Source organism: Halomonas sp. DP8Y7-1 (genome assembly GCF_019801685.1).
GTDB classification, from domain to species: Bacteria; Pseudomonadota; Gammaproteobacteria; order Pseudomonadales; family Halomonadaceae; genus Halomonas; species Halomonas litopenaei_A.
In genome coordinates, this window is sequence record NZ_JAHVIN010000009.1 from 1 (window position 1) to 111,592 (window position 111,592).

Sequence of the window (111,592 nt, forward strand, 5' to 3'; positions counted from 1 at the left end):
GCCGCTTGCGGCGCCCCGAGCCCAGGCTCAAGGCCACGAAGTGGCCGCAGAGGCGTCAGGCATTTATTCAGAAGAACCCCGATTATCGAGAGATGGTCGGGGTTTTTCGCATGCATGGGGAGACCCGCTCTTTATTTGTGGGGCCGCACTGCGTGCGGTCCGGCCACTCGCAGGCTCGTGGCGTTCGCCACCCCTTGCAGCTTCGCTGCAAAAGCCAGGGTGGCTCACCCCCATGCGACTCCCCTGTAGGGAACAGGGGAGAACCGCCGCAGGCGGGCCCTGAGGAACGAAGGGCGAGTCTCAGGGATGAGGCGAGTAGAGACATTGATATCTAAGCGTCATCGTCAGGCATTTATTCAGAAGAACCCCGATTATCCAGAGATGGTCGGGGTTTCTTAATTTAAAAAGCCGCATGCATGGGCTCTTGATACGTTCAGCCGCTCTTTATTTGTGGGGTCGCGCCGATAACCCCCTCGGCGTGGTCCAGCCTGGCTCTTCTCAGGAGCGGGCTCGTGGCGTTCACCACCCCTTGTAGCTTCGCTGCAGCCGTTGTAAAGAGCGCCAGGGTGGCTCACCCCCATGCGACTCCCCTGTAGGGAACAGGGAGAACCGCCGCAGTCGGGCCCTGAGGAACGAAGGGCGAGTCTCAGGGATGAGGCGGGTAAAGACATTGATATCTAGGCGTCATCGTCAGGCATGTATCCAAAAGAAGCCCGGTCATCGAGAGATGACCGGGCTTCTTTATTATCAGGCAGACCGCGCTATATGCGATAACGTTCTGGCGGCAGCTGGCCTCTCTCGAAGGCGTTCAGGCTTTCCATGGTCGTGGAAGCAATCTCGGCAAGGGCTTCCTGGGTGAAAAAACCTTGGTGCCCGGTAACGACGACATTCGGGAAGCTGATCAGCCGGGCAAAGATATCGTCCAGTGGTATATCGTCGCTATGATCCTCAAAGAACATACCCGCCTCTTGCTCGTAGACGTCGAGCCCCAGGTAACCAAGCTTGCGCGTCTTCAAGGCATCGATACAGGCACGGCTATCGATCAGGGCACCGCGACTGGTGTTGATCAACATGACGCCGTCCTTCATGGCGGTGAACGCCGCCGCATCGATCAGGTGATGTGTCTCTGGCAACAAGGGGCAATGTAGGGAGACGATATCGCTCTCCTTCAGCAGTTGCTCCAGTGCCACCCGTTCGATGCCAGCGGGTACTGGATGTGCATCTGTCACCAACACACGGCAGCCGAAGCCTCTCAGGATGCGATCCAGTGCCTGACCGATCTGGCCGTAGCCGACGATGCCGACTGTCTTGCCCGACAGGTTGAAGCCGAGCAGGCCATTGAGGTCGAAGTTATCTTCCCTGACTCGATTGTAGGCCTTGTGAATCTTTCGGCTTAGCGAAAGCATCAGTGCCACACAGTGCTCTGCTACCGCTTCAGGACTGTAAGCGGGGACGCGACACACCTGAATATTGAGACGTTTCGCTGCCTCGAGGTCGATGTTGTTGAAGCCCGCACAGCGCAACGCCACAAGCCGAACGCCCACCACGGCGAGGCGCTCCAGCACCGTGCGGCTCAGATCATCATTGACGAACACGCAAACAGCGTCTAGTCCCTGGCAGAGGGTGACCGTGCGAGCGCTGAGGCGCTGCTCGAAGTGAACGAGCTCGACGGATGATGAAGGTGAGTCAGGAAAGAACGGTCGCTCGTAAGGCTGTGAACTGAAGAAACCTACCTTGATCATGCAGCGTCTACTCCCAGCGTTGGGTCATGAGTGTCGGTCAGGCGGTGGTCTCATAAAGCTCTATCGGTGTGCCGTCCGGGTCGCTCAGAAAGGTGAAGCGTGCGCCGGTAAACTCGTCGACTCTTACCGGTTCGGGAGTGGCCCCCCGTTCTTTCAGGATCTCAACGCAGGTATCCAGGTCATCCGTCGCAAAGGCTATGTGCCTCAGGCCACAGGCTTCAGGGTAACTTGGACGGGCCGGGGGAGAGGGAAAGGAGAAAAGCTCGAGTTGAATGTTGCCAGGCAACAGAAGATCCAGCTTGTAGCTATCGCGGTCACTGCGATATGCCTCATTCAAGACGTGTGCGTCGAGTACCTCGATATAGAAACGCTTGGCACATTCATAGTGGGCAGTGATCAGTGCCACATGGTGAAGACGACTCAAGGGTAGACGAGCGGTCATGGACAACCTCGGAACGGTGGGCGCCGTGACGGCGCCCTGTTCAACTCAGCGGCACAGAATTTCCAGCACTTCGACCAGGGAGTCCATCTCATCGTCGGTGCCGATGGAAATGCGCAGGTAATGGCGAAGGGCTTCGGTATTGAAGTGACGCACCAGCACGCCGCGCTCACGCAGGCCCAGAAAGAGCTGCGCTGCATCGTGCTCCGGGTGTGTGGCGAGGACAAAGTTGGTCTGTGAAGGCAGCACCTCGAAACCAAGCTGCGCCAGGCGCTGACGGGTGCGTTCCCGCGTGGTGATGACGGCTTGCCGAGTGGCTTCGAAATAGTCGGTATCTTCCAGTGCGGCGATCCCGACCGCGCTTGCCAGCGCGTCGACCGGATAGGAATTGAAGGAGTCCTTCACGCGAATCAGGCCTTCGATCAGTTCCGGGGAACCGACGGCATAGCCAAGCCTCAGTCCCGCGAGGCTGCGCGACTTGGAGAAGGTGCCTGTTACCAGCAAGTTGGGGTAGCGCTCCACGAGGGGCACCGCACTTTCTCCACCAAAGTCGACGTAGGCCTCGTCCACCAGCACGACCCGGTCCGTCACCTTTTCGAGCAAGGCGGCAATGGCCTCACGTCCGTGGCCATGTCCGGTGGGAGCGTTGGGGTTGGCGAAAATGACGCCACCGCTATCGCTGGCCAGCGCGTCCAGGTCAACGCTCCAGTCATCGTTCAGGGGAAAGGTGCGGCTGTCGATGCCGTACATGCGGCAATAGACAGGGTAAAAACTGTAGGAAATGTCCGGCATGGCCAGTGGCCGCTCTTGCCGGAAAAACGCCTGGAAGGCCAGCGCCAGTACTTCATCTGAACCATTGCCGGCGAACACTTGGTCAGCCGTGGTACCGAGCGCATGGGCCAGGGAGTCCCGCAAGGCACTCGAAGTAGGATCCGGGTAGCGCCTCAAGTGGTCTGGCGAAAACTCACGCAGCACACGCTCCACCCCAGGTGCGGGAGGATAGGGGTTCTCGTTGGTGTTGAGCTTGATCAGCTTCTCGCGGGGCTGCTCACCCGGTACGTAGGGGGTTAGCTCCCTGACGCTTGGACTCCACAACTTGCTCATGGTCTCTCGCTTGGCAGAGGTAGAAGGCGTGTTTACCACTTTGGTCATGGTGACCGCTGCCACCGCCCTGCGCAAGTCGCCGGCATGATACGCTGCGTCTGCTGAGCCATTCGCCGCCTAAGGGATTCCATGACTGCCCAGATCCTTGCCACCTTGCTGCCGGTCTTTTTGATATCTGGCGCCGGGACCCTCTATGGGCGCCTGCGTTCCCCCGATATTCGGAGCCTTAACACCCTTAACATGGAGCTTTTCGTTCCCATGCTGGTGTTTGTGGTGCTGGCAGATCGAAAGGCGCCGCTGGAAGAGTATGCGTGGCTGGCTCTGGCGGGCGCCATCATTGTGGTGGGGTCTGGCTTGCTGGTCTGGCCGATCGTCAAGTGGCTGAAACTCGACGCCAAGACGGTCGTGCCCCCGATGATGTTCAACAACTCGGGCAACATGGGCATACCTTTGCTCATTTTGGCATTTGGCGAGGAGGCGCTGCCGGCCGCGGTGGTGTTGTTTATTGTCGAGATGGTGCTGCATTTTTCACTGGGGCTGAAGATGCTCAGCCCGCATACGCCGCTCTGGCGTCTGATGAGAATGCCCATCGTGCTGGCCAGCCTGGCCGGGCTTGCGGTCAACCTGTCTGGCTTGGCGCTGCCAAGCTGGTTGCTGGAAGCCATGCACATGCTGGGCGGCGTCTGTATTCCGCTGCTGCTGTTCGCCTTGGGTGTGCGTATGCTCGATATCGACTTTGGAGACTGGAAAATCGGGCTGTTGGGCGCGCTGCTGTGCCCACTGTCAGGACTTGTGCTGGCATGGCCATTGATCGCACTGTTCGAGCTGGAAGGACTCAAGGCAGCGTCACTGTGGGTCTTTGCAGCACTACCGCCGGCGGTGCTCAATTATCTGGTGGCCGAGCAGTACCGCCAGCAGCCACATACCGTGGCGTCGCTGGTGCTGATCGGCAATCTGGGTAGCCTGATCGTCATGCCGATCGTACTGGGACTGATCTTTGCCCATGTGATGCCCCCAGTGTCCTAAGTGCAGGACAACACAGGGCTGTGCGCAGGGAAGCAGGGAGGTTATGCTGTCGTCAGGCTGCCGATTCGTCGGTTCCATGCTCAATGGTTAGGAGGACTTATATGCAACTCAGGACTTTGCTGGCGGGATCCGCCATGCTCGCCCTTTTGGCCGGCTGTGCGAGTGGCCCCAGCGATGACACTGCCGGTGGTGAAGCCATCCAGGCAACGTCTGCGACCTATCAGGGTACCCTGCCGTGCCGCAACTGCGACGGCATCGCCCTGACTGTCACCATGGACGGTGAAGAGCAAGGTGCTCCGGCACAGCGCACCTTCGATCTGACCGCTGCCTACCAGAACCACCCCCAGAATCCGCCGAACGAGAACTACTCCGGCAACTGGGATGTGTTGACCGGTACCGCAGACAACCCGGAAGCCACCGTTTACGAGCTGGTGCCTAACGGAGAAGGTCAGACCTACTACTTCATGCGTGTCAATCCGCAGACGCTGGAGCTGATCGATCCGCAGCGTCGTCGTTTCCAGAACAATGACATGCTGCAGCTGACTCGCCAGCAGTAAACGCGACGGCCAGTGACAAAAGGGCAGCCTTCGGCTGCCCTTTTGCGTGGTACGGTGCGGTTAAGCCAGCGCTGTCGCTTGAGAGTCGCCCTTGCGCTGATCACCTAGGCGGCGTCGCAAGCATCGGTCGGTCCCCTCGGCTCCCTATTACGACCTGTTTGGCAGGCCGTTGACCGTTGACCGTTGACGGCGAGCCCGCCAGAGAATGAGAGAGAACGTCTATGGCCAAGGCCAAGAGCGCCTTTGTATGCACTGAATGCGGTGCCGAGTATCGCAAGTGGCAGGGCCAATGTTCCGCGTGTCAGGAGTGGAACACCCTGAGCGAGGTGCGCTTGTCGTCACCGGCCCGCAGCGGAACAAGCGCTGGTACAAGTGGCCGAGGCGGATATAGCGGTAGCCTGTCGACCGAGGTGATCGATCTTGCCAACGTCGACCTGTCCGAAGTGCCAAGGCTGTCGTCCACCTTTGCCGAATTTGACCGGGTGCTGGGTGGCGGTCTGGTGCCCGGATCGGCCGTGCTGTTGGGCGGACACCCGGGGGCCGGCAAGTCGACGCTGCTACTGCAGACCGCCTGCAAGTTGGCCCAGCAGCGCAGCGTGCTGTATGTGACCGGCGAGGAATCGCTATCTCAGGTCGCCATGCGGGCCCACCGGCTGCAGCTGCCAACCCAAGGGCTCAAGATGCTGGCGGAGACCAGTATCGAGACCATTCTGGCGGTGGCAGAGCGTGAGCGTCCTGAGGTACTGGTGATCGACTCTATCCAGACCATGCACCTTGAGGACATTTCGTCTGCGCCTGGTGGCGTTGCCCAGGTGCGTGAGTCCGCGGCGGCGCTCACGCGCTTTGCCAAGCAGTCGAACACGGTGCTGCTGCTGGTGGGGCACGTCACCAAGGATGGCACCCTGGCCGGGCCGAAGGTGCTTGAGCACATGATCGATGCCTCATTGTTGCTCGAAGGTGGCGCCGACTCGCGCTTTCGTACCTTGCGCGGACAGAAGAACCGCTTTGGCGCGGTCAACGAGCTGGGCGTCTTTGCGATGCTGGAACATGGCATGAAAGAGGTGAAGAACCCCAGCGCCATCTTTCTGTCGCGTCAGCAGGAGCAGGCGGCGGGCAGTCTGGTCATGGTGGTATGGGAGGGTACCCGGCCCATCCTGGTGGAAGTACAAGCCTTGCTGGACGAGTCGGCACTGGGCAACCCGCGCCGCGTTGCGGTCGGGCTCGACGCCAATCGCCTGTCGATGCTGCTGGCGGTGCTGCACCGTCACGGCGGCCTGTTCACCGGGGATCAGGACGTGTTCCTCAATGTGGTCGGAGGCGTCAAGGTGCTGGAAACCAGCGCCGACCTGGCCGTCCTGCTGGCGGTGGTGTCCAGCCTGCAAGGGCGCGCGCTACCGCGGGAGCTGGTGGTGTTCGGCGAGGTGGGGCTGTCTGGGGAGATTCGTCCGGTGCCAAGTGGCCAGGAACGCATTGTCGAAGCTGCCAAGCATGGTTTTACCCGCGCCATCGTGCCGCGAGGAAACGCGCCCAAGACCTCTCCCCAGGGCATGGAAGTGGTGCCCGTGGACAAGCTATCCGACGCGCTGGAAGTGCTGTAGCCCGGCGGCTTGCACCAAAGATCGCTCGAATACATCGCGCAGGGTTGCCTAGGCGCCGCACCAGCACGTTCCAACAGCGCCGCAAGGCAGGCCCTGAACCCGTGGCAGGCTTCCTCGTGGCGCAGATGACATGTCAGGGGCCAGCCACACGCAGGGCCGCGTTGTGCGGTTCGGCTGGTGTAGAATGGGCCTATCACTGCCAAGGAGGTTTACATGAGCGCCATCCGCTTGACCCAATACAGTCACGGTGCCGGCTGTGGCTGCAAGATCGCCCCTGACGTGCTCGATGGCATCCTGGCCAAGGCAGGCCCGGGGGCGAGTCACTCGCAGATGATCGTGGGCAATCAGGGGCGTGAGGATGCCGCTGTCTTCGACCTGGGGGATGGGCGTGGCATGATCAGTACCACCGACTTCTTCATGCCGATTGTCGATGACCCCTTCGATTTCGGGCGTATCGCCGCCACCAATGCCATCAGTGACGTCTACGCCATGGGCGGCGACCCGGTGATGGCCCTGGGCATCCTGGGCTGGCCGCTGGACAAGCTTGGGCCGGATATTGCCGGTGATGTCGTGGCGGGCGCTCAAGCCGTGTGTCGCGAGCTGGGCCTTGCCCTTGCCGGAGGACATTCCATTGATGCGCCTGAGCCCATCTTTGGCCTCTCCGTCAACGGGTTGGTAGATCTCAAGCACCTCAAGCTCAACAAGGGAGCCAAGCCGGGGGACCTGCTGTTTCTGACCAAGCCCCTGGGGGTTGGCATGCTGACCACCGCCGAGAAACAGGGCCTGTTGCAAAGTGGTCATCATGGCCTGGCGCGCGAGACCATGCTGGTCACCAACAAGATTGGGGCGTCGCTGGCGCGTATCGAGGGCGTCAATGCGATGACGGATGTCACCGGCTTCGGCTTGGCAGGCCATCTCTCTGAGGTATGCGCGGCCAGTGGCGTAGCGGCTCGCATTGATTTCCGGCGGCTGCCTCGTCTGGCCGAGGCCGAAGCTTATCGCCGCCAGGGGGCCGTGCCCGGCGGCACCCGCCGCAACCGCGAAGCCCTGGGCGCCAGCTTGCCAGCGATGGACGAGGCACACTGGCAATGGTTGTGCGATCCGCAGACCTCCGGTGGCCTGTTGATCTCCGTACACCCCTCCTGGGAAGACGACGTGGAGCGCGTGGGTCGCGAGTTCGGCATCGAACTGGCCCCCTTCGGTGAGGTGGTCGAGGCCCGTGGCGACGCCTTGATCGAGGTGCGCGGATGACACTGCCGCTGGTACCGGCAGATCTCGGACTGCTGGTCGAGGGAAGAACCTTGATCGACGTGCGGGCGCCGGTCGAGTTTGCCCAGGGTAGCCTGCCTGGCGCGGTCAACCTGCCGTTGATGAATAACGACGAGCGCCACCGGGTCGGAATTGCCTACAAGGAATCTGGCCAGGATGCGGCCATCGCGTTGGGTGAGCGCCTGGTGTCCGGCGAGGTCAAGCAAGCCCGCATCGATGCCTGGCGGAACCAGCTGGCGTCCACGCCGGACGCCATCATCTATTGCTTTCGCGGTGGGCTTCGCTCCCAGATCGCGCAGCGCTGGCTGATGGAATCGGGGATTGAGCGCCCGCGCATTGAAGGCGGTTGGAAGGCCATGCGCCAGGGACTGTGCGCGCGTATCGACGAGGCCGCCAGTCAACCGATGCTGGTCGTGGGCGGGCTGACCGGATGTGCCAAGACCGCCATCGTCCAGGCGCTGGACAATGGGCTGGACCTGGAAGGGTGTGCCCGCCACAAGGGCTCTGCGTTTGGCCGGCATCCCTTGATCGCACCCAGTCAGATCGACTTCGAACATGACATGGGCCGGCGCCTTCTCGGGTTGCACGGCCCTATGGTGCTGGAGGATGAGTCGCGCCACATCGGTGCCGCCAACATACCCTTGGCGTTCTGGCGAGGAATGGAAGTGGCACCGCGGATCCGGGTGGAGATGCCCCTGGACTGGCGGCTGAATCAGATCCACAAGGACTATATCGACGACCTGTGGACGGTTTACCGCCAGCAGTTCGGCGAAGTGCTGGGCTGGAAACTGATGCGCAAGCAGCTGTCTTCGGCCCTCGGGCGGCTCAAGAAACGCCTGGGAAGCGCCCGCCTGGCCAGGCTCGAGCGCTTGCAGGCGCTGGCGTTTCGCGAGCACCAAGCCGGCAATCGCCAGGCCCATGAGGCTTGGCTGGCGCCCCTGCTGACCGAGTACTACGATCCGATGTACCGCTACCAGCTTGAAAAGCACGGGGAGCGAGAGTTCTTGCACGTTGGCGATTGGGACAGTTGCCTCGACTTCGCCCGCCACTGGAGCCAGCAGCGGGCAGCGGCAAGCTGAAGGTGCTTCAACCGGCCGGCGCGCTGCGCAACCACTGGCTGAGCAGGCGATCCAGCAGCGGTGCCAGTGTATCGAGCCGCTGGGTGGCGTCCACGATATCCTGGCCTGAGGGTGACGCGGGAGGTGGCTCAGCCCCTTCCGGCGGTGGAATCTGGGACAGCAGCGCCTGCAGGCTCTCGCTATGGTGATGCAGATGGCAGGCGAGTCCTACGACGCGGCCCGCGTCCCAGGAAAATCCCAGCACGGGGCTCGACGCCGTGCCGCCTAGGGGCAAGGCATCGTCGGGTAGGCCAAAGACTTGGCGGTGCCATAGCAGAGCGGAAAAATCGTCGGGTAGGTCGAAGGGGCTGTCATCGGCGAGGTGAACGACGTGCCAGCCGATCTCGGCACGGGTGCCCCGGCCCACCGGTGCGCCCAGTGCCGCAGCGATACGCCGGGCCCCGCTACCCAGGCCAAGCAAGGGTTTCTGGCCGTCCAGCGCCTGGTCGATCAGCTTGCGTTCAGCCTTGAGCCATGGCGCAGAGGTCCGTTCCTCCAGGTCATCGAGAATGATCAGGGCATCGCAATCGCCGGGGCGTGGGACCAGTTCTCCGTCGTAGAGATGGAAGATGGTGAAGCTGTGTCCCATGCTGGTCAGCCAGTCGCCGATGCGTGCGGGGCCCAGGTGTGGATGGTGCTGCAGCAGATGAAGGTGCATGGGGCCTCGCTCCAGTGCCGGGCCGAATCCTTCGGCCCTCGATGAAAATGCAACCAGAACCAAAGGTTACATGAATCCGAACGTTCGAGAACAGATCCTCACGATCATCAGTGAGATTCCCCCTGGTCGGGTGACCAGTTACGGTCGGATTGCTGCCATGACCGATGGCGCGACCGCCCGCATGGTGGCGAGGGCGCTGCGCGACCTGCCTTCCGGGCATGGCTTGCCCTGGTTCAGGGTCGTCACCGCGTCGCGTAAGCTGGCAGACCATGGGGGCGCAGACGAGCAACGTAATCGATTAATGGACGAAGGGGTGGCGTTTGATGCCCGCGGACGCATTGCCCAGGATCGGTTCTGGCCATAGCCTGGAGCCTGGGTAGCGAACCTCTGCCGTAAAGCCAAGCGATAAAACAGCGTCAACATTCCCAGGCCATGACGTCGAGACGCGACGTCAGCCGTCGAACTCTCGAGATTGAGGCCACACAGGAGCCGTCATGGCGAAACCAGGATTTCACCAGCGCTTGCAAGCGCTGTCCCTCCGACAGCAGCAGGGCTTCATGGCCGCGCTGACCGAGCGCATGTTGCCCAACTATGCGCTCTATGCCGATACCAGTGGCCACGGAGATATCTCCGGCATGCGCGTGATTCTGGACCTGGTCTGGGAGCAGTTGACCGTCAAGGACGCGCGGATCGACTTCGACCGTCAGGCCGAAAAGCTGGCGGAGCTTGAACCGCCGGCGGATGACGACAGCTTTGGTGCGCGGCGTGCACTGGATGCCGTGGTGGCACTGTCGGCGATACTCGACACCATGCGGGGTGATGCTCCGGACGCCGTGCTTGAGGTGAGCCGGGTGTCGCGCGCCGCGGTGCGTGGGTTTATCGAGCTGACGGAAGGCGAAGATGATGCCGAGCGCTTGGCGCAGATGGTCAAGACGCACCCGCTGATGGAAGACGAAAACGATTTTCAGGATGCAGCGTTGGAGGAGGCCGAAGCAGAGCCCTCCAAGAAACAGATGAAAGTATTGAAGAAGCTGGGCCGCAATGGCGGTGTCAGCAATCTCGGGCTGACGCTGGACTGAGCCTGTCGGCGGTCCAGGCAGGCCGCCTCTTGCATATCGCCCCCGCCAGGGACTACCTGACGGGGGCGATATGCTTAGGGCACCTTGTAGCACTTATCTTGCCGTGCCCCTTAGAGGCTATCTCGCGGGCCGGCTGTTCAGGCAGGCCACGCCAGGCCTGTACCGGGCGAGGATGCACCTAGAGGCGCATGGTGATGCCTCTGTCGGCCATGTAGCGCTTTGCCTCAGGGATGGTGTACTCGGCAAAGTGGAAGATACTGGCGGCGAGCACAGCGTCGGCATGACCTTCGCTGACGCCCTCGACCAGGTGATCCAGATTGCCGACGCCGCCGGAAGCGATGACCGGCACGGCCACGGCGTCGCTGATCGCGCGGGTCACGCCCAGGTCGAAGCCAGCCTTGGTGCCATCCCGGTCCATGCTGGTAAGCAGCAGTTCACCGGCGCCGTACTCCACCATCTTCTTTGCCCACTCGACCGCATCCAGACCTGTCGGCCGGCGACCGCCGTGGGTGAAGATCTCCCAGCGGGCGGGTTCGCCGTCGGCGCTGACCCGCTTGGCATCGATGGCCACGACGATGCACTGGCTACCGAAGCGCTCTGCGGCTTCCCTCACGAAGTCGGGATTGGTCACCGCCGCAGTATTGATCGAGACCTTGTCGGCACCGGCGTTGAGCATGGTGCGGATATCGTCACAGGTGCGAATGCCACCACCCACGGTAAGCGGGATAAAGACTTCGCCAGCGATGCGCTCGACCATGTCGACGGTGGTATCGCGATCCTCGTGGCTGGCGGTGATGTCGAGGAAGGTGATCTCGTCGGCGCCCTGCTGGTTGTAGCGCTGGGCCACTTCCACCGGGTCGCCGGCGTCACGAATGCCGACAAAGTTGACGCCCTTGACCACGCGTCCGGCATCAACGTCGAGACACGGAATGATGCGCTTGGAAAGTGCCATGGAGCCTCCTCAGACCTGGGTCAGTTCGTCGCACAGGCGCTGGCCTTCAGCCACATCCAGACTGCCTTCGTAGATGGCGCGGCCGGTAATGGCACCAAGGATACCTGGCTCGCCTGCCGCGATCAGGGCACGCAGGTCGTCCAGGTTGGTGACGCCGCCCGAGGCGATGACCGGGATACCACCATCTCGCGCCAGGGCGGCGGTGGCTTCCACGTTGACGCCATTCATCATGCCGTCGCGCGCAATATCGGTGTACACAATGCTGGAGACGCCGTCGTCGGCAAAGCGCTTGGCCAGGTCCACGGCCAGCACTTCCGATACCTCAGCCCAGCCATCGGTCGCCACGCGGCCATCATGGGCGTCGAGGCCGACGATGATGTGGCCAGGGAAGGCGCGGCACATCTGCGTGACGAAGTCCGGTTCCTTGACCGCCTTGGTGCCGATGATGACCTGGGAAACGCCGGCGGTCAGATAATGCTCGATGGTCTCCGCACTGCGGATACCCCCACCGATCTGGATAGGCAGGTCGGGATAGCGCCGCGCAATGGCGGTGACGGCTTCGCCGTTGACCGGACGTCCCTCGAAGGCGCCATTGAGATCGACCAGATGCAGACGGCGCGCGCCAGCCTCGACCCAACGGGCGGCCATGGCGACCGGATCGTCACCGTAGGTGGTGGCCTCATCCATGCGGCCTTGCTTGAGACGGACGCACTGCCCATCCTTGAGATCGATGGCGGGAATTACCAGCATGTTGTGTCCTCGGGGGGGGTGCCTAAAGTGTGCCTAGAGTGTGCCTGTAGAGCTGCGTGAGACGATAATCAGGGGAACGCGTGCCGCCATGCCACCACAAACGCTGTGGGCGGGGTGGCTGGGCGGTGCCGAATCGCGACCCGGTCAGGGCGTCCATTGCACAAAGTTCTCGAGCAGCCTCAGGCCGTCACGAGCGCTCTTTTCGGGATGGAATTGCACCGCAAAGGTAGCGTCACGGCCGACGGCCACGTGCGCGCTGACGTTGCCGTACTCCGTGGTGCCGAATACCTGCTCGTCCTGCTCTGCGGCGACATAGTAGCTATGCACGAAGTAAAAGTGTGCGCCGGGCTCGATACCGTTCCACAGCGGGTGGGCGTTAGGCTGCTGGACCAGGTTCCATCCCATGTGCGGCACCTTGAGGCGAGCCCCTTGGGTGTCCTGCATGTCCAGCGGGAACTTGCGGACCTGACCGGACAGAAAGCCCAGGCAGTCGACGCCACCATTCTCGTCGCTGTGGTCCATCAGCATCTGCTGGCCCACACAGATACCCAGCAGAGGCTTCGACTGGCTAGCCAACAGCTCCCGTACCAGTCCGCTCAGCTCGGTCCGTTCAAGCTCTCCCATGCAGTCGCGGATGGCGCCTTGGCCTGGCAGTACGACGCGAGTCGCCCCCTGGATCGAGCGGGCATCGCGGGTCACCAGCACATTTTCGTGGGTGACGTGTTCCAGTGCCTTGGCGACAGAATGGAGATTGCCCATCCCGTAGTCGATGACGGCAATGGTCATGAAGCGCTCCTTGATGGTTGGCCCCGAGGCGCCTCCGTCGGAGATCACCTCAGATGTTGTGATTCTGGCGGAGTTGGCCGCAGGCGACCGAGTTACAGGCTACCCTTGGTAGAAGGCATCTTGCCCGCCATGCGAGGGTCTTCGGCAGCGGCCATGCGCAACGCTCTACCAAACGCCTTGAAGATGGTCTCGGCCTGGTGATGGGCATTGAAGCCTTTCAGGTTGTCGATGTGCAGGGTGACCTGGGCATGGTTGACGAAGCCCTGGAAGAATTCCCAGAACAGCTGGGTGTCGAAGCGACCAATGGTGGCGCGGGTGAAGTCGACATTCATGAACAGGCCTGAGCGGCCGGAGAAGTCGATGACCACGCGAGACAGGGCTTCATCCAGCGGCACATAAGCGTGGCCGTAACGGTAGATACCGCGCTTGTCGCCGATGGCCTTGGCGAATGCCTGTCCCAGTGTGATGCCAAGATCCTCGACGGTATGGTGGTCGTCGATGTGCAGGTCACCGGTGACGTCGATGTCCAGGTCGACCATGCCGTGGCGAGCCACCTGGTCGAGCATGTGGTCGAGGAAGGGAACGCCGCTTTCACCCTTGAGGTTGCCTTCGCCATCCAGGTTGAGGGTGACGCTGATCTGGGTTTCCTTGGTGTCACGGCTGACCGTGGCAATACGCTCGGACATGTCGTCTCCTGCGCTCGCGCGCATGTCGAATATGAGGCCTTGATTCAGGGCGGGCCGCTCGCGGTGCGAGGCGCACAAGGCTGCCATTATAGTGAATCCGCGCCCCCATCCGCTACAATGCCACCATTCCAGTGGCGGCTTGCGCCGCCCTCCGGCCAAGGGAGACAGCTTATGCCGGTGACTCTCTATCGCGTCGACCGGGATGTCTGGGACGCCGATGAACAGGTGAGGATCGACCTGACTCGAATTTATGCCGATGCGCCAGAAGACCGCATCCAGCTACCCCCGGGGACTTACGTTACCGGTCAGCTTGAGCGAGGCTTCTTCTGGACGGCTCGTTTCAATGACCGGCTGCTGGGGGCAGTGGCCGTCAGCCAAGGCGATGACCGCTGGCATATGCGTGACCTGTGTGTCCGCAAGACGACGCGTCGGCGCGGCGTGGGCTCGCGATTGCTGGCTTTGATCAGCGCAGCCGCCAACCAAGAAGGCATGAAACTCAGCGTGGCGGCGTCCCAATTGACGCTGGCCGACCAGATGCTGCTCAAGCGCCTGGGGTATCAACTGACGCGTAGCGGTGATGATTTTCAACTCGACCTGCCCACGGGAGAAAGCGGCACATGAAACGTCTTGTAAGAACCCTTCTGGCGGTCGTCGGCGTCCTTGCGCTGGTGACGGTGGGAGCGGTGGTTTACGTCACCACCTTCTTCAATCCGGAAGACATGAAGCCGCGGCTGGTGGCGGTGGTGCAGGAGCATACCGGGCTGGATCTGTCGCTCGAAGGCCCGCTGGAGTGGTCCTTCTATCCACGTATCGGCGTCAGTGTGGCTCAGGCAGAGGCGCGCCTGGCCGACCAGCCTGATGATGCGCCGGCCTTCGCCGCATTTTCTCGGGCATCGGTCAGCCTGGCGTTTACCCCTTTGCTGCGTGGCGAAATCGCCATCGATGGTCTGACGTTGGATGGCCTGACGCTGAACCTTGAACGTGATGCCGAAGGCACGGGCAACTGGGAAGCATTGCTTGAGCGTCTGGAAGACAAGGGACAGGACGCCGAAAAGGCGCTCGCCCCGGCCAGCGCGGGTCCCAATCCCAGCGATGATGGAGGGTTGTCCGTTGCCCTGAACATCGCCAGTGTCGAAGTCACCAATGGTCAGCTGTCCCTGGTGGATCAGCTGGCGCAGCGTGAATGGCAGGCCGACAAACTCACCATCAATGGCAGCAACGTCAATCCTGATACCGCCTTCCCCCTCAGTTCGACCTTCCAGCTGCGCGTCTACGACCTGGTTGACGGCCAGCACAATGAAGAGGGTGACGCCATCGCCAGTCTGCAGAGTGACGTCTCGCTCGACGCTGACGTCAACCTGGGTCTGGCCGACAGTCGCCATGTGCTGACCGATCTTACCCTGGAGACCAGCACGCTGGTGGAAGGAGCAGCGGAACCCCAGGAAGCCACCCTGAGCAGTGAGGAGCTGGTGCTCAACCTGAGCGAACAGCGCGTTCACATGGCACCTAGCCAGCTCGATGCCAGCCTGCTGACTCCCTCCTTGGGGGAAAAGCGTGTCGCGCTGGCGCTGGCCTTTCAGCTCGAATCTGATCTCGCTGCAGGGACGGCGCAAGTCAGGGACATTGCCCTGACCGGGCCTGACAGTCTATCGATCAAGGGCAATCTCAACGTGACTGGCCTGAATGACGCTCCGCGCTATGACGGTCAGGTCCGTCTCGCGCCGCTGTCGCTGCATCCCTGGCTGGCCCGGATGGGCGCTATGCCGCGCATGACCAGTGACGAGGCACTCACCGAAGTCGCCTTGACCAGTCCGGTGGAAGGCACCCTGGAAGGTCTATCCCTTAGCGGACTGACGCTGGTGCTGGATGACAACACCTACTCAGGCAGTCTGTCAGCCGACTTTGACGGGTCACGCCTTGAGGCCGATCTGGATGGCGATCGACTGAACGCCGACAACTACCTGCCACCACCGCAGCAGGACACGGCGGCTAGCGGCCTGCCGGGCATCAGCGCTGCGCTGGCGCAGGAGGAAGCGCCTGCCATACTGCCCGCCAGCTTCCTGGCGCAGTTGGACGAGCGCATCTCCCTGTCGTTGGGTCAGCTTGTGCTTGGTGGACAGCAATATCAGGACGTTACCCTGGAAATGGAAGGGGAGGGCGGCGTTCATCGGCTCACCGAGTTTGCGGCAGGCTTTCATGAGGGCCGCCTGAAGGCGACCGGGTCGCTGGATGCCAGCGGCGACACCCTTGCCTGGCAGCTGGCGCCGGTCATCGAGAGCGTGCGTCTGGAATCGTTGTTGACCTCGCTCGGCCAGCAGCCGGCGCCGGTCAGTGGCTCTCTGGTCGCCAGCGGTGAGCTGACCACCCGGGGGAATGCGCGCCATGAGCTGACTCGCCACCTCAACGGCACGCTGGATACGCGGATCAACGATGGCAGCATTCCACGCGCCAATGTGTCGCGTCAGCTGTGTACCGCGGTGGCCCGTCTCGAAGGTGAGCAGACCACTCGTGAATGGAGTGAAAACACCCGCTTCGACAACATCAGCGCGCGCTTTGTCATTCGTGATGGCGTCGCCCACAACGATGACCTGCTGATTACCCTGCCGGGCATCGAAGTCGCGGGTGGCGGACGCCTGGACCTCGGCGCGCAAACCTTTGACGCCGACGGCGCGGCACGTTTCGTGGACACCGCTGATGCCGCCTGCAGCGTGAATCGGCGCCTCGAGAAGGTGCCCTTTCCGGTGCACTGTGAAGGCTCACTGGAAGGCGACAGCAGCCAATGGTGCCGCTTTGACATGGCGGCATTCCAGAGCAACCTGGGCAACCTGGTCGCTGACGAAGCCAAGGCTCGCCTGAATGAAGAAGTCGAGGATCGGGTGGGCAAGGAGCTCGAGCGACTCGACGAGCGTATCGGTGAAAAAGCTGGCCAGGAACTTCGTGACGCAGTCCGTGGTCTATTTAATTGAGCATCAAGCAAGCCAGTCTCTGCGCCGACCACCGTGTCGGCGCTTTTTTTCGTGTGTATCCTGGTTTGTGATCACTAACTATCTGGTTTTATGAAATATTATACAGAAGCCCCCGGGCGCCCCGATGATCGACAGCAGCATCAGGAAGCCGCGGCGGCGCAACCCGTGCTGACCGGAACGGCCTTTGCTGAACGCCTGCTGGCATGGTTTGACCGGCATGGACGGCATGATCTGCCATGGCAGGAGAATCGCACGGCATATTCCGTGTGGGTCTCGGAAATCATGCTGCAGCAGACCCAGGTGGCCACTGTTATTCCCTATTTCGAGCGCTTCATGCAGCGGTTTCCTGATGTGCAGTCGTTGGCAGAGGCCTCTCAGGATGAGGTGCTCCACCTGTGGACCGGGCTTGGATATTACGCACGAGGCCGGAATCTGCATAAAGCTGCCAGAGAGGTGGTGGAGCAGCATGGCGGAGAGTTTCCCGTCGACAGCGTCGACGCCATGGCAGCACTGCCCGGCATAGGACGATCGACGGCTGGCGCGGTCATTGCCCAGAGCACAGGACGGCGTGCGGTCATTCTGGACGGAAACGTCAAACGCGTGCTGACCCGCCTGCATGCGGTGGAAGGATGGCCTGGTCGACCTGCCGTGGAACGGCAGCTGTGGACGCTGGCCGACCACTACACACCAACCGAGCGGGTGGTGGACTTTACCCAGGGCATGATGGACCTGGGCGCGACGCTGTGTCGTCGCGGCCAGCCTGAGTGTGAGCGCTGCCCCTTCAACGATGTCTGTGTGGCGCGAGCGCGCAACGAGCAAAAGCGTTTCCCCGAGTCCAAGCCGAAGAAGCGTGTTCCGCTGCGTCAGACCCGAATGCTGGTGTTGCGTGACCGGCGTGGTCGTATTCTGTTGGAACAGCGACCTTCCCAGGGGCTGTGGGGCGGGCTGTGGAGCTTGCCGCAGTTCGACAGCGATGACGAGATCGATACATGGCTCGCCCTGCAGATGGGGCATGCACAAAGGCAGGCGCCGTGGCAGAGCTTTGTGCATGTATTTAGCCACTTCCGGCTCGAGATCACGCCTGTACCAGCGCAAGTAGAGGCGGCGGATCAGGTCGCCGAGGGGCGCATGTGGTATGACCCGGAGGCGCCGGAGTCAGTTGGACTGGCGGCGCCAGTGAAAAAGCTGCTGGAAACGCTGGCGCCCTTTACTCTGCGCCCACCAGGGCCGGAGAGGGCTTAAGCGAGGCCGGCCTGGGCTGCTATGCTCGGGCCAGCTAGCGACCGCTTCATCTATTTGGCGCTTCAGCAGACGCTGCATCCACAGGAGAGAGTCATGAGCCAGACCGTATTCTGCCGCAAGTATCAGAAAGAACTCGACGCCCTGCCTTTTCCGCCCCTGCCGGGCAAGAAGGGCCAGGAGATCCAGGCCAGTATTTCGCGTCAGGCCTGGGAGGAGTGGCAGGCGCTGCAGACCCGCCTGATTAACGAGAAGCACCTCAACATGATGGAGCCCAGCAGCCGCGAGTACCTGATGGAGCAGATGGAACGCTTCTTCGACAATCAGGAAACCGACCGCGCAGAGGGCTACGTCCCGCGTGATATCTAGGCTTCAGCCTGCTTCGGTCGTGGTCGCCATCATTTTGAAAGAAAAGGGGTTGACGGAAAACGGAGGAATTGGTTTAATACGTCGCGTTGGCAAGGGGCCAGATAGCTCAGTTGGTAGAGCAGGGGATTGAAAATCCCCGTGTCGGCGGTTCGATTCCGTCTCTGGCCACCAACTCTGCTGGGGTATCGCCAAGTGGTAAGGCACCGGTTTTTGGTATCGGCATGCGCAGGTTCGAATCCTGCTACCCCAGCCACGCCAACCCCGTTTCGGGTGAAGCGCTGAAAGGCGAATCATCAGAGCAGCAAGCGACCGTTAGGTCGACCCGAGCCGGCATAGCTCAGTTGGTAGAGCAACTGACTTGTAATCAGTAGGTCCCGGGTTCGACTCCTGGTGCCGGCACCATCTAAAAGATGGTTGAAAATCAAAAGCTTGTTGCAACATCAAAACCGCCCCTCGAGGCGGTTTTTTTGTGTCCAGGTTTAGCGCTTAACCATCTTCCTATCCAGAATCAGAAGATCGCTAGTCAATAGTGACATTTCCCCAGCTAACCAGCCGAGGGGCAGTGCCCCTCGGCTTCAGCACCAACCTTTTCGCACGACTCAGCAAGTACACCAGCTCCCTTCAGGCGGCCATGCGCGAGGTTGACGAGTGGGCAGGTGAAGAGATCGTGAGCTTCCGAAGCTACTCGCTGGATGGTGCCGAAGATGGGTGCCTTGATCCGTCACGGTAGTATTCGTCCCTTTCAACAATCTCGTCCTTCAGATACCTCCACCCTCTGACCAGGGCGGCTTTTTTCATCGCTTGATTCGAGACGTTCTTGCCCTTCGCCACGCAGGGCATATCACAGCTTGGAGTGGGCGTCTGGTGGCCAGCGCGTCATCACCATTGAGTGAAGAACAGCTGGTGGTTACAGGCGGCCTTTGAGCCTTCTGACCACCCTGCAGCGCCCCCTGGCGCGCCGTCGACACCCCGCCCCGCCCGCGCTCTAAACGTGCGGGTTTCTACGCACCCATTCAGATGTGCTGCAGTCACACCACTCCTGGTTGCAGCTAAGACATAGTAAGAGTAGTTTTTTTGCAAAATCCTGCAGAGTTACGCGAATTTTTCACTTTATTTTGTACCCGTGTTTTGCATGCTTTGAAAAAATGTTATATATGCTCTTTCCTTATTTCTTTTTAAAAATTGGATATTGGTCTTTTATGAATAAAAGTGAAATATGCAGTGTTTTCAGGCTGATGAAAAGGAAGAAGTTATTAGATAAAGATGCGGAAGATCTTCAGTTTGAGATTAGAAAAGAATACGCTAGAGCAAATGTTGAAAAAGTCTTTGTTCAATCATTTGGAAGAATATATGGGTATCGGGTCTCTATAGAAGATGAAATTTGCTTTTTTCCAGCGAAAAATGCATTCAGTGCTCAGTCATCGAGTGCAAGAAAACTGAGGGATAGTTTTTACGAGGCAGGTCTTATCGTTCCGCCATTTTTTAATGCTCACTATCTTTCCCAACAAGGTGAAAAGCTGAGCGCATGTGAGGATAAAGAATTTATGGCGAGCAAGGTGCTTGCCGAATTGTACACTCCCGAAAATGTTGCTAAATTTTTCACTGAAAGGTGGTCGATCCTGCCTCCGTTTAATAAATATATAGGCGCCATCAAGCAGTCTATTGGATGTTATTACGCTGGCTTGTTATATGCCGCCGTTATGACAATCATTCCCTGTATTGAAGGTGTTATCAGAGAAATAGGATTGGTCAAAGGTGGGGATGAAGGAGAAGTTGGAGGACGTAATCTTATTAAGGTGGTCGAAACAATATGTAAAGACATCAGAGACAGAATTTTCAAGGAATACACATGGTTTCCGGAACATGTGATTACAATCGATTTCCTTGAAAATGAAAATGAACAGATTCAGATGCTCAAGAATTTTAAGCTTTTCTTTGAAAGGCAGCTATATGAGCATACCGATAGGATCGAAAGTGATATCCTTCTGAATAGACACTCTATTTTACATGGCCTTAGTTTTGATAGCATTAATGAGTCCTCATACTTGAGACTCCTTAACATGCTTAGCAGTTTGTATTTTATTGCTATCTTGTCAGGTTTCAGAGGACCTAGTTTTTTTCCTGCTCACTCCGAACAATCAATATCATTTCTTGTTGATATTCAAAGAGCTATTTCTAATAACGAAATGCGAAATTTTCAAAACTGATTAACGACCATTGTTTTCCCTATAAGCTCTAAGGCTATGTCTTGGTGTAGGGTGCGTTTCTGCTGTTCTTGAGTGTTTGAGTGTAGAAACCAGAGGGGCATTCCACAACGTTACATCCATATTGTATACAGTGACCTTGCAAGCATATCGTTCCAATCCATTAATAGAGAGTAAGAGACTGACCGATCAAATTCTGTAGAGAAGTATCTATATGCAGAAAATCTATACAGGATCTCGAGAGTGGCAGAGTTATAACCTGCCACCGCTGTCGCTCGAAAATTGCGTAGCCATACGCTATAAATTACTGATTTTATTAAATGTTGAGACAGATTTTGCGTAGTTAAAAAATCTGTAAGATTTTGATCTGTAGGCAAAATTTGTTTTACTTGTAATCAGTAGGTCCCGGGTTCGACTCCTGGTGCCGGCACCATCTAAAAGATGGTTGGAAATCAAAAGCTTGCTGCAACATCAAAACCGCCCCTCGAGGCGGTTTTTTTGTGTCCCAAAGAAATCCGACCCTCTATCTCCGGTTAACCTTGAGCGCGTTGTCGTGTAGCTCCCACAACGTGGCGACTGCTGCGGGTAGCGCGATTGGTAAGTGCACTGGGAGGCCGCTTATCGACCCTGCATACCCGTCGCTGACGCCACCGGCATGCAGGGTGCTGTGTCCCGTCCACTGCGCACATTCAGTGCCGTGTCAGTGGGTGGTGGGGTCGTCACCGGGTGGCGACCACGACTCTGCCTTTGATCTGGCCGTCGATCAGCCGTTCTGCCGCGTCAACCGCCTGTGACAGGGGGATTTCGGTGGCGATCTGCTCGAGGCTATCATTGGACAGCAGTTCGGCGAGACGCTGCCAGGCGGCCATGCGTACCGCCTTGGGCTGCATCACGCTGTCGATGCCGGCCAGGGTGACGCCGCGCAGAATGAAGGGCATGACCGTACCAGGCAGGTCCATGCCCTGGGCCAGGCCGCAGCAGGTGACGGTGCCGCCATAGCGTGTGGAGGCCACCACATTGCTCAGGGTGTGACTGCCAACGCTATCGATGGCGCCCGCCCAGCGCTCCTTCTGCAAGGGCTTGCCTGGTTGCACGAGCTCCTGGCGATCGATAATCGTGCGGGCCCCGAGGGACTTGAGGTATTCCGCCTCATTGACCTTGCCGGTGGCGGCGACCACCTGGTAGCCCAGCTTGGCCAGCAGAGACACCGCAAAACTGCCGACGCCACCGCTGGCGCCCGTCACCAGGACCTCGCCCTGGTCGGGGGTGACGCCATGACGCTCCAGCGCCATGACCGACAACATGGCGGTGTAGCCCGCGGTGCCGATCGCCATCGCACTCTTGGTCGAGAAGGCCGTGGGTAGTGGAATCAGCCAGTCACCGTTCAGACGAGCCTTCTCCGCCAGCCCGCCCCAGTGAGTTTCGCCGACTCCCCAGCCGTTCAGCACTACCTGGTCCCCCACCGCAAACTCCCCATGGGACGATGATGTCACCGTGCCGGCCAGGTCGATCCCCGGCACCATGGGAAAGCTGCGCACGACCGGGCCCTTGCCGGTAATGGCCAGGCCGTCCTTGTAGTTCAGCGTGCTGTAGTCCACCGCGACGGTAACATCGCCTTCAGGCAGGTCCTGTTCGTGGATGGATTCGATGGCAACCTGCTGGTTGTCGTCTTCCTTGCGGATCACGATGGCCTTGAACATGGCTGGCTCCTTTTTAGACTGACTGTCTATGAAATGTCGCGGGAAGGTCCCGCAGGATGCATGGCAGCGGCTTTAGGATGCCGCTCATTAGCGTCAGGGTGCTGGCGAAGTGGTCTGCAGCCCGGCGAGGAAGTGTGACGTGAAGACGTCGATGGGGCGTGGGCCGCGCTCGAGTCTTGCGCGCATGATGGCGCCCTCCCACCCAATCCAGAAGGCTTCGGCGAGCAGCATGCAGTCGCTGTCGCCGGCGATATCACCGCGTTGGCGGGCCTCCTCCAGGCACGCGGCAAGGCGCTGCTGCCAGTCTGCCAGGGTCTCGATCAGCCACTCGCGATAGTGGCTGGGCAGCCCGGCCGCCTCCTGGCCGAGGTTGCCGACCAGGCAGCCGCGACGATACCCATGGCGCGCCATGCCGGCCTTAGCGTCCTCGGTAAAGGCCCGCAGTCGGGCAAGGGGCGGCTGGGAAGCATCCTCCAGGTGGCGCTCGAGCTTGCCCGCAAAGTAGCTGGCATAGCGCTCCATGACCGCCTGGCCGAAGGCTTCCTTGCTGGCGAAGTAGTGGTAGAAGGACCCCTTTGGCACGCCGGCGCGCTTGAGTATTCCCTCCAGGCCAGCGCCCAGGTAGCCATGTTCCGTCAGCGTCTCGAGGCCGCTGGCGATCAGGGCGGCCCGGGCATCGCCTTCCTGGGTGCCGATGCGGTAGTCGGTCTTGGGTGGACGCCCTCGGCGCTTGCTGTTTGCGTGAGTCATGGAAAGATTTTAGACCAGACGTCTATAAAATCAATTGCCACCAAGCTCGAGGCCTCCCTGACGGCATGTCTGACGTCGGCAGGCGATGCAGGCCGCCAGCGTCGGATACGGCGGGCGCGCTTTGTGGGGGGGACAACATGCGAATGGCCAGCGCCCGGAGGGGACGCTGGCCATGGGGATATCGCCTATGTCAGGCGTTGGTTCAGGCCTGGGCTGACAGGCTCTCCACGGGGGCACGAGACTCGCTGGATTTACGCATCAAGCTGATGACCACGAAGATGGCCGAGTTAATGACCAACCCACAGAATCCCGGATGCCAGCCGAATGGCGCGTCCACGCCAAATTGCAGCAGCAGGGTGATCACTGCGCCGACACTGAGCCCGATAAAGGCCGCTGTCTGGGACGCACGCCGCCAGAAAAGAGCCCCCAGCAGCATCGGCAGTAGCTGAACAATGATGCCGTAGGCGCCAAGCAGCAGGCTCACCAGTGAGCCAGGATTGGCCAGCGCCAGGAGATAGGCCAGCAGTGAGATCACGATGACGCCATAGCGGGTCATCGACAGCGCCTGTTGCTCGGGCAGGGCGCGCATGCGTGGTGCGAACTGGACGACGTCTCTGACCAGAATGGTGGCGGAGGTATGCGCCAGGTTGGCCGCCGTGGACATGGCGGCGGCCAGCGCGCCGGACAGCGCCAGTCCGATGACCCAGGCCGGAAGGTCAGCCAGCTCCACGACGATGGTCAACAGCACCTGGTCCGGGGATTCCAGCGGCGTATCCGCCAGCAGCACGATACCGGCAAAGCCAATGATCAGCAGCGGCACCAGCAGATAGCTGTAAAGCGGATACAGCACGAACACCCGCTTCAGCGTCCTGACGTCCCGCGCGCTGTAAAACTTCATGAAGATGTGTGGCCACATCACGCAGCCCAGCGCGCTGACCAGTACAGCGGTCGAGAAGGCACCCCAGCCCATTCCGGTAGCGCCCGGCATGGTCAGATACTCCGGTGCCTGATCCTTGATCTGCTGGAACATCTCGCCGACGCCGCCGAAGAACTGCTCGGCTGTCGTCAGTCCGAGGGCCCAGGCGATGACGACCATCATCAAGCCCTGCATCAGGTTGGTCCAGCCGATGCCCTGAAGGCCGCTGGCGTAGACATAGGCGGCGACCACCCCGCATGCCAGCAGGCTGCCGAGCCAGAAGGGGATGGTGCCCGAGGTCGCGGCCTCGAACAGCAGGCCAGCACCGGCGATTTGAATCGTCAGATAGGGAATCATCGCCAGCACACTGACCACACCAATGACCAGTCCCAGCAGGTTTTTCGGCGTAGGATAGCAGGCAGACAGGAACTCGGCCTGAGTCAGGAACCCGTGGCGCCGACCCAGTCGAGATATGTGCGGTGCAATCAGCCACCAGACAATGACCGCCAGGGTCAGGTAGGCGATGATATAGAACGCCGGAGCGCCCTTGCTGTAGGCCCAGCCGGGAGCGCCGAGAAAGGCAAAGGCAGAGAAGATCTCTGCGCCGAGGATGAAGAACAGCACCAGCAGGCCCATATGGCGGCCGCCCGCCACATATCCTTCCAGCGATGAGGTCTGACCGCGACGAGCGCGCAGGCCGACCAGCAGGACCACCACCAGGTAGCCCACCGTCATCGCGGTGATCAGCATCGAATCACTCATGATCCACCTCCTTCTCGGCGTCCTTGCGATAGGCGATCACCAGGCCGACGAAGAGTGCGAAGACCCAGGCGACGTACCAGAACATGAAGAAGGGCATGCCAAGGATGATGGGGTCGATGCGATTGGCGATAAGAGCCCCTGGCCAGACCATGGCCAGGGTGCAAAGCACGAAGTAGAGCAGCAGGCCTTTCGACGGCATGCCAGTGGAGTGTTTCATGAGAGACCTCTTGTTGTGGATTGTGGTCGTGGACGCTGTTGCCAGCTGATATCCCTGCGGGCGTCAGCTGTGATCGGCCAGCTGTGACTGGCCAGCGGCGATCGGGTCAGGAGGCCTTGGCCAGTCCTTCGAGCGCGATGGCGACCAGCAGTTGGCTGCCGGTAGGAATGATGGCGTCGTTGAAGTCGTAGCGAGCGTTGTGCAACGGCGGAGTGTCCGGCGTGTCGGCGCTGCCCAGGAAGAAGTAGGCACCAGGGCACTGCTCCAGCATGAAGGCGAAATCCTCACCCCCCAGGCTTGGGGCTACCTCTTGCTCCAGCGCCGATTCACCGAGCACCTCGCGGGCCGTATCGATGACATGCTGAGTGGCCTCGGGGTGATTGATGGTGGCGGGGAAAATGCGCTGATGGTCGACCTCGACCTGGCCCCCGTAGGTGGCTGCGACACCGTCGCAGGTACGGGCGATGGCGTCGGCAATGCGGTCCTGTGTGGCCAGGTCGAGGGTGCGGACGGTGCCGCTCAGGCGGACCTCATCGGGAATGATGGCGAAACCATCGAGTTCTCCGCCCTTGATCCCGCACAGGCTAAGGGCGGCAGGCGACAGCGGGTCGGCATCGCGCGATACCACACTGTGCAATGCCTGAATGAGGGCTCCGGCCATGCGCACCGGGTCGATGGAGAGATGAGGGTTCACGCCACCATGACCGCCCTTGCCACGGACGCAAATGTCGAGGCGGTCGGTCGCAGCCATGATCGGGCCGGGGCGGATCGCGACTTGGCCCCTGGGCAGGGCGGGCCAGTTGTGCAGGCCGTAGATCGCGTCCATGGGGTAGCGCTCGAACAGGCCGTCCTTGACCATTTCGCGTCCGCCACCCAGGCCCTCTTCTGCCGGCTGAAAGACCAGGTAGACGATGCCGGAAAAGTCGCGGTGGCGAGCCAGGTAACGCGCGGCACCAATCAGCATGGTGGTATGACCATCATGCCCACAGGCGTGCATGATACCGGGCACTTCGGAGGCATGAGCGTGGTCGCTGGCCTCCTGGATCGGCAGCGCATCCATGTCCGCACGCAGCCCTATGCGACGCCCGTTGTCCGCCGCCAGGCCCTTGATGGTGGCGACCACACCCGTACCGCCCAGACCCTTTTCGTAGGGTATATCCAGGCGTTCAAGCTCTTCACAGACCCGCGCCGAGGTGGCGTGCTCCTTGAACCCGAGCTCGGGGTGGCGGTGAAAATGATGGCGAAGTTCCGTCAGGCTTTGCAGTTGATCGTCGAAGAACGAGGTGTCGATAGTCAGGTTCATGGGATGCCGCAGATGTGTGAATGATGTTCACCATCATGGTCGGCGGCTTTTTATAGATAAAATATTATTATTTTTCTATTACCATGCTTTTATTGTATGGATGCCGGGTGTCTGGCATGCCCTTGAGGGCGTCGGCGCCGTTGGCTGGACCACGAGGAGGCGAGCATGGACTTCAAGCAATTGCGCTATTTCCTGGCGGTGGTCGAGGAGGGCTCGATCTCCCGCGCTGCCCGGGAGATTCCGCTGGCCCAGCCCGCCCTGACACGGCAACTCAGGCTGCTGGAGGAGTCGGTAGGGGCAACGTTGCTGGAGCGTTCGCGTCACGGTGTCAGCCTCACGGCAGCCGGCAGTGCGTTTCACCGAGAGGCGAGGCGGCTACTACGGGAGTTCGAGACGGCCAAGCACGATGCGCGGCGTATCGCCGATGGCCAGCTTGGTCAGCTGCGCTTGGGCGTGACGGTCATGCACCTGTGGGTGCCGCAGATTGTCAGGCTGCTCAATCAGTTTCGTCAGAGCTACCCAGATGTCAGCCTGAAGGTGCAGTCACTGCTGTCTGCCCCACAGGTGGAGGCGCTTCGGCATCATCAGCTGGATGCAGGCATGCTGTTCTTCCCCCCACAGGACGATGATCAGCTCGACAGCCACTGCCTGTATGAAGATCGACTGGTGCTGGTCGTGAGCAAAGGTTCCCGGCTGGCGCGGCACCCGCCGAAGACACTGGCTGAACTGACCGGCGAGGATTTCATCTGGTTCGAGCGAAGCGCGACGCCGGTCTACCACGACAAACTCATCCATGCGTTTCAGCGGCGCGGCTTTACTCCGCATGTGGTTCAGGAAGGGACCGACAATGCGACCATGCTATGCCTGGTGGCGGCTGGTATGGGCTGTACCATCATGCCGGAGATGACCATGACGGGGGCGCCGGAAGGCGTCGTCAGCATCGCGCTGGATGACCTCGACATGGTCTTGCCATTGATGCTGGTGTGGCGGCGAGACGCCAGCCTGCCGGCGGTGCGTCGGCTGATCGACGTTGCCGAATCCCTGGCACTGAGTCGTTGATTACCGCTCAGCTCCTTTCTCTGCCGCCGGGAACGTTGGCGCACAACAGCAGGCCTGGGATCTGCAGCTGACGGCGTCCGCGTCACGGGGACGCCGTCCTATCCCGCTGGGTCGCTGCCCGGTGAGCGTCAGAGCACCATCGCTGCGATCCAGGCGAAGACCAGCATACCGAGGTTGCAGTGCAGGAAGGTGGGGATGACGCTGTCCCGAATATGGTCGTGCTGGCCGTCGGCGTTCAAGCCGGCCGTGGCCCCGAGGGTAATGGTCGACGCAGGCGAGCCGGCATCGCCGAGGGCGGCAGAAGCGCCCAGCAGGGCAATGGCCGCCAGCGGGTCAAAGCCCAACGTCAGCGCCAGCGGCAGATAGATCGGGGCCAGGATGGGCACGCTGGCAAAGGAATCGCCAAAGCCGATGGTAATGAACAGACCGACGATCAGCATGACCGCTGCGCCCACCGCCATGTTGCCGCCAATCAACGCTGCCGAGGCGCTGACCAGGGCGTCGATTTCCCCCGTCGCGGTCAGTACGCCGGCGAAGCCTGAGGCGATGGTGATGATGACGGCGATCTGAGCCATCATTCGCAGCCCATCGGTGAACACGTCGTCCTGCTCCTGCCAGCGGAAGATGCCGCCAAGGGTCAGAATCAGGAAGCCCACCATGGCTCCGATCAGCAGTGAATCAAAGCTAAGCTGAAAGACCAGCGCCACGGCCAGCGCCGCCAGCGTGATAATGAGCTGAAGGGGCTTCAGCCGCGAGGGGGGGGCCGGCCGGGTGATCGCGACGGCGGCGTCAGGAGTGGCGTAGTCCCGCGGCCTGCGGTAGCTGATGAATACTGCCACCAGCAGCCCTGCGACCAGTCCCAGCACGGGTAAGGCCATGGCCTTGGGCGCCATGTCGGCAGTCGCTGTCAGGCCGTGTGCAGCGCCCACGCTGTTGACGTTGGCCAGCAGGATCTCGTTGAGGAAAATGGCGCCAAATCCGGTGGGTAGCAGCAGGTAGCTGGCGCTGATAGAGCACGCCAGAATGCAGGCTACGGCGCGGCGGTCGACCTTGAGACGGTCCAGCACACCAAGCAGCGGTGGGATCAAGATCGGGATAAAGGCGATATGCACCGGCACCAGATTCTGGGACATCAGCGAGGCCACGATGAATAGCCCGAACAGCGTCCATTTGACGCCGCGCCGAGTGCCTTCCTCGTGACTGCCAAGTCGCGATGAAATGGCATCGGCCAGCAGCTCCAGCAGGCCACTGCGGGACAGCGCAACGGCGAAGGCGCCGATCATCACATAGGTCAGACCGACCTGAGCGCCTACCAGCAGATTGTCGTTGAACGCGCCGATGGCGTCGGTCATCGGCATCCCCGCATGCAGTGCGCCGAGCATGGCCGCACTGATCAAGGCAATGGCCACTGGAATCCTCAGCAGGCAAAGGATGATCATGCTGAGAATGGTCAGCACTACCGCGTTGATGTGATAGCCGACTGCCAGGCTGATGCCGTACAGCGCGGCGCACACCACGAGGATAGGAAGCGCCTGGGCGCGGCTGTCTTGACGGCGCGCTGAGGCCGCCGGAATTGCATTGTCGGGCATGGTGTCTCCGGCTCAATCTGAGCCATGTGTCCAGGTGGTTACGGGGCGGCCAGTGAGGGGTGCGACGCGGGTTTGACGCTGCTCACCTCTCAGTGTGCTGGCAGCGGAAAACGTCACTGGCGCCAAGATCATACCTCAAGACACCGCTCGCCAGGCGTCTAACCCTGCAAGCCTCCTGTCATGTCAGGTGCTATTTCAGGTACTTGCCAGACCGGTGATTCACCATGCCAATAAAAAGCGCCGCCCTGATGGGGCGGCGCAACATCGCCAGGACGCGGTGGCGTGTCTATGTCTCAGGCCATGGCCGCCGCTGGGCTGGGCATGGGCTGAGGGGGAGGTGGTGTCGTCGCCATGAGCGCCCGTTCCAGGTCCATGGCCTTGCACTTGTAAGCGGTACAGTTGGCGCAGTGCACGCTGTCACCGTCGTCGCGACCAACAGGAAGAGTGAAGCGGCTGTGACCGCAGATGCTGCAGTTGAGGTCTAGAGCAACGGTAATCATGTGCTGCACTCCTGTGCGACAGCACTGCGGTGTTGGCCATGTTGCTCTCTGCGGATGGCCATCATCAGGCTGCGAGACTTGTTGAGAAATCGCAGATAGTCCGGTGTCTGACGCTGCTCCCAATCGGCAACGGTGGCGTGGAACTCGTCACACTCGACGCAGCGGAGTTCATCCCAGTCATTGTGCTGCGAAGCGGATGCCGGAATAAGTGTGGCCTGGTCATGGCCGCACAGTGTGCATGTGATGGGGTAGTACATCTGGCGCCCTCCTTGGCGCGTCATCTTTCATCGCTCCTTGCGAGGTTACGCTGCAAGTGGTGGCTCGCTGCCTTGCTGGCCTACCCCTTGCGGCGTCATGTACAAGGTTGTCATGCATTTCTATTTTGTGCAAGTTGTGTATAGCTTATACGGGGTGCGCTTGCGCTGTGGCGCCGCCGACGTTTCTTTCGACGCAGCATGATGACGCCTCTTTGTGACGTTTTGATGGATAGGGTGAGGGGAAAGCATCGGGTAGAAAAATACTTGTACGAAATATTAATCTGGTCTAGTTTTTGTACATGATGTTGTTACATATCGCCTCGGTGTTCTGAGTGGTGCATATGGCCTTGGTTCACAGGGCTTTGGTTTACGGGGCCTCGGTTTCAGGAGCCAGGTTTCAGGAGCTCTGGTTTAAGGAGCCGGGTTTGCGGAACGCAGGTTGAGAAGCCCTGGTGGGTTGGGCTCCGGTGCCACGAGCCGACAGGTCCACCGAAGGCATGATGTCAGGAGGAAGGAGCATGAAGGCAAAGGGACTTTTGGTCGCCGGGTTGCTGTTCAGCGCCTCGGCAGTTTGCACCAGCGCAGCAGCGGCTGAGGGCGACACGCTGTGGCAGGTGATTCAGGACGATGAGCGCTTGACGACATTTGCTACCGCGGTGGAGGCGTCCGACCTGGACGAGCGCATGAGCGAGGAAGGGGAGATGACGGTCTTCGCGGCGACCCAGGAAGCTTTCGACGCGCTGCCCGAAGGCCGCCTCGACGATTGGCTGAGCGACGACAAGACTCAGCATCGTCGTCTGGTCGAAGTTGTGTCCTATCATCTCGTGGATGGCGCGTGGCAGCCAGGCGACAGCGATGTTGTCACCACCCTGCAGGGTACCGACATGTCGGTCGAGGAGCAGGATGGTGATTGGCAAGTAGGCAACGCGACGCTGGTAGAACGTGACATTCAGGCAAGCAATGGTGTCATCCACATCATTGACGCTGTGCTGATTCCGGAGTGAGTTCTGAACTGACTAATAGGTTTCGATCGAATCCTGTCCCGTCTTGCCGCCCTTCAGGGCGGCTTTTTTTGTCATGAACAGGCGTAGGGGAACACTGCATGAATTCCGCCGCTTCGCTGCGTTACGCGCTGCTCAATTTCCTCACCTATACCGCATAGGCTCCGGGGGCAGCGCTGCGTGGGCCTTGCGCCGCTAGGCTGATGACTTCAGCACTTCCTTAGCGAGGGCTGTCGGTGCGCCAGTAACGGCGTGTCAGGCGTACCAGCAGGGCCAGAGTCAGGGCCGCATAGACGGCGGCCATGACATCATCCGCGACAATGCCCAGGCCGCCGCCGATGCCTTCGATCTCCCGCACGGGGGATAGCTTGGAAATATCGAACAGACGAAACAGCAGGTATCCGAGCGGCAGCATGATCCGTCGGCGGTGGCGCGAGAAGGCCAGAACTACCAGCGGCAGGGCTACCCACTCATCCAGTACGATCTGGGAGAGATCGCCGCCTCCCAGCCACAGCGAGGCAAAGTGGCAGATGGGAACGGCGGTCAGGATCAGCAACAGCGCGATCGCAAGCCGTCGTGCCGGCGGCAGGCGCAGCAAGTACCAGGCCACGGGAATGCCGATCAAGGTTCCGACGGTTCCGGGGGCCCAGGGCGAGTGGCCTAGCCCGAAGCCTGTGGCGATCCAGATCAGCAGGTCCTGCATGACACCTCTCCAGCAGTGCGCCCCAGGGTATCGTCAGGCGCCAAGACGCCGATAGTGGCGATTGGAGAGCAGGAACGCAATGCGAACATCCCAGTGTGGTGTAACGCTCAGGCTCCAAGTGCTAGCGGCTCGGGCCGTGCCGTTTCAGCTGGCCAGCGGCTCGTCCATGCTGTCGCTATTGTCCCCATGACCCCCGGCGCTGGCGTCCGGGTCGCTGGCGATGGGCAGGACATCGACTTCGACCTCAAGCTGTTGCCGGCCGCCACCGGTCACGACGCCCTTGATCGGCGCTACGTCGTCATAGTCTCGGCCCCAACCCAGCAGCAAGTGACGCTCGCCAACGCGCACACCGTTGGTGGGGTCGAGGTCCAGCCAGCCCCACCCCGGTATCAGCACCGCGAACCAGGCATGTGAGGCGTCTGCCCCTAGCAGGCGGGGCTGCCCAGGAGGCGGACTGGTCTCCAGGTAGCCGCTGACGTAACGAGCGGCCAGGCCGATAGAGCGCAGGGCGGCGATCGCAAGATGGGCAAAATCCTGGCAGACCCCGCGACGCTCTACCAGTACCTGCGACGGCGTGGTTTCCAGGTTGCTGAACTGACTGTCGTAGTAGAACTCGTCATAGATACGGCGATTAAGGGCATCCACACACTCCACCAGGTCGCCGCCAGGGGGAAAGCAGGCCTCCACCCACGCCGCCAGCAGTGGACGACGCTCGATATAGGCCGAGTTTTCGAGAAATGGCTGAGCTTCCCAGTAGCTCGTGGTGCCAGGTGTTGCCAACAGGTCGCGGCAGGTTTCCCAGGACATGGCATTGGCAGGGGGCTGGGGCCGTGGGGAGGTGGTGATCCGCGCTTCCAGGGTCACTTCCAGCACCTGGTGCGGCGTGTCGATGGCAAACAGGTTGATACGGTTGCCAAAGGCATCGCAGCGTTGCTGGTGCAGCGGAGTCAGGGGCGATGTGGACAGGCGCGCGAAGGCCACCTGTTGCCAGCCCAGCACGCGAGGGGACAGACAGGCTTCGTTCTCGCTGAGCGTCACGATCTCGCTATAGCGATAGCGGGTGGTATGGCGCAGGTAATAGTTCATCTTGCAGTGCCCGAGCGAGGGCCTGATACGCGCATGACGCAGCGCCGGCTGGCAGGCACGTCATGGCCAAGGATGGACCGTCCTGCGGTCCCGGCATACGAGGACATGATGAGTGCGATGTGTCTCCTGATGACGAAGGGATACAGCACCCGTGGCGCTGTGATCAAGATGTACCCCAGGCTGGGCATCGGCTCAAGTCCGCCGTATGCCCGTTGAGCTGCACTGTAACCTTATACCCTCAGAACCTCATCCCTCAGGACCCCTGGCAAATATCCGCAGGTGGGTCCATGAGCTTGGCTCGCTTTCCTGACCAAGCTCTCCAGACCAAACTCTCCAGACCAAACTCTCGTGGCCAAACCATCCACACCCCTTTGGCGGCGACAAAGCATCCACATCCTGTTGAGGTTGGAGAGGCCGGCGTCAGCCCGTCGTGACGCACTGTCCTGGTGCGCGCGTCGGCAGAAGTGCCCCGAGGACGAGCCAGCAGCCTACCAGGGGAGTGACGCATGCGTCGCCATGTGGCCGTTGCGGTGCCGATTGTCCCGGCGGCTAACTTACCTGTGTCCGATACGGCAGATTTTCTGTGTTCTGGTACAGACCTTGCTATACAGCAGGTAGGGGACCCCGATATGTCGATGGGATGTACGCCAGTCTGGTGCATCACGATCCGGTGCAGGATGCCCCGGTGGACGAAGGCATAGCAGGGTAGACCGCTGTTGATAACAAGAGGGTGTGCCGATGAGCCATGTGGATTGGCAGCAGTACAACTGCGCTGGGTTCTACGATGAACTGGTGGCCATGCCCGGGATGCCGCGGGACGCGGCCAAGATGCTGTGCGACGTGCTGGAGGGATTTGCGCCGGATGAGCTGGCTGAGCGCAAGACGGCGGCAGAGATTGCCATCAGAACCATGGGCATCACCTTCACGGTGTACTCGGAAGGCAGCATGATCGATCGGGCCTGGCCCTTCGATATCGTACCCAGGATCATTCCCGCCGATGAATGGCGGCGTACCGAAGCCGGCCTGAAGCAGCGCGTCGAGGCGCTCAACCTGTTTATCGACGACCTCTACCATGACCAGAAGGTCATCAAGGATGGGGTCTTGCCCGCCGATGTGCTGGCGCAGTCGGTCAACTTTCGTCCCCAGTGTGTCGGTATCGACCCGCCCCACGGCGTCTGGGCACACATTTGTGGGTCCGACCTGGTGCGCGGTGGGGACGGCACGATCTACGTGCTGGAAGATAACCTGCGAATCCCCTCCGGCGTCTCGTACATGCTCGAGAACCGCAACGTGACCAAGCGCGTGCTGCCGGAGCTGTTTGCCTCGGGCAAGATTCTTCCCGTGGACGATTATGTGCCCCAGCTTTACGACATGCTGGCCGGCATGTCGCCTCGTCCCTGGGACGACCCGCAAGTGGTGGTGCTGACGCCGGGGATCTACAACTCTGCCTACTACGAGCATGCCTATCTGGCGCAGCAGATGGGGGTGCAGCTGGTCCAGGGCTCTGACCTTGTCGTCGATGATGACGATGTGGTCTACATGCGCACGGTACAGGGGCTGACCCGGGTAGACGTCATCTATCGGCGTATCGATGATGCCTTCCTCGACCCGGAGGCCTTCCGTGCCGACTCTGTATTGGGGGTGCCGGGACTGATGCGGGCCTGGCGCAGCGGCAAGGTGGCACTGGCCAATGCCCCCGGGGCCGGGGTGGCCGATGACAAGGTCGTTTATGCCTTCGTGCCGCAGCTGATCAAGTACTACCTGGACCAGGATGCCTTGCTGCCGAACGTACCGAGCTACCTCTGCATGCTTGAGGAGGATCGGCGCTACGTGCTGGAGCACCTGCATGAACTGGTGGTAAAGCCGGCCAACGAGTCAGGCGGCTACGGCATGCTGATGGGCCCTCAGGCCTCCCAGGCGGAACGCGACGCCTTCGCCAAGTTGATCCAGCAGGATCCGCGCAACTACATGGCCCAGCCCATGCTCAACCTGTCGACCACGCCGACCCTGTTCGACGGTCGGCCTGAGCCTCGCCACGTCGATCTTCGGCCCTTCATCCTGTCTGGCCAGGATGGTGCCTATGTCACCACCGGCGGCTTGACCCGTGTTGCGCTGGTAAAGGGGTCGCTGGTGGTCAACTCGTCCCAGGGCGGGGGCAGCAAGGACACCTGGATCGTCGAGACGGGGGAGGACTGAGACCATGCTGATGCTTTCAAGAGTCGCCGAGAACCTGTACTGGATGGCCCGCTATATCGAACGGGCCGAGGACACCGCGCGCCTGATCAATGTCTCCAGCCACCTGATGCTCGACATGCCCTATCGACAGCCGCTGGGTTGGGCGGCGATGGTCGATATCACCGGAGGCGGGGAGCTTTTTGCCACCCTTTACGATGAGCCCAATGACCGCAACGTCATCCAGTTTCTGTGTGCTGACCGGCGCTACTCCGGGTCGATTCTGTCCGCCCTGGCTCAGGCCCGGGAAAACCTGAGGACTACCCGGGACGTGGTGCCCCGGGAAGTCTGGGAAGAGATCAACCAGCTCTACATGAATGCCAGCGCCCAGGCTGATGCCGGGTTGGGGCCTGGCCGTCGCGAGGTCTTTCTCAAGCTGGTGATTCGTGGCTGTCAGACGCTGATTGGCCTGATCGAAGGTACCCTGAGCTACGGCGGTCCGCGGACCTTCATGATGTTGGGTCGCCAGCTGGAGCGTGCCGACATGATCACCCGCATCATTGATGTGCGTTCGGCCAACCTGCTGCAGCGAGACAGTGATGAGATTCGGCCCTTCGAGCACCTGCAGTGGATGAGTGTGCTGAAGTCACTGACCGCCTACCAGATGTATCGCCAGCACGTGCGTTGTCGAGTAAGAGCCACTGACGTACTGCGTTTTCTGGTGCAGGACGGCAAGTTTCCACGCTCGGTGTCGCGCAGTCTGAAGGACAGCATGCGTGCGCTGCGCTCGCTGCCGCGGCATGACAGGGCATTGGCCACCGCGACGCTGGTTCACGCCGATGTGGCCGAGGCCGACGTGCTGGCGCTGGTTCGTTCTCCCGAGGCGCTGCACGAGTTCATCGACACCCTGCAGCAGGGCGTTGCAGAGCTGCATGCCGCCATTGCCCGCACGTACTTTCCGACGCTGGATGACCTGGAAGAAGTGGCGCTGGCGACGGTGGCCAACGAGGAATAGCGGGACGTCGCGAACGGTAGCTACGCCATGCGCCGACCCGCTGTCGGCGCCATGGCGGAATCTTGAGCGGTCGAGTCGTTGACGTCCGCCATCACCCGTATGACCTTCCATGCCTGCTGTTGCTCGCTGACGGCACAGGGGTCAGGCAAGCGTTTGCTGTGACGCGGCGTCTGCATGGCGGGCAGACAGCACCATCTCGTGGACGTAGCGCAGCTTGGCGGCAATGGTCGGCGTAATCACTTCCGGGACCAGGTCGAGCAGGCCCATCTCGCGGTTCATTTCATTGAAGCCCAGGCTCAAGCGACCAAAGGTATAGAGCATGGCGTCCAGGTCCTCGTCAAAGCCGGTGGGGGGGATGCCGAAGTGTCCGGCGGTATCGAGGATCGCCACCATGTCGAGGTAGAAGCCGAAGGTCTCGGCGAAATCCTCCCAGGGGTGCATGGTGGCGTAGGCGGACAGGTGGCGCTCTCGCCAGTCTGCAGGTGGACCCTGCTGGTAGTGGCGCTCGAGGGCGTCGCTGTAGCTGGGGTGGCGATGGTCACCAAAGACGGCGATGCAGGCGTCTTCGTCTCTTCCCTTGATCAACAGCTCCCAATAGTAGTGACCGATCTCGTGTCGGAAATGCCCGATCAGCGTCCGATGAGCCTCATTGAAGTCGGTGCGCAGGCGTTCGCGTTCGACATCATCGGCCTCCTTGACGTTGATGGTGATGTGCCCGCCGGCGTGCCCGGTAAACACTGGCATGCCTTCTTCGCTGCTGTGCCATCCTCCCTCTACCGGTAGTTCGTCCGCCAGGAACGAAAAGGATAATGGCGGGTCGGCCTTGTCTGGGCTGACCTCATGGGGAAGCCCCAACAGATCAAGGGTATAGAACAGCCGTCGCTTGGCACTCTCGAGCTTGGCCCAGCGCTCGCGATGGCCTTCGATGGACAGGTCCGGAATGGCCCGGTTGTGGCGGCAGCAGTCACACAGGGTTATCCCCTGGTCGGCCTCCTGGGCCGTGAGCATGCGATTGCACACCCCTTCCACTGCATAGTTATGACACTTGACCAGCAGGGTGCCACAGCCGTCGTCGACACAGCGGTAGCGCCCGTTAGCTTGCCGCTCCATGGCGACCAGCGCATTGCATCCCGGACACCAGCCCACCTCCGTCGCGCAGACCAGGCATTGGGTGTTATCGAAGAACAGCCGATTGTCGCAGCGGTGACAGGGGTAGTGGCGCATTGAGGCGTCCTCGATCAACGGCAATACATCAGTTGCCGCTAGTATAGCCAGCCTAGTGGTCAGCGCTGTGTTGAGTGTGCTCAACGGATGGTCAGACCTGTCCCCTGCGCCAGGCTGGCTCGCTCACCGGCATCAGCCGAAGCGTTGAGACGGCCCTTGGCATAAATGCGCCAGGAAGTTTGCCTGGTCCTCGGCGAGGCGGGGTTGCCAGGGGGATTCGTAGATCGCGAAGTGGCCGGTGTCGTAGGTCTTGAGGGTGACCCGGCCCTTGAGGCTGTCGGCCAGTCGGTAGCCGGGGGCAATCGGCGTCACGCTATCGCGGAGGCAAAGTTGCAGCAGCAGCGGACAGGACAGCCGGTGGGCGATCTTGACGGGCCGATAGAGTCCCAGCGCCAGCAGCGCACGCGGGGCAATGCGGTTGTCGAAATCGTCACCGGCAAAGCGCTGAATGCCTTCCAGCGCATCGGGTGCGGTGAGTGCGGCCAGCGTGCCCGACTCACCTGCCAGCGGGATATAGTGTGGGGACCGCCCGAGGCTGCCGCGTATCAAGTCGGCAAGGCCCGCGCCGGTCATGCGCAGGAAGGTCCCTATCCCTTCGTCCTTCAGCTTCACCAGTGATGAGGCCTGGCCGTCCAGCATGGGATTCATGGCGATGACGGCGGCGATATCCCGACGCCGTGCCGCCAGCTGGAGGACGTGGGCGGAGGAAAATGACGTCCCCCATAGCACCAGCGGACGGAGCGGTTCGAGGCTGCGCGCATGATCGATGGCCGCGAGGTAGTCCTGCTGCTGACGGCGAATGCCGAGCAGCTGGCGCGGTTCCCCAGCGGAGCGTCCGAAATGGCGATAGTCGAAGGCGAGCACGCTGTGGTCCGCCTGCTGGAGCGCCATGGCGTAGGGCATCAAGCCGCCCTCGACGGTGCCGCCAAGGCCATGGGCCATGACCACCAGGGCACCGCTGTCCGGCGTCGCTGACGCCGACGGTAGCCACCAGCCGTGGCAACGGGTGCCTTGGCTAGGAAATTCCACCTGGCGAATGGGCTCTGGGTGTCTGTTGCTATCGCTCATGGCGAGGCCTTGTCTCTCACCGCTTGGCCCGGTATCCCGGGGTGGTGGGGAGCGAGCTCCAGGGTCATGTAGACGCTGTTAGGATCGACGACATAGTCGGCGAAGGGCGCGCAGGTGACGAAGCCATGCTGTGCATAGAAGCGCCGGGCCGGGGCAAACCCAGGCTGGGAGCCCGTCTCAAGGCTCAAGCGTCGGTAGCCGCGCTGACGAGCTGCCGCTATCAGGTGTTCGAGCATCCGCGTGGCGATGCCACGTCTCAGTTGATCCGCAGCAGTGCGCATTGACTTGATCTCGCCGTGATCGTGGCCAATCGCCTTCAGCGCCACGCAGCCGACAAGTCGATCCTGCTCCCACAGCCCCCACAGGGTGACGTCATCGCCCTTCAATTCGTCCAGGCTAAGTGCGTGCTGGCTCTCCGGAGGAGAGTCTGGCGCCAGTCGCTTGAGGTCTCGGCGGTGGGCGCGAATCATGGCCACCATGTCGGGGTGAGTCAGATCATCTTGCTTGAACTGAAACATAAGGGTCCTCGAAGATGCTGGCGCCTGGCCGGGCCAGCCACGGACTTGTGTATCGCAGTCTCCGATCACAGTCTCCGATCACAGTCTCCGATCACAGTCTACAATGCTAGGCCGCATCCGGCGAAATGCGTACCCAGGCCGCGAGTGGCTATCAAGTCTGGCGCGTCAGGGCATCGTGGCAGGAGACGTCCACTGTCATGACGACCTATTTTAGCCAGGTTATGTGCCATAACGTCGTCGTTTTGAAGGGCGGCGTTCCCGGTCAATGACGTCGATCGACAAAGCATAGATATATGCGCGTTATGTAATCTTATGTTGCGGTGAATTAAGGCCCGCTTAAGGTTGGCGGTCCATGCTGTCCCTCCTGCACTTGCTGATGGAGAGGCCAAGATGGCGCCCGTTACCTTGTCGGTACTGATCCCCGCCCACAATGAGTCGGCCAATCTGCCCGGCCTGCTCGACGAAATTGCCCAAGCCCTGGCGGACCATGACCACGAAGTGATTGTGGTGGACGATGGTTCGGATGATGACAGTTGGACGGTACTGGTCAGCCGGGCTAACCGACAGCCGACGCTTAGACCGCTGCGTCATCACAGTAGTGCGGGCCAGAGCACGGCGCTGTGGCAGGCCGCCCGACATGCGCGGGGGGAGTGGTTGGCCACGCTGGATGGCGATGGTCAGAACGATCCCGCCGATATTCCTGCGTTGTTGCAGGTCGCCATCGCCGAACGAGCCGACCTTGTCGGCGGCCATCGAGTCCGACGCCAGGATAGCTCCCTGAAGCTGTTTTCCTCGAAGGTGGCCAACGCGGTTCGCGCCCGTTTGCTGGGTGACGGCTACCCCGATAGCGGCTGTGGCATCAAGGTCATCCGTCGAGCAGCATTCGCCTCCTTGCCCTACTTCGATCATATGCACCGCTTCCTTCCTGCCCTGATCACCAGCCAGGGCGGTCGCTGTCTGGCTCGGCCGGTCCATCACCGGCCCCGTGGTCAGGGAGCCTCCCACTACGGTCTCGGCAATCGGCTATGGGTAGGCATCGTCGACATGCTCGGGGTCATGTGGCTTCAGCGACGCAGTCGCCTGCCGGTGGACTGCCGCTGCGTGGACAATGCCCTGGACCTGCCTCGGGTCAGCGATAGTACAGCGCTTCCATCTCACTTCATCGCGACTCAAGCGACCAATGACCAATCAGTGCCTGCTGTGCCGACGCTGGAGCCGATGCGATGACCTGGAACCTATGGTTGCTGATCGGCTTTCTTGGCCAGGCGCTGTTCTCCGCTCGGTTTATCGTGCAGTGGATTGCCAGCGAGAAGGCGCGGCGCAGTGTCGTGCCTGTGGCTTTCTGGTTCTTAAGCCTGGGGGGCGGGGCCACGTTGCTTGCCTATGCAATCCACCGTCGTGACCCGGTGTTCATCATGGGGCAGGGCGCGGGCCTGTTCATCTATTTGCGGAATCTGATGCTGATGCGCAAGGCGTCCCAGCGTGACCGTAACGTTCGCCAGGCGGCGTAGTCGCCGAGCGGGCCTTGGTGGTGTGTCTGTGCTCTGCTCAAGGCCAGCGTGCCTGATCAGAACCCTGTTGAGGAAAGCAGCATGTTCGTAGTGGGATTACCCCGTCGCCCCGGCTGGGGCTGGTGGCTGGGCCTTGTCGTCTTTGCCGTGGCGCTGTTGGCCCTGGGCCTTGGCTGGCGGGATCCGTGGCCCGCCGATGAACCACGTTTTGCGCTCAACGCGGTGGAAATGCTGGTCACCGGTGAGTTCTGGATTCCTCATCGGGGCGGAGAGCTGTATGCCGACAAACCCCCGATCTTCATGTGGGCCAGTGCCTTCTTCATCTGGCTGACCGGATCCATGCGTATCGGCTTCATGCTGCCCTCGCTGTTGGCGGGGCTCGGCACCCTGGGTCTGATCGTGGATCTGTGTCGTCGCCTGCATGGCCCCCGGGTGGGTCTGCTGGCGGGTATCGCGACGCTGGCCACGTTGCAGTTCGTGCTGCAAGCCAAGACCGCTCAGATCGACATGCTGCTGACATTTTTCACCACGCTGGGTACCTACGGCGTGTTGCGTCACGCCTTGCTCGGACCCGCCCGGGGCTGGTGGCGGGCAGGCTTCGTCGCCATGGGGGCTGGCATCCTGACCAAAGGCGTGGGCTTTCTGCCGCTGGCGCTGTTGCCCGTCTGGGGCGTGATCAGTTGGCGCGGTCGTCACCAGGGACAAGCCAGGGTCACGCCACTGCGCCTGCGCGACCTGGTGGAAGGCCTGGCGTGCCTGCTGGCGGTGGTGCTGGCCTGGGGGCTGCCGATGATCCTTATCACGTCGTTGTCCGATGACCCGGCGCTGGCGGCCTACCGCGACAATATTCTGTTCAAGCAGACCGGCGAGCGCTATGCCGATGCCTGGGCCCACCTGCGGCCCTGGTATTACTACATCGTGCAGGTGCTGCCCTGGGCCTGGATGCCATTGGTGCTGACCTTGCCCTGGGCGCTGCCGAACTGGTGGCGCCGAGTGAAGCGCGGCGATGCCAAGGTACTGCTGCCACTGACAGCCGTCATCCTGATCGTGGTGTTCTTCTCGCTTTCACCGGGCAAGCGAGGCGTCTATATGCTGCCGACGCTGCCGTTGATGGTCATGGCATTGGCCCCGTTGCTGCCGGCCCTGGTCCGGCGAAAGGGACCTAATCGAGCTGGCTTCGGTGGCCTGGTGTTTTTCGCCATCTTGCTGGCGACGGCGGGCGTCCTGGGATTGGTGGGCTTCGCTCCCCTGGAGCGCCTGGCCCATCGCTACGGTGTGACTCCGTGGTGGGAGTGGCTGGCGCTGGGCGCTATCGCCCTTGCTCTGGCGCTGGCCCTCAAGCCACGCCGTGGAATGACGGCCATCACGCTGTTCTTCTTCTGCCTGTGGGGGTGGTGGAGCACCTTTGGCTATGCCTGGATGGATCCGGAGCGCTCTCCCCGTGACATGATGGCTCGCGTCTCTCAGGAGGTGGGGCCCAACGGTGAGGTCGCGCTGTTGAACTTCGATGAAGAAATCCTGCTGCATGCGCGGTCTCGCAGCGTGCATTTCGGTGACATGACGCCGCTGGAGAAAGAAGTGCCGACAGCCATGGCCTGGTTGGCCGAGGCCCCCGAACAACGCTGGATGCTGGTGGTGGACAAGGATCTGGAGGCGCTGAGCTGTGGAGATCTTGGCCAGGCCGTCGAACTGGGCCACCAGAATCGTCATGACTGGCTGCTGTTGCCGGGGACAGCCTTTGCTGGCTGCCCAGCGGATCGCTTCGCTGCTCCCATCTACCTGGCGCCGACCTCGGTGCCTGCCAATGGCGCCGGCAGATATTTCGGTGACGCAAGCCGCTAGGCAAGCACTGTGCGGGTGACTGCGCGGACGAGCTAGGGTAGCGAACAATACTTAAACCGATCTTGTGCAAAAGTTGCATTTAAAGGGTTGCATGAAGAGGGGTGAGTGGGTAGCTTGTGGCAGGGGGCAGACGGCCCCCTGCAAGCGGCGCAGACCCGATGAGGTGGGCTTCTCATTGTCATGCCTCGCTGGCTGCGTCGCTGGTACGAGTTCGAATCTGAAAGCTGATCAATACCAATGGAGGGTGATCGGATGGAAGTGCAGACGTCGTCCAATCCGCAAACAGTCAACCGTCGTGGCGGCATGGCGCATCGCGCGCGTCAGAGCCAACATGACGGACAGCGTCACGCTCGCCGTGGCGCCCATCTCAAGCAGCAGACACAGAGCGCCAACCAGGCCTCTTATCAGGCCCTTGACCGCTATCCGACCCGGCTCCCTCAGCCGATGCAGAGCCTCTGGGTGGATCGTCGCGGCCCTGTGATCAAGGGAAGCGCCGAGCAAGGGCCCCTGAGCCAGCAGCAGCTGGATGAATTCGAGAACAAGGGATTTCTGTTCGAGCCGAATTTCATTTCCGGTGATGAGCTCGCCTTGCTGCGCGAGGAATTGAAGGTACTGCTCGAAAACGATGCGTTCCGTGGCAAGGATTACAGCGTCGTGGAACCGAGCGGCAAGGAAATCCGCTCGCTGTTTGCCGTGCATTACCTGTCCGAGGTGTTTGCGCGGCTGGCCAATAATGAACGCCTGGTCGGCCGGGCTCGTCAGATTCTGGGTGGCGAGACCTATGTGCACCAGTCGCGGATCAACTACAAGCCAGGGTTTGAAGGCAAGGGCTTCAACTGGCACTCGGACTTCGAGACCTGGCACGCCGAGGACGGCATGCCCGAGATGAATGCGGTCAGCGCCTCGATCGTGTTGACCGACAATCACGAGTTCAATGGGCCCTTGATGCTGATTCCCGGCTCGCATCGTGTGTTTGTTCCGTGCATCGGCGAGACGCCGGACAACAACCACGAGACGTCGTTGAAGAAGCAGGAGGTGGGTGTCCCCAGCCAGGAGGCGTTGCGGCAGCTGATCGAGCGCAACGGCATCGAGGCACCCAAGGGCAGCGCCGGCGGCCTGTTGCTGTTCGATTGCAATACCCTGCACGGCTCCAACGCCAATATGTCGCCGGATCCCCGCAGCAACGCGTTCTTCGTCTACAACCGAGTGGACAATCGCTGCGGCGAACCCTTTGCCGCCAAAGGCCGTCGCCCTGACTTCCTGGCCCACGAGCCGGAGGGTCGATTCGAGCCCTGAGGTTCTGCCGCCTCAGCCGCCTTGGCATCCTTGAGGGAGACGGGTGACAGTGGTCGCGGGAGCAGCAAAAGCTGGGATAGACTCGAGAGGCGCGCCAATGGCGCGCCTTTTTTGCGAGTGTCGCGGCAGGTTGCCGCCTGCTCGTGACCTCTCTACTGATCTCAGGAGCCTGTCATGTCTCTCGTCCCGAGCTTTGTCGATGGCGACACCTTTTCACAGCCGCTTGGCAAGGTGGTTTGCGTCGGTCGTAACTACGCAGAACACGCCAGGGAGCTCGATAATCCTGTGCCCGACGCCCCGATATTGTTCATCAAGCCGGCGACCAGTGTCGTGCCGCTTGAGGATGACGTGAAGGGTCCGTTCGAGCGCAGCGATGTGCACTTCGAGACGGAGCTGGCGCTGCTGATTGGCGAGACGCTGCGTGAAGCCACCCCGGAGCAGGCAGAAGCTGCGGTGGTGGGCGTGGGCCTGGCATTGGACCTGACGCTGCGTGACGTGCAGTCCGCACTGAAGAAAAAGGGGCATCCATGGGAGATCGCCAAGGGCTTTGACGGCGCTTGCCCGCTGTCACGCTTTATTCCGGTCGAGGCGCCGATGGATTGGTCTGCCATCGAATTCAGCCTGGACATGAACGGCGAACGTCGCCAGCACGGCAAGGCGAGCCAGATGCTGTTCCCGATTCCCGCGCTATTGGCCGAAATGAGCCAGCACTTTACCCTGGCCCCCGGTGACGTGGTATTGACCGGCACCCCCGCTGGCGTCGGCAAGTTGGAAAAGGGGGCCTCTCTGGCCTTTGAACTGTCTCTGCCCAACGGCCAGAGCCACCAGCTCCAGACCAAGGTGGTGGGCTAGGCGGCACAGGCTCGCCCAAGGCTGATAAGAGCTAAAGAGCGCTGATCAGTGCTAAGTAGCGCTGATCAGCACGAGCTCAGGCTGGCGACGCCCCACCCTGCAGACCCCGCGGTGGGCCTTGTCCGCAGGTAGCGGGTTCAATCCAGCGGGGGCGGTATCAGGACCAGGTTGCCGACGTGGTGTTTTTCGAGGAAGCTCTTCTGGGCCTCGACGATGTCCTGCAAAGGAAAGATTCCGGCCAGCAGCGGGCGAATCTCGCCGCGCTCGATGTAGCCGATCAGGTTGGGGAAGACGGGCTCATCCCAGGCGGTGGAACCGATCAAGCGGATATCCTTGAGATACAGCTTGCGCATGTCGAGTTCCACCACTGGCCCGGCGATGGCCCCGGAAGACACGTAGCGCCCACCTCGATCAAGCACCTCCAGAACGCCGCCAAAGCCTTGGCCCGCCACATTGTCCACCGCCACGTCGATGGCGGATTCTCCCAGCACCGATACCAGATCATCATGACGATCAAGCAGGCGATCGGCCCCCAAGGCCTGGATCGCCGGATGCTTGGCCTGGCTGGCTACCGCAGTGACGTGGGCGCCACGACGCTTGGCCAACTGCACGACCGCTGAGCCGACGCCTCCGGAGGCACCGGTCACCAGCAGCCTGTCGCCTGCCGTGACCCCTGCACGATGCAGCATGTTTTCGGCGGTGCCATAGGCACAGGGGATGGTGGCAAGCTCTGCATCGCGCCAATCGCAGTCCACGGCAAACACCTCACTGGCGGGCACCTTGACGAACTGTGCAAACGCGCCATCGAAGTCCGATGCCATCCACACCGAATCCCAGTGCTCGAAGCCCTTGGTGCGCATGCAGGCTCGCACCAGCACGCGCCTGCCGATCAGCTCGGTGGCGTCGACGTCTTCTCCCAGGGCAACCACCTCGCCGCAGCAATCGGTTCCCTGGATCAGTGGGAAGGGCGTTGCCCCATTCCAGCCACCGTCGTCGCTATTGCCTGAATCGTCGTCCTGGGCGCTGTCCGAGGACGCCTGGGTATCGCTCGTGACGCTGGACGAATACCAACCCAGGCGGGTATTGATCTCGGTATTGTTGATGCCGGCGGCCAGGACCCGCAGCAGCACCTCTCCAGGCCCCGGCTCCGGGGTGGCCACGCGCTGGTAGCTCAGCTTGTCGTAGCCGCCATTGCCCAGGGTGACGACGGCCAGCATGGTTGGCGGTGGAGTGAAGGAAGAGGAAGGGGAGCTGGAATCGGTAGGGCGTGAGGTATCGATGACGGCATCCTCCTGGTGGCTTGTGGCACGGCGCATATGCTCTATCTCGCCATGGCTGACGGCTGGGTGCAAGTGCTACGCAAGGTAGCGCGCTTGCAGACACGAAGGGTGTCGGCGGGCGCGGCAATAGGCGGTGGGCGCGGGGCTTGTCTGGTCTGGACTGGCTGGCACCCAGTGGCAAGGGAAGGCTTACTCCAGATAGGTGTAGCCGTCGAGCCCCTCCGACAGGTCATCCAGGAAGTGACGCTGCTCGCGTGGATCCAGATTGCTGCGGGTGAGCTGCACGCGCAGGCGTTCGCGCAGCACGTCAGCGTTGAAGTTGACGTAGCCCAGCACGTCGGACACCCGGTCACCCCACTGCAGGTTGGTCAAGCGCCAGCCGCCGTCGCGATCCAGTGAGGCATCCACCGCATCGGTATCACCGAACAGGTTATGCAGATCGCCCAGAATTTCCTGGTAGGCGCCCACCATGAAGAAGCCGAGCAAGCGCTCATCCCCCTCATGCCACTCGGGCAAGGGCAGGGTGGTCTCTACCCCCTGGCCATCCACGTAACTGTCGATGCGTCCGTCACTGTCACAGGTGATGTCCTGAATGACGCCGCGACGGCTGGGTTCGCGGTCCAGTCCGCACAGCGGCAGCACCGGGAAGATCTGCTTGATGCCCCAGACATCGGGCATCGACTGAAACAGCGAGAAGTTGACGAACAGCTTGTCCGCGAGCTTCTCGGCGAGTTCATCAAGGATCTCGCGATGGGCGCGATTGCGGGGGTCCAGCTGTGAACGTAGGGCGGCACAGGCGGCAAAGTAGACGCCCTCGCCTTCGGCCCGCGCTGCCAGGTCGGCGGCTCCCAGCACGAAACGATCATGCAGATCGCCCATGTCCTGAATCAGGTCGTGCCAGGCTTCCATCAGGCCGCGCGGCTCGGGCTCACGCTGCAGAAAGTCCAGCGTACGCCAGAGCGCTTCCACTTCGGGGTCGTCGCTCCGGCGCTCGCTGGGCGGCTGGGTGTCCACGCTCTCTTCGCCGATCACGTTGGTGATCAGGACGGCGTGGTGCGCGGTCAGCGCTCGGCCCGACTCGCTGATCAGGTGCGGCTGAGGCAGGTCCTCTGCGCTACATACCTGATTGAAGGCATAGACCACGTTGCGGGCGTACTCGAGCATGGAGTAGTTGATCGAGCAGAAATTGCGCGAGTGGGTGCCTTCGTAGTCGACACCCAGTCCGCCGCCCACGTCCACCGTGTCCACCGGGGCACCCAGCTGGTGCAGGTACTGGTAGAAACGGGCACATTCACGCAGGCCGCGCTGAATATCACCGATATTGGCGATCTGGGACCCCAGGTGGAAGTGCACCAGCTGCAGGCTGTCGAGGCGGCCTGCCTCGCTCAGGCGCTCGACCACCGCCAGGATCTGGCCAGCGGTCAGGCCGAACTTGGACTTCTCTCCGCCGGTATCCTGCCACTTGCCACGTCCCACGGATGACAGCCGAGCACGCAGCCCGATGCGTGGCGTCACGCCCAGGCGTTCGGCCTCTTCCAGAATCATCGGTAGCTCGGACAGCTTTTCCACGACCAGGTAGACCCGGTGGCCGAGCTTCTCGCCCATCAACGCCAGACGAATGTACTCGCGGTCCTTGTAGCCGTTGCACACGATCAGCGACGGGCCATCCCCTGACAGGGCCAGCACCGCCAAGAGCTCTGGCTTGCTGCCTGCTTCCAGGCCCACGCGGTCGCGCCCGCGCTCGTTGGTGGCGAGAATTTCCTCGACCACGCGACGCTGCTGATTGACCTTGATCGGGTAGACCGCGGTGTAGCCGCTGGTGAAGTTTTCCTCTGCCATGGCCTGATCAAAGGCCGCGCACAGCTGCTCGACCCGGTCATGCAGAATATCGGTAAAGCGGATCAGCACCGGCAGGCGCAGGCCGGCCTTGCGTACCTGCTCGACCAGGCCGATCAGGGGCAGGCTGGGGCCCGGTTCGACCTCGCCGAGGGGCCGCACCAGCGCTTGCCCGGCTTCATCCACGTCGAAGTAGCCACTGCCCCACTGGTCAATGTTCCAGGTACGGCGGGCGCGTTGCACGGCTGCATCAGGTTGCGGCTTCTGGCTCACAAGCGAACCTCGGTGTCGGGCAGGGGAAGAGCGCCATGCTCCAGGCGCGAGCGCAGGATGCGCCGGAACTGCTCTGGGTCATGGGGCGTCAGGTCATGGGCCGGCGGGTCCACATACACCACCAGCAGGCGCGACAGCCAATAGCGCAACGCCGTCAGGCGCAGCATCAGCGGCCAGAGCGCGCGCTCCTGGGCGGTCAAGGGGCGCTCGGCGAGGTAGGCCTCCAGCAGCGCATCGTGGCGCTGCTGGTCGAGATGGCCATCGCCATCGGTGGCCCAGTCATTGATGACAATGGCCAGGTCGAACAGCAGGTCACCGGTGCAACCATTGTAGAAGTCGATGATGCCGCCCAGCTGCTCGCCGTCGAACAGCGTGTTATCGCGGAACAGGTCACCGTGCAGCGCGCCCTGGGGCAAAGGCTGCTCGAGGGTTTCCAGGGCCGCCTGGTAGGCATCCACTTCATCCTGCATCAGCGCCTGGTCTGCGGGTGACAGATAGACCAGCACCTTGTGATGCATGGCGCTCAGCCAGTGAATGTCACGAGGGTTGGGGCGGTGTCCGCTGAAATGACGCGAGACGCGGTGCATTTCGCCCAGGGCCTGTCCCAGTGCCCGGCATTGAGCGGGATTGGGGGCCTTGGGGTGGCTGCCCGGCAGGCGCGGGAAAAGCAGCGCAGGGCGACCCGCCAGCTCGTGCAATGCGACGCCGTCGCGGTCGTGAATAGGGCCAGCGACGGGGATGCGATGCTCGTCGAGGAAGTCCAGCAGCTCGACGAAGAATGGCAGTTCTTCGTGTTCACCCTGCTCGAACAGAGTTAGCACCAGTTCTCGCCTGTCGGTGGTGACAAAGAAGGTGCTGTTTTCGGTGCCTGCGGGCACCCCTTGCAGCCTTGTCAGTTCGCCGACGTCAAAACGGCTGAGAAAGCCTGAGACCTGTGAGTCTTCAAGCGGAGTGAATACGGCCATGGATCGTCTCGCCCGGGGTTGCCAAGGCGCCTATTGTAGCGACTTGGCAACGAGTTGCACGTGATCGAGAAACGTAATCTCAGCGGAATGACAGTGCCCCTTGGGGCAAGTGCCCGGCAGAGGGCCTGGGGCGCGCAGGGCGCTGACAGCAAACGTGCAAGGTGAGCACAACGGGCGGGCAGCGAAGGCGGAGCGACGACGCTCGTCGATTCGCCCCGGCCAGGCTATTGGACCCTGCTTGGCTATTGGACCCAGCTGGGCACGTCGACGCTATCGCTGGTCTGGCGCTGGAAGTTGCCGTCGCCATTGCGGTCCACCAGGAAGTAGGTGCTGCCACCCTTGGGCTCCACCTTGATGGCATACAGCTTGCCGTTGACTCGGTACTCGCTCAGGGTCTGGCCGGCTTCCTGGCGTACGCTGACATCCGGCTGCACCTGCGCCACAGCGGGTGCCGCTGTCGCCAGTAGCGTCAGGGCCAGCAGGCTAGCGCTGGTGAGGCGTTGAATCATCATGGTAAGCCTCCTGATGACAGTTCATCGTCAAACGGTTTGGTAGAACGGTGTTCGATAAGACCATGATACGTGTCGCAGGGTTCCCCGGCAAAGGCGTTGTGGTCGCGCCGCAGCGGGCAGACGCTGGTGCCAGGGTGGAGCGACGCTCTGGACTTCACTCGGCGAAAAGCGACCGGCAAAAGACGCACGGGATGCGTATCATGTGTGGCAACGTAGACATTCTTTCTTACAGGGACGCCGATCCATGGCCTCTAGCCCCATCGTTCTCGTCGACGGTTCCTCCTATCTTTACCGTGCCTTTCACGCCCTGCCGCCACTGACCACCTCCGAAGGTCAGCCTACCGGCGCCATCAAGGGCGTGATCAACATGCTCAAGCGCCTGATCAAGGACTATCCGGACAGTCCCATGGCGGTGGTCTTCGATGCGCCCGGCAAGACCTTTCGTGATGAGCTGTACGATCAGTACAAGGCGCAGCGGCCGCCGATGCCGGATGACCTGCGCGCTCAGGTCGAGCCGCTGCACGACTGTGTCAGGGCGCTGGGCTTGCCGCTGCTGTGCATCAAGGGGGTCGAGGCAGATGATGTCATTGGCACCCTGGCCCGGATGGCGACGGACGCCGGCCGCGACGCCGTGATCTCTACCGGCGACAAGGACATGGCGCAGCTGGTCAATGGCCATATCACGCTGGTCAACACCATGAAGGACGAAACCCTGGATGTGGCCGGGGTGAAGGACAAGTTTGGCCTGCCGCCGGAGTTGATCATCGACTACCTGGCATTGATGGGCGACAAGGTCGACAACATCCCCGGAGTGCCGGGGGTTGGCGAAAAGACCGCTATCGGCCTGCTGCAGGGCATGGAAGGCGGGCTGGATGTGATCTATGGCGACCTCGACAAGGTCAAGACCCTGTCATTTCGTGGCGCCAAGACGTTGCCCAAGAAGCTCAAGGAACATCGCGATCAGGCCTACCTGTCGTACACGCTGGCCACGATCAAGACCGACTGCGAGCTGGAGCTCGGCCTCGATGACCTGGCCATCGCTGCGCCGGACCGTGAGGCGCTGAAGACGCTTTACCAGCGCCTGGAGTTCAAGAACTGGCTGGCGGAGTTGCTGGCCGGTCAGGACGAGGGCGTGGACGACGTGGCGGGTGGCACGGCCACCCCGGCGGGGAGCGATGACGCCGAGGATGGCAAGGTCGCCGCGGGGGACACGCGGGAGGATCACGTGATTCTCGAGCAGGCCGAGCTGGACGCCTGGCTCCAGCGGCTGGCCGACGCCGAGGCCTTCTGTTTCGATCTGGAAACCACCAGCCTCAACTATATGGAGGCCGAGATCGTCGGTATTGGCCTTGCCCTGGCCCCGGGCGAGGCCGCCTACATCCCGCTGGCCCATGACTACCTGGATGCCCCTGCCCAGCTCGATCGCAAGCAGGTGTTGGCGTCGCTTGCTCCGATACTGGCCGATGAGCGCATCGCCAAGATTGGCCAGAACCTGAAATACGACATCTCGGTACTGGCACGCTACGAGATGGCGGTCGCCGGGCCTCTGATCGATACCATGCTCGAGTCCTACGTGCTGGATTCCACCGCCACCCGGCATGACATGGACTCCCTGGCGCTGAAGTACCTGGGCGAGGGCACGGTCAAGTTCGAGGATATTGCCGGCAAGGGTGCCAAGCAGCTGACGTTCAACCAGATTGCCCTGGAACAGGCGGCTCCCTACGCCTGCGAGGACGTCGATATCACCCTGCGCCTTCACCACGAATTGCGCCCCCGCCTCGAGCAGACGGGGCGATTGGCCGAGGTGCTCGACAGGCTTGAACGGCCGCTGGTTCGGGTGCTGTCGCGGATGGAGCGCAACGGGGTAGCGTTGAACGTCGAACTGCTGCACACCCAGAGCCAGGAGCTGGCCGAGCGCATCCGTGAGCTCGAGGCCAGGGCGTTCGAGCTGGCCGGACGAGAGTTCAACCTGGGTTCGCCCAAGCAGCTGGGACAGATCCTGTTCGAAGAGCAGGGCATTCCCGTGATCAAGAAGACCCCCAAGGGCGCGCCGTCCACCGCCGAGGCGGTGCTTGAAGAGCTGGCACTGGATTATCCGCTGCCCAAGCTGATCATGGAGCATCGTGGCCTTTCGAAGCTGCGCTCCACCTATACCGACAAGCTGCCCAGGCTGGTCAACCCGTCCACCGGTCGTCTGCACACCAGCTATCACCAGGCGGTGACGGCCACCGGTCGTCTGTCGTCGTCAGATCCCAATCTGCAGAATATCCCGATTCGTACCGACGAAGGACGCCGCATCCGTCAGGCCTTTGTGGCACGGCCTGGTTATCGCATCGTGGCGGCGGACTATTCTCAGATCGAGCTGCGCATCATGGCGCACCTGTCCGGCGACAAGGGCCTGCTGTCCGCCTTTGCCGATGACAAGGACATTCACGCCGCCACGGCGGCTGAGGTGTTCGGTGTCGGCCTGGACAAGGTGTCCAGTGATCAGCGCCGCAGTGCCAAGGCGATCAACTTCGGGCTGATCTACGGCATGAGCGCCTGGGGGCTGGGTCGCCAGCTGCACATCGAGCAGAGCCAGGCCAAGACCTACATCGATCGCTACTTCGATCGCTACCCCGGAGTGGCCCGCTATATGGAGCGTATCCGTGCTCAGGCGGCCGAGGATGGCTATGTCGAGACAGTGGCCGGGCGCAGGCTCTATCTGCCGGAAATTCACTCTCAGAACCGCGCTCGTCGCCAGGGCGCCGAGCGCACCGCCATCAATGCGCCCATGCAGGGGACGGCGGCAGACATCATCAAGCAGGCCATGATCGATATGGACGATTGGCTGACCGACCAGGCGGGCAGCAATGGCTTCGATGCCTGGATGGTGATGCAGGTCCACGATGAGCTGGTGTTCGAGGTCAAGGAAGACCAGGTGGACGCCTTCATGGCCGAGGTCAAGGCGCGCATGCAGAATGCTGCCAGCCTCGATGTGCCCCTGATTGTCGAAGCCGAGAGCGGTGCCAACTGGGACGAGGCCCACTGATAGCGCCAGCCATGGTCTATGCTGTTGTCCCAATGGAGGTGCTGGCAAGGCACCGTACGCGGCCGACAAGGAGAGCAACAGCATGGCGACGCCCTGGCAACGACCCAAGATACTGGCCTTCGATATCTTCGGCACCGTGGTGGATTGGCACGGCAGTATCGTGCGCGAGGTCGAGGCCCTGGGCCTGCTTGACGGTCCCGGCTGTGCGCTGACGCCAGCTGACTTTGCCCGAGCCTGGCGGGCGGGCTACAGGCCTGCAATGGCTCGGGTGATGTCAGGCGAGCTGGGCTGGACGCGCATCGACGACTTGCACCGGATGATTCTGGACGAGCTGCTCGATCAGTATCACCTGGCGCTGGACGAGCCGGGGCGGAGGCAGCTCAACCTTGCCTGGCACCGGTTGGCGCCTTGGCCCGACAGCGTCGAGGGGCTTTCGCGACTCAAGCAACGCCATGTGATCTGCACTCTGTCCAACGGCAATCTAGGACTGCTGGCCGATATGGCCAAGCTAGGGGGACTGCCCTGGGACCTGATTCTGTCAGCAGAGGTCTTCCGCGCTTACAAGCCCCATCCGGACACCTACCTAGGCGTCGCCGAGGTATTTGAAGTGGACCCATCGGAGGTCATGCTGGTGGCCGCCCACCAGGATGATCTCGACGCCGCTCGCGGCTGTGGCCTCAAGACCGCTTACATCGAGCGCCCCCACGAGTTTGGCGCCGATGCCCCCAAGTCGGTGGAGGGATCCTCCGCCAACGACCTTCACGCCAGCTCGCTGACGGACCTGGCCCGGGCACTGCAGTGCTAGTGGGCCAGTCGCTGGAGGCTAAGGGTAATGACCATGGAACCTGGTGATGCCTGGGGGCTGGCTTTGCTCGCCAGGTAGTCCGCCTCGACAAGAGGTCATTCACCACTGCCGAGATCGTGTTGCGGGTGCTATGGTGTCGGTCATGGAATGCCAACTTGGTCGTGGATGCCACGGCCCCATTGCCGGAGACAAGGATATGACACGGGTAAAGATGGGATGGGCAGCGCTTGCCATGGTGACGCTGGCAGGCTGTGCGTCGACCTCGCAGCCACAGACCGCCGCGGAAATGTTTGACTGTAGTGCGCTCAATCAGGCGGTGGCGAGTGCCGAAGGAGGCTTTGCTGGCATCAAGGGGCGTTTCGAAGACAACCGTCTGACCCGCACCTGGGAAACCGACGTTCAGGCGTTTCATGAGTCCTGCCTGATCACCTCATCCCAGCGTCCCGATCATTATTCCTGTTTCGGCCGCATGGACAGCGATGATCCGCGCGGGGCGCTCACGGTCGGCGGTGAAGCGCTGGGCCAGTGTCTTGGCGCGGACTGGTCCTCGACCCGTGAGGAAGGCAGCGACCGCTTGATCTTCTCCAAGGCAGGCACCGACACCACCGTGTCACTGGAAACCTTCCTGAATGATCGCGGGCGTCGCATGGCCAGCCTGGATGTCTGGCAGCATCCGGATGATCTGCGACTGGAGTCCACCGGCCGCTGAGCGCCATCTCGACGTTGCGGACGAACACGCCGCGATCCAAGACGCTGCGAACGAAAAAGCCCCGAGCCATCGACTGGCTCGGGGCTTTTTTTGCGTCAGGCCTGCAACTTGGCAGTCGCTGGCCTCAGCGACGGATCAACGCCAGCCAACGCGGTCGAAGATCTTGATCGCTTCCGGGTTGTTTTCACCCAGCACGCTGACGTTGACGTCGTCCTTCTTGAACTCGCCCCAGGAAGACAGCACCTCATCGAGGGCGACGCCTTCCACCACCGGGAACTCGTGATTGCCCACCGCAAACAGCTCCTGGGCCTTGTCGGATGCCAGGAACTCAAGGAAAGCCACCGCGTTATCGTGGTTCGGCGCACCCTTGACCAGGCCAGCGCCGCCGACGTTGACGTGGGCACCACGGTCATCCTGATTGGGGAACAGGATCTGGACGCTCTCGGCAGCTTCGCGCTCGTCGTCGTTGTCGGACGTCAGCAGGCGCACGTAGTAGTAGTGGTTGGCGACGGCCACATCGCACTCACCGCTGGCCACGCCCTTGATCTGGTCACGATCACCGCCTTCCGGGTCCCGCGCCATGTTATCGACGACGCCCTGGGCCCACTCCTCAGCCCCTTCCTCGCCGTGGTGCTCGATCATCGATGCCAGCAGTGACTGGTTGTAGATGTTGTTGGACGAGCGAATGCAGATCTTGCCCTTGAGGCTCGGGTCAGCAAGCTTCTCGTAGGTGTCGACCTGTTCAGGATCGATGGTCTCCGGGTTGTAGAAGATCGCACGCACACGCTGGCTGAAGCCGAACCAGTCACCTTCAGGGTGGCGCATGCTGGCGGGCAGGCGCTCATTGAGTACCTCGGAGTCCACCGCCGCGAAGATGCCTTCTTCCTCGGCACGCCACAGACGGCCAGCGTCCACGGTCATCATGATGTCTGCCGGGCTGGCTTCGCCTTCGCGCTTGATGCGCTGAATCAACTGATCGGAATCGCCCTGCAGCACATTGACCTCGATGCCGGTCTCCTCGGTAAAGGCATCGTACATGGCCTGGTCTGAGTCATAGTGACGAGCGGAGTACACGTTGACGCTGCCGTCGGCGTAGGCAAGGCCGGAAGCGCTTGCCAGGGCAATGGCTGCGGCGAGGCGAGTGGCGTTTGACATCGGAGACCTCTTGTAGTGGGGAATGATAATACGTGTCATTCTGCGATGATATTGAACGGCTTGTTGCCGGTGGCGTCAATCATTGTGCCTCCACGGAGCGATGGCGATGGCTTCACTCGGCATAGTCGGCACGGCTCATCCGAGGTAAGCCCGCTACCATAGGGGCAGTTACCTCAATAGAGGCAGTAGCGTCGACGAGGATTGCGCCTGCCAGGGGTGTGACAGGCGGTGCGGGGCACGCACCGGCGCTTGCCAGCGTCTGGTGAAGGGAGCTGGCCGGCGTCTGGTAACGGAAAAGGGGGAAGGCGTGTTGGAAGGATTCGCGTTACCATGGCCTGCCCAGCGGCGCTGGTGGGCGTCCCGAGGCCGCAGGGCCTGACACCCGCCACTCTTGTTTTCGGCTCTTCAGGTGCGATGACCGTCATGCCCCCACACTCTGCCTCCGCTGCTGCCGAGCAGCTAGCACTCGAACAGACACCGTTGATGACCATGCACAAGGTCCAGCATCGCTACGCTGATGCGCTGGCGGTGCGTGATGTGTCCTTTTCGATAGCGCCAGGGGAAGTGGTGTGCCTGCTCGGGCCCTCCGGCTGTGGCAAGACGACCTTGCTGCGCATTGTGGCGGGGCTTGAGGCGCTGCAAAGCGGGGAGCTGGTGTTCGATGGGGAGCGCCTTGCGGCCCCCGGGCTGGCCCATGTCCCCCCCGAAAAGCGCAGCGTCGGCCTGGCATTTCAGGAGTCGGCGCTGTTTCCTCACCTTAGCGTGCTCGACAACGTCAGTTTCGGGCTTAAGGGACTGCCGTCAGCCAAGCGCCGACAGCGGGCGCTGGAACTGCTTGCCCAGCTTGGCATGGACGGTTATGCCGAGGCATTTCCTCATACCCTGTCGGGAGGTCAGCAGCAGCGCGTGGCCCTGGCCCGAGCCCTGGCGCCTTCGCCCAAGTTGATGTTGCTTGATGAGCCCTTTTCCAGCCTCGACGCACGACTGCGGGACCGGATTCGGGACGATACCCTGCACGTGCTGAAGCAGCTGGGCGCTGGCACCCTGCTGGTGACCCATGACCCGGAAGAGGCCATGTTCATGGCCGATCGTATCGTCTTGATGCGAGAAGGCAGGGTGGTGCAGGCAGGCACCCCGGAAGAGCTCTACTGTGCGCCCGCGACGCCCTTCGTGGTGACCTTCTTTGGGGACGTCAATCGTCTCGAAGGGACGGTGCAGCGGGGCTATGTGCGCACGGCCGTGGGACCGGTGGCAAGTGACCTGGCCGAGGGGTCGCGTGCACAGGTGCTGGTGCGACCGGAAGCGCTGCGGGTGGTGGAGATCGACAGTCCCAATGCGCACGAACATCACAGCCACGTGCTGATGGCACGCCTACTGGGACGCAGCAGCCTGTTGCACCTCTGCGTGCATGGCAGTGATGGCCAGGAAGCCCACATGCATGCCCGCGTACCCGGCGTCTTTCTTCCCCGCGAAGGCCAGGCCGTCCAGGTCAGTCTCGATCCGGCCCAGGCCTTTGTCTATCCCGCCGACATGGTGTGATATCAGCTGAGATCGGATGATCTCAGCTGACATGAGCTGGCCCGGCTGACGCTCAGTCTGATCAGGCGCCTCTGTGGCCAGGGCGCGAGCGGCGCATGGCCAGGCTCAGCAGGACCACCGGAATGATCCCCACCGCCACGATCGCCAGCGAGGACGTGGACGCCTCGGCGAGCCGCTCGTCGGCGGCCAGGTTGTGGGCCCTGACCGCCAGGGTGTCGAAGTTGAACGGACGCAAAATGATCGTGGCCGGCAATTCCTTCATGACATCCACAAAGACCAGGATACCGGCGGCCAGCAGACTGCCTCGCATGATCGGCGTGTGCACCTTGCGCAGCGTGCCGGTAGCGGTCTCTCCCAGGGTGCGTGCAGCGGCATCCATCGACGGTGTGACCTTGCCCAGGCTGGCTTCCACCGCGTTGAAGGACACCGCCAGGAAGCGCACCACGTAGGCGTAGATAAGGATAAAGGCGGTGCCGCTGAGAATGAGCCCGATCACCTCCCCGGTGGCGGCCTTGAAGAGCTGATTGACATGGTCGTCGACCCAGGCAAAGGGAATCAGGATGCCGACGGCTACGACGGACCCCGGGATGGCGTAGCCAAGGGAGGCAATTCGCGTTGCCGTGCGGGTCACCGCGCTGGCTTCCAGTCTGGCGCCGTAGCTCAGGATGACCGCCAGTCCCACCGCCACCAGCGAGGCGCTGATGGCCAGCAGCAGGCTGTTGCCGGCGTACTCCAGAAAGGCGCCTCCCAGCACGCTGTCGCCAGCCTTCAGGGCCATGCTGCCCAGCAACAGGCAGGGCAGCACGAAGCCCACGGTCACCGGCACGGCGCAAGCCAGTGTCGCCCCCCAGGCACGGGCACCTCTAAGTCGATACTCCGGCAGCTGCTGATAGCGGTGCGAGGTGTGATGAAAGCGGCGCTTGCCCCGTGACCAGCGCTCGAGCAGCACGAACAGGATGACGAAGGCCAGCAGGCAGGCGGCCAGCTGGGCGGCGGCGACCTGCTCGCCCAGGCCGAACCAGGTGCGGTAGATGCCCGTGGTGAAGGTATCGACGCCGAAGTACTGCACCGCGCCAAACTCATTGAGGGTCTCCATCAGCGCCAGCGATACCCCGCCCACCAGAGCCGGACGCGCCAACGGCATCGCTACCTGGGTGAACATCTGCCAGGGCGTGCGTCCCAGCGTTCGTCCCACATCCAGCATGCACACCGACTGCTCCAGAAAGGCGGCTCGCGCCAGCATGTAGACGTAGGGGTAGAGCACCAGGGTGATCAGGGTGGCCGCCCCAGGCAGGGAGCGAATGTCGGGGAACCAGTAGTCACCGCGCGACCACTCGAAGGTTTCTCGCAGCAGGCTCTGCAGTGGGCCTGCGTACTGCAGAAAGTCCGTATAGGCATAGGCGATGACGTAGGTGGGCACCGCCAGTGGCAGCAGCATGGCCCACTCGAACAGGCGCTTGCCCGGGAAGCGGCACATGACCACCAGCCAGGCGCAGCCGGTACCGATCGCCAGCGTGCCAAGGCCGACGCTCAGGACCAGCAGCAGGGTGTTGACCAGGTAGCGACTCAGCACAGTGTCGGCAAGGTGGCGCCAGATATCGCCAGCAGGCACAAGAATGTGGCCAAGAATGACCAGCACCGGCAAGGCGACCACGGCGGCAACACCCAGAGTGAGCCAGCCCCAGCGAGATAGCCGTCGTGATGGGGCGTTGGCCATTGAGGAAGAACTGCTGGACAAGAGGATACTCCTGGTCGGACACCGCAGGTCGGGCGGGACGCAAGATGATACCAGCCCGTCGCGGATGCTGCAGTCAGTGGAAAGGGGCATGGGCGCGGTATCGCTCAGGTATTCCTGCCAGGCAGCCACAGGATGGCTTTGAAAGTGAATGAGTATTCATTTATTTTAAAAGGCATCTGACAGGAGGCTTTTGCATCGTGCGACCCCGTGATGACAGCAAGCGAGTGGGACTGCTCGAAGCCACTCTGGTCGAAGTGACTGAGCACGGCTTTCAGGTTGCCTCGGTCGCGCGTATTGCGCGTCGCGCCAAGGTCTCGCCGGCGACGGTCTACATCCACTTCACCGACAAGACCGCGCTGCTCGAAGCGACCTTTGTGCACGTGTGTGATCGCTTGATCGATACCGCGCTGGAAGCCTTCGATGACGAAGTCGACTTGCGTGCAGGGCTCAAGGCGATCTGGCGGGCGTTGTTCGGTTTGGCGCTGGAGCAGCCGCGGCTGTTTCGCTTTCACGATGCCTTTAGTCACTCGGTATGGATGACCGAGGCACTGCGTGAGCGCAACGACCGCCGACTGTCGCCGCTGCTTGACGTGGTGGACCAAGGCCAGCGCAGCGGTGTGCTCAAGCCCGCCGGTCGCGCCCTGGTGCACTGCTTTCTGTTTTTGCCGATCTATCAGCTGGTGCACGGCCAGCAGTGCCACCCCTTCGACCCCAGTGACGCCAATATCGAGCTGGCCTTTGCCATGGCCTGGGATGCGATAGCCGCCAGTCCGGAGGCGGCTACGCAAGGCTGTCGCTGAATACGTCCTGTTGGCGCAACAGCCTGAACCAAGAGCCTGACGCAAGACATTGAAACAAAACTGAATACTGACCCCCGATAGCCCCTGACCCAAGACCCCTGGATGCATTGGAGCCCCCATGATCCCTTTCCGCCAGCGCCTGATTCTTCGTCGACGAAGCCTTGTTGCCACGCTGCTTGCCGTCGTTGTGATAGCCGGCTGTGAGGCCGACCAGCCGCCACTGACGCAGCAACAGGTGCATCCGGTGAAGCTGGTAGCGCTGGATGCCAAGCGCCAAGGCATGCTGATGCGCTATCCCGGTCAGGTTCAGGCGTCTGAGCGTTCGGAGCTCTCCTTTCGCGTTGGCGGAGAGCTGCGCGAGCTTGCCGTACAGCCAGGCGATGAGGTTGAAGCCGGCGACTTGATCGCTCGGCTGGACGACCGCGACGCCGAGAGTCAGCTGGCCAGCGCTCGCTCCAGTTACAGCCTGGCGGAGGCGACCTACGAGCGCATGCGTATCTCGCTGGAGCGCGGCGCCATCAGCCGCTCACGCTTCGACGAGGCCAGGGCCGAATACCTCTCGGCCCAGGCCCAGCTCAAGCAAGCACAGGATCAGGTCAGCTACACCGAGCTGACGGCGCCGTTCAGCGGTGTGATTGCCTCGGTGCCTGTCGATAACTACCAAGTGGTCACCGCCCAGCAGACCATCGCCGAGCTGCAGCAGCCAGGTTCCATCGATGTCACCTTCCAGCTGCCGGAACAGCAGGTGCGCCGGATCAACGACGAGCGAGCTCAGGCGGTGCAGGACGGTGATGAGGCCGTGGTGTGGGTCACCTTCGCCGAAAATCAGCAGCAGCGGTACCCGGCCCGCTACAAGGAGCACGACAGCAGCGTGAGCCAGGGCTCGCTGAGCTATGAGGTGACCCTGACCCTGCCTGAGCCGGAGGACATCACCGTGCTGTCAGGCATGAGTGCGACCGTGCTGCTCGACATGAGTGCGCTCACCGGTGACAGCCGAGACCCCTGGCGCGTGCCGGTGGCCGCGGTGACCACTCGCGAGTCAGCCCCTGAGCAGCCAGTGGTGTGGCGCTTTGTGCCGGATGATCCCGCCGCCGCTGAAGGCCCCGGCAAGGTCGAGGCCGTGCCGGTGACGCCGGGGCCGATTACCACCCGCGGGATGTTGATCGAAGGCGAGCTTGAGGCCGGTGATCGGCTGGTGGCTGCCGGTGCAGAGCGGATGCAGGAAGGGCGACAGGTGCGCCCGTGGATCAAGGAAGAGGGGCTCTGATCAATGGTCGATTTTTTCCTGCGCCAGAAGGTGATCAGCTGGATGATCACCCTGCTGCTGGCCATCGGCGGCGTCGTGTCCTTCTTCGGCCTGGGCCAGCTCGAGTTCCCCGAATTCACCATTCGTAACGCCATCATTTCGACCCAGTACCCTGGCGCGACGCCTGAGCAGGTCGAAGAAGAAGTCACGCTGCGCCTGGAGAAGGCCATCCAGCAGATGCCTGACCTCAAGCGTGTCAGCTCGGTCAATGCCGACGGGCTATCGCAGATCACCGTGGAGCTGGAGAACACGGTGCGCGAGAAAGAGCTGGATCAGTACTGGGACCTGCTGCGCCGCAAGATCAATGATGCCCAGGTTCAGCTACCTCCTGGAGCGGGCACGTCGATCGTCAATGACGACTTCGGTGACGTTTTCGGCTTGCTGCTGACCTTGACGGGCGCGGACTACGGCCAGCAGGACCTGGAAGATCATGCCGACCTGCTGCAACGCGAACTGCGCCTGGTCGAGGGGGTCAAGAAGGTGGCCATCGCCGGCACGGTGCAGGAGCAGGTGGTAGTGTCCCTCGATCGTGACCGCATGAAGGCGCTGGGAATTTCGCCGCAACAGCTCAGCGACCTGCTCAATGCGCAGAACGTGGTCGGCGATTCCGGTCACATCAAGCTGGACGGCCTGTCCCTGTCGCTGCAGCCGACCGGCGAGTTCGACAGCGTCGAAGCGCTTGAGCAGCTGGTGGTAGGGCGGCCGGGTAACGGCCTGATTCGGCTGGGGGATATCGCCGAGGTGTCGCGTGAGCTCAGCGACACGCCCCAGTTGTTGTATCACGCGGGCGGCCAGCCGGCGCTGTCCATCGGGATTTCCTTCGCCTCCGGGGTCAATGTGGTGGAGGTCGGCGAGCGGGTAGAGGCCCGACTCGCTGAGCTGTCCCAGCGCATGCCGCTAGGGATGGAGCTGGAGACCGTGTATCACCAGCCCCACGTCGTGGAAGACGCGGTCAACGGGTTTTTGATCAACCTGGCGGAAGCCGTTGGCATCGTCATCCTGGTACTGCTGCTGTTCATGGGCGTGCGCAGCGGACTGCTGATGGGCTTGATTCTGCTGCTGACCATTCTCGGCACCTTCATCATGATGTCGATCCATGGGATTCAGCTGCAGAAGATATCGCTGGGCGCCTTGATCATCGCCCTGGGCATGCTGGTGGACAACGCTATCGTTGTCACCGAAGGCATGCTGATCGGCATGGCCAGAGGCAAGACCAAGCGCCAGGCGGCGCTCGAAGTGGTTGGACAGAACCGGCTGCCCTTGCTGGGGGCCACGGTGATCGCCATCACCGCCTTTGCCCCGATAGGGCTGTCTCCTGATGCCACCGGTGAGTTCGTCGGGTCGCTGTTCTGGGTGCTGTGCTATTCGCTGTTTCTCAGTTGGATCACCGCCCTGACCCTGACACCGTTCTTCTTTGATCTGTTCTTCAAGGACCGCGTCGCGGGCGATGACCAGAGTGACGACGTGGACCCCTACCGCGGGCTTTTGTTTCGGGTCTTCCGGCGCATGCTTGTCCTGGGTATACGGTTTCGCTACCTGACGCTGTTGCTGGCGGTCGCCCTGCTGGCCGGCGCTCTGTCGGTATCCGGTCAGGTCAAGAACGCCTTTTTCCCGGATGCCACCACCCCGCTGTTCTTCGCCGATGTGTGGCTGCCGGAAGGGACCGATATTCTCGATACCGAGCGCACCGTCGAGCGGCTGGAGCAGAAGGTCCTCGAGATGGAGGGCGTGACCCAGGTGACCAGTGTGATCGGTGGCGGCGCCCAGCGCTTTACCCTGACCTATGCCCCGGAAGACCGCTACGCGAGCTTTGGCCAGTTGATCGTCGAGACTCGTGATCGCGACAGCCGAGAGGCGCGCATGCGCGACGTGATCGAGACGCTGCGACAAGACTTCCCGCGGGTTCAGTACAAGGTACAGGCGCTGCAGGTAGGCCCATCGGCCAAGGCCAGCATCGAGGCGCGTATCTACGGTGATGATCCCGAGACCCTGCGTGAACTGGGGGCTCAGGTGCGCGGCATCTTTCAGGATGAACCCATGGCGGACAGCATTCGCCTGTCATGGAGCAATCGCGAGAGCGTCATTGTCCCCGAGTTCCTGGATGAGCAGGCACGCCGGGTGGGGGTGACCCGCGATGGTCTGCAGCAGGCCTTCCGTCTCAACAACGATGGCGAGCAGGTCGGCGTCTATCGGGAAGGCAGTGAGCTGATCCCGATCGTGATGCGCTCCCAGGAGGGGCAGCGCCACGACATCGATAACCTGGGCGCCATCAACGTCTGGAGTGAAGAGCAAGGGCGCTACCTGAGTGCGGGCAACGTGCTGGGTGAGCTGCGTACCGAGCTGCGGGACCCCTTGATCAAGCGCCGCGACAGGCGGCGGATGTTGGCCGTCTACGCAGAGCCCATGCCGCTCTCCGGTGAGACCGCTGCCAGCGTGCTGGGACGGCTGCGGCCCCAGGTGGAGGCCATCGAGCTGCCGCCAGGCTACGCCATCGAGTGGGGCGGTGAGTACGAGACCGCCAGCGAGGCTCAGCAGGCGCTGCTGTCGTCGCTGCCGATGGGCTTGCTTGGCATGTTCATCATCACGGTGCTGCTGTTCGGGCGCCTGCGACAGTCGCTGGCCATCTGGTCCATCGTGCCATTGATGATGATCGGCATCATTGGGGGCCTGGCCCTGTTGGGAGCCCCCTTCACCTTCATGGCGCTGCTCGGCACCCTGAGCCTGATCGGCATGGTGCTGAAAAATGCCATCGTCCTCATGGAAGAGATCAACGTCCAGCGCAAGCTCCAGGACGATGCCCATGATGCGGTGGTCCAGGCCGCCGTCAGTCGTGTACGCCCGGTCACCATGGCGGCGATCACCACCATGTTGGGCATGTTGCCCCTGTTCACCGATGCGTTTTTTGCCTCCATGGCCGTGGTGATCGTGTTCGGCCTGGGGGTGGCGACGCTGCTGACGCTGGTGATGGTGCCGGTGGTGTACTGCACGCTGATGCGCATTCGCGCGAGCTGAGGTTGGGCCGTGATAGCTCTCGGCGACGTCAGCCGCCGGGGGCATAGAGTTCGCGATTCGGTGTGACGGCAGATGTATCCGGCGTGCTCTGTGCCTGCGGGTCAGTGGACGCCAAGTGCTGCTCCAGCCACCCCGTCAGCAGGGGCCACAAGGTCTCCCGGTGGCGTCGGCGGAAGCCGTCCAGGTGTCCCAGTGCGCCACTGCCCAGCGTCTCAGGGGCGAGCTGCAGACGCGTCACCGGGGCCTGGGTGAAATAGGACGCCAGCAGGTCAATGCTGTCGCGGCTGGCGTAGGGGTCGTCGTCGAAACCGACCACCAGCAGCGGTATGGTCAGCCTGGCGAAACGGGCCTCCGCGGCAAGCTCTGGATCATCGAAGAAATAGCGCGGCAGACTGATCCAGTGGCTGCACTGGCGGGCAACGCCGCAGGGAACGTCTTCACTGACCCCCAAGCGCCGACAGGGGACATAGCCGGCGACGCGGGACAGCAGAGGAAACAGGATCTTCAGCAGCACATAGGCCCGCAGGCGAAGCCACGGTGACGTGATGAAGCGCAGGCAACTGGCGTTGCAGGCGATCAACACCGCGGCGCTCAGCAGTCGACTGGCCTCGCCCAAGCCAATGGCATGCCCGCCAAAGCTGTGTCCCACCGCCAGCATCGGGAGCGTCGGCCAGCGCTGGTGCGCCCAGCGCGTCACGCTGTCGGCGTCCAGTTCTGCCCAATCCTGCATGCTCACCTGTAGCTGGTCGAGGTGTTCCGGTCGCGACCGGCCTATCCCGCGGTAGTCATAGCAGATCACCGTCAGCCCTCGTTCACACAGGGCATTGGCAAACCCCTGATAGAGACGCTGGGAGACAGCGGAAGCGGGATGGATGATCACCACTCCTCGCGGGTCCTGGTCGGGTTCGAAGAGGCTGGCGCCGAGCGGATAGGCGTCGGCGGCAGGTAGGGTAAAGCGAGAGACATTGGCCATCGGTTGGGCCCTGCACGGTAGGTGGATCGAGAGGTTGGGATTTCTCGATAAGTAATACGGCGCAGGAACTAGGTCGAGGCTTTACCAAAACGGTAGCGCGGGAGGGTGAAAAGCCGAAGAGTATGCTCTCTCGGTACTGGAAATCTCGTCGCTGCAAAGTAAAAAAGCCCCCGCCGAAGCGGAGGCTCACTCGTACCGTCGCGGTGATCTTGCGTGTACTTATCCGAGCAGCCTGGAGGGCAGGCCGGTGACCAGCCAGGGGAAGTACGACATCAGCACGCAGGCCAGCAGGATCAGCGCGCAGAAGGGAATGACCGCCTTGTACAGATCCAGCGTCTCGACCTCGGGCGGGGCCACGCCCTTGAGGTAGAACAGCGCGTAGCCGAAGGGCGGGGTCAGGAAGGAGGTTTGCAGCACCACGGCGACCATGACCACGAACCACAGCATGTCGACACCCATGGTCTCCACGATGGGGAGCATGATCGGGAAGCTCAACAGTACGATGCCGGTCCAGTCGAGGAACATCCCCAGGACGAATACCAGCAGGAACATCAGGATCAGCGCACCCGTGGTGCCGCCCGGCATGGCCAGAACCAGCTCGCTGATCACATCCATGCCCCCGCCAATGGAGAACACCCCGGTGAAGGCAGTGGCGCCGACCAGCACGAACATCACCATGGTCGTCGTCTTGCCGGCCTCGATGAAGGTGGTATAGCAGGTCGACAGCTTGCGGTCGCCGAAGATCAGGAACAGGCAGAACGCCAGCGTCACGCCAATGGCAGAGGCTTCCGTGGCCGTGGCAATACCGGTGAACAGGGCTCCCAGCACGCCAAGGATCAGGCTCATGGGCGGCAGCACATACTTGCACAAGCGTACGATCAGCTCGCCGGTACTGGTTTCGGCGCGTTCCTCGACACCTACCGGGGGACCGAAGTCAGGCTTGACCAGGCAGACGATGAGCACGTACAGCGCGTACATGCCCCCCAGCAGCAGGCCAGGCACCAGGGCGCCGGCAAACAGTGCGCCGACTGACACGGGAGAGTAGCTGGCCATCAGGATCAGCATGATGCTCGGCGGGATCAGAATGCCGAGACAGCCGCTTGCCATGATCACCCCGGCGGACAGCCCCTTGTGGTAGCCGTACTTGAGCATCGGCGCCAGAGCGATCAGTCCCATGACGGCGATGGAGGCACCGACGATGCCGGTAGTGGCCGCCAGCAGTACCGAGACGATGACCACCGTCAGCGCCAGGCCGCCGCGCACACGTCCGAGCAACAGTCGCATGCTCTCGAACATCTTCTCGGTGACGCCGGAGTCGTTGAGAAAGCGTGCCATCAGAATAAACAGCGGGATCGCCACCAGAACATAGTTGTCCATGGCGCGCCCGTAGATGTTGTTGATGATGATGCCCAGCACCTGTGGGCCGGGGCCAAACCAGGCACCCAGCACCGCCACGCCACCCAGCACAAAGGCCAGCGGGTGGCCCATGAAGAGCCCCAGCATCAGTCCGGAGAACATGAAGATGGTAAGAAGTTCGGCACTCATCGGGCCTCCTCCCTGTCGTGGGTAGTCAGCTCCGTGATAGCGCGGATGACGATGGCGACGGCCTGCAGCAGGATCAGGACACCGGCGATGACCAACACGGCCTTCACCGGGTACACCGGAATGGAGACGATGCCGTAGGTGGATTCGGCGCGGCTCCATGAGCGTTCGAAGAAGCGCCAGCTATAAGTGATGAACATGATGATGAAGGGGGTAAAGAACAGCAGGTAACCCAGCAGGTCGATCAGCGCCCGGCCACGGCGGGACAACAGCTGCTTGACGATATCCACCTCCACGTGGGCGTGATGACGCAGCCCATAGGCGGCCATCAGCATGAAGTGGGTACCGAACAACATGGTGGTGATGTCGAAGGCCCAGTCACTGGGGCGTCCGAAAAAGAAGCGCATCGCGATGTCGTAGACCACCACGAGGGTGATGATCGCGATCAGCGGAGCGATCAAACGGCCGAACCACTCGTTCAAGCAGTCAATGGCCTTGGCAATGGCGTTCATGGTGGAAGTCTCGTCGATATCCAACGATGACCGGCGGCCTGGTCAAGGCCGCCGGCCGGTGAAGGCAAGCGTGTTGCCTAGTTCATGCAGGCTTCGATGTCGTCGAGCGACGGGATGTTGTCGGTGACGCGGCTCATGTTGAAGGGCACTGAGACGTCACGCCACTGGGCGTAGTCCTGCAGGTAGCTGATCATCGACTGATAGACCTTGGCATGCATCGGGTCCTCGCAGGCACCCTGCACGATCACCTCGTTGGTGATGTCCTGGATCTTGGCCAGATCCTCTTCGGACAGCTGGTTGATGGTGGTGCCATCCTCGATGAACTTGGCGGTGCCTTCTGTTGACTGCTTCTCGGACCAGGCCAGTGACCAGGCCATGGTGGCTTCAGAGGCGATCTTCAGCTTGGCCTGAGTTTCCTCGGACAGTGCGTCCCAGGCATCCTTGTTGATCATGACGCCGAACACACTGGCGGACTGGTGCCAGCCAGGGGTCATCCAGTAGTCAGCCACCTCGGAGAAGCCCGCCTTGTAGTCCACCCCAGGGGTGGAGAATTCGGCGCCATCCACCACGCCACGTTCGATGGCCTGATAGATTTCACCGCCAGCCAGAGTGACCTGAGAGCCGCCGAGTTGCTCGAGGACGCGGCCTTGGTCGCGACCGGACAGGCGCAGGCGCTTGCCTTCGATATCGGCGATGGACTCGATTGGCGTGCCACCACGGAAACCCGATTCATTGTTGGTGATACCGTAGGGCAGGTAGACCATGTTGTACTGGCCGTAGATCTCCTGGTAGAGCTCGAAGCCCCCCCATTGGGTAATCCAGTTCAGGTAGTCGACGCCGTTGAACAGGCTGGTGGTCGTTGCCAGCGGCGAAAATGCCGGGCTGCGACCGGCCCAGTAGCCAGGCCAGTCGCCGGCGGCCTGGATGCTGCCGGTTTCGGTGGCATCGAAGACTTCGGTGCCAGGCATCAGGGTGCCGCCGGCGTAGAACTCGATCTGGACTTCGTCACCGGCCAGCTGGTTGACCAGCTCAGCCCAATGCTTGTCGATGGCGATCAGGTCGAGGTTCTCTGGCCAGGTGGTGGTCATGGTCCACTTTTCCTGGGCCATCGCCGAGCTGGACATGGTGGCCAGGGCGATACCAGCCACCAGGCCGGTAAGCGTGAATGTGGTGGTGTGCTTCATGCAGGTGCTCCCCGTGGGTTGTTGTGATTCTGCAAAGGAGGCGGTCGCTGCCTCTCCAGGTTGGCGTTTGGCATCCATGGTGGCGGTGCCTGGGAGTAGTGGCCGAACAGCGGGGGGACCCTCGCTGTCGCCTCGGCTTCATCAAGCTAGCACGGTCCACAAGCGTTGTTCGATGCGACACATGTCGATGAATCACCACGCTTTTTTGGCATATGCACAGCTCTTGAAGCGATAAAAAGTATCGACAATTCAAGAAAATGAATAAGTTAGAAGCGGATCTATGCTGCACCGCCATAGATCGCACGAGCGTTTAATCGGTGCTTTCATTAGACCAAAGTTGATTTATCCTGGAGCCGCCATGCATAGCCTCGTCACTCATGCCGATCTCGAGCGCCTACGCGACTATCGTGCGCGTCTGGCCCAGCAGCGTCAGCGCGGGATGGTGTGGATGACGGGGTCGCCGGAACAGGTCCGTCGTCGAGCCCTGGAGTGTCTCGCACAAGGGGGCTGGGAGGCGCCGCTGTGGGCGGGCATGGACCTCGAGGTCGTGGCAGAACCCGCACGGGACGAGGTGGAGATGGTGGCGCTCGGCAAGGCCAGGATGCGCCTGGGGCATGAACACGATCTGCTGATCGTCGATGCCCTGTCACCCGCCTCGGGGCTCGACCCCGATGCGCTGGGCGCGCTTTCCGGCACCCTGGTCGCCGGCGGTCTGCTGTGGCTGCTGATGCCAGACGACGGCGGCCGTCAGCCTGATCGGGACTACCGGCGTATCGCCGCTCACCCCTGGGCGCCGGCGTCGCTGACCAGTCACTATCTTAGGCGCCTGCACCGCTTGCTGGGCGAGCTGGATGGCGTCATGCACTGGCATGGCGATGCCGGCCTGTCGCCAGCGCGCTCTTTAGATGGGGCCCTGGCCCAGGCTTCAGACCTCGCTTCAGCTCGGGCTCCGGCGTCCTTACCGTCGACTCAATCCGAAACGGTGTCACCGTGCCCGGATGCTGACTGCCTCACCGCGGACCAGGCCGAGGCGGTGCGCCGGTTGTCTCGCCTCAAGCGCCGCCGTCCGCTGGTGATCACCGCAGACCGTGGTCGCGGCAAGTCCGCGGCGCTGGGCATCGCCTGCGCACGAATGCTGGAGCACGCCTCCGCCGATTCGCCGGTCGAGATCCTGCTGACCGCCCCCAGGGTGTCATCCGTGGAGGCGGTGTTCGCCCGTCTGGCGGCGCTGTTGCCGGAGGGCGTGCGTGACGGCAATGACTACTGCCTGGCCGCCGGGCGGCTGCGCTTCATGGCCCCAGATGGGCTTTCCGATGCCGTGACCACGGGCGAAGCCGGCGGCGCCGGCAGCGTCCTGCTGGTGGATGAGGCTGCGGCGATTCCGGCAGCGCTGCTGGGTCAGTGGCTGAAGGCATTTCCGCGTGTCGCCTTCGCTACCACCGTGCACGGCTATGAAGGCTCTGGCCGAGGCTTTGCGCTGCGCTTCAGGCGTCAGCTTGACGCTATCACACCTCAGTGGCAGGCCATGGAGCTGACCGCGCCGATACGCTGGGCGGCCGGTGATCCCCTGGAAGCGGCGATATCGGCTTTACTGTGTCTGGACGCGGAGATGCCCGACGTACCGGTGGCTGCTGGCGACCTGGCGTCCCAGGTCGCGGCGCTGCCGTCGTCAGTCCTCGGTCGGGCGGCCCTGGCGCAAGATGAGGATGCCCTGCGCGGGATTTTCGGGCTGCTGGTGCAGGCCCATTATCGCACCACCCCGAGTGACCTGCGGGCGCTGCTGGATGGTCCTGACACCCGCCTGTGGGTGCTGGGCCCGCCGGCCCATCCGGTGGCGGTCTGCGTGACCATCGATGAAGGCCGCTTTGACGACGACCTGGCAGAGCAGGTGCTGCTGGGGCAGCGGCGTCCACGGGGACACCTGATGGCCCAGTCCCTGGCCGCACACGCCGGCGAGCGAGGTGCCTTGACCGGGTCGTTGCGCCGGGTGTCCAGAATTGCCGTGCATCCTGACTGGCGTCGTTGCGGATGCGGGGCGCGCCTGCTCGATGATGTCGCCGATCAAGCGTCGCTAGATGGCTGCATGCTGCTGGGGACCAGCTTCGGTGCAGATCCCGAGTTGCTGAGCTTCTGGTACAGCCGGGACTATCGTCCGGTGCGCCTCGGCCTGACCCGGGAAGCGGCCACCGGCGAGCACGCGGTCATGCTGGCCCGGAGCCTGACAGATGACGGGCAGCGGATCCTTGAGCGCCTGGCCCAGCGCTTCCAGCGACAGCTCCCAGGGCTTCTGGCGTTCGAGCTGCCGCTGCTGCCGCCGCAGGTGGTGATGGCGTTATTGTCCCATTCCACGCTGGCGCCGCCGGATGATCATGACCTGGGAGAGCTGACGGATCTGGCGCGGGGCCTGCGTGAACCCGCCTTGTCGCGACCGGCGATCCAGGCCCTGGTCGTTGCCCTGGCCCGGCTGTCTCACCAGGCCATCACCTGTGGCGATCAGGGGGGGAATGGCGACCTGGCGTGGCTCGCGGCCTGGGCGTTTCAAGGCCGCTCGGAAAGTTCCCTGGCCGCGGCGCTTTCGCTCAGCGGCAAGGCACAGGTCAAACAATGGCTTCGGGACGCAGTGGGACATGGCCTGGACGTGATCGGTCACCTTTCCAAGCCGGCGGAGCAGGGGTAGAGTGCCTGCATCTGCAAAACCTGGGCATCACCTGCATGAACCAACATCTCGACACCCTCGCGCCTGCCATTGTCTGGCGCCACTTCCGTACCTTGTGCAACACACCGCGCCCGTCGGGCCATGAAGCCGCCCTGGTGGCCGCTATCGAGGCCTGGGCTGAGCAGCAAGGGATCGCTCACGACCGTGATGCCTACGGCAACCTGCGCCTGTCCAAGGCCGCAAGCCCAGGCCACGAACAGGCCCCCGGCGTCATTCTCCAGGGCCATCTCGACATGGTGGCCCAGGCCAATGCCGATATGCCCCACGACTTCACTCGTGACCCCATCGTGACCTGGGTCGAAGAGGGCTGGCTCAAGGCCGATCGCACTACCCTGGGAGCCGATAATGGACTGGGCGTTGCCGCTGCGCTGGCCATTCTCGAGGAGCCGGAGCTGGTCCACGGACCCCTTGAGGCCATCTTTACCCTGGAAGAAGAGACCTCCATGGGGGGCGCTCTCAACCTGGCCGAGGACTGGCTGGCGGGGAGCATACTGCTCAACTTGGACTCCGAGGAGCCCGGTCAGGTCTACATCGGCTGTGCCGGCGGTGCTGATGTGGTGGTCGAGGCCCAGCTGCCGATGGAGTCGACCAGCGAGGAAGAGCAGGCGCTGACGCTCAGCCTCAAAGGCCTGCGGGGTGGGCATTCCGGGATCGACATCGACAAGGGGCTGGGCAACGCCAACCGGCTGCTGGTGCGGGTGCTGCGTGCCCTTGATGGCGGAGAAGTGCGCCTGGTGGAATACCAGGGCGGCACCCTGCGCAATGCCATCCCGCGGGAGGCACAGGCGGTGATCATGGTGCCCCGGGACGAGGTCGAGCACGTGCGCGGTCGTGTCACCCAGCTGGAGGAGGAGCTGCGTCAGGAGCTGAGCGGCGTGGATGAGGGCCTGCGCCTGACCCTGGAGCCCTGCCCAGAGCCTCGTCAGGAGGCGCTGACCTGTCACGCCAGCCGGCTGCTGGTGGCGGCCTTGCATGCTGCCCCCTGCGGCGTCGAGCGCATGAGCGTCGATGTTCCGGGCGTGGTCGAGACCTCCAACAATCTTGGCGTGATCCGCCTGGAAGAAGGCCGCTTTCACCTGTGTGCGTTGGTGCGCTCGCTGCGTGACAGTGCCACCGCCGACCTGGCCGAACGCTTCAGTGCCCTGTTTGAGCTGATCGGGGCTCGGACCCGCATTGAGAACGGCTATCCTGGCTGGACGCCACAGCCTGACAGCAGCGTGCTCGAGCGCTTCTGCACGCTGCATCGGGAGCAGTTGGGTGTGGCGCCGGAGATCAAGGTCATCCACGCCGGGCTCGAGTGCGGTATTCTCGGTGGCAAGTATCCACACCTGGAGATGATTTCCTTCGGCCCGCTGATTCGTGGTGCTCACTCCCCCGATGAGCGTGTCGAGATCTCCACGGTGGAAGCATTCTATGACCTGCTGAAGGCCGTGATCAGTGACCTGGCAAGGACCCCTGACTGAGATGAAAGAGGCGTTGCTTACGACCCCGATGACGCCGGCCTTTGCCGGCGTCTCGCTGTTGGCCCTGGTGGCGCTGTGGCTGGTCTGGCGTGGTCGCCAGCATCGCCGCCGCCAGGATCAAGCGCTGGAGCAGCTGACACAGCGTCTGGAAGAGCGTCAGCAGGCCTCTCGTCAGCTGGAGCAGGAGCTGGCGATCAGCGATGCCCAGCTGGATGCCAGTCGAGAGCAACTGGAGACCCTGCGGCGCGAACGGGACAGCCTGCGTGAGCATATGGCCGAGGTGCGCGAGCACAATGCCCGGCTGGAAACCGAACGAGAGCAGATGACAGCACGCCACCGTGAGCAGATGGCGCTGGTGGAGCAGGCGCGGGACAACCTCAAGCAGGAGTTCCACCAGCTGGCCGGCCAGGTCTTCGAGGAGCGCCAGCAAGCGTATCAGGCGCAGAGTCGAGAAGGCATGGAGTCATTGCTCAAGCCTTTCCGTGAACAGGTCGATCAGTTCCGGCGACGGGTCGAGGAACTGACGGGACAGCACAGTCGTGAAGCGGTGTCGCTGAAGTCCCAGATCGAGCAACTGGCCAGCTTGAACGCGCGACTGGGAGAAGAAGCCGCTGGCCTGGCCCGGGCGCTCAAGGGTGATCAGAAGGCCCAGGGTGGCTGGGGCGAGCTGATGCTCGAAACGGTGCTGGAACGCAGCGGCTTGAGGCGCGACATCGAGTACCGGCGAGAGGTCTCGATGAATGGTGAACAGGGGCGCCAGCGGCCCGACGCCATCATCTATCTCCCCGAGGATCGCCACCTGATCATCGATGCCAAGGTCTCGCTGACCGCCTGGACGAGGGTGGTCAATGCTGACGATGAGGCAGAGCGAGAAGCGGCCATGAGTGCTCACCTGACCTCCCTGCGTAGCCACATACGTGGGCTCGCCGCCAAGGATTACCCGGCGTTGCCGGGGCTGCATTCACCGGATTTCGTGTTTCTGTTCGTGCCGGTGGAACCGGCCTTCGCCGCAGCCTTTGAGCGGGACCCCTCGCTGTTTCAGGAAGCCTTCGATCGCCAGGTGGTGGTGGTCACGCCGACCACCTTGCTGGCCAGTCTCCGCACCGTGGCAGGACTGTGGAGCATGGAGCGCCAGAATGAGAACGCGCGCATCATCGTGTCCCGGGCCGAGCGTCTGCTGGGCAAGTTCTCTGGCTTCGTCGAGAGTCTCGACGATGTGGGCAAGCACCTGGAACGGGCCAGTAGCAGCCATCAGCAAGCGATGAACCGGCTGTCTCGCGGGCAGGGGAGCCTGGTGGCCCAGGCCGTGGAGCTTGAGCGTCTTGGCGCGCGCATGAAAAAGCCGCTGCCTCAGGAGTTGAAGCGTGCGGCGGAGGCTTCCAGCACGCTGACCGGCACTGATGAGGCCAGCAGCCATGAAGGCCACGGCAGGTCGTCCTGACGGCTGCCCCGGAATCCGCCTTGAACGTCGCCCTGGAACCCGCTCCGACGTCAGAGGACTCGCGCAGGCAGCGCGGTGGTGACGGTCGGGTGGTTGCAAGCAAAACGCCCCGCGCGCCAGTGGCTGGCGCGCGGGGCGAGATCATTCAGGCCGGTGTGGCGGTGTGGTCAGCCCAGGTAGGCGCCCAGCATCCACACGGTCTTCTCCTGCTCACGGATGTAGTCCCCGACCTGAGAGGCGGTGCCCTCATCGTCGGCATCCGAGGCCACCGACAGGATTTCGCGCTGTAGTTCGATCAGCTGCTGATATCCTTGGAGCACGCCGCGCACGCAGGCCTCACCGTCGTGCACGTCCTTGTCTTCGCCGATCCGCGACAGGGTGGTGTAGTCACTGTAGGCGTGGACGGGCTTGTGCCCCAGCGTAAGGATGCGTTCTGCGACCTCATCTACCTTGACCAGCAGGTCGGTGTAGAACTCCTCGAATTTTTCGTGCAGCTCAAAGAAGTTGGGGCCCTTCACGTTCCAGTGATAGCCACGCACGTTCATGTAGAAGATCTGGTAGTTGGCCAGCAGTTCGTTGAGCTTGTTAGCCAGGTCGCTGGCGCTGCCTTGGTGCAGGCCGATGGCGTTGGTGTCGCTCATGCAATACCTCCTTGATCGCTGTGGTCCTGTATATCCCGACAGGATATCGATACCGGTGGGCGGGAGTGAAACCAATTACCTCCATCGCCGCGATAGGGCCCATTGATGACCGCTTCTAATGACATAGTGATGAACCCCTGCATTTTCAAGGGGCGTGTCCAGGGCGGCGTGTTCCATCAGGCGCAGCAAGAGAGCTTGTCGACAGATATTAGCGGCCTGACGTAGCGAGCATGGCACGCAGCAGATTTTCCGTGCGATCAGACAGTAGCTCGGCACAGCGAGCCAAGGCTTCATCGAGGTCCATGGGCCCATCTGCCAGTGCAAAGGCGGCGCTTACGCCCTCGTCCAGAGCGGCCTGCCAGCCGGGTGCCATGCGTCCTGCCAGCACGATGACCGGTACGCCTCTGGCCCGTGCCGCACGGGAAATACCTATCGGCGTCTTGCCCGACAGGCTCTGGCCATCGAGCTGGCCCTCGCCGGTGATCACCAGGTCGGCATTGGCCAGCCGCTGCTCCATCCCGGCCTGCTCCATGATCATCTCGATACCCGGGCGCAGCTGCCCCCCGAGGAAGGCCTTTACCGCGAAGCCCATGCCACCTGCGGCGCCGGTGCCTGGCGCATCTCTCCAATCCTGGCCCAACTGCTCCGCGGCCTTGTCGGCCCAGCGCGATAGCGCGGCATCCAGGCGCTCGACGTCCTCCGGGGAGGCGCCCTTCTGAGGGCCAAAGATGGCACTGGCGCCACGCTCGCCCAGCAGCGGATTGTCCACATCCACGGCGGCCTCGACCACGACCGAGTCGAGGCGCCGGTCTAACCCGGAAAGGTCGACCCTGGCCAAGTGCTCGAGGCCGGCGCCAGTGGGGGAAATCGGCTGATCATCGGCATCCAGCAGCCGTGCCCCCAGCGCTGCCAGCATGCCGGCTCCGCCATCATTGGTGGCACTCCCGCCCAGAGTGATCAGCATGCGCTGGGCGCCGGCGTCGAGGGCCGCCAGGACCAGCTCCCCGACGCCGTGGGTAGTGCTGTGAAGCGCCGTACGCTCTTCGGGGCTCAGTGCCTGCAGTCCGCTGGCCTCTGCCAGTTCGATATAGGCCGTCTGGCTGGCGGCATGCCATCCCCAGGCAGCCTCGCCTGGTCTGCCCAGAGCATCCTGCACGGTGGCGGTACGGCACTCGGCGCCGGTGGCGCTGAGCAGGGCCTCAAGGCTGCCTTCTCCCCCGTCTGCCATCGGACATTCATCCATGGTCAGGGTGGGGTCGGCGCGTCGCGCACCCTCGGCGATGGCGCGGGCAGCATCGGTGGCGCTCAGCGCATCCTTGTAGCTGTCGGGGCAGATCAACACATTCATGGGTGGCCTCTCCGGTTGGAAGAAATGAGCGGGTGACATGAGCGGGTGACAAGGGGGACGACATGGACAGCCCCCTGGTCGGAATGTCCTGCTGGACCAGCGTTTGCCCCTGACTCGGGACAGCGTAGACTCTCGGAAGTATTTCACGTCATCGGCAGGAGGTCCTGATGCAAGTGTCCAAAAAATGGCGTCCTTCAAGCCGCCCCGATTGGGCGAAATGCTCAGGCGTGGCGGCGTTGTGTCTGTTGCCGTGGCTCAGCGCCTGTCAGACCACACCTCAGCAGATGCCGGTGGCGGAGCCAGCCCCGTCGCAAGCCTGCCAGTGGCCCGTCGTCGATGGGGCAGTGAGTCTTGCGGATGTGGTGGCCGTGCTCGAAGGCCGTGACTTTCTGGTGCGCGATACCGATACCGCGCTGGGGGTGGTCAGTGCCGAGAAGACCGAGCGCACGACCTACCATAATGCCGATGCGGTCAGGCCACGCCTTGGTGGCTTCGTGCTGGGGGGTAGCGGTGGGCATGTCGGCGCCGGAGTTGGCGTCGGGTTCGGTTCCTGGGGCTGGGGCGGCAGCGATGATGCCACCCGAGTGGAGCGCGTGTCCGTGGCGCTGACCGACCAGCAGGTTCAGCTGACGCGGGACATTCGTCTGTTTGACTGGACCGGCCAGCTACGGGAGTCGCGTACCGCCAGCGATGCCTCGTTCTGCGCCTCGATTCGCCAGCAGCTGGCATCCCAGGCGGGTGTCTCGGGAGGCATCGAATGAGCCGTTGCTGGGGAATACTCGTGCTGCTGTTGCTCAGCGGCTGTGCCGGCCCATCGGTCACCACGGAAGCGCCGCGGCAGATGCAGGTGGCCGTGAGCGCAGAGCAGACCCTGGACGAGGCGCTTGCCCTGTTGATGGAGCAAGGCTACGTCATCACCCAGGCAGATGGTGCACTTGGACGCATTGATGCCTCCTTGGCGCGGCCGCCTGGCTATCGTCTCGAGGTGCGGGTCGAGGACGTTGGAGACACCCAGGCCAGTGTCAGCCTGCAGGGATTTCGTGGCGGTCGCACGCTGCCCGCTGACGTCGTAGAACCGCTGTTTGTTCAACTACAGGGAAGACTTGCCCGTTGATGTACGCACTACAATCCGTCCTGGCCGCGGCTGTCTCGCCGAAGCGCCGTGCCACCTGTGGGGATCGCCATTCGCTGTCGCCACGTGTTCGCCGCTTGATGACGATGGCCAGTCTCGTGCTTGTCCTGGTGGGGCCCTGGGCAAGCCAGGTAGCGCTGTCACACCCCCATAGCTGGGTCGATCTGTCGGTCCAGCTCGAGACCGATAGCGAGGGCCGGGTGGCGGCATTACGCCAGATCTGGCGTCTTGATCCGTTCTACAGTCTGGTGCTGCTGGAAGAGATCGATGCCGACGAGGAAGGGCGCGATGCGGCCCTCGACCGCCTGGGAGGGGACATGCTGACCAGTCTGGCTCCCCGGGACTTTTTCACCGAAGCCGAGATCGACGGCGAAAAAGTGGTTTTTCAGGGCGTCAGCGATGCCACCGTGATGGAGCGCGATGAGCGTATCGTGCTGCACTTTCGCCTGCCCCTGGCCGAACCCAGGGAACTTGCCGGCAGCACCCTTGAGTACCGGGTATATGACCCCTCCTACTACGTGGAGGTGGTCCACGAGGCCGATGCGGATGGTCCGTTGGACGAAGCGCTGACAGCGCCCGACGGCTGTCAGGCATCGGTCATCATTGCCGAACCCGATCCGGACAAGGTGATGGCGGCCGCCCAGCTGGATGTCGACGACAGTGCGCCGGAAGGGCTAGGACGCTTCTTTGCCGAGACGGGGCGTGTGTCGTGCTGAAGCTTCAACAACCTTGGGTTCAGGTGTGTCTCGCGGTGGGCGCCGTCGTGGGCGTCTTGCTGTTGCTGGCGGTGACCGGCGCGCTGGATACGCTCGGCCACTGGGTGCTCGCCATGCAGGCCGACCTGCATCGTCGCTTGACTCAGGCGGTCACACTGATCGACCAGACGCCGTCCGCTGCAGCCTGGGCCACCTTGATAGGCCTGAGCCTGTTTTACGGCGTTTTCCACGCGGCAGGACCAGGACATGGCAAGGCCGTGATCAGCGCCTACCTGGTCTCCCAGGGAGGCGCCTGGCGTCGCGCCCTGGCTCTGTCGGTGGGAGCCGCGCTGATGCAGGGAGCGGTCGCCATCCTGCTGATACTGGCGCTGGTGCAGGGGCTGGGCTGGCTGACCCGCGAGGCACTGGGCAGTGTGGTGTGGGTCGAGCGGTTGAGCTTCGCCCTGGTCGCACTGCTGGGGCTGTGGCTGAGCGGACGCGCGCTGAAGCGGCTGGTGTCGCTGTCGCGCCCAGCGCAGCAGTCTGCTGGGTCTGTGCACCATGGGGCACACCATCACAAGCCGCACCATCACGAGCCGCACCATCACGAGCCGCACCATCACGAACATCCGTCCCACGGGCATCATGCTCATGGTTCGCACCATGATCATCATGAGTGTTGTGGCGGTCATCACCATGTATCGCCGGATGGCAGTGGTCGCGAGGCCTGGCTGGCCGTGCTGGCGATCGGTGCCAGGCCATGTTCGGGGGCCGTGCTGTTGATGGGCGTGACCAGCCTGCTGGGCCAGCCATGGATGGGGGTGGCAGCGGTGCTGGCAATGTCGCTGGGTACCGCCATGACGGTCTCCACCCTGGGCATCGCCAGCGTGCTGGCACGGGACTGGGTGTCCGCTCGCGTGGCGCGGACATCCGCCACGCGAAGTCGTGCCGTGGCACGCCTGGCCGCCATGGTGGCACTGACCGGTGGCGTGCTGATCATCGGACTGGGCGTTCTGCTGATGCTGCAGGTTGGCGCATCGGATCCTGGCTTGCCGCTGATGGCGCCAGGTAGTCGCAGTGGTGGCCTCGGCGTGTGACAGCCCTTCAGGCGCGCAAGGACAGCCCGCCGGCCAGCGCCAGCACACGGTCCTTGGTGGCGGCCAAGCTGTCCTTGTCGTAGGCGATGGCCTGGCTGTGGCCCCACACCGGCCCTGGCCAGGCCGCGTCGCCTTCTCGCCGCACGATCACATGCACGTGCAACTGCGCCACCATGTTGCCGAGGCTGGCAATATTGAGCTTGTCACCCCCGGCGTGGGTCTTCAGCGCCTGGCCCAGGCGAGTGGCTTCTCGCCACAGCTGTTGCTGGTCGGCTTCCGACAGGTCGAACACCTCGGTGACGTTGGCCCGCCTGGGAATCAGTACCAGCCAGGGGTAGCGGGCATCATCCATCAGGCGCAGCTGACACAACGGTAGTTCGGTGACGGGATAGGTGTCGGCGACAAGGCGTGGGTCGATGACGAAATCGCTCATGGCGGGCTCCTGAATGGCGTTTCAGGCAGGGTACATCAGGCGGCCACGACAGGGGCATCTATTCGACGAAGTTCCTGTTCGACGTCACCCCTGCTCGATACAACCCCAGTTCGATACACCCCCTATACGAGACAAGCGAGAGAGGAAAGACGATGACCCTGGTCGAGGGAGCGGCCCTGCTGACGGCAGGTATCGTGGCAGGTTTTATCAATGTGCTGGCGGCGGGCGGTTCGATGCTGACGCTGCCGCTGTTGATGTTTCTCGGACTTCCCCCTCAGGTGGCCAACGGCACCAATCGGGTGTCGATCACTCTGCAGAGCGTGTCAGCGGTGGCCAACTTCTTTCGTGCAGGAGCCCGTCATATCGGGCTCAGCCTGCGCCTGTCGGTGCCTGCTGTACTGGGCTCGATGCTGGGCGTGTGGCTGGCGCTTCAGGTCAGCGATGCGTTGTTCGAGACGATCCTGATGGTGGTGATGGTCGCCGCGGCAGTGATCATGCTGCTGCCACAACCGAAGATCGACACTCGGCCCCTGACGGTGGAGCGGCTGACCCCTGGCATCTATCTGGCGATGTTCGTGATCGGTGTCTACGGCGGCTTCCTGCAGGTCGGGGTCGGGATTCTGTTCATGATCGTGCTGTATCGCATGCTCAAGATCGATCTTGGCCAGGTCAATGCCTTCAAGGTGCTGATCATCCTTGTCTACACCCTGCCTGCCCTGGGCATCTTTCTGTGGCATGACCAGGTGCGCTGGAGCTACGGCCTGGTGCTGGCCGCCGGCAGCATGACCGGTGCCTGGCTGGCGGTGAAGGTCAACATGAGTTCCCGGGGCGCCATGGTGGTCAAATGGCTGACGGTGGCGGTGATTGCCGTGATCATTTTGCGCCTGGCCCTCTACTGAGTGCTGTGCAGACCCTCGAAAAGCGCGACACAAAGCCTAGCGAATGAACGTCATCGTGCTAGATTATCTGAGGATGATGTATTTTGCTTACCCACCTGGCTGCAAGGAGAAGGGACAATGAAAAGGACGCTGGCATTGATTCTGGTATCGATGTTTACCCTGGCGCTGTTGAGTGGCTGCAACACGGTGCGGGGTGTCGGCCAGGACATCGAGAAGGGTGGTGAAGCCATCCAGAACAGCACCGCCTGATCGCTGGCCACAAACCTGCACTCCGCCAGGCTTTCTCCAAGGCCTTGGCAGCAAGGTCTTGGCAGCAAGGCCCTGGCAGAGAGCCACGGCAACGCAGGGATGCTGATCCAGCGACAGGAATAGGAATACGCAAAGTAAAAGAAACAGAAACACAAACGGCGGTGATGTCACTCAGGTGCATCACCGCTTTTTTGTGGACAGGGCAGGCGCCTAGCCAGTGATGAAAAAATAAGGAACATGAGGCAAGTCAGGAGGGGACGCCAAGCATGGTCCAAGGCATCTGCTATGCTGGCCCCTTGTCATGTGCAGGGCCGCCTGGCGCCAGCGTTCAGGCAGCAAGTGGCCCCTTGCCATGGGCCAGACGAAAGGACATTCAGGCACTGGAGGCCGATGATGAAAGCTCTTCTTCCGTTATTCATGGTTGCTGCGCTGGCAGGGTGCAGCGCGTCGTCGGGCGGGACCGGTGAGCCCGCTCCGTTGCCGCCCAAGCGGGCTCCCTTGGCTGAAGCCTGTGACGCGGCGGCTGTTCAGGACTGGGTGGGGCAGCATTACCAGGAGGCACAGGACGAACGCCTGAAAGCCGAAAGTGGTGCCAAGACCCTGCGCGTGCTGAGACCGGGCGGAGTGGCGACCATGGACCTGCGCCTGGACCGCTTGAACGTGCGCCTGGATGACGCCGATACGATTGTCGAGCTGGGGTGCGGTTGATCCCACGTGCTGGCCGGCATTGTGATGGTGCGGGCCAGCAACCAGGAACCGTAACAGGAACCAGCACCGTCACCGCAGGCTGCGACAGGCCGCCTAGCGGCTGGCCTGTCGGGTCATCGCCGACCTCGTCGGATACGGCTTCGGGTGTCTCAGCGTTGGCCCAGCTCCTGCTGGGTGCGCTGCTCCTCTTCTTCTGCCTGCTTGCGCAGCTTCTTGCGCAGGGTGGCTTTTTCATAGCGCAGCTTGCGTATCGGCGTGTCCAGCGTCAGCGGCGGCACCGTGGCGGGGCGTCCGTCCGAGTCCACCGCGACCATGGTCAGGTAGCAGCTGTTGGTATGGCGAATGATCTTCTGGCGAATGTCTTCCGCCACCACCTTGATGCCAATTTCCATTGACGAGCGGCCGACGTGATTGACGCTGGCCAGGAAGGTCACTAGCTCACCCACATGGATGGGCTGCTTGAAGCGCACCTGGTCGACCGACAGGGTGACCACATAGTGACCTGAGTAGCGACTGGCGCAGGCATAGGCCACCTCATCGAGTTTCTTGAGGATGGCGCCACCGTGCACCTTGCCACTGAAATTGGCCATGTCGGGTGTCATCAGCACGGTCATGGTCAGTTCGTGCTGACCCGGGAGGCTCTGTTCTAGCATGGATGGCTCCTCAAGCATGCAGTTCGGTCTGTGATGCACATAGCATAACGCCTTGCCTCCGCGAGCGGAGACAAGGCGCACGTTGAAACTCAGTTGTTGCCGGCACTGTACAGCGGGGCGGTGACCGATCGGCCCGCCTTTGCCATCATCTCGCCCGGCTCGGGCGGCTCATAGCCAGGTCAGACACACCGAGATGATGATGCCGGTGATAAACAGCTGAACCAGGCAGAAGCCCATGATGTCCTTGGCCTTCAGTCCTGCAATTCCCAGCACCGGCAGCGCCCAGAAAGGCTGCAGCAGGTTGGTCCAGGCATCGCCCCAGGCGACCGCCATGGCGGCACGCGGGATGTCCACGCCAAGCGCCTGAGCGGCAGGAATGACGACAGGTGCCTGGACGGCCCACTGGCCTCCGCCCGAAGGCACGAACATGTTGACGATGCCGGCGCTGATGAAGGTCCAGAACGGCAGGGTGGTCTCGGTAGCGAAGGACACCATGGCCTGCGACATGGTCTCGGCGAGTCCTGACTGCACCATGATGGCCATGATACCGGCGTAGAAGGGGAACTGGATGACGATGCCGGCCCCGCCCTTGATCCCCTCGTTCAGGCTGTTCAGCAGGCTCTGAGGGGTGCGATGCAGCACGATGGCCAGAAACAGGAACATGAAGTTGACCACGTTCAGGTTCAGGCCACCGCCACCGACGAAGTAGCTGATCAGGTAGATCAGACCTGGCATACCCACCAGCAGCGCCAGCGTCATGCTGTTTTCCAGGCGCTCGGCCGGGCGGCTGATGCGCACGCGGCGGTCTTCTTCCTCTCCCAGCAGGGCCGGATCGACGTACACGCTTTCCTTTTCCCCCGGCAGCATCATGCGGTTGACCAGCGGCACCGCGATGAACAGAGCCAGCACAATCAGCAGATTGAAGTAGGAAAAGATGGTTTCGCCGGTGCCGATGACACCGATCTGCTCTGCCCAGGGGTTCCCTTCCGTGGCAATCGTCAGGGGGACCGATCCGGCCAGGCCGCCATGCCAGACCACGAAGCCGGAGTAGGCACTGGCGACCAGCAGGCGATAGTCGACGCGCACGACGCGGGCCAGCTCCTTGGCGAACAGGGCGCCCACCACCAGGCCGAAGCCCCAGTTGATCCAGCTGGCGGCCAGCGACACCAGGGTGACCAGCAGGATGGCGGCACCCGCGTTATTGGCGATGCGAGCCAGACTTGCCAGCAGGCGCTTGACCGGTGGCGAGCTGGCCAGCATGAAGCCGGTGACCAGTACCAGCAGCATCTGCATGGAGAAGGACAGCAGGTTCCAGAAACCGTCGCCCCAGTACGTCAGCACCGCCATGGGCGACTGGCGCTCCACCGCGATGGCCGCTGCCGCAGCGATGATGGTCAGGAGCAGGACGAAGACATAGGGATCTGGTAGATAGCGCTCCACCAGTTTCACGGCGGGTCGTGACAGAGCTCTCAACATGGCGTATTTCGCTTCTTCTGGTTGTGAAAATGGCCTTCCCGGCCACCTGGCGTCAACGGTGCCGCAGTCCGCCGCCGGGCGTCAAAGTCACCTTTCAAGCGATGACGTTTGGGCATACACCGGCATCTGAGCTGACAGCAGGGGCATCGACCGGGCGAAGGCCTTAACCCGTGCTGCTCCAGCGCGTGCTGCGATAGCGAAGATAGTAGGCCACAAGGACCCCGGAACGCACTGCGGTAAAAGTCGTAAAGGCTAACCAAAGTCCATGATTTCCCATGCCTTGGGTCAGCCACCACAGGGGCAGATAGGCGGCCAGTGCAATAAAGATCGAGTTGCGCATTTCGGCAATGGCGGTGGCGCCGATGAAGACCCCATCGAGCAGGTAGCTCCATACCGCCACCAAAGGCATCAGGATCACCCAGGGCATGAAATCCGCGGCGCTGGCGCGTACCTCGGGAAGCCCGGTGAGCAGGGCGATCAAGGCGTTACCGCCCAGGGCAAAGGCGAGGCTTGCCAGGGCGGCGGTCGCCAGCGAACACAGGGCAGCCGCTCGCACCGACAGGGCGAAGTCATCGAAGCGCCGGCGGCCGATGGCATGGCCGGTCAGCGCTTCTGCGGCATTGGCGAATCCGTCCAGGCCATAGGAGGTGAGCATGATGAACTGCAGCAGCACCGCATTTGCCGCCAGCACCGTATCCCCCTGGGCGGCCCCCTGGGCGGTGAAGAATGCCTGGGCAAACAGCAGCCCCAGCGTGCGCACGAACAGGTTGGCATTGACCGAGAACAGCTCGCGATAGGCGCCCACGGTAAACAGCCGGGCCCGCTCGAAGTGGCCTCCCAAGCGGCCGAGGCGGTGCCGGCACCACCACAGCCCCAGCGCCACCGTGCAGTAGTCCGCGATCACCGTGGCCCAGGCGACGCCGTCACTGGTCATGTCCAGGCCCACCACGAACAGCAGGTCGAGGACGATGTTGACGCCGTTATTGGTCAGCAGCAGTGCCAGCGTCACACGACTGTTCTGTTGCCCCAGGAACCAGCCAAGTATGGCGTAGTTGGCCAGTACCGCAGGGGCCGACAGTAGTCTGATCTCGGCGTAGCTGGCGGCCAGTTCACTGGCCTGTGGGCTGCCATCGAGCAGCCATAGCCCCAGCGCAATCAGCGGGCGCCCCAGCAGGATCAACAGCACGCCGATGGCGCCGGCCAGCAGCAGTGACTGGCCGAGCAGATGACGGACCTGGTCATCTCGACTGCGCCCCATGGCCTGGGAAGTGAGGCCGGTGGTGCCCATGCGCAGAAAGCCGAAACCCCAGTAGAGAAAGCCGAACAGCGTGGCCCCCAGGGTCACACCGGCCAGGTAGCGTGAGTCAGGCAGGTGGCCGACCACGGCAGTATCCACGAGCCCCAGCAGGGGCACGGTGATGTTGGACAGGATGATCGGCCAGGCCAGCGCAGCGATGCGCGGCAGTCGACCAAGGGTGTCGGCTAGGCCGCTGGGGGAAGAGGGTGGAAGACTGGCCACGGTTGCACGTCTGCTCGGCTGATGAAGATTTGGGTGAGGAGCGCAGTGTCCCGGCGCCGACCTCACGGGTCAAGCGGGACGCCTTGGCGGTCATGACGCAATGGCGTCATCCGGATCGTCATGGTGCGATGGATGGCCACGGAATGGCCGCTGGTCCGTTGGTTGCGTCCTTCATAACGGCACAGCGTGTGCAATGTCAGACATATTGAATGCTGGTTCATTGATATCCGAATGAAATGTTTAGTATCAGTCACTACCAAAAAATTACATTCCGTTGCCATCTCTAAGGTGACATAAATACCTCTTCTGGCTACTAATAAGATAATCCTATGAATTAATAAAAAAGGACTAGCAAGAAGGAGTAAGAAGCAGCCAGTAGACATCACGGGTGAGAAGGAACAGCCCCATAAAGACTGGCGATCTTGGTGACCGTGTGACGAACAATGATGAATCGGTAATTAAGATATAACGTATATAAAAATATCGATTTTACGCAGGAGTATCCACAATGAAAAAGTCCCCTCTCTTTTTCGCGAACCCCCTTTGCCCCAAGGCCGTCAAGGTCGCTGCCAGGCAGCCTCAGTGCCCCCAGCGCCACCGTCAGCGCGGGGCAACCGCTATTGAATACGGCGTTATCGTCGCCTTGATCGCCGCAGCGCTCTTCTTTGTATTTGGTGCAGGAGACGCAGGTGGTGGATCTCTGGCCGATATGATCAGCAGCCTCCTTGATGACGTAAAGACAACTCTCGGCATCACTGGCTCTGCGGGAGACTGAGTCACTTCAGCTGTATCGAACTCCTTTGGGTATTGTCGATGTCGGTGGCTAATCAATGGCGGCTATAAACGAGGCGAGCGGAGTGGGAGTGAAAGGGCTGCGAGTCGCGGCAACGGTGCTCATTCTATTGGCCATTATGCTGGCAGGCTTAGGGTGGTACACGAGCAGTACCGAAGCACCTCCGCTGGGTGCGGGGATTGAGTCGATGCAACCTTCTGCGCCGCCCGAACCCCTCGGCTATCCGGTGCTGGTGGCCGCTCGGGAGCTGAGTGCGGGGGAGCGCCCCTCTGACCTGCCCGATGCGTTGCGGCTGGCCTATTTTCCTACCCCGCTGGATGGCAGCTTTGCTGAGCTGGCCCAGGTGCCGGATGCGCGCCTGGCGCGGCCCCTCGGTGAGGGCGATGTACTGAGGCCGGGCGGATTCGTCGGCGGTGGTGCCCTGGCCGATGTGGTGCCCCCAGGCTTTCGTGCCGTCGGGGTGGGTATCGACGCGGTCATCGGCGGCGGTGGCTTCGTGGCGCCGGGGGACCGGGTCGACGTGTTGTTCTTTGCCGAGACGGATGACGGCAACGGTCAGCGCCATCGGCTGGCGCGGCGGTTGTTTTCCGATGTCAGCGTGCTCGGGGTAGGCGAGCGCCTGGTAGGTGGCGACCGCCAGGAAGACAGTGGCTCTGAGCGCACGGCCGTGCTGGCCATGCCGGAAACCCAGACCGCGCGGCTGCTGCTGGCCGAGGCGACGGGGCGGCTGCGACTGGCAGTGGTGGGCAACCAGGAAGCGGCTCTGGGCGAATCCTTCGATGACGGTCTGCGCTTCGCGCTGGGGCAGAGCGTCCTGCCGGTATCGCTGGGCCAGAGCCTGAGCCAGCCCGGCAATAGCGTCAGCTTCGATGAGCTTACCGGTATCGAGCGAGAACCGCCCAGACCGGCGGCGCAGGCGTCACGCGCCCAGGGATACAAGGTGGTGCAACACGTCGGAGCCAGCAGTCGAGTGGTCTCACTGCCGTGATCGCGGGCAGCCAGCGGTAGGAAGGCTGGAAACGGGCGGTCAACAGACTGACATCATAATGAGAGGTTCGGCAGCGGTGGCGGCAGTCGCCATGGCTAGCGGAACCCGCGCAGGGAACAGGACCAAGCATGCAGTTAGATGGCAAGATCGCCCGACCGAGGTCGGTGTGCTGGAGAGTGTGTGCCTGCGGGACAGGGCGCGGACTGGCGCTAGGCAAACGCCTGGCGGCCGCGCTGCTGCTGGCAGTGGCGTTGATCCCCGCTGTGGGGCTGGCGCAGTCACCCGAGTCACGGCTGAGCCTGGCCGTCGGTGATCAGCAGTGGCTGGGCCAGCCAGGACGTATCACCCGCACCGCGGTGGGGCGGGGGGACATCATTGACGCCCAGGTGCTGGACCCGCGGTCGCTGCTGGTGACCGCCGTCGGCCCCGGAAGCACCAGCCTCAAGGTATGGATCGACGGTGCCAGCCAACCCCGGGAAACTCTGATTCAGGTGCGCCCTGCCGGTGGCGAGGGGCTCGAGTCGGAGTACTCACTGGCCCCCGGCACCTCGCGTCCTGACGTGCGTGGCGTGACGCGCTCCCTCGAACGCCATGATCAGGCGATCTCTCGCTTTGCCAGCGATCCCATCGATGGGACCACCCAGGCCGGGCCGGTGCAGGTCCAGACCGACATCCGCGTGGTAGAGGTCAACCGCAGCCGCATGGCCTCCGCGGGCTTCTTCATCGGGCGCAACCAGGCCGGCTCGACCCGCTTCGCCCTGGGCCGCAGCGATGAGACGCTCGATTTCCTGGCGGGCGGTGCCGTGGCCCCCAACGCGGGTGACGGCGGCTTCTCGATCATTCAGGTCAATACCAGTGGCGTGCTCTCGGCACTCAGCGCCCTGAGCGCCAATGGCTTCGCCTATACCCTGGCAGAGCCCAGCCTGGTCAGCCTGTCTGGCCAGAGCGCCAGCTTTCTGGCCGGTGGTGAATTTCCCTTTCCCGTGCAAAGCGGTGACGACCAGATCAGCGTCGACTTCAAGGAGTTCGGTATCCGTCTGCAGTTGACGCCGACGGTGCTGGACGAGCGGCGCATCATGCTCAAGGTGGCGCCCGAAGTGTCCGAGCTGGACTTTTCCCGCGGGGTGCAGACAGCCGGTATCGCGGTGCCGGCGCTGAATGTGCGCCGCACCGATACCACGGTGCAGCTGGGCAACGGCGAGAGCTTCATCATCAGTGGTCTGGTCAGCCGCAACATCATTCAAAGCGTCGACAAGATCCCTGGACTTGGTGATATCCCGGTCATCGGCGCGTTCTTCCGCTCGACACGCCTGGATCGTGACGAGAAGGAACTGGTCATGATCGTGACGCCGCACCTTGTCAGGCCGCTGGCCGCCGGGGTGGATCTGGGGCCGATGCCTGGCGCCGCGTTCGAGAGCTATGACCCGAACTTCCTGGAACTGATGTTCGATCCACAGGATGCACAAGCCATAGAGCGCGTGTCCGAGGTGGGCTTCAGTCGCTGATCGGTGGTTGCGGGTGGGGTGAGAGGAGAGCGCCATGCCATTTCGTCAAAAGCGTGCCGAGGTCAGTCAGCGGAAGGCGGCGCCGGGGGCAGAGCCTGCCTTGATCAGCGAGCTTCACCAGCTGGTGGTCGAGCGCCTGGAGGATGACGTCAGGGGCATCGCCGATGAGCCCATGCAGCTGCGTCAGCAGGTGCGCGAGCTGGTGACAGAGGCGCTTAGCCTGCGGGGCTACGCCACGCCGACCGACAGTGTCGACGCTGTGGTCGAGGATGTCTGTCGCGAGCTCAATGGCTTCGGGCCCCTGGAGCCATTGCTGGCCGATGACACCATCTCCGACATCCTGATCAATGGTCATCGCCAGGTCTACGTTGAACGCCGTGGCCGGCTGGAGCCGTGTCAGCTCGCCTTCCTCGATGATGATCACATTCTCAGGGTCGTGCGACGCATGCTGGCGCCCCTCGGCAAGCGTCTGGATGAATCCAGCCCGATGGTGGATGCCCGCCTGGCCGATGGCTCCCGGGTCAACGCCATCATTGCGCCGCTGTCGCTGAACGGGCCCAGCGTCTCGATCCGCAAGTTTCGGCGGGAGGCGCTGACCGGGCAGGAGCTGGTGGCCATGGGCAGCGTGCCGGCCAACCTCATGACCTTTTTGCGCCGAGCGGTGGAAGAGCGCTGCAATCTGCTGGTCAGCGGTGGCACCGGAGCCGGCAAGACGACGCTGCTGAACGTGCTGAGCGCAGCGATTCCACCCCAGCAGAGGGTGGTCACCATCGAGGACAGTGCCGAGCTGCAGCTGGCCAGCCATCACGTGGTGCGGCTGGAAACCCGAGCGCCCAACATCGAAGGAGAAGGCGAGGTCGGCGCCAGTGCACTGGTCAAGAATGCCCTGCGCATGCGCCCCGACAGGATCCTGCTGGGGGAAAGTCGGGGCGACGAAGTGCTGGACATGCTGCAGGCGATGAACACGGGACATCAGGGCTCGATGAGTACCGTTCACGCCAATTCGGCCGCCGATGCCGTGGTACGGCTGGAGATGATGGTGCGCATGTCGCGCTTTCAGGGGACCGATGCGCTGGTGCGTCAAATCATCACCACTGCGCTCGACCTGATCGTGCACGTCGCTCGCGACAGCAGCGGTCAGCGTCGGGTAGCAGAGGTGCTGCGTGTGGTCGGGTTACGCCAGGGCGAGGTGGTCCTGGAGCCGCTCTACCGAGAGGGGCAACCGGTGACTGACCACCTCACGGCGCGGCCAGCAGACCAGGCGTCTGCGGTCTGCTGGCCGCGGCTGCTGGCGGCGCTGGTGGATGGCGCTAAGGAGGCGCACCCATGAATGTCTGGGTGGTCTTTTCGCTGGTGGCGGCATGCCTTGCCACGGCTGCATGGCTACTGATGAAGAGCGCGCGTGCCCACACCGAGCGCGCGGCTGGCGGTCAGCGCACCGCGCGACGCCGCTCGCTGGTTACCCATGACTCGCTGATGGAATGGCTGGTCGAGCGCCTGACGGCGGCAGGGTTGCCCGCCTCGCCACTGAGTGTCGCTGTGGCCGGTGGCAGTCTGCTGGTGCTGGCGATGTTGCTGCTGTCACGCCTGGGGGCCGTCTGGGGCCCGGCGACCGTGGTGCTGGTGGTGGTGCTGGCCAATGCGCTGATTCGTTTGCGTGCCGCGCGCACCCGGCGCCGTGCACGCCGCCAGCTGGCGCCATTTCTCAGTCAGGTCAGTCGTGGCCTGGTGGCCGGTCAAGGGCTGGAAACCGCCTTCGTGCACGCGACACGGCGGGTACGTCCTCCACTGTCGGATGCGCTGTCTCGCGTGATGTTGAGGCGTCAGCTCGGTCAGGAACTGGACGAAGGGTTGGCCCGTGAGGGGCAGATACTGCGGCTCGACGAGTTGGGGCTGCTGGCTACCGCCATGCGCATCAACCAACGCCATGGCGGCAGCCTGTCCGACATGCTCGATGCCTTTGCCGCCGCCTTGCACCAACGCGAGCAAAGCGGTCGTGAGTTGGCGGCCATGACCGGAGAAACCCGCATCAGTGCTCTGGTACTGGGCCTGTCCCCCCTGCTGTTGACGCTGTTTATCCAGCTGACGCAGCCGGCATTTCTGCTGCCCATGCTGGAGAGCAGCGGAGGTCGTCAGGCCCTGGCGCTGGCCGTGGTCCTGCAGCTGAGCGGGGGATGGTTGCTGTGGCGCATGCTCAAGTCGGTATGACCCCCTCGCTGCAACGAACGTCTGCCGGCGCTGCAACGCAGGTAGGCCAGATAAGGAGAACAGGCGGCTGATGTGGAATCTTTGGTGGAGCGGGTCCGTCGTGGCCTTGGCCCTGGCGGCAGCAGCCTTGCTGATCAGTACGCGGCTGCCCGTGGGCGAGGAAGGACAGCGCCGGCGGGAGGAGTCGCGGCTACTGCGGGAAGGGCGTGGTCTATGGCGCAGTCGCGCCAGCCGCCCTGGTCTGGCGGGACGGCTGTCTTTGCGTCTTCGGCAGTCCGGGCATGTGGGGGCCAAGGCTCAGCTGGCGGTGCTGCTGGCGTGGGCCGTGGTCATGGTCGGCGCCGCCATGCTGGGCGGGCTGCTGGCGATCATGGGCGGCAGGCCTGTGGCGGGTATCGTGGTCATGTCTGCCCTGTGGGGGGGCTTCGCAGCGGGACTGGGGTGGCTCGCGCTGGAACGCAAGCGTCGTCGTCGAACGCTGCGGCTCGATGAAGATATCGAACTGGTGCTGCAGGTGACGCGGATGCTGTGGGACACCGGCATGACCCTGGAAAGCCTGCTGCATCGACTGATTCAACAGCTGGGTGCGACGACCCCGGATATGGTGCTGGAACTGCGGATCGCCGCCAACCGCATCGACAGCGGCCAGGATCGCGAGAAGGTGCTGGAAGAGCTGGCCGCGGTGCAGGCCAGCGAAGGCGTCGAGCAGTTCTTCCTGATGTTTGCCCAGATCGCCAGAACGGGAGGCCGCGCCAGGGATAGCCTGACCACCCTGGTGGAACGCCTTGGGGCCCAGCGCCGCACACGCCTGCAACAGCGTGTCAGTCAGCTGTCCGGAACCATGTCGCTGGTGATGATGCTGTGTCTGTTCCCCGCCCTGTTGATCGTCATGGCCGGTCCCGCCTTGGTCAACCTGAGTGGACTGATGGGATCCCTGGGAGGGCCGTGATGCCGAGTCCTTTGCTTCACTACCGGTGGGAGACGCCGATGACATCGAGAGATCGCCACGCCACCCTCGCCGCTTCCGGCCAACCACCAGCTGGCATGCCACGGCAGCCCGGAATGGGGGGCGCGTGGTGCGTCCTGGCCGCGCTGCTGGGAGTCTCGCTGCTGAGTGGATGTACCAGCGCGTCTTCACAGCCCATGCCCATGACGGCGTTCGCGCCGGCCGTCGAGGTGGTGGGCGACGCCCAGCAGCAGAGCAGCGGGCCCTGTGGACGCCGCTATGCTGCCGATATCGGTGTCGAGCTGTCGTTGATCGAGCGCATGCTGGACGACGGCAAGCCGCGCTCCGCCGCCGCTCACCTGGAGGCAGGTGACTATGGGCTGCCGCTTGCCTGGCGTCTTGAAGGCGATGCACGACGCGCCATCGGCGATGTCGAGGGCAGTAACCGCGCCTACGAGGCCCTGCTGGGCACCTGCCTGGTGGCAGATGGCTATCGCGGGCTGGCACGCAATGCCTTTCGCGCTGGCCGTCACGACCAGGCCATGACCCTGATGCGGCAGGCCCGGGAGTCCCGGCCGATCGATCCACGCATCCGCAATGATCTCGGCTACCTGCTGTTGCTGGCAGGCGAATCGCAGCAGGCGGCGGAGGAATTTCGCACCGCGCTGGAGCTCGACCCCAGCCACCAGCAGGCGGCCGCCAACCTGGTGCTGGCTCTGCGGCTGAGCGGGCAAGCCGCTCAGGCCGAAAGCACCGCACGACGCCTGGGAGTCGACGCCCGACTGCTGGCGGCGCCGCCGCGTACGATCTCCCCGGCGGCATCTCCCGGTGAGAGGACGGAATCATGATGAGCCGACGCAGGATGCGCTCCTGCAAGGAGCGATGGACCGTGATGTGCAAGGACATTGTCACCCAGCCCAAGACCCTCATCGTGGCGGCGATGGTCTGCCTGCTGCTGAGCCTGGCGCTGATGCTATGGCCGGATCGCGCGGAAGCGCAGCAGGCCGCTACCAGCCATCCCGGCATCGTGCGACTTCCCGCCAGTCGCGACCCCTTCGGCGAACGTACCCGAGCAATGCTGGCTGCACAGCGTGAGGGACGCGTGGCATCGCCCTCCGTCCAGGTGCTGTCGGGCAAGGTCCAGAGCCAGATCTATCAGCGCTATGTGGACAGCTTCGGTCACCCGATTCCAGAGCGCTATATCGAGACCGGCTTTGGCGAGGATTGAAGCTGACACACCGCGACGGCGACCGATGACATCGGCTGGCAGGCTGCAGCGACAGCGAGGCGCCATCGGCGTGATGACCGCCTTCCTGCTGGTCTGGCTGGTCGCCCTGGTGACCCTGGCCCTGGATGCCGGGCGCCTGTATCTGGAGCAGCGTCGCCTGCAGCAGGCGGCGGACCTGGCGGCAGTATCCGCGGCGGCAAGTTGCCAGGCGCTGTTTCAGGGCGATGCTTGTGGCCATGCCAGCCTGCGCCTGTGGGCCATCGATGCCGTGCAGGAAAATGGCATCGATGTGGACGCGGGGGACGCCACCCTGACCCTGACCCAGGGCGCGGTTGACGACGGTGGCAGGTTCCTCACGGAGTCAGGGCTCGCCAACAGCGTCGAGGTCAGACTTCAGCGTGAGGTGCCCAGCAGCCTGCTGGCCAACCTGGGTGAGCTGATCGGCGGCGAGGTGGACGACAACACCCGGCTGACCGCTACCGGGGTGGCAAGGCGCGCCTCGATGGTAACGCTGAGCGCCGGGACCAGCCTGCTTGAGGTCGATACCAGTGAATCGGCGGTACTGGCGCTGCTGCTCGATCGACTGGTCGGTGCTCGTCTCGACCTGACGGTGCTGGGGGCGTATGACGGCGTCGGGCTCGAGCTCAGCCTGGGCGAGCTGCTGGGGGTCGAGTCGCTGGACGTTGACCTTGAAGAGCAACTCGCGCAATCGCTGGATCTCGAGGCACTGGGCCGCCGTATCCGTGAGGCACTGGACTCGGTAAGCGCCAATCCGGTGCGTCCGGGGGCGCCTGGCGAGCGCTTCACCCTGGCCGAGCTGCTGGCGATCGACCCACAGGGAGAGGTCGCGGTGCGCGATATTCTCACCGCTCGAGTGCCGGTTCGCGAGCTGCTGGAAGGCGCGCTGTTGCTCGACGCCAGCAAGCAGGGCGGAGTCCGTCTCGGGCTGGCAGACCTTTCCTCGATCGCCGTCGGGCTGGGGTTGGCCGACCTGTCGCTGGCACTTGAGGTCATCTCTCCTCCGACCATCGCCGTGGGACCTCCGGGCCCCGCTGGTGCCAGCCTGGCCAGCGACTGTTCATCGTCCTGCTATCGCAGCGTCGCCCGCAATGCTCAGCTCGAGCTGTCGTTGGAGCTTGGGCTTGGGCTGGCCGGACTGCTGAATGTGGAGGTGAGCACCCGGGTGACCGGGGCTGAAGGGCGCGCGGCGGTCGACGCCATGGCGGCGTTGGATGACGGGCTCGAGCTTAGCGTCGTGGCCCAGCGTTCGCTGGTGCAGATCGAGCAGGAGGTCAGGTTGCTGGGGCTTTTCTCCAATGACGAAGAGGCCTCCGTGGGCAGCGCCCAGGGCGCCAAGGAGCAGCGACGACTGGTCTGGCCCGACCAGTCCCGGGCGGTCTTTGATGGCCAAGGTGGGGCCCAGGTGACCCAGGTGCTGGATGGACTGGTCACGAGTGTGGTCAACCAGCTGGGCTTGCTTGGTGGGCTGGTATCCACTCTTGGTGTGCCCTCCCTGCTGTCGGCGACGCTGTCTGACGTCAACGCGACCTTGCTGGAGCCGGCGCTCGAGGGCTTGGGCATCGGCGTCAACACCCTGGATGTACGGGTGCTGGCGGTGGATGCAGGGGGCGTTGAGTCGCTGACGGGGTGCGCCACCAGCTGGGCAGGCTGTCAGGACGGCGAGTCGCCCTGATACGACAACCGAATGACTCGGTGGAGGAGCGATGAACAGACACCGCAGGGGAGTGCAGGGCCAGCGAGGGGCGGTGGCCATCGAGTTCGCCGTCGTGCTGCCGATTTTCCTGCTGCTGCTGTACGCCTTGATCAGCTACTCGGTGGCCATGGTGCAGCAGCACCAGTTGACCCAGGTGGCCAGCGAAGCGGCGAGGTCTGCCGCGGTGGTCGCCAGTGCCCCGTGGCTTGCCGAGGAAGACGTCGAGTCTGACGCCGCGCAGCGGGTACTCGACAGTATCAGCGCCATGGGCTGGAGCGCCGAGCAGACTCCAGGATGCGCCGATGGTGCCAGAGTGCGTCTTGAGGGCGACAGCCTGATCGTGTGTCTTGAGCGCCGGCCCGCGATCACGCCGCTCACCCTGCTGGGAATCAGCGTGCCTGACCTGCCGGAGGCCCTGAGTGGGCGTGCAGTGGTCAAGCTGTAAACGCCAGGAGCCGCCCTGGGGCGGCTCCTGCTAGCGTGAACGGTCAGCATGAACGGTCAGCATGAACGGTCAGCATGAACTGTCAGCATGAACTGTCAGCATAGACATGCCGGCCTCAGCACGTCAGCGTCAGCGTCAGCATGGTCGGCGATGGCCGGAGGTGATCAGGCCGCCGTGATGATGTGGTACTTCTCCATCAACGTCTCGTGGCTTTCGACACGCTCGGGGTCCAGCGGTATGCAGTCCACCGGACACACCTGCTGACACTGAGGCTCGTCGTAGTGACCGACGCACTCCGTGCACAGGTTGGGGTCGATGACGTAGATCTCCTCGCCGGGAGAAATGGCGCCATTGGGGCATTCCGGTTCGCAGACGTCGCAGTTGATGCACTCGTCGGTGATCATCAGTGACATTGAGGGTCCTCACGCAGAGTCGCGGCCCTGAGGCCGGGGCTTCCGGTCAGGCGCGTCGCACAGCGACGGGGGTTGGCCTGGCGGGCAGCCCGGGGAAACGGCATTGCCGGTCCCGGTGTTCGGGATCAACGGGATCGGTCCTGCAGCGCAAGAGGCATCCGCAGCGTCAAATCCCAGTGTGATGGTCAGGTATTGTAATGGCTACGCAGGGTTTGTGCGACCTTGGGGTGCACGTGCTTGCTGATGTCTCCACCGAGGCGAGAAATCTCTCGCACCAGGGTGGAAGAGATGTAGGAATTCTCGACCTCTGGCGTCAGAAAGACGGTTTCCAGATCAGGCATCTGCGCGCGATTCATGTTGGCGAGCTGAAGCTCGTACTCGAAGTCGGATACCGCCCGCAATCCTCGCAGCAGTACCCGCGCATTCTGGGCTTGCATGAAGTCGGTCATCAGCCCGCTGAAGCCGACAACCTCTACGTTGCCCAGGGGGGCGACCACGTCTCGGGTCAACTCGAGTCGGGTATCCAGGTCCAGCGCGGGCCCTTTGCCGGGGCTCGCCGCGATGGCGACCACGACTTTCTCGAACAGGCGTGACGCCCGTTCGATCAGGTCGTAGTGACCGTTGGTGATCGGATCGAAGGTGCCGGGATAGACGGCCGTCGTCATCACCTTTGCTCCTGTCTCTCGTCGTCGTTGTCGGCAAGCTGGCCAAAGGGGTTGTCCACCGCCAGCGATACCGGCTGGGCGTAGCCCGGGATATGGATGCTGTCGTGCTGCACCTCGAGCTCCGGTCCTTCGAGCACGCCCTCACCGAAACGATAGCGCACGGCGAAGTGCCCCGCATCCGCCTGCTGGTGATAGGCACGGGCCTGGGCCCGTGTGACCTCGCGGCGCTCACGCCAGGCATCCATCGCCTGGGCCCCGTGGCGCTGGGTCAGCAGCCGCTCGGTGGCATTCGGCGAAATCAGCACGCCGGTGGCATTGTTGCCGCCAAAGCCTTTGGCATTGATCAGGCTGGCATCTGCGACGAAGGATTGGGTCTCACGGAAGAACCGAAGGCGCTCGGCGTGGACATCGTCTGCGACCTTGTCCAGGGTGCAGATCCCCGGCAGCAGGCCATGGGCAAAGCTGCCCAGGGCGCTGGTGAGCTGATCACCGGCGGCGCTGCCCTGGGAATGTCCCAGGAAGGCCTTGATGGCCACCACTGGCCACTCGGTGATGCCGTTGGCCTTGGCCACCGCGTCAAAGACGTGGGACTCGGTGGTGCGGTTCTTCGGTGTCGAGGTACCGTGGGCATGCAGGAAGGAGCGCTCGCGCAGGCTCTTTTCTCCAAGCATGTCGCGGATCAAGGCGCAGGCCTTGCCCAGGGTTACGTAGTTGCCGATACCGGGCGCCGAGATCGAGCGCTTCCAGCCGTCGGCGTTGACGAAGACCTCCGGTGCAGCAGCCAGGATATCCGCGCCTGTTTCCAACGCCAGGGCGTCGTCCATCAGCATCACGAATTGGCTGGACTCGCCCATGGTAAAGCCGCAGTTGCGGGCGAAGGGGCGGCTGGCGCGCTGGTAGTCGGCGTCGGTCAGCAGCTCCAGGGCGTCCAAGGCCTTCAGGCTATCATCGTCGGCAAGGGCCCCCATGGTGCGGAAGCCCTCGATGATCTCGGGAGTGATGGGCGCATCGGCGGTGCCCACCATGACGATTCTGCGACGGCCGCTGCGGATGTCGTCGATCCCCAGGCGCAGGTTGTACAGAAAGCTGGCGCAGGCCCCCAGTGCCGCGCCGGTGGCGCCGACGCTGCCCAGTACATAGGCGTTGAGGAAGTCGGCAGGCATCTGCCCGTAGCCCAGCGGCATCTGCTTTGAGGTGGCGCGTTTGCCGGACACAAAGCTCTTGAGCAGACCGCCCCAGCCTTCGTCATCCAGCTGGCCGATCGAGTTGCCGGCGTAGACGGCGATCGCATCCGGGTCGAGCCGGTCGCGCAGCGTGTCCCAGTCGAGGCCGCTGTCGCCCAGGCAATCGCTGGCAGCGAACACCGCCATGGAAAGACCGCGGGGGTGGTGCACGCTGCGATACAGCTGGCTGGGATCAAAGCCGCTGGGTAGCTGGCCGGCGGCGCGCACCTGAGCAGGGCGTGTCTCGGGCAGCATGACGTCCATCTGCCCCGCTGGCACGGTAACTTCCAGGTGATGCCGGTCGACCTCACGCACCTGCCAGGTAGGCGGCAGGTCGTCGGGTAGCTGGCGTCGACGCAGGCGGAAGGTGATCGGCGATTCCAGTGCCAGGTTGGCGCGACGATTGGCCGGCAGGCCTTCGTCGTTGAAACGCGGATCTTCGATGCGACGAATCAGGGTATGGCTAAGTACCTGGTCACGGGTTTCGAGCGCCAGTTGGGCGGCATCGAGCTCCTGGCCCTGGGCATTGTGCCAGTGCTGGTCAGCATCGCAGTGGGCCAGGCGCATCATGGCGGCCAGACCGAGCAGGGTGGAGGTCTGCTCGTCGTCGGAAAGGGCGTCGAGCACGGTGCGACGGAAGGCCTGATGGCCCGAGGTACGGCCGGCCGGGTTGACGCCGCCCATGCCCACGATCACCGGTAAGTGTGACAAGCCGGAGTCCTCGTATTGAAGCGGGTGAAAGGCTCGCTCTGGGAGCGCAGAAAACGGCGCTGATGAAGACCCGGGCAGATCAGCACGTCAGTGCTGCCCTTGGTCGAGGTGACGCCAACAGGCCAGAAGCGGGAATCCGTGGATTCGGCGGTCTGGCTTCAGTGCTGCTGGTGTTTATGCCTCGATGCCAAGGTGGCGAGGAGTCGTGCCTCGCGCGATGCTGCCCGTGTCCCAAGCAAAACGCCGTTCGATATTGCCACGGGATAGGATTTCAGGCCAGCGATGTTAGCACCTGGTCGGTCCTTCGTCATGCGCGAGCAGGGCGACAGTGCTGCTGCGACAGCGTGCACCAGGTGTGTTGCAAAGTGTTGCACATGGTGAGAGTGGCGCCGTTGCCCTTGCGCTGGCGAGCATTGGGCTGAGGCGTCTGTACCTGCTCACTTACCGGGGCTTTGGTACACTGGCTGTGCTATTCACGGCAGCATGTCGCTGTTGCCGCTTTCCCCGCTCGAGACCGCATATGTCTGATGTTCCCCGTATCGTGACCTCCGCCCAGACCGGCCCTCACGAGGACCTGCTGCGCAGGGTCACTCGTGGCCTGTCCCATGTCTGGCGCAAGCCTTTGGCTCAGCACACCCGAGACGCCTTTGACGATGCCGAGGCCTGGCGTCGCTCCCAGGGTGAGCGAGGGCTTATTCTCGATGCCTGCTGTGGTGTCGGTCTGTCGACGCGCAGGCTGGCCGAGCAGTTTCCCGAGCACAGCGTGATCGGCGTCGACCGCAGCGCCGACCGCTTGTCCAGGGACCATGGGCCGCTGCCGGACAATGCCTTGCTGGTGCGTGCTGACCTGGTGGATTTCTGGCGTCTGGCCCTGGCGACGGGCTGGCAGCCCGAGCGGCACTATCTGCTGTACCCCAATCCCTACCCCAAGTCGGTCCAGCTGAAGCATCGCTGGCACGGGCACCCGGTGTTCCCGGCCATTGTGGGGTTGGGCGGGAGGCTTGAGGTGCGCTCCAACTGGCGGATCTACGTCGAGGAGTTTGCCGCCGCGGTGACTCTGGCCACTGGCGTGTCGGCGCCGGTCGAGGCCCACGACCCCGGCGTAGCACCGATGACCCATTTCGAGCGCAAGTACCACGAGCACCACCAACCTCTGTGGCGCCTGGTCGCCACGCTCGATCATCGCCCCCAGCTGATGCCAACCCCCTAGCGGAGGGGGTCAGCGGGCGCTGTCAGGCTATGGCTGACGGCGCGGAAGTTCTCGCCCAGGGTGGCGACCAGCCAGCGGGCGATAGGGCCCTTGGCGGCATCGCGGCGAATGACCGTTTCGACCTCGATGCTCGGGGGCTCGCCAAGGCCCGGCCCTGTCAGCGTCTGCAGCTTGTCGCGAAAAGGCGGATAGTCTGCCACGTGCTCCGGTACCAGCGACCAGCCGAGTCCGCGGGCAGTCAACTCCGCCATGGAATAGAAGCTATTGAGGCGCCAGTGCATGGGGCTCAGGCAAGGCTCGGTGTGGGGCGGTGCCGTCGCCTCGCTATGGCGTGACGCCATCATCAGCTGTCGATAGCTGGCCAAGGCCGACGGCGTTACCGCTGCCTGCTGGGCCAGGGGGTGAGTGCTTCCTACCACCCAACGCTGCTTCAAATGGGCGATGCGACTGCCCTCGAGGGGGCCTGCCGCATGCACCTGACTGAGCAGAATGCCCAGGTGGGCGGTGCCCTGCTCAACCCATTCGGCGACGTCCCCCTGGGCGCCGTAAAGCAGGGTCAGCGACAGTGCGGGGTAATGCTCAGCAAGGGCCTCCAGCGTCGCGTCCACCGGGGGCATCTCGATCAAGGCTTCATGCATGGCCACCACCAGCTGGGCCTCTTCGCCCTGTGCCAGGGTCGCCGCACGGGCGTTGAGTCGCTCGCACTGCGCTTGTACGGCTCTGGCTTCCGGCAGTAGCGCATGGCCCGCTGCGGTCAGGGTGGGGGAGCGCGAACGGCGATCGAACAGCTCGCAGTCAAGGTCCAGCTCAAGATGGGAAATGCCGGTACTTACCGCCGATTGCGCACGCCCAAGGTGACGCGCGGCGGCCGAGAACGAGCCCTGCTCGGCGCAGGCGATGAACAGCTGAATCTGGTCCAGGGTCCAATGCATGGTGGAAGGCCTACCTATCTGTTTACCTGATAGTAGCTAGCTGGAATCCATCGGCCAAGTGCCTAGAATAGGCGGCATCGTCAAGCGACAACGCCCTCGGGCGGGAGTGAACGTGATGCGGTCCTTGAAGGAACGTCTGGTACATATGGTGTCATTTGAGCTGGGTGGGCTGGTGATCGTCACGCCGCTGGCCAGCATGCTCAGCGGTCACGGCCTCGCCGAAATGGGAGTGCTGGCGGCCGGGCTCGCCACCGCCGCCATGCTGTGGAACCTGGTGTGGAACTGGTTGTTCGATCGCTGGGTCCCCAGTCGCCGGCGCACCTTGCAGCAGCGCCTGGCCCAGGCCTTTGGTTTTGAGCTTGGGCTACTGGTCATGACGCTTCCTGCGGTGGCCTGGTGGATGGACATCGGTCTGGTGGAAGCGTTCTGGCTGGACGCCGGCTTTATGCTGTTCTTCCTGATCTATGCCATGGTTTTCAATTCGCTGTTCGACCGGATCGTCGAACGTCGTCTTCAGGGAGCAAGCGGATGAGTTATCTGTATCTTGCACTGGCCATCATCGCCGAGGTTATTGCCACCTCGGCGCTCAAGGCCTCCAACGAATTCACCCGGCTGTGGCCCAGCGTAGTGGTGGTGGTCGGCTACCTGGCGGCCTTCTACCTGCTGTCGCTGGTACTGCGCAGCGTACCGGTGGGGATCGCCTACGCCTTCTGGGCGGGGCTTGGCATCGTGCTGGTGACCCTGGTCGGCATCATCGTCTACGGCGAGAAGCCCGACCTGCCCGCCCTGGTGGGGCTCGCCATGATCATTGGCGGGGTCTGCGTGATCCAGCTGTTTTCTTCTACGGCGTCCCACTGACGGTTCTCGGCGTCCCTGTGACGGGTTCTCGGCGTCCCTGTGACGGGTTCTCGGCGTCCCTATGAGCGTGGCGGGTAGCGATAAGCGCTGCGGCGTGGTCATGTCATCGACCCGCAGTCGAATCCTGTCGCGCCAGGCGGTAGACTCGGCCCTCGTTGCGTCGAAACGGCGTGACGTCCGTCCACCCCAGGGAAGTCTTCATGTCGTCGCGCTCTTCATCCGCCATATCCGCCTTGATGACCACTGCGTTGCTGACGCTGGCTACCGTCATGGTGCCTGCCGCCAGCGTGCAGGCTGCGGGCTTCTCGAATCTTGCCGAATTGACGAATCAGGGCTTCCAGGTCAGTGCCGAGGCACGCTTGCTCGAAATGGGCGCCGCGCCAGCAGAAACCCTGGGTAGCCTGGAACCGGGCCGCTTGTTGACGCCGGCATCGGTCACCAAGGTCTACACCGCCGCAGCGTCGTTGGATGCCTGGGGGCCACAGCATCGCTTTACCACCGATGTGGTCAGCACCGCTCGTCCGGATGCCGGCGGGACCGTGGCGGGCGACCTGGTGCTGGTGGGCGGCGGCGACCCCAGTTTGACCAGCGAAGACCTGTGGCGCCTGGGCCAGCGGCTGCACCAGGCGGGCGTGCGGCGTGTCTCCGGCAGGCTGGTCGTCAGCCAGTGGCGCTTTGGTCCGGTGACCTGCCGTACCATCGACCGCTGCACCGCCCGTGAGCGTTCCGACAATGCCTACAGTGCGCTTTTGACCTCGGCCGGCGTCAACTATGGCAGCTGGTGCGTGCAGGTGGCCCCTGGCGCCGTGGGTGGCCCTGCGCGGATCACCGGCTGCAACAGCCAGGCGCCGCTGTTCGCGGTCAACAATCAGGTCACCACTCAGGGCGCCAATGCCGGTACCAGCCTGCAGGCCACCCGGGTCACTGGCAGCACCGGCGAGACCCTGACCGTCAGTGGACAGATTTCCTCCAACGCGTTGCCCCGTGAGGTCTACCGTGCCAGCGCTGATCCCGCGGCGCAGACGGCTGCCACCTTCCAGGCCATGCTGGCGAGCATGGGGATCACGGTGGAAGGGGGCGTGGCCACGACCAGCGAGCCGCCGCCGGCCTCCGCACGGCGCCTGGCAGCGGTGGATGGCAAGCCGCTGCAGGAAATTCTGCTGCGTATGCTCAACTACTCCAACAACTACATGGCCGACGTGCTGGCGCTGAATCTGGTCGATCAGCCGAGGGCGGAGCTCGACCAGGCCGGGACGGCATTGGAAACCTTTATTGCCCAAGTGCCAGGTCACGGCGCCGCGACCATGGAAAGCGGCAGTGGCCTGACCACGGGCAACAAGATATCCGCCATGGGGGGTAACGCCCTGCTGGAGTACATGTTCCAGCGAGCCGACCTGTTCCCGGTGTTCAATGCAGGACTGCAGGCGCCCACCAATGGCCCGATGCGCTTCATTCGACGGGGGTCGTCGACCTTCCAGAGCCACGTCACGGTGAAGACCGGCACGCTTAACCAGCCGGTGGCGGTGCGTGCCGTGACCGGTTACTTCCGTACCGCAAGCCATCGCTTCGGGGTGTTCACGGTGCTGGTCAACGGCACCTCCTCCACGCCCTATATCAGCTGGTCCAGGGTGCTTGACCTGGTATCTCTCGATCTGGATCGCATGATTGCCAACCACTGAGGGACGCAGGAACGCGTCCCGCTGCACGAGGAAGTCTCATGAAGCCCGGACACACCGGCTGGCGCCACCTGATTCACTCGACGCGTTACTCATTGAAGGGATTGCGAGCGGCCTTTCGTCATGAATCGGCCTTCCGCCAGGAGCTGGGGCTGTGCATGGTGCTGGTACCGCTGGCCTGGTGGATTGGCGATACCCCGGTGGAGTGGATTCTGCTGGTGGGCAGCTGCTTCATGGTGCTGATCGTGGAGCTGGTCAATAGCGCCATCGAAAGCGTGGTCGATCGCATCGGGCCCGAACGACATGTGCTGTCCGGGCGAGCCAAGGATATTGGTTCCGCCGCAGTGATGCTGGCGCTGTTCATGGCGGGATTGACCTGGGCGTTGCTGGCCGCCGAGAAGTTCTTGATGGGCTAACGGCCATCTTGCGCCAGCGGAGGGTGTCGGGACCGCCGCGCTTGTTTATGCTCAGGGTATGAACCGAGGCATACACCGCCGGCTGAAGCGCACGGCGACGATGACGAACAAGGAGAGCCGCCATGGAACAGAGCCCGGACTTTCTTCCCCGCGATGATATTCCGGCTGCCTTGCACGGTGCTCTGGACAAGGCATGGGGACGCCTGGCCGCGCGTATCGATCAGGCGGACAACATCGCCGAGATGAGCGGCAGCGAGCCCCCCGGTGAGCTGTATCAGGCGCTCGAAACCCATCGACGGGTCGAACTCGCCCGAGTGCTGGCGATCTCCGAGTTTGCCGCCGAGACGCTGGTGCGCTATCCCCAGTGGCTGGGCTGGTTGGACTCCAGCGGCGAGCTGGATCGTGCGCTGAGCCCAGCAGAGCTCCAGGAGCTGTTGGATGAGGTCCTGGCGTCGGCCGACGACGAGGCTGCCATGCAGGCAGCCGTACGCCGATTTCGTGCCGCGCGCATGCTGGGGATCGTGTGGCGTGATATCAATCGCCCTGAGGGCATCGATGCTTGGGCCACTGGTGCCGCGGTGTCGCGCCTGGCCGAGGTCTGCCTGGAAGGGGCGCTTGGCTGGCTCGAGCGCTTTGTCGAGGCCCGCTGGGGACGCCCCGCGCCCCGCGGGGACGGCAGCGAGCAGCGCCTGGTGGTGCTCGGCATGGGCAAGCTGGGCGCCGGTGAGCTGAACCTGTCGTCGGACATCGACCTGATCTTCGCCTATCCCGAGAAGGGCGAGACCCAAGGCGGGCGCAAGGCGCTGGACCACGTCGAGTACTTCACCAAGCTCGGTCAGAAGCTCATCTCGGCCCTGGACCCGGTAACCGCCGACGGCTTCGTCTTTCGCGTCGACATGCGCCTGCGCCCGCTGGGGGACGGCGGGCCACTGGTCGGCAGCTTTGCCTCACTGGCGGGCTACTACCAGGATCAGGGCCGCGAGTGGGAGCGCTACGCCATGCTCAAGGCGCGCCCGGTGGCCGGCGATATCGATGCCGGCTACGAGCTGTTGTCGAGCATTCGTCCCTTCGTCTATCGCAAGTACCTGGACTTCGGTGCCATCGAGTCGCTGCGTGAGCTCAAGGCGATGATCAATCGCGAGGTCCGGCGCAAGGGCATGCAGGGCAACATCAAGCTGGGACCCGGCGGCATCCGCGAGGTCGAGTTTATCGTTCAGGCCTTTCAGTTGATTCGCGGTGGGCGTGATACCGAGCTTCAGGTCACCTCGTTGAAGACCGCCATGCAGCGTCTGCCGGAGCTCGGCCTGTTGCCCCAGGGCGTGGTCGACGAGCTGCTGCCGGATTACGCCTTCCTGCGTGATCTGGAGCACGCCATCCAGGCGCTGGAGGATCGCCAGACCCAGGCCCTGCCCGATGACGAGCTCGACCGCGAGCGAGTGGCGCTGGCCATGGACGCCAAGGACTGGCCGGCGCTGATGGCGCAGCTGGATGAGGTGCGCGCACGGGTCCGCCAGCACTTCGATGCGGTGATCAGCGATCCCGAAGACGAGGTCGAAGAGGACACGGAGGAGGGCGCCAACCTCGAAACCTGGCGCCAGCTGTGGCGCGGCGAGCCGGACGACGAGGAGGCCGAGGCCACGCTGACGCGGGCTGGCTTCGAAGACGCCACCACCGCGCTCAAGCGGATCAAGGGCCTGGCGGGGTCGCGTCAGGTTCAGACCATGCAGCGGGTGGGCTTTGAGCGCCTTGACGCGCTGATGCCGATGCTGCTGGACGCGCTGGCCGACAGCGAGGCGCCCGATGCGTCACTTGAGCGAGTGCTGCCGCTGATCGAGGCAGTGCTCAGGCGCACCGCCTACCTGGCGCTGCTGAGGGAGAACCCGGATGCCCTGGGCCACCTGATGAAGCTGTGTGGCGCGAGTCCCTGGATCGCCGAGCAGATCGCCCGTTATCCGATCCTGTTGGATGAGCTGCTGACGCCTGACACCCTCTACACCCCGGCCGACAAGCAGCGTCTGGCCGATGAGCTGCGCCAGACCCTGGCGCGGATTCCCGAGGACGACGAAGAGGCCCAGCTGGAAGCCCTGCGCGTGTTCAAGCACGCTCAGGTGCTGCATGTGGCGGCCTCCGATATCGCCGGCACCCGTCACCTGATGAAGGTCAGTGATTATCTCACCTACATCGCCGAGGTGATTCTCGACGCGGTGCTGGTGATGGCCTGGAAGACCCTGACTCGCAAGCATGGCTTTCCGCTTGGCAAGGATGGCGAGCGGGTGGGCGAGACCCCGGCGTTTCTGGTCGTCGGCTACGGCAAGCTCGGCGGCATTGAGCTGGGCTATGGCTCGGACCTCGACCTGGTGTTTCTGCATGACTGCGCGTCCCAGGGCGAGACCGACGGCAAGCGCCCGATCGACAACACCGTCTTTTTCACCCGCCTGGGACAGCGCATCATCCACCTGCTGTCGGCGGTGACGCCAGCCGGGTCGCTCTACGAGGTCGACATGCGACTGCGCCCCTCGGGCAATGCCGGTCTGCTGGTCAGTCCCCTGAGCGCCTTTGCCGACTATCAGCGCGAGCAGGCCTGGACCTGGGAGCACCAGGCGCTGGTGCGCTCCCGGGTGGTGGCCGGCAGTGCCGAGCTGACCGAGGCCTTCGAGCAGGTACGCCGCGATATCCTCGGCAGCGAGCGGGAGCAAGACGCCCTGCGCGATGAAGTGGTCAAGATGCGCCACAAGATGCGTGACCACCTGGGGTCAAAGGGCAGTGACGACACCTTTGACCTCAAGCACGACCCCGGTGGCATGGTCGATATCGAGTTCCTGTGTCAGTACGCGGTGCTGGCACTGTCCCATCAGACGCCGGAGCTCATGCGCTTCAGCGACAACATGCGAATTCTCGAGACCCTGGAAGAGACCGGTCACCTGGCCCCCGACGAGGCCCAGGCCCTGCGTGATGCCTACCTGGCCGCGCGCAGCGCCAACCACCGTGCAGCGCTGACCCGGGAGACCGCCCGCGGCGATGTGGTCGAGTTCAAGGCCCATCGGCAGGTGGTCATCGACGCCTGGCGGCGCTGGCTATCCGACGCTCAGGCGTGAGTGGAGGCTGGCCGCAGACTGTCACGCGCGGCATGGAGCAAAGGTTCGGACGCTCGTCGATGCAGCAGGGCGAACACCTGACGAAGCGACAGTCCCGTTGGCGCGATGCGCCCCACTTCGCCAGCGGTGAGCGCGGCATGCGCCGCGTCGCCGTGGAGTAACCCGACCCCTACCCCCTTGGCGATCAGCGTCCGGATCAGTTCCTCGCGTTCCACCTCGATCACCCAGGCGGGGGTGGATCGATGTCGCGCTAGCCTAGCAGGCGTCAGCCTGTTCGTGTTCCAGGGCGTGGACGCCTTCAAGCGGTTCTGTGAGGATGAGCATCAGCGTGCTGCCGCCGATGAGCAAGCCGCATCCCTGTTCGCCCACTACCGGCGAGAACTGTTGAAGGAGAATCTCTGATGAGTGGCAAGGTGCTGGTTCTGCACGGTCCCAATCTCAACCTGTTGGGCACCCGTGAGCCCGATATCTACGGTCAAGAAACCCTGGCGGACATCGACAATGGGCTGCGCGAGCATGCGCTGCTCGCGGGATGGGAGCTGAGTAGCCGGCAGAGCAATCATGAAGGCGAGCTGATCGACGCCATTCATGCCGCTCGTGTGGATGGCACGGTGGCCATCATCATCAATCCTGCCGCCTTCACCCACACCTCGGTGGCCATCCTGGATGCACTGAACGCCTTCGACGGCAGCGTGATCGAGGTCCACCTGTCCAACGTGCACAAGCGCGAGAGCTTCCGTCACCACTCCTACGTGTCGTTGCGGGCCGACGGCGTTATCGCGGGGCTCGGCAGCCAAGGCTATCACGCTGCCCTGGAGGCGCTGATCAAGAAGGGCTGACGCCACAATGTGACGGTGGGTTTCAGCGACCCCGTGGTGTGACGTGAAGGGGCTGCCTCTCGCTAGACGTCGCGACCTGGAAGACGCATGCATAACAACAAGGAGGGCCGTATGGGACCCATACGTATCGGGGTGATGGGGGCTGGCATCATCGGCCGTGAACACGTGGCGTTGGTACAGGCGTCGGCAGACGCTACCTTGGCGGCTATCGCCGATGTGACGGACGCCGGTCGCGCCTTCGCCGACGGGTTGGGCGTGCCCTGCTATACCGACTACCTCCAGATGCTCGATCAGGTCGAGCTCGACGCGGTCATAGTGGCGCTACCCAATGCCCTGCATGTGGAGGCGGGCCTCGCCTGCATCGAGCGGGGGCTGCCGACGCTGATGGAGAAGCCGATTGCCGACACTGTGGCGGGAGCGCTGGCGTTAGCCGATGCCAGCGAGGCGGCGGGAGTACCCATGCTGGTGGGTCATCACCGTCGCCACAGTCCCGACATGGTCGAATCGTTGCGGGCCATCCAGGCGGGAGAACTGGGTCAGCTGGTCACCATCAGCGGGATGTGGCTGTGTCGCAAGGACGAGCCCTATTTCGATCAGGCATGGCGGCGGGAAGCGGGTGGCGGTCCCATCCTGATCAACCTGATTCATGAGATCGACTGCCTGCGTTTTCTGTGCGGTGAGATCGAGAGCGTGCAGGCAGTGACCGCCAACAAGGCGCGGGGCTTCGAGGTGGAAGACAGCGTTGCGCTCATCCTGTCATTTGCCAACGGCATGATTGGCTCCTTTGTCGGCAGTGACGCGGTGCCCTCACCCTATATCTGGGACGTCGCTTCTGGTCAGTCCCCCAACTTTCTGCATGAGCCGGGTGATTGCTACGTGATTGGCGGCACCCGCGGTAGCCTCAGCGTGCCGGGTATGGCGCTGTGGCGTCATGCCGGCCAAGGTCACTGGCGTGAGCCGCTGATGCGAGAGCGTCTGCAGCCTCCGCGCAGCCACTGCTATCCCGAGCAGCTGCGTCACTTCATCGCCGTGGTGAGAAAAGAGGCCGAGCCGCGTGTCAGCGCAAGGGAAGGGGCGATGACCCTGGCCGCGACTCTGGCGGTGGACAAGGCCGCTCGCCAGGGCGGCCGGGTGCTGGTCAGCGAGATGCTGACGTCGTGACGCCGCTGTCGTGATGGGGGTCGCGACATGAATGACAGCGCACTGGCTCAGCCACTTTTTCTTCGACAGGTGGCCAGCACGATACCGGCGACGGTGATCAGGGCAGCGCCGATCCAGGTTTCGGGACGGGGGATATCGCCAAAGAAGACAAAGCCGAACAGAGCCGCCCAGACGATCTGCAAGTAAAGAAATGGCGATACCAGCGACGCTGGTGCGTAGCGCATGGCCAGGATCAGGGTGAGCTGGCTGGCGGCGCCCATCAGCCCGACAAACATGAACAGCGGCAGATCCCCCAGCGCCACCGGAGTCCAGAAGACCGGGACCACCAGCGAACTGACCACGGCACCGGCAAGACCTGCGTAGAACAGCGATGTCAGCGGATGGTCCTCGCGGCCGAAACGCCGAGTGGACAGCTGGTAGAGCGCGAAACAGGCGGTCAGTCCAAAGGGCAGAAGAATGGCCGGGTTGGCTCGCCAGTCCACCGGGCCCACGCAGATCAGCACTCCGGCGAAGCCGACCAGGATCGCCAGCCACTGGCGCCAGCCGACCCGCTCCTTGAGCAACGGAATCGCCAGCAAGGTCACCAACAACGGTGAGCTGAAGTTGATCACATAGACCTGCAGCAGCGGCAGACTGCGGAAGGCCAGATAGGCGAAGGTGCTGGCACCCAGTAGCAGCAGGCCTCGGACGAACTGGCCGCCCAAGGATGAGGTCTTGAGCATGGCCATCCCTGGCCCCCGGCCCAGCCACAGAAAGTAGCCCACCAGCACCAGCATATGGCCGACGTAACGCGCCCACACCACCTGCACCGGTGAATAGTCCTGAGCCAGAGTCTTGACGCCGGTATCGAGCATGCAGAACAGCAGCCCCGCGGCCAACATGAAGGCAATGCCTTTCAGTGGACGATCGCGGCTCAGGGCCCGCGGCGGCGTCAGGAGAGCGGTGTCTGGTGACGATGAAGGCGTGGACATGGCGGGCCGTTGGCGTTGGGGCGTGGTGGCAGCATTCGATGCTGCCAAAAAGTAGCAAGCTAAATGAATCGCTTCATGGTACGTGAGCCCGCCATTGGGCGCCAGCAAGTCAGCCAAGCAGCGGCAGCAGGCCCACCCGGGACAGCGCCCAAAGAACCGCGCTTAAGGTGAGGAAACTGGCCACGGTACTGGCCATCAGGGCGGCCGCCCCGACCCCTTCCATGCCAAAGCGCTGGGCGATCAAGGGATAGATGCTGATCATCGGGCAGGCGGCGAAGATCATGGCGCCGGCAAACAGGTGGGGTGGCAGCGGTCCCGTCACCGTCTCCAGGGCCAGCAGCAGGCCCAGCACCAGCAGCGGGTGCAGCAACAGCTTGCCTGCCATGATCTGCCCCATGTCCTTGAGCATGCCGCGAATCTTCAAGCCATACAGGGTGCCGCCGATGACGAACAGCGCGGCGGGCCCGGCGGCGCCTGCCAGCAGCTCGATGGTCCGCGTGAGGGTGTCGGGCAGGCGAAACCCGCTGGCCGCGATGACAAGGCCTGCCGTCAGCGAGATCAGGATCGGGTTGCGGGTAAGGCGCTGGCAGGTCTGACGCAAGGCAGCGCCCGCCTTGGCATTCGCCTGCTGGCCGATTTCCGCCAACACCAGCGCGCCGGGGATGACCAGCAGTACCTCGACCATCATGGTATGCACCAGGATGACACCCGCCGCCGCCTGGCCCAGCGCCAGAGCCGCGATGGGGTAGGCGATAAAGCCACTGTTGGAGGCCGACATGCCCAGCGCCTGGATGGCACGTTCCGTGGCGGTCTTGCGGCGGCGATTGCGCGGCAGCCACAGGCACGCCACAAAGGTGGCCACCGAGCCCAGTGCGTAGGCAAGCAGCAGCGGCAGGCTGATGACCTCTCCCAGGGAATTGCGTGTGAGCGCGCCGACAATCAGCGCCGGCAGCGCGGCGTACAGCACAAAGTTGGCGACGCCGGACAGCTGGACCGGCGATACCAGGTTCCATCGCCTGGCCAGAAAGCCCACGCCAATCAGCAGAAAGATCGGCGTAGTGATGGAGAGTATGGCGAGCATTCAGGCCTCCCTGCCGGCGTCAGCTCAAGCGTGGTCGAACAGGTGGCGAGATCAGCTGACGTTGGCGCGGATCTGGCGTGCCTTCTCCTGCAGTAGCGGCAGGTAGCGCTCAAGCAGCGTGTCATGGTCGATGCGAGCGGCATTGGTGCTGATGTTGATGGCGCCGATCAGCTCACCGTGGGCATCGTAGGCGGGCACTGCCAGGGAGCGCAGGCCGGAATCGAGCTCCTGGTCCACGATCGCATAGCCTAGCTCGCGGGCGCTCAGGATGGCTGCCTTCAACGCGCTGCGGTCGGTGATGGTCGTGTCGGTGAAGGGTTCCAGGGTGACGCGCTCGAGAAAGGCGTCCAGCGCCTGGTCATCGAGTTGGGCCAGCAGCATGCGCCCCATCGAGGTGTAGGCGGCCGGCAGCCGAGTGCCCACGGCCAGCGTGATCGCCATCAGTCGCTGGCGCGAGGCCGAGCGGGCGACATAGGTGACCTCGTCGCCGTCCAGTACGCCAAGCGATGAGGATTCACCGCTCTCGGCGGTGATGTCCTCGAGCACCTGTTGAATCAGGTGACGATAATTGTTGGCGGACAGGAAGGCATAGCCAAGCTGCAGCACCCTGGGGGCCAATTCAAAATGGCGGTGATCCTTGCGCACGTAGCCGAGTGCATGCAACGTCAGCAGGAAGCGTCGGGCACGGGCGCGGTTCATGCTGGTACGTGCAGCCACCTCGCTCAGTGTCATGCGTGGGTGGGCCTCATCAAAGGCCAGAATGACATCGAGGCCACTGGCGAGAGCGGTGACAAAGTCGCGATCGTCCGGGCTCAGGGCGGCGTCCGTCGGTGCCGTATCCATCGAGGTGTCCTTTCGGAAAGATAAAGCGTGGATGATACCAGTGCGGCAATGGTCTGAGGGCGTGTCGATACACCGCTTGGCGAGTGTCGGACCTCCCGTCCATGTGGTTAACCTAGCATATATGTTCGACTTGCGAACACTTGTACGACTATTGGCGAGGCGGCATGATTCAGATATCCCCGTTCACCCGCCTAGCACCGCAAGAGGAAACGCCATGACTGCCGCCCTGCTGAGCCACCCCTGCATGAGCCAAGAGGCGCTCAAGGACTGCCGTGATGCGGACTTTATCGCCGCAATGCTGGCCTTCGAGCTGGCCCTGGTGCGTGCACAGGAGCGTATCGGGGCGGTGCCGCCCGGTACCGCCGCAGACATGGCCGAGCGGCTGGAGCATCATGCGTTCGATGTGGCCGAGCTGGCCCGGGGTGTTGCCAGTGGCGGTAATCCGGCCATTCCCTTCGTCAAGGCAGGCCGTGGCGCGCTGCCGGATCATCTCAAGCGTTACTGGCACCAGGGGGCCACCAGTCAGGATGTGGTGGACTCGGCCTTGATGCATCTGCTGACACCTCGGCTGGGGGCCATCGATGGACTGCTTGAGCGGTGCCGGACCGCAGGCATGGCGTTGATGCAGGCACATGCCGATACGCCCATGGTCGGTCGTACGCTGATGCAGCAAGCCTTGCCGATCACCTTCGGCGCCAAGGTCGCCCAGTGGACGGTGGGGCTCGAACAAGCCAGGCGACGGCTGGGTGAGGTGGCGGATCAAGGGCTGCCGGTACAGTTTGGCGGTGCGGTAGGCGTGCACTCGGGATGGGGCGATGAAGGCATGGCCCTGATGCAGGCGATAGCCCAGGAGCTGGGGCTGAGCTGCCCGATATTGCCCTGGCACACCAATCGCCAGCCGATCCATACCCTGCAGACGGCCCTGGATGCCGTGGCCGGGGCGGTGGAGAACCTGGCGCTCGACGTCTCCCTGCTGACCCAGACCGAAGTTGGTGAAGTCAGTGAACCCAGCGCCCCCGGCATGGGCGAGTCTTCGTCGATGCCGCACAAGCGCAACCCGGTGCGCTGTGCGCTGATACGCTCGTCGGCTCGTCGGCTGCATGGACACACCAGCGTGGTGATGGGCGCCGTGGCGCAGCCGCTGGAGCGCGGACTGGGGGAATGGCATGCCGAGTGGGTGCCCCTGACGGAATCGGTGCTGTTGGTGGAGGGCGCCCTGGAGCAGGCGGCGGTGCTGCTCGAAGGCCTGGAGGTCCACCCCGAGCGCATGGCGGCCAACCTTGCGGTGACCGGGGGCGCCATCATGGCCGAGCCGGTGGCGCGTCTGCTGACCCCGTCCCTGGGGCCCGAGCGCGCCAAGGCGCTGGCGGCAGACGCCGCCGAACAGGCCAGGCAGCAGGGGCGCCGTTACGCTGACGTGCTGGTGTCGCTGGTGCTGGAAGGTGGTGACGCGGTAAACAGCGACGCCGGCGCCGGCGCCAGCACCGCTGCCAGCAGCCAAGCCAGCCCCCATGCCAGCACACTGCCCAGTGCCGAAGCGATACGAGCGGCCACCGATCCCGCCTTATACATTGGTAGCAGCAAACACCAGGTCCGTGCCGCGCTTGAGTGGCTGCAGCGCTGATAACCCTCTGAAGCAAAAGACAACCTCCAGTAAAGGCGAGCGCAGAGTCGATCTGCGCTCGCCTTTTTTGCATTTGACGATCGAGGGAATCGACAGTAGGTTTGTTCGTATAACAAACCTACGTTCACATAGCGAACAAAAAAGATGCGTGGTCCAGGCAACAGCGTCCTGGGCTATTCATCAAGAGCTCAGCATCAAGAGCTCAACATCAAGAGCACAGCATTCAGCACACCCCTCCAGAACACACATGAGGCAATCCACATGGCCGAGATCCTGAGCCTGAGTGATGCGGTGAAGCGCTACGTCGAGGATGGCGCCACCGTTGCCATGGAAGGCTTTACCCATCTGATCCCGTTTGCCGCCGGGCATGAAGTCATTCGCCAACGCAAGCGTGATCTCACCTTGATCCGCATGACTCCGGACCTGGTCTACGATCAGCTGATCGGTGCGGGTTGCGTCAAGAAGGTGATCTTTTCCTGGGGGGGCAACCCCGGCGTGGGGTCGCTGCACCGACTGCGCGAT

General features: G+C 63.0%; 104 protein-coding genes and 3 tRNA genes (1 of these 107 cut by a window edge). 62 read left to right on the forward strand and 45 right to left on the reverse strand.

The window, feature by feature from the left end:
* Positions 1–761 precede the first annotated feature (761 nt).
* Genes KUV41_RS12050 through hisC form a run of 3 tightly spaced genes read right to left on the reverse strand, consistent with a single transcriptional unit; the run spans position 762 to position 3,285 of the window.
* Complete coding sequence (locus tag KUV41_RS12050; RefSeq protein WP_261396030.1) at positions 762–1,742, reverse strand: 2-hydroxyacid dehydrogenase; 981 nt, start codon at positions 1,740–1,742, stop codon at positions 762–764.
* Positions 1,743–1,779: 37 nt separating this feature from the next.
* Positions 1,780–2,184, reverse strand: coding sequence for a VOC family protein (locus KUV41_RS12055; protein ID WP_206940775.1), 405 nt, complete (start codon positions 2,182–2,184; stop codon positions 1,780–1,782).
* 45 nt (positions 2,185–2,229) lie between these two features.
* Positions 2,230–3,285: a histidinol-phosphate transaminase gene (gene hisC / locus KUV41_RS12060; RefSeq protein WP_222486355.1), complete on the reverse strand. Its 1,056-nt coding sequence runs from the start codon at positions 3,283–3,285 to the stop codon at positions 2,230–2,232.
* A gap of 129 nt (positions 3,286–3,414) precedes the next feature.
* Here hisC and KUV41_RS12065 point away from each other — a divergent pair, with 129 nt between their 5' ends.
* The 5 genes from KUV41_RS12065 to mnmH all read left to right on the forward strand — a co-directional run bounded on the left by KUV41_RS12065 (position 3,415) and on the right by mnmH (position 8,814).
* Positions 3,415–4,311: an AEC family transporter gene (locus KUV41_RS12065; protein WP_206940771.1), complete on the forward strand. Its 897-nt coding sequence runs from the start codon at positions 3,415–3,417 to the stop codon at positions 4,309–4,311.
* Positions 4,312–4,412: 101 nt separating this feature from the next.
* The gene (locus KUV41_RS12070) at positions 4,413–4,868 is read left to right on the forward strand and encodes a copper resistance protein NlpE N-terminal domain-containing protein (protein WP_206940769.1); all 456 of its coding nucleotides are present in this window, start codon (positions 4,413–4,415) and stop codon (positions 4,866–4,868) included.
* 221 nt (positions 4,869–5,089) lie between these two features.
* On the forward strand, positions 5,090–6,466 hold the full coding sequence (gene radA, locus KUV41_RS12075) for a DNA repair protein RadA (protein WP_206940767.1): 1,377 nt from the start codon (positions 5,090–5,092) through the stop codon (positions 6,464–6,466).
* Between the two features lie 213 nt (positions 6,467–6,679).
* Complete coding sequence (selD, locus tag KUV41_RS12080) at positions 6,680–7,717, forward strand: selenide, water dikinase SelD (RefSeq protein WP_222486357.1); 1,038 nt, start codon at positions 6,680–6,682, stop codon at positions 7,715–7,717.
* On the forward strand, positions 7,714–8,814 hold the full coding sequence (mnmH, locus tag KUV41_RS12085; RefSeq protein ID WP_222486358.1) for a tRNA 2-selenouridine(34) synthase MnmH: 1,101 nt from the start codon (positions 7,714–7,716) through the stop codon (positions 8,812–8,814). The genes selD and mnmH overlap by 4 nt, the downstream gene beginning before the upstream one ends.
* A gap of 7 nt (positions 8,815–8,821) precedes the next feature.
* Here the strand turns inward: mnmH and KUV41_RS12090 are convergent, their stop codons facing one another.
* The gene (locus KUV41_RS12090) at positions 8,822–9,511 is read right to left on the reverse strand and encodes a type 1 glutamine amidotransferase (protein WP_222163902.1); all 690 of its coding nucleotides are present in this window, start codon (positions 9,509–9,511) and stop codon (positions 8,822–8,824) included.
* 70 nt (positions 9,512–9,581) lie between these two features.
* Here KUV41_RS12090 and KUV41_RS12095 point away from each other — a divergent pair, with 70 nt between their 5' ends.
* A complete protein-coding gene (locus KUV41_RS12095; RefSeq protein ID WP_206940759.1) occupies positions 9,582–9,875 on the forward strand; it encodes an MGMT family protein in 294 nt (97 codons plus the stop codon).
* A 130-nt stretch (positions 9,876–10,005) separates the two neighbouring features.
* A complete protein-coding gene (locus KUV41_RS12100) occupies positions 10,006–10,590 on the forward strand; it encodes a YjaG family protein (RefSeq protein WP_222485064.1) in 585 nt (194 codons plus the stop codon).
* A 178-nt stretch (positions 10,591–10,768) separates the two neighbouring features.
* Here KUV41_RS12100 and hisF read toward each other — a convergent pair whose 3' ends face one another.
* The 4 genes from hisF to hisB all read right to left on the reverse strand — a co-directional run bounded on the left by hisF (position 10,769) and on the right by hisB (position 13,764).
* Entirely contained in the window at positions 10,769–11,542 is a 774-nt protein-coding gene (gene hisF, locus KUV41_RS12105; RefSeq protein ID WP_222163904.1) for an imidazole glycerol phosphate synthase subunit HisF, read from the reverse strand.
* A 9-nt stretch (positions 11,543–11,551) separates the two neighbouring features.
* The gene (gene hisA / locus KUV41_RS12110) at positions 11,552–12,292 is read right to left on the reverse strand and encodes a 1-(5-phosphoribosyl)-5-[(5-phosphoribosylamino)methylideneamino]imidazole-4-carboxamide isomerase (protein WP_206940753.1); all 741 of its coding nucleotides are present in this window, start codon (positions 12,290–12,292) and stop codon (positions 11,552–11,554) included.
* Positions 12,293–12,436: 144 nt separating this feature from the next.
* Complete coding sequence (gene hisH / locus KUV41_RS12115) at positions 12,437–13,078, reverse strand: imidazole glycerol phosphate synthase subunit HisH (protein ID WP_222486359.1); 642 nt, start codon at positions 13,076–13,078, stop codon at positions 12,437–12,439.
* Between the two features lie 92 nt (positions 13,079–13,170).
* Positions 13,171–13,764: an imidazoleglycerol-phosphate dehydratase HisB gene (gene hisB / locus KUV41_RS12120; protein WP_206940750.1), complete on the reverse strand. Its 594-nt coding sequence runs from the start codon at positions 13,762–13,764 to the stop codon at positions 13,171–13,173.
* A 171-nt stretch (positions 13,765–13,935) separates the two neighbouring features.
* On the opposite strand from hisB, the gene KUV41_RS12125 reads away from it, so the two are divergent.
* From KUV41_RS12125 to KUV41_RS12160, 8 genes are all read left to right on the forward strand, one after another.
* On the forward strand, positions 13,936–14,385 hold the full coding sequence (locus KUV41_RS12125; protein ID WP_222485072.1) for an acetyl-CoA sensor PanZ family protein: 450 nt from the start codon (positions 13,936–13,938) through the stop codon (positions 14,383–14,385).
* Positions 14,382–16,730, forward strand: a complete 2,349-nt coding sequence (locus KUV41_RS12130) for an AsmA family protein (protein ID WP_222485074.1) — start codon at positions 14,382–14,384, stop codon at positions 16,728–16,730. The genes KUV41_RS12125 and KUV41_RS12130 overlap by 4 nt, the downstream gene beginning before the upstream one ends.
* A gap of 90 nt (positions 16,731–16,820) precedes the next feature.
* Positions 16,821–17,972, forward strand: a complete 1,152-nt coding sequence (gene mutY / locus KUV41_RS12135) for an A/G-specific adenine glycosylase (RefSeq protein ID WP_206940744.1) — start codon at positions 16,821–16,823, stop codon at positions 17,970–17,972.
* A gap of 93 nt (positions 17,973–18,065) precedes the next feature.
* Entirely contained in the window at positions 18,066–18,338 is a 273-nt protein-coding gene (locus tag KUV41_RS12140) for an oxidative damage protection protein (RefSeq protein ID WP_206940742.1), read from the forward strand.
* 95 nt (positions 18,339–18,433) lie between these two features.
* A tRNA-Phe gene (locus tag KUV41_RS12145) sits at positions 18,434–18,509 on the forward strand.
* Positions 18,510–18,516: 7 nt separating this feature from the next.
* Positions 18,517–18,591 (forward strand) — tRNA-Gln (locus tag KUV41_RS12150).
* 73 nt (positions 18,592–18,664) lie between these two features.
* A tRNA-Thr gene (locus KUV41_RS12155) sits at positions 18,665–18,740 on the forward strand.
* Between the two features lie 752 nt (positions 18,741–19,492).
* A complete protein-coding gene (locus tag KUV41_RS12160) occupies positions 19,493–20,545 on the forward strand; it encodes a hypothetical protein (protein ID WP_222486360.1) in 1,053 nt (350 codons plus the stop codon).
* 716 nt (positions 20,546–21,261) lie between these two features.
* Here KUV41_RS12160 and KUV41_RS12165 read toward each other — a convergent pair.
* From KUV41_RS12165 to KUV41_RS12185, 5 genes are all read right to left on the reverse strand, one after another.
* The gene (locus KUV41_RS12165; RefSeq protein ID WP_222486362.1) at positions 21,262–22,242 is read right to left on the reverse strand and encodes an MDR family oxidoreductase; all 981 of its coding nucleotides are present in this window, start codon (positions 22,240–22,242) and stop codon (positions 21,262–21,264) included.
* A gap of 93 nt (positions 22,243–22,335) precedes the next feature.
* Positions 22,336–22,992, reverse strand: coding sequence for a TetR/AcrR family transcriptional regulator (locus KUV41_RS12170; protein WP_222486363.1), 657 nt, complete (start codon positions 22,990–22,992; stop codon positions 22,336–22,338).
* 202 nt (positions 22,993–23,194) lie between these two features.
* Positions 23,195–24,670: a sodium:solute symporter gene (locus KUV41_RS12175; RefSeq protein WP_242520714.1), complete on the reverse strand. Its 1,476-nt coding sequence runs from the start codon at positions 24,668–24,670 to the stop codon at positions 23,195–23,197.
* A complete protein-coding gene (locus KUV41_RS12180) occupies positions 24,663–24,887 on the reverse strand; it encodes a DUF3311 domain-containing protein (protein ID WP_224852136.1) in 225 nt (74 codons plus the stop codon). Before KUV41_RS12180 ends, KUV41_RS12175 begins: the two co-directional genes overlap by 8 nt.
* A gap of 106 nt (positions 24,888–24,993) precedes the next feature.
* A complete protein-coding gene (locus tag KUV41_RS12185; protein WP_222486366.1) occupies positions 24,994–26,190 on the reverse strand; it encodes a M20 aminoacylase family protein in 1,197 nt (398 codons plus the stop codon).
* A 165-nt stretch (positions 26,191–26,355) separates the two neighbouring features.
* Between KUV41_RS12185 and KUV41_RS12190 the strand changes: the two genes are divergently transcribed.
* Positions 26,356–27,249 carry a LysR family transcriptional regulator gene (locus tag KUV41_RS12190; protein ID WP_206940734.1) on the forward strand — a complete coding sequence of 298 codons (894 nt, stop codon included), beginning with the start codon at positions 26,356–26,358 and terminating at the stop codon, positions 27,247–27,249.
* 128 nt (positions 27,250–27,377) lie between these two features.
* On the opposite strand, the gene KUV41_RS12195 is transcribed toward KUV41_RS12190, so the two are convergent.
* From KUV41_RS12195 to KUV41_RS12205, 3 genes are all read right to left on the reverse strand, one after another.
* Positions 27,378–28,838, reverse strand: a complete 1,461-nt coding sequence (locus KUV41_RS12195; RefSeq protein WP_261396031.1) for a Na+/H+ antiporter family protein — start codon at positions 28,836–28,838, stop codon at positions 27,378–27,380.
* A 293-nt stretch (positions 28,839–29,131) separates the two neighbouring features.
* The gene (locus tag KUV41_RS12200; protein ID WP_206940733.1) at positions 29,132–29,338 is read right to left on the reverse strand and encodes a hypothetical protein; all 207 of its coding nucleotides are present in this window, start codon (positions 29,336–29,338) and stop codon (positions 29,132–29,134) included.
* Positions 29,335–29,619: a hypothetical protein gene (locus KUV41_RS12205; protein ID WP_222486368.1), complete on the reverse strand. Its 285-nt coding sequence runs from the start codon at positions 29,617–29,619 to the stop codon at positions 29,335–29,337. The genes KUV41_RS12200 and KUV41_RS12205 overlap by 4 nt, the downstream gene beginning before the upstream one ends.
* 494 nt (positions 29,620–30,113) lie before the next feature.
* Here KUV41_RS12205 and KUV41_RS12210 point away from each other — a divergent pair, with 494 nt between their 5' ends.
* Entirely contained in the window at positions 30,114–30,599 is a 486-nt protein-coding gene (locus tag KUV41_RS12210) for a fasciclin domain-containing protein (protein ID WP_206940729.1), read from the forward strand.
* A 217-nt stretch (positions 30,600–30,816) separates the two neighbouring features.
* On the opposite strand, the gene KUV41_RS12215 is transcribed toward KUV41_RS12210, so the two are convergent.
* Positions 30,817–31,299, reverse strand: coding sequence for a phosphatidylglycerophosphatase A (locus KUV41_RS12215; RefSeq protein ID WP_206940727.1), 483 nt, complete (start codon positions 31,297–31,299; stop codon positions 30,817–30,819).
* A 144-nt stretch (positions 31,300–31,443) separates the two neighbouring features.
* Entirely contained in the window at positions 31,444–32,385 is a 942-nt protein-coding gene (locus tag KUV41_RS12220; RefSeq protein WP_206940725.1) for a transglutaminase domain-containing protein, read from the reverse strand.
* A 738-nt stretch (positions 32,386–33,123) separates the two neighbouring features.
* On the opposite strand from KUV41_RS12220, the gene KUV41_RS12225 reads away from it, so the two are divergent.
* Positions 33,124–34,581 carry a circularly permuted type 2 ATP-grasp protein gene (locus tag KUV41_RS12225; protein WP_206940723.1) on the forward strand — a complete coding sequence of 486 codons (1,458 nt, stop codon included), beginning with the start codon at positions 33,124–33,126 and terminating at the stop codon, positions 34,579–34,581.
* Positions 34,582–34,585: 4 nt separating this feature from the next.
* Positions 34,586–35,572 (forward strand): alpha-E domain-containing protein, encoded by a 987-nt coding sequence (locus KUV41_RS12230; RefSeq protein WP_224852135.1) that lies wholly within the window; start codon positions 34,586–34,588, stop codon positions 35,570–35,572.
* A 141-nt stretch (positions 35,573–35,713) separates the two neighbouring features.
* On the opposite strand, the gene KUV41_RS12235 is transcribed toward KUV41_RS12230, so the two are convergent.
* From KUV41_RS12235 to KUV41_RS12245, 3 genes are all read right to left on the reverse strand, one after another.
* Positions 35,714–36,796, reverse strand: a complete 1,083-nt coding sequence (locus tag KUV41_RS12235) for a putative zinc-binding metallopeptidase (protein WP_222486370.1) — start codon at positions 36,794–36,796, stop codon at positions 35,714–35,716.
* 132 nt (positions 36,797–36,928) lie between these two features.
* Complete coding sequence (locus KUV41_RS12240; protein ID WP_222486372.1) at positions 36,929–37,864, reverse strand: alpha/beta hydrolase; 936 nt, start codon at positions 37,862–37,864, stop codon at positions 36,929–36,931.
* Positions 37,861–38,382: a GNAT family N-acetyltransferase gene (locus tag KUV41_RS12245; protein ID WP_222486374.1), complete on the reverse strand. Its 522-nt coding sequence runs from the start codon at positions 38,380–38,382 to the stop codon at positions 37,861–37,863. Before KUV41_RS12245 ends, KUV41_RS12240 begins: the two co-directional genes overlap by 4 nt.
* Positions 38,383–38,772: 390 nt before the next feature.
* Between KUV41_RS12245 and KUV41_RS12250 the strand changes: the two genes are divergently transcribed.
* The 5 genes from KUV41_RS12250 (at position 38,773) to KUV41_RS12270 (ending at position 43,883) form a co-directional block, all read left to right on the forward strand.
* Positions 38,773–39,609 (forward strand): glycosyltransferase family 2 protein, encoded by an 837-nt coding sequence (locus tag KUV41_RS12250; RefSeq protein WP_222163928.1) that lies wholly within the window; start codon positions 38,773–38,775, stop codon positions 39,607–39,609.
* Positions 39,606–39,893, forward strand: a complete 288-nt coding sequence (locus KUV41_RS12255; protein ID WP_222485089.1) for a lipid-A-disaccharide synthase N-terminal domain-containing protein — start codon at positions 39,606–39,608, stop codon at positions 39,891–39,893. Before KUV41_RS12250 ends, KUV41_RS12255 begins: the two co-directional genes overlap by 4 nt.
* A gap of 81 nt (positions 39,894–39,974) precedes the next feature.
* The gene (locus KUV41_RS12260; RefSeq protein WP_222486376.1) at positions 39,975–41,735 is read left to right on the forward strand and encodes an ArnT family glycosyltransferase; all 1,761 of its coding nucleotides are present in this window, start codon (positions 39,975–39,977) and stop codon (positions 41,733–41,735) included.
* 444 nt (positions 41,736–42,179) lie between these two features.
* Entirely contained in the window at positions 42,180–43,031 is an 852-nt protein-coding gene (gene thpD, locus KUV41_RS12265) for an ectoine hydroxylase (protein WP_206940874.1), read from the forward strand.
* A 174-nt stretch (positions 43,032–43,205) separates the two neighbouring features.
* Complete coding sequence (locus KUV41_RS12270) at positions 43,206–43,883, forward strand: fumarylacetoacetate hydrolase family protein (protein ID WP_222486378.1); 678 nt, start codon at positions 43,206–43,208, stop codon at positions 43,881–43,883.
* 137 nt (positions 43,884–44,020) lie between these two features.
* On the opposite strand, the gene KUV41_RS12275 is transcribed toward KUV41_RS12270, so the two are convergent.
* The 4 genes from KUV41_RS12275 to KUV41_RS12290 form a co-directional block, all read right to left on the reverse strand.
* Entirely contained in the window at positions 44,021–45,199 is a 1,179-nt protein-coding gene (locus tag KUV41_RS12275) for an alcohol dehydrogenase family protein (protein WP_261396033.1), read from the reverse strand.
* Between the two features lie 153 nt (positions 45,200–45,352).
* Positions 45,353–47,272: a biosynthetic arginine decarboxylase gene (speA, locus tag KUV41_RS12280; RefSeq protein ID WP_206940708.1), complete on the reverse strand. Its 1,920-nt coding sequence runs from the start codon at positions 47,270–47,272 to the stop codon at positions 45,353–45,355.
* Positions 47,269–48,237, reverse strand: a complete 969-nt coding sequence (locus KUV41_RS12285; protein ID WP_222163932.1) for a homoserine kinase — start codon at positions 48,235–48,237, stop codon at positions 47,269–47,271. Before KUV41_RS12285 ends, speA begins: the two co-directional genes overlap by 4 nt.
* Positions 48,238–48,479: 242 nt before the next feature.
* On the reverse strand, positions 48,480–48,749 hold the full coding sequence (locus KUV41_RS12290; protein ID WP_222163933.1) for a DUF2782 domain-containing protein: 270 nt from the start codon (positions 48,747–48,749) through the stop codon (positions 48,480–48,482).
* Between the two features lie 244 nt (positions 48,750–48,993).
* Here KUV41_RS12290 and polA point away from each other — a divergent pair, with 244 nt between their 5' ends.
* From polA to KUV41_RS12305, 3 genes are all read left to right on the forward strand, one after another.
* Positions 48,994–51,780: a DNA polymerase I gene (gene polA / locus KUV41_RS12295; protein WP_222163934.1), complete on the forward strand. Its 2,787-nt coding sequence runs from the start codon at positions 48,994–48,996 to the stop codon at positions 51,778–51,780.
* A gap of 82 nt (positions 51,781–51,862) precedes the next feature.
* Positions 51,863–52,585 (forward strand): haloacid dehalogenase type II, encoded by a 723-nt coding sequence (locus KUV41_RS12300; protein ID WP_222486380.1) that lies wholly within the window; start codon positions 51,863–51,865, stop codon positions 52,583–52,585.
* 196 nt (positions 52,586–52,781) lie between these two features.
* Positions 52,782–53,294, forward strand: a complete 513-nt coding sequence (locus KUV41_RS12305) for a hypothetical protein (protein ID WP_222238802.1) — start codon at positions 52,782–52,784, stop codon at positions 53,292–53,294.
* A 135-nt stretch (positions 53,295–53,429) separates the two neighbouring features.
* Here the strand turns inward: KUV41_RS12305 and KUV41_RS12310 are convergent, their stop codons facing one another.
* Positions 53,430–54,449, reverse strand: coding sequence for a Fe(3+) ABC transporter substrate-binding protein (locus KUV41_RS12310; RefSeq protein WP_206940683.1), 1,020 nt, complete (start codon positions 54,447–54,449; stop codon positions 53,430–53,432).
* A 423-nt stretch (positions 54,450–54,872) separates the two neighbouring features.
* On the opposite strand from KUV41_RS12310, the gene KUV41_RS12315 reads away from it, so the two are divergent.
* Positions 54,873–55,988, forward strand: coding sequence for an ABC transporter ATP-binding protein (locus KUV41_RS12315; protein WP_222486382.1), 1,116 nt, complete (start codon positions 54,873–54,875; stop codon positions 55,986–55,988).
* Between the two features lie 61 nt (positions 55,989–56,049).
* On the opposite strand, the gene KUV41_RS12320 is transcribed toward KUV41_RS12315, so the two are convergent.
* Positions 56,050–57,705, reverse strand: coding sequence for an ABC transporter permease (locus tag KUV41_RS12320; RefSeq protein ID WP_222486467.1), 1,656 nt, complete (start codon positions 57,703–57,705; stop codon positions 56,050–56,052).
* 218 nt (positions 57,706–57,923) lie between these two features.
* Here KUV41_RS12320 and KUV41_RS12325 point away from each other — a divergent pair, with 218 nt between their 5' ends.
* From KUV41_RS12325 to KUV41_RS12335, 3 genes are all read left to right on the forward strand, one after another.
* Entirely contained in the window at positions 57,924–58,526 is a 603-nt protein-coding gene (locus tag KUV41_RS12325; RefSeq protein ID WP_222163937.1) for a TetR/AcrR family transcriptional regulator, read from the forward strand.
* 118 nt (positions 58,527–58,644) lie between these two features.
* Positions 58,645–59,793, forward strand: coding sequence for an efflux RND transporter periplasmic adaptor subunit (locus KUV41_RS12330; RefSeq protein WP_206940677.1), 1,149 nt, complete (start codon positions 58,645–58,647; stop codon positions 59,791–59,793).
* Between the two features lie 3 nt (positions 59,794–59,796).
* A complete protein-coding gene (locus tag KUV41_RS12335; RefSeq protein WP_222486384.1) occupies positions 59,797–62,844 on the forward strand; it encodes an efflux RND transporter permease subunit in 3,048 nt (1,015 codons plus the stop codon).
* Positions 62,845–62,872: 28 nt separating this feature from the next.
* On the opposite strand, the gene KUV41_RS12340 is transcribed toward KUV41_RS12335, so the two are convergent.
* From KUV41_RS12340 to dctP, 4 genes are all read right to left on the reverse strand, one after another.
* Positions 62,873–63,817 (reverse strand): alpha/beta fold hydrolase, encoded by a 945-nt coding sequence (locus KUV41_RS12340; protein WP_222486386.1) that lies wholly within the window; start codon positions 63,815–63,817, stop codon positions 62,873–62,875.
* Between the two features lie 219 nt (positions 63,818–64,036).
* Positions 64,037–65,362: a TRAP transporter large permease subunit gene (locus KUV41_RS12345; protein ID WP_222486388.1), complete on the reverse strand. Its 1,326-nt coding sequence runs from the start codon at positions 65,360–65,362 to the stop codon at positions 64,037–64,039.
* A complete protein-coding gene (locus KUV41_RS12350) occupies positions 65,359–65,871 on the reverse strand; it encodes a TRAP transporter small permease subunit (RefSeq protein WP_206940667.1) in 513 nt (170 codons plus the stop codon). Before KUV41_RS12350 ends, KUV41_RS12345 begins: the two co-directional genes overlap by 4 nt.
* 77 nt (positions 65,872–65,948) lie before the next feature.
* Entirely contained in the window at positions 65,949–67,055 is a 1,107-nt protein-coding gene (dctP, locus tag KUV41_RS12355; protein ID WP_206940665.1) for a TRAP transporter substrate-binding protein DctP, read from the reverse strand.
* 358 nt (positions 67,056–67,413) lie between these two features.
* On the opposite strand from dctP, the gene KUV41_RS12360 reads away from it, so the two are divergent.
* Genes KUV41_RS12360 through rmuC form a run of 3 tightly spaced genes read left to right on the forward strand, consistent with a single transcriptional unit; the run spans position 67,414 to position 72,675 of the window.
* Complete coding sequence (locus KUV41_RS12360; RefSeq protein ID WP_222486390.1) at positions 67,414–69,732, forward strand: tRNA(Met) cytidine acetyltransferase TmcA; 2,319 nt, start codon at positions 67,414–67,416, stop codon at positions 69,730–69,732.
* A gap of 35 nt (positions 69,733–69,767) precedes the next feature.
* On the forward strand, positions 69,768–71,234 hold the full coding sequence (locus tag KUV41_RS12365; protein WP_222486392.1) for an aminoacyl-histidine dipeptidase: 1,467 nt from the start codon (positions 69,768–69,770) through the stop codon (positions 71,232–71,234).
* A 1-nt stretch (position 71,235) separates the two neighbouring features.
* Entirely contained in the window at positions 71,236–72,675 is a 1,440-nt protein-coding gene (rmuC, locus tag KUV41_RS12370) for a DNA recombination protein RmuC (RefSeq protein WP_261396034.1), read from the forward strand.
* Between the two features lie 167 nt (positions 72,676–72,842).
* On the opposite strand, the gene KUV41_RS12375 is transcribed toward rmuC, so the two are convergent.
* Positions 72,843–73,316 carry a Dps family protein gene (locus KUV41_RS12375; RefSeq protein WP_222163943.1) on the reverse strand — a complete coding sequence of 158 codons (474 nt, stop codon included), beginning with the start codon at positions 73,314–73,316 and terminating at the stop codon, positions 72,843–72,845.
* 208 nt (positions 73,317–73,524) lie between these two features.
* Positions 73,525–74,664, reverse strand: a complete 1,140-nt coding sequence (locus KUV41_RS12380) for a glycerate kinase (protein WP_222486394.1) — start codon at positions 74,662–74,664, stop codon at positions 73,525–73,527.
* A 167-nt stretch (positions 74,665–74,831) separates the two neighbouring features.
* On the opposite strand from KUV41_RS12380, the gene KUV41_RS12385 reads away from it, so the two are divergent.
* The 4 genes from KUV41_RS12385 to KUV41_RS12400 are packed head-to-tail and all read left to right on the forward strand — an operon-like array spanning position 74,832 to position 77,588.
* Positions 74,832–75,425 (forward strand): hypothetical protein, encoded by a 594-nt coding sequence (locus KUV41_RS12385; RefSeq protein WP_222163945.1) that lies wholly within the window; start codon positions 74,832–74,834, stop codon positions 75,423–75,425.
* Positions 75,422–75,778, forward strand: coding sequence for a hypothetical protein (locus KUV41_RS12390; protein WP_222486396.1), 357 nt, complete (start codon positions 75,422–75,424; stop codon positions 75,776–75,778). The genes KUV41_RS12385 and KUV41_RS12390 overlap by 4 nt, the downstream gene beginning before the upstream one ends.
* Positions 75,778–76,512 carry a DUF1007 family protein gene (locus KUV41_RS12395; protein ID WP_261396035.1) on the forward strand — a complete coding sequence of 245 codons (735 nt, stop codon included), beginning with the start codon at positions 75,778–75,780 and terminating at the stop codon, positions 76,510–76,512. Before KUV41_RS12390 ends, KUV41_RS12395 begins: the two co-directional genes overlap by 1 nt.
* Positions 76,506–77,588: a sodium:proton antiporter gene (locus KUV41_RS12400; RefSeq protein WP_315900583.1), complete on the forward strand. Its 1,083-nt coding sequence runs from the start codon at positions 76,506–76,508 to the stop codon at positions 77,586–77,588. The genes KUV41_RS12395 and KUV41_RS12400 overlap by 7 nt, the downstream gene beginning before the upstream one ends.
* Positions 77,589–77,595: 7 nt before the next feature.
* Here the strand turns inward: KUV41_RS12400 and KUV41_RS12405 are convergent, their stop codons facing one another.
* On the reverse strand, positions 77,596–78,021 hold the full coding sequence (locus KUV41_RS12405; protein ID WP_222486398.1) for an HIT family protein: 426 nt from the start codon (positions 78,019–78,021) through the stop codon (positions 77,596–77,598).
* Between the two features lie 152 nt (positions 78,022–78,173).
* Between KUV41_RS12405 and KUV41_RS12410 the strand changes: the two genes are divergently transcribed.
* The 3 genes from KUV41_RS12410 (at position 78,174) to KUV41_RS12420 (ending at position 79,877) form a co-directional block, all read left to right on the forward strand.
* Positions 78,174–78,920 (forward strand): sulfite exporter TauE/SafE family protein, encoded by a 747-nt coding sequence (locus tag KUV41_RS12410; RefSeq protein ID WP_206940646.1) that lies wholly within the window; start codon positions 78,174–78,176, stop codon positions 78,918–78,920.
* 117 nt (positions 78,921–79,037) lie between these two features.
* Positions 79,038–79,169 (forward strand): entericidin A/B family lipoprotein, encoded by a 132-nt coding sequence (locus KUV41_RS12415; RefSeq protein WP_206940644.1) that lies wholly within the window; start codon positions 79,038–79,040, stop codon positions 79,167–79,169.
* Positions 79,170–79,562: 393 nt separating this feature from the next.
* Complete coding sequence (locus KUV41_RS12420; RefSeq protein WP_224908615.1) at positions 79,563–79,877, forward strand: I78 family peptidase inhibitor; 315 nt, start codon at positions 79,563–79,565, stop codon at positions 79,875–79,877.
* A gap of 149 nt (positions 79,878–80,026) precedes the next feature.
* Here KUV41_RS12420 and KUV41_RS12425 read toward each other — a convergent pair whose 3' ends face one another.
* From KUV41_RS12425 to KUV41_RS12435, 3 genes are all read right to left on the reverse strand, one after another.
* Positions 80,027–80,530: an acyl-CoA thioesterase gene (locus KUV41_RS12425; protein ID WP_206940639.1), complete on the reverse strand. Its 504-nt coding sequence runs from the start codon at positions 80,528–80,530 to the stop codon at positions 80,027–80,029.
* A gap of 168 nt (positions 80,531–80,698) precedes the next feature.
* On the reverse strand, positions 80,699–82,006 hold the full coding sequence (locus KUV41_RS12430) for a short-chain fatty acid transporter (RefSeq protein WP_206940637.1): 1,308 nt from the start codon (positions 82,004–82,006) through the stop codon (positions 80,699–80,701).
* Positions 82,007–82,169: 163 nt separating this feature from the next.
* Positions 82,170–83,525 carry an MATE family efflux transporter gene (locus KUV41_RS12435; protein ID WP_224852129.1) on the reverse strand — a complete coding sequence of 452 codons (1,356 nt, stop codon included), beginning with the start codon at positions 83,523–83,525 and terminating at the stop codon, positions 82,170–82,172.
* A 508-nt stretch (positions 83,526–84,033) separates the two neighbouring features.
* On the opposite strand from KUV41_RS12435, the gene KUV41_RS12440 reads away from it, so the two are divergent.
* The 10 genes from KUV41_RS12440 to KUV41_RS12485 all read left to right on the forward strand — a co-directional run bounded on the left by KUV41_RS12440 (position 84,034) and on the right by KUV41_RS12485 (position 93,352).
* A complete protein-coding gene (locus KUV41_RS12440; RefSeq protein ID WP_222486400.1) occupies positions 84,034–84,300 on the forward strand; it encodes a Flp family type IVb pilin in 267 nt (88 codons plus the stop codon).
* 55 nt (positions 84,301–84,355) lie between these two features.
* Positions 84,356–85,306 carry a Flp pilus assembly protein CpaB gene (gene cpaB, locus KUV41_RS12445; RefSeq protein ID WP_261396036.1) on the forward strand — a complete coding sequence of 317 codons (951 nt, stop codon included), beginning with the start codon at positions 84,356–84,358 and terminating at the stop codon, positions 85,304–85,306.
* Positions 85,307–85,434: 128 nt separating this feature from the next.
* Positions 85,435–86,811: a type II and III secretion system protein family protein gene (locus KUV41_RS12450; protein ID WP_222486403.1), complete on the forward strand. Its 1,377-nt coding sequence runs from the start codon at positions 85,435–85,437 to the stop codon at positions 86,809–86,811.
* A 34-nt stretch (positions 86,812–86,845) separates the two neighbouring features.
* Positions 86,846–88,141: a CpaF family protein gene (locus KUV41_RS12455; protein ID WP_222486405.1), complete on the forward strand. Its 1,296-nt coding sequence runs from the start codon at positions 86,846–86,848 to the stop codon at positions 88,139–88,141.
* Entirely contained in the window at positions 88,138–89,019 is an 882-nt protein-coding gene (locus KUV41_RS12460) for a type II secretion system F family protein (RefSeq protein ID WP_206940628.1), read from the forward strand. Before KUV41_RS12455 ends, KUV41_RS12460 begins: the two co-directional genes overlap by 4 nt.
* A 70-nt stretch (positions 89,020–89,089) precedes the next feature.
* Positions 89,090–89,968: a type II secretion system F family protein gene (locus KUV41_RS12465; protein ID WP_222485115.1), complete on the forward strand. Its 879-nt coding sequence runs from the start codon at positions 89,090–89,092 to the stop codon at positions 89,966–89,968.
* 38 nt (positions 89,969–90,006) lie between these two features.
* Positions 90,007–90,813 (forward strand): tetratricopeptide repeat protein, encoded by an 807-nt coding sequence (locus KUV41_RS12470; protein ID WP_222486406.1) that lies wholly within the window; start codon positions 90,007–90,009, stop codon positions 90,811–90,813.
* Positions 90,810–91,193, forward strand: coding sequence for a DUF3613 domain-containing protein (locus tag KUV41_RS12475; protein WP_222486407.1), 384 nt, complete (start codon positions 90,810–90,812; stop codon positions 91,191–91,193). Before KUV41_RS12470 ends, KUV41_RS12475 begins: the two co-directional genes overlap by 4 nt.
* A 70-nt stretch (positions 91,194–91,263) precedes the next feature.
* Positions 91,264–92,886, forward strand: coding sequence for a pilus assembly protein TadG-related protein (locus KUV41_RS12480; protein WP_222486408.1), 1,623 nt, complete (start codon positions 91,264–91,266; stop codon positions 92,884–92,886).
* Positions 92,887–92,917: 31 nt separating this feature from the next.
* Positions 92,918–93,352 carry a TadE/TadG family type IV pilus assembly protein gene (locus tag KUV41_RS12485; RefSeq protein WP_206940611.1) on the forward strand — a complete coding sequence of 145 codons (435 nt, stop codon included), beginning with the start codon at positions 92,918–92,920 and terminating at the stop codon, positions 93,350–93,352.
* A gap of 164 nt (positions 93,353–93,516) precedes the next feature.
* Here KUV41_RS12485 and KUV41_RS12490 read toward each other — a convergent pair whose 3' ends face one another.
* The 3 genes from KUV41_RS12490 to KUV41_RS12500 all read right to left on the reverse strand — a co-directional run bounded on the left by KUV41_RS12490 (position 93,517) and on the right by KUV41_RS12500 (position 96,337).
* On the reverse strand, positions 93,517–93,765 hold the full coding sequence (locus tag KUV41_RS12490) for a YfhL family 4Fe-4S dicluster ferredoxin (RefSeq protein WP_206940609.1): 249 nt from the start codon (positions 93,763–93,765) through the stop codon (positions 93,517–93,519).
* A gap of 185 nt (positions 93,766–93,950) precedes the next feature.
* Complete coding sequence (gene coaD / locus KUV41_RS12495; RefSeq protein ID WP_206940607.1) at positions 93,951–94,430, reverse strand: pantetheine-phosphate adenylyltransferase; 480 nt, start codon at positions 94,428–94,430, stop codon at positions 93,951–93,953.
* On the reverse strand, positions 94,430–96,337 hold the full coding sequence (locus tag KUV41_RS12500; RefSeq protein WP_222164044.1) for a beta-ketoacyl synthase: 1,908 nt from the start codon (positions 96,335–96,337) through the stop codon (positions 94,430–94,432). Before KUV41_RS12500 ends, coaD begins: the two co-directional genes overlap by 1 nt.
* Positions 96,338–96,884: 547 nt before the next feature.
* Here KUV41_RS12500 and KUV41_RS12505 point away from each other — a divergent pair.
* The gene (locus tag KUV41_RS12505) at positions 96,885–97,574 is read left to right on the forward strand and encodes a tRNA (guanine(46)-N(7))-methyltransferase TrmB (protein WP_222486409.1); all 690 of its coding nucleotides are present in this window, start codon (positions 96,885–96,887) and stop codon (positions 97,572–97,574) included.
* On the opposite strand, the gene KUV41_RS12510 is transcribed toward KUV41_RS12505, so the two are convergent.
* Entirely contained in the window at positions 97,571–98,506 is a 936-nt protein-coding gene (locus KUV41_RS12510) for a LysR family transcriptional regulator (protein ID WP_222486410.1), read from the reverse strand. The two genes, KUV41_RS12505 and KUV41_RS12510, sit on opposite strands and share 4 nt — an antisense overlap.
* A 115-nt stretch (positions 98,507–98,621) precedes the next feature.
* On the opposite strand from KUV41_RS12510, the gene KUV41_RS12515 reads away from it, so the two are divergent.
* From KUV41_RS12515 to glnE, 5 genes are all read left to right on the forward strand, one after another.
* On the forward strand, positions 98,622–99,038 hold the full coding sequence (locus tag KUV41_RS12515; RefSeq protein WP_222486471.1) for a PACE efflux transporter: 417 nt from the start codon (positions 98,622–98,624) through the stop codon (positions 99,036–99,038).
* Positions 99,035–99,364, forward strand: a complete 330-nt coding sequence (locus tag KUV41_RS12520) for a DMT family transporter (protein WP_222238824.1) — start codon at positions 99,035–99,037, stop codon at positions 99,362–99,364. The genes KUV41_RS12515 and KUV41_RS12520 overlap by 4 nt, the downstream gene beginning before the upstream one ends.
* A 200-nt stretch (positions 99,365–99,564) precedes the next feature.
* On the forward strand, positions 99,565–101,043 hold the full coding sequence (gene dacB / locus KUV41_RS12525) for a D-alanyl-D-alanine carboxypeptidase/D-alanyl-D-alanine-endopeptidase (protein ID WP_242520708.1): 1,479 nt from the start codon (positions 99,565–99,567) through the stop codon (positions 101,041–101,043).
* A gap of 38 nt (positions 101,044–101,081) precedes the next feature.
* A complete protein-coding gene (locus KUV41_RS12530; protein ID WP_206940597.1) occupies positions 101,082–101,456 on the forward strand; it encodes a diacylglycerol kinase in 375 nt (124 codons plus the stop codon).
* A gap of 122 nt (positions 101,457–101,578) precedes the next feature.
* The gene (glnE, locus tag KUV41_RS12535; protein WP_222486411.1) at positions 101,579–104,551 is read left to right on the forward strand and encodes a bifunctional [glutamate--ammonia ligase]-adenylyl-L-tyrosine phosphorylase/[glutamate--ammonia-ligase] adenylyltransferase; all 2,973 of its coding nucleotides are present in this window, start codon (positions 101,579–101,581) and stop codon (positions 104,549–104,551) included.
* Here glnE and KUV41_RS19720 read toward each other — a convergent pair.
* A complete protein-coding gene (locus KUV41_RS19720; protein WP_409995804.1) occupies positions 104,542–104,775 on the reverse strand; it encodes a hypothetical protein in 234 nt (77 codons plus the stop codon). The two genes, glnE and KUV41_RS19720, sit on opposite strands and share 10 nt — an antisense overlap.
* On the opposite strand from KUV41_RS19720, the gene KUV41_RS12540 reads away from it, so the two are divergent.
* From KUV41_RS12540 to KUV41_RS12550, 3 genes are all read left to right on the forward strand, one after another.
* Positions 104,729–104,953 carry a hypothetical protein gene (locus tag KUV41_RS12540; RefSeq protein WP_222486412.1) on the forward strand — a complete coding sequence of 75 codons (225 nt, stop codon included), beginning with the start codon at positions 104,729–104,731 and terminating at the stop codon, positions 104,951–104,953. The genes KUV41_RS19720 and KUV41_RS12540 overlap by 47 nt on opposite strands.
* A complete protein-coding gene (gene aroQ / locus KUV41_RS12545) occupies positions 104,950–105,390 on the forward strand; it encodes a type II 3-dehydroquinate dehydratase (RefSeq protein ID WP_222486472.1) in 441 nt (146 codons plus the stop codon). The genes KUV41_RS12540 and aroQ overlap by 4 nt, the downstream gene beginning before the upstream one ends.
* A 111-nt stretch (positions 105,391–105,501) precedes the next feature.
* Positions 105,502–106,551, forward strand: a complete 1,050-nt coding sequence (locus KUV41_RS12550; RefSeq protein ID WP_222486413.1) for a Gfo/Idh/MocA family protein — start codon at positions 105,502–105,504, stop codon at positions 106,549–106,551.
* Between the two features lie 47 nt (positions 106,552–106,598).
* Here KUV41_RS12550 and KUV41_RS12555 read toward each other — a convergent pair whose 3' ends face one another.
* The 3 genes from KUV41_RS12555 to KUV41_RS12565 form a co-directional block, all read right to left on the reverse strand.
* Entirely contained in the window at positions 106,599–107,522 is a 924-nt protein-coding gene (locus tag KUV41_RS12555; RefSeq protein ID WP_206940590.1) for a DMT family transporter, read from the reverse strand.
* A gap of 109 nt (positions 107,523–107,631) precedes the next feature.
* Positions 107,632–108,603 carry an AEC family transporter gene (locus KUV41_RS12560; protein ID WP_222486414.1) on the reverse strand — a complete coding sequence of 324 codons (972 nt, stop codon included), beginning with the start codon at positions 108,601–108,603 and terminating at the stop codon, positions 107,632–107,634.
* Positions 108,604–108,654: 51 nt separating this feature from the next.
* A complete protein-coding gene (locus KUV41_RS12565; protein WP_222486415.1) occupies positions 108,655–109,446 on the reverse strand; it encodes an IclR family transcriptional regulator C-terminal domain-containing protein in 792 nt (263 codons plus the stop codon).
* A 214-nt stretch (positions 109,447–109,660) separates the two neighbouring features.
* On the opposite strand from KUV41_RS12565, the gene KUV41_RS12570 reads away from it, so the two are divergent.
* Both KUV41_RS12570 and KUV41_RS12575 read left to right on the forward strand, forming a co-directional pair.
* Positions 109,661–111,070: an adenylosuccinate lyase family protein gene (locus KUV41_RS12570; protein ID WP_222486416.1), complete on the forward strand. Its 1,410-nt coding sequence runs from the start codon at positions 109,661–109,663 to the stop codon at positions 111,068–111,070.
* Positions 111,071–111,331: 261 nt separating this feature from the next.
* Positions 111,332–111,592, forward strand: the start of a protein-coding gene (locus KUV41_RS12575; protein ID WP_222486417.1) for a CoA transferase subunit A. The gene runs 558 nt beyond the window's last position; only the first 261 of its 819 coding nucleotides appear in the window; it begins with the start codon at positions 111,332–111,334; its stop codon lies beyond the right edge, outside the window.

What these genes read in the sequence shown, in the direction of transcription:
- KUV41_RS12450 (WP_222486403.1), top strand. Translation starts at nt 85,435, where the DNA reads ATGCAGTTAGATGGCAAGATCGCCCGACCGAGGTCGGTGTGCTGGAGA.
- KUV41_RS12560 (WP_222486414.1), bottom strand. Translation starts at nt 108,603, where the DNA reads ATGCTCGCCATACTCTCCATCACTACGCCGATCTTTCTGCTGATTGGC.
- hisB (WP_206940750.1), bottom strand. Translation starts at nt 13,764, where the DNA reads ATGTCCGAGCGTATTGCCACGGTCAGCCGTGACACCAAGGAAACCCAG.
- KUV41_RS12300 (WP_222486380.1), top strand. Translation starts at nt 51,863, where the DNA reads ATGGCGACGCCCTGGCAACGACCCAAGATACTGGCCTTCGATATCTTC.
- polA (WP_222163934.1), top strand. Translation starts at nt 48,994, where the DNA reads ATGGCCTCTAGCCCCATCGTTCTCGTCGACGGTTCCTCCTATCTTTAC.
- KUV41_RS12290 (WP_222163933.1), bottom strand. Translation starts at nt 48,749, where the DNA reads ATGATGATTCAACGCCTCACCAGCGCTAGCCTGCTGGCCCTGACGCTA.
- hisF (WP_222163904.1), bottom strand. Translation starts at nt 11,542, where the DNA reads ATGGCACTTTCCAAGCGCATCATTCCGTGTCTCGACGTTGATGCCGGA.
- KUV41_RS12570 (WP_222486416.1), top strand. Translation starts at nt 109,661, where the DNA reads ATGACTGCCGCCCTGCTGAGCCACCCCTGCATGAGCCAAGAGGCGCTC.
- radA (WP_206940767.1), top strand. Translation starts at nt 5,090, where the DNA reads ATGGCCAAGGCCAAGAGCGCCTTTGTATGCACTGAATGCGGTGCCGAG.
- KUV41_RS12270 (WP_222486378.1), top strand. Translation starts at nt 43,206, where the DNA reads ATGTCTCTCGTCCCGAGCTTTGTCGATGGCGACACCTTTTCACAGCCG.
- KUV41_RS12395 (WP_261396035.1), top strand. Translation starts at nt 75,778, where the DNA reads ATGTACGCACTACAATCCGTCCTGGCCGCGGCTGTCTCGCCGAAGCGC.
- KUV41_RS12380 (WP_222486394.1), bottom strand. Translation starts at nt 74,664, where the DNA reads ATGAATGTGTTGATCTGCCCCGACAGCTACAAGGATGCGCTGAGCGCC.
- KUV41_RS12050 (WP_261396030.1), bottom strand. Translation starts at nt 1,742, where the DNA reads ATGATCAAGGTAGGTTTCTTCAGTTCACAGCCTTACGAGCGACCGTTC.
- KUV41_RS12305 (WP_222238802.1), top strand. Translation starts at nt 52,782, where the DNA reads ATGACACGGGTAAAGATGGGATGGGCAGCGCTTGCCATGGTGACGCTG.
- KUV41_RS12175 (WP_242520714.1), bottom strand. Translation starts at nt 24,670, where the DNA reads ATGAGTGATTCGATGCTGATCACCGCGATGACGGTGGGCTACCTGGTG.
- KUV41_RS12565 (WP_222486415.1), bottom strand. Translation starts at nt 109,446, where the DNA reads ATGGATACGGCACCGACGGACGCCGCCCTGAGCCCGGACGATCGCGAC.
- KUV41_RS12240 (WP_222486372.1), bottom strand. Translation starts at nt 37,864, where the DNA reads ATGAGCGATAGCAACAGACACCCAGAGCCCATTCGCCAGGTGGAATTT.
- KUV41_RS12550 (WP_222486413.1), top strand. Translation starts at nt 105,502, where the DNA reads ATGGGACCCATACGTATCGGGGTGATGGGGGCTGGCATCATCGGCCGT.
- KUV41_RS12100 (WP_222485064.1), top strand. Translation starts at nt 10,006, where the DNA reads ATGGCGAAACCAGGATTTCACCAGCGCTTGCAAGCGCTGTCCCTCCGA.
- KUV41_RS12530 (WP_206940597.1), top strand. Translation starts at nt 101,082, where the DNA reads ATGAAGCCCGGACACACCGGCTGGCGCCACCTGATTCACTCGACGCGT.
- KUV41_RS12205 (WP_222486368.1), bottom strand. Translation starts at nt 29,619, where the DNA reads ATGACGCGCCAAGGAGGGCGCCAGATGTACTACCCCATCACATGCACA.
- KUV41_RS12055 (WP_206940775.1), bottom strand. Translation starts at nt 2,184, where the DNA reads ATGACCGCTCGTCTACCCTTGAGTCGTCTTCACCATGTGGCACTGATC.
- KUV41_RS12420 (WP_224908615.1), top strand. Translation starts at nt 79,563, where the DNA reads ATGAAAGCTCTTCTTCCGTTATTCATGGTTGCTGCGCTGGCAGGGTGC.
- KUV41_RS12170 (WP_222486363.1), bottom strand. Translation starts at nt 22,992, where the DNA reads ATGACTCACGCAAACAGCAAGCGCCGAGGGCGTCCACCCAAGACCGAC.
- KUV41_RS12520 (WP_222238824.1), top strand. Translation starts at nt 99,035, where the DNA reads ATGAGTTATCTGTATCTTGCACTGGCCATCATCGCCGAGGTTATTGCC.
- KUV41_RS12070 (WP_206940769.1), top strand. Translation starts at nt 4,413, where the DNA reads ATGCAACTCAGGACTTTGCTGGCGGGATCCGCCATGCTCGCCCTTTTG.
- KUV41_RS12410 (WP_206940646.1), top strand. Translation starts at nt 78,174, where the DNA reads ATGACCCTGGTCGAGGGAGCGGCCCTGCTGACGGCAGGTATCGTGGCA.
- KUV41_RS12360 (WP_222486390.1), top strand. Translation starts at nt 67,414, where the DNA reads ATGCATAGCCTCGTCACTCATGCCGATCTCGAGCGCCTACGCGACTAT.
- KUV41_RS12345 (WP_222486388.1), bottom strand. Translation starts at nt 65,362, where the DNA reads ATGAGTGCCGAACTTCTTACCATCTTCATGTTCTCCGGACTGATGCTG.
- KUV41_RS12250 (WP_222163928.1), top strand. Translation starts at nt 38,773, where the DNA reads ATGGCGCCCGTTACCTTGTCGGTACTGATCCCCGCCCACAATGAGTCG.
- thpD (WP_206940874.1), top strand. Translation starts at nt 42,180, where the DNA reads ATGCAGAGCCTCTGGGTGGATCGTCGCGGCCCTGTGATCAAGGGAAGC.
- rmuC (WP_261396034.1), top strand. Translation starts at nt 71,236, where the DNA reads ATGAAAGAGGCGTTGCTTACGACCCCGATGACGCCGGCCTTTGCCGGC.
- KUV41_RS12465 (WP_222485115.1), top strand. Translation starts at nt 89,090, where the DNA reads ATGTGGAATCTTTGGTGGAGCGGGTCCGTCGTGGCCTTGGCCCTGGCG.
- cpaB (WP_261396036.1), top strand. Translation starts at nt 84,356, where the DNA reads ATGGCGGCTATAAACGAGGCGAGCGGAGTGGGAGTGAAAGGGCTGCGA.
- KUV41_RS12515 (WP_222486471.1), top strand. Translation starts at nt 98,622, where the DNA reads ATGCGGTCCTTGAAGGAACGTCTGGTACATATGGTGTCATTTGAGCTG.
- KUV41_RS12375 (WP_222163943.1), bottom strand. Translation starts at nt 73,316, where the DNA reads ATGAGCGACACCAACGCCATCGGCCTGCACCAAGGCAGCGCCAGCGAC.
- KUV41_RS12340 (WP_222486386.1), bottom strand. Translation starts at nt 63,817, where the DNA reads ATGGCCAATGTCTCTCGCTTTACCCTACCTGCCGCCGACGCCTATCCG.
- KUV41_RS12510 (WP_222486410.1), bottom strand. Translation starts at nt 98,506, where the DNA reads ATGCATTGGACCCTGGACCAGATTCAGCTGTTCATCGCCTGCGCCGAG.
- hisC (WP_222486355.1), bottom strand. Translation starts at nt 3,285, where the DNA reads ATGAGCAAGTTGTGGAGTCCAAGCGTCAGGGAGCTAACCCCCTACGTA.
- mutY (WP_206940744.1), top strand. Translation starts at nt 16,821, where the DNA reads ATGAAATATTATACAGAAGCCCCCGGGCGCCCCGATGATCGACAGCAG.
- KUV41_RS12195 (WP_261396031.1), bottom strand. Translation starts at nt 28,838, where the DNA reads ATGCCCGACAATGCAATTCCGGCGGCCTCAGCGCGCCGTCAAGACAGC.
- glnE (WP_222486411.1), top strand. Translation starts at nt 101,579, where the DNA reads ATGGAACAGAGCCCGGACTTTCTTCCCCGCGATGATATTCCGGCTGCC.
- KUV41_RS12260 (WP_222486376.1), top strand. Translation starts at nt 39,975, where the DNA reads ATGTTCGTAGTGGGATTACCCCGTCGCCCCGGCTGGGGCTGGTGGCTG.
- KUV41_RS12500 (WP_222164044.1), bottom strand. Translation starts at nt 96,337, where the DNA reads ATGGGCGGCGTCAACCCGGCCGGCCGTACCTCGGGCCATCAGGCCTTC.
- KUV41_RS12090 (WP_222163902.1), bottom strand. Translation starts at nt 9,511, where the DNA reads ATGCACCTTCATCTGCTGCAGCACCATCCACACCTGGGCCCCGCACGC.
- KUV41_RS12220 (WP_206940725.1), bottom strand. Translation starts at nt 32,385, where the DNA reads ATGAACTATTACCTGCGCCATACCACCCGCTATCGCTATAGCGAGATC.
- KUV41_RS12330 (WP_206940677.1), top strand. Translation starts at nt 58,645, where the DNA reads ATGATCCCTTTCCGCCAGCGCCTGATTCTTCGTCGACGAAGCCTTGTT.
- KUV41_RS12405 (WP_222486398.1), bottom strand. Translation starts at nt 78,021, where the DNA reads ATGAGCGATTTCGTCATCGACCCACGCCTTGTCGCCGACACCTATCCC.
- hisH (WP_222486359.1), bottom strand. Translation starts at nt 13,078, where the DNA reads ATGACCATTGCCGTCATCGACTACGGGATGGGCAATCTCCATTCTGTC.
- KUV41_RS12255 (WP_222485089.1), top strand. Translation starts at nt 39,606, where the DNA reads ATGACCTGGAACCTATGGTTGCTGATCGGCTTTCTTGGCCAGGCGCTG.
- KUV41_RS12065 (WP_206940771.1), top strand. Translation starts at nt 3,415, where the DNA reads ATGACTGCCCAGATCCTTGCCACCTTGCTGCCGGTCTTTTTGATATCT.
- KUV41_RS12185 (WP_222486366.1), bottom strand. Translation starts at nt 26,190, where the DNA reads ATGAACCTGACTATCGACACCTCGTTCTTCGACGATCAACTGCAAAGC.
- KUV41_RS12490 (WP_206940609.1), bottom strand. Translation starts at nt 93,765, where the DNA reads ATGTCACTGATGATCACCGACGAGTGCATCAACTGCGACGTCTGCGAA.
- KUV41_RS12315 (WP_222486382.1), top strand. Translation starts at nt 54,873, where the DNA reads ATGCCCCCACACTCTGCCTCCGCTGCTGCCGAGCAGCTAGCACTCGAA.
- KUV41_RS12385 (WP_222163945.1), top strand. Translation starts at nt 74,832, where the DNA reads ATGCAAGTGTCCAAAAAATGGCGTCCTTCAAGCCGCCCCGATTGGGCG.
- KUV41_RS12455 (WP_222486405.1), top strand. Translation starts at nt 86,846, where the DNA reads ATGCCATTTCGTCAAAAGCGTGCCGAGGTCAGTCAGCGGAAGGCGGCG.
- KUV41_RS12095 (WP_206940759.1), top strand. Translation starts at nt 9,582, where the DNA reads ATGAATCCGAACGTTCGAGAACAGATCCTCACGATCATCAGTGAGATT.
- KUV41_RS12190 (WP_206940734.1), top strand. Translation starts at nt 26,356, where the DNA reads ATGGACTTCAAGCAATTGCGCTATTTCCTGGCGGTGGTCGAGGAGGGC.
- KUV41_RS12275 (WP_261396033.1), bottom strand. Translation starts at nt 45,199, where the DNA reads ATGCGCCGTGCCACAAGCCACCAGGAGGATGCCGTCATCGATACCTCA.
- KUV41_RS12130 (WP_222485074.1), top strand. Translation starts at nt 14,382, where the DNA reads ATGAAACGTCTTGTAAGAACCCTTCTGGCGGTCGTCGGCGTCCTTGCG.
- KUV41_RS12555 (WP_206940590.1), bottom strand. Translation starts at nt 107,522, where the DNA reads ATGTCCACGCCTTCATCGTCACCAGACACCGCTCTCCTGACGCCGCCG.
- KUV41_RS12475 (WP_222486407.1), top strand. Translation starts at nt 90,810, where the DNA reads ATGATGAGCCGACGCAGGATGCGCTCCTGCAAGGAGCGATGGACCGTG.
- KUV41_RS12505 (WP_222486409.1), top strand. Translation starts at nt 96,885, where the DNA reads ATGTCTGATGTTCCCCGTATCGTGACCTCCGCCCAGACCGGCCCTCAC.
- KUV41_RS12430 (WP_206940637.1), bottom strand. Translation starts at nt 82,006, where the DNA reads ATGTTGAGAGCTCTGTCACGACCCGCCGTGAAACTGGTGGAGCGCTAT.
- KUV41_RS12245 (WP_222486374.1), bottom strand. Translation starts at nt 38,382, where the DNA reads ATGTTTCAGTTCAAGCAAGATGATCTGACTCACCCCGACATGGTGGCC.
- KUV41_RS12470 (WP_222486406.1), top strand. Translation starts at nt 90,007, where the DNA reads ATGACATCGAGAGATCGCCACGCCACCCTCGCCGCTTCCGGCCAACCA.
- KUV41_RS12165 (WP_222486362.1), bottom strand. Translation starts at nt 22,242, where the DNA reads ATGTTCAAGGCCATCGTGATCCGCAAGGAAGACGACAACCAGCAGGTT.
- KUV41_RS12125 (WP_222485072.1), top strand. Translation starts at nt 13,936, where the DNA reads ATGCCGGTGACTCTCTATCGCGTCGACCGGGATGTCTGGGACGCCGAT.
- KUV41_RS12235 (WP_222486370.1), bottom strand. Translation starts at nt 36,796, where the DNA reads ATGCGCCACTACCCCTGTCACCGCTGCGACAATCGGCTGTTCTTCGAT.
- KUV41_RS12425 (WP_206940639.1), bottom strand. Translation starts at nt 80,530, where the DNA reads ATGCTAGAACAGAGCCTCCCGGGTCAGCACGAACTGACCATGACCGTG.
- KUV41_RS12485 (WP_206940611.1), top strand. Translation starts at nt 92,918, where the DNA reads ATGAACAGACACCGCAGGGGAGTGCAGGGCCAGCGAGGGGCGGTGGCC.
- KUV41_RS12210 (WP_206940729.1), top strand. Translation starts at nt 30,114, where the DNA reads ATGAAGGCAAAGGGACTTTTGGTCGCCGGGTTGCTGTTCAGCGCCTCG.
- KUV41_RS12215 (WP_206940727.1), bottom strand. Translation starts at nt 31,299, where the DNA reads ATGCAGGACCTGCTGATCTGGATCGCCACAGGCTTCGGGCTAGGCCAC.
- KUV41_RS12320 (WP_222486467.1), bottom strand. Translation starts at nt 57,705, where the DNA reads ATGGCCAACGCCCCATCACGACGGCTATCTCGCTGGGGCTGGCTCACT.
- coaD (WP_206940607.1), bottom strand. Translation starts at nt 94,430, where the DNA reads ATGACGACGGCCGTCTATCCCGGCACCTTCGATCCGATCACCAACGGT.
- KUV41_RS12230 (WP_224852135.1), top strand. Translation starts at nt 34,586, where the DNA reads ATGCTGATGCTTTCAAGAGTCGCCGAGAACCTGTACTGGATGGCCCGC.
- KUV41_RS12460 (WP_206940628.1), top strand. Translation starts at nt 88,138, where the DNA reads ATGAATGTCTGGGTGGTCTTTTCGCTGGTGGCGGCATGCCTTGCCACG.
- KUV41_RS12390 (WP_222486396.1), top strand. Translation starts at nt 75,422, where the DNA reads ATGAGCCGTTGCTGGGGAATACTCGTGCTGCTGTTGCTCAGCGGCTGT.
- KUV41_RS12200 (WP_206940733.1), bottom strand. Translation starts at nt 29,338, where the DNA reads ATGATTACCGTTGCTCTAGACCTCAACTGCAGCATCTGCGGTCACAGC.
- KUV41_RS12335 (WP_222486384.1), top strand. Translation starts at nt 59,797, where the DNA reads ATGGTCGATTTTTTCCTGCGCCAGAAGGTGATCAGCTGGATGATCACC.
- hisA (WP_206940753.1), bottom strand. Translation starts at nt 12,292, where the DNA reads ATGCTGGTAATTCCCGCCATCGATCTCAAGGATGGGCAGTGCGTCCGT.
- KUV41_RS12180 (WP_224852136.1), bottom strand. Translation starts at nt 24,887, where the DNA reads ATGAAACACTCCACTGGCATGCCGTCGAAAGGCCTGCTGCTCTACTTC.
- KUV41_RS12415 (WP_206940644.1), top strand. Translation starts at nt 79,038, where the DNA reads ATGAAAAGGACGCTGGCATTGATTCTGGTATCGATGTTTACCCTGGCG.
- selD (WP_222486357.1), top strand. Translation starts at nt 6,680, where the DNA reads ATGAGCGCCATCCGCTTGACCCAATACAGTCACGGTGCCGGCTGTGGC.
- KUV41_RS12310 (WP_206940683.1), bottom strand. Translation starts at nt 54,449, where the DNA reads ATGTCAAACGCCACTCGCCTCGCCGCAGCCATTGCCCTGGCAAGCGCT.
- KUV41_RS12440 (WP_222486400.1), top strand. Translation starts at nt 84,034, where the DNA reads ATGAAAAAGTCCCCTCTCTTTTTCGCGAACCCCCTTTGCCCCAAGGCC.
- dacB (WP_242520708.1), top strand. Translation starts at nt 99,565, where the DNA reads ATGTCGTCGCGCTCTTCATCCGCCATATCCGCCTTGATGACCACTGCG.
- mnmH (WP_222486358.1), top strand. Translation starts at nt 7,714, where the DNA reads ATGACACTGCCGCTGGTACCGGCAGATCTCGGACTGCTGGTCGAGGGA.
- dctP (WP_206940665.1), bottom strand. Translation starts at nt 67,055, where the DNA reads ATGAAGCACACCACCACATTCACGCTTACCGGCCTGGTGGCTGGTATC.
- KUV41_RS12350 (WP_206940667.1), bottom strand. Translation starts at nt 65,871, where the DNA reads ATGAACGCCATTGCCAAGGCCATTGACTGCTTGAACGAGTGGTTCGGC.
- KUV41_RS12285 (WP_222163932.1), bottom strand. Translation starts at nt 48,237, where the DNA reads ATGGCCGTATTCACTCCGCTTGAAGACTCACAGGTCTCAGGCTTTCTC.
- KUV41_RS12365 (WP_222486392.1), top strand. Translation starts at nt 69,768, where the DNA reads ATGAACCAACATCTCGACACCCTCGCGCCTGCCATTGTCTGGCGCCAC.
- KUV41_RS12160 (WP_222486360.1), top strand. Translation starts at nt 19,493, where the DNA reads ATGCTCTTTCCTTATTTCTTTTTAAAAATTGGATATTGGTCTTTTATG.
- KUV41_RS12140 (WP_206940742.1), top strand. Translation starts at nt 18,066, where the DNA reads ATGAGCCAGACCGTATTCTGCCGCAAGTATCAGAAAGAACTCGACGCC.
- KUV41_RS12225 (WP_206940723.1), top strand. Translation starts at nt 33,124, where the DNA reads ATGAGCCATGTGGATTGGCAGCAGTACAACTGCGCTGGGTTCTACGAT.